This is a genomic window from Actinomyces johnsonii, from assembly GCF_006546835.1.
Taxonomy (GTDB): domain Bacteria; phylum Actinomycetota; class Actinomycetes; order Actinomycetales; family Actinomycetaceae; genus Actinomyces; species Actinomyces johnsonii.
Genome location: NZ_VICB01000004.1, coordinates 346,030 through 461,372 on the forward strand (window position 1 = coordinate 346,030; position 115,343 = coordinate 461,372).

Consider the following 115,343-nt stretch of genomic DNA (forward strand, 5'->3'; position numbering starts at 1 on the left):
GCGTATCCGGCTCTGAGGCGCTCCGATGGCCTTGAGCACGGCGATCTGAGCCAGATCCGCCTCGATGGCCGCCAGCACTGTGTAGCGCAGCGCGAGTATGGCGACCGCGGCCAGCACGATCGCCACCACGAGGGCCACGGCCACAATGAGCATGGTGTTCAGGGAGTTCATGAGTTGAATCATCGGGGAGCTGATGTTGACGCCGTTGCTGGGCAGGCCCGCTTCCTTATAGCTGTTGACGACGGGTCCGGGGCGGGCGCCGTCCGCCAGGTCGAACTCGAAGAGGTACTCGGGCTCGCTGATCTGCTGCTCCAGGGTGGAGAAGTCCTCGGGTGAGACCACCAGTCGCTTGGAGGGGATCATGGCGGCATTCATCTGCGCGTCCCGCGCGAAGCCCACCACTTTCAGTGTTGTCGTCCTGCCCTCGGCGGTGACGGTAACGGTATCGCCGATGTCGACGTTGGTGTCTTCGATCGCCCGGTAGTGGACCGGCAGAACCACCTCGCCCGGACCCGGGTCCACGGGGTTGCCGTGATCGTCGAGCAGCAGGTCGAATCGTTTGGGGGCGGTGACGAAGGCGGGCTCGGTGTAGGACTCGCTCTGGTTGCGGCCGTTAATCGTCAGCTCTTGGCGCGGTACTGGCAGGGTCTTGATCACCTGGTGGTCGGCGACATCACTGCGAGCCTCAGCCCACTGGTCGACGGCCTGCAAGGTGTCGTCGTCGATCCGGCCGGTGTGCATCTGCACCAGGTCCGGTAGCTTGGCTCGTGTGGATAACCGGCTCGTTGCGGCGAGGCTGTCCACGACCAGGGACGTCCCGGCCGACATCAGTGTGGCCGCCAGCGCGATGAGGGCGGTCAAGGTGGCGGCCACGACGGCGCCTCGCGCCAGGTCGGCCTTGAGCAGTCGCATCAGCATGGCATCGGCCTCCTTGAGGTCTTCGACTTCAGTCTTGCGTAGTCCTGGGAACGGATTCATGTACTAACCGACTGACGGTCGGTATCGAGAATAGACCGACGGTCGAAAACCGTCAAGGCGTGTCGGAGACCTCGAGGTCGCGCCCGGCGGTACGGCCGTGGCAGGGTTGTCCCGCACGAGCGGCCGTCCCCGCCCTTTTGCGCCGGCGGGGGTGGCAGGTGCGAGTGCGGCCAGGAATGCGCAACAGGGACGCGAGGCGCCCCGCGGGCACACGAGAGCAGGGATATCGACAGTGGAGGTCTGGTACGGCGCCGAGCAGGTGCCAGCGAGCCTGAGCGCGCCGGGCGGAGTGGGCGCCGTGGTCACCATGGGCATCTTTGACGGCGTCCACCGCGGGCATCAAGCGGTCCTGGGACGCGTTGTCGAGCTGGCCGACGAGCTCGCTCGCGGCGGTGAACGGCCCCTGGCCGTGGCGGTCACCTTCGACCCGCACCCCCGCAGCGTCCACCGACCGGAGGTAGACCTGCCCCTCATCACCTCCCTGACCGACCGTCTCGCCTCACTGAACGACCTCGGCCTCGACGCGGTTCTGGTCATCACCTACACCCTCGACTTCGCCGCCCAGAGCCCCCAGGACTTCGTGCGCACCTGGCTGGAGGGGCTGCTCGGCGCCCGTGCGGTCGTCGTCGGGGACGACGTGCGCTTCGGATGCCGCAACTCCGGGGACGCCGCCACCCTGGAGGAGATCGGGCGGGCTGACGGCTTCGCGGTGGAGATCGTCTCCAAGATCCGCTCGGAGGAGGGACGGCGCTGGTCGTCGACCTGGATCCGCCAGTGCCTCAAGGACGGGAACATGGGCCAGGCGCGCCAAGTCCTGGGCCGCCCCCACCGCCTGCGCGGCGTCGTCGTGCGGGGGCTGCGCCGCGGACGCGAGCTGGGTTTTCCCACCGCCAACCTGGAGGCCGCCACCGCCGGCGTCGTGCCGCCCGACGGCGTCTACGCCGGTTGGCTGGTGCGCGGAGGCGGCGCCGACGGAGGCGAGCAGCGGCTGCCCGCCGCCATCTCCATCGGCACCAACCCCACCTTCGACGACGTCCCCCGGCGAACGGTCGAGGCCCACGTCCTGGGGCGAGCCGACCTCAACCTCTACGGCGAGGAGGTCGGGATCGAGCTCGTCGAGCGTCTGCGCCCCATGCTGGCCTTCGACGGACTAGACCCGCTCCTGGTCCAGATGCGCGCTGACATCGAGGACACCGCCCGGATCCTGGAGGTCCCGGTGCCCGAGCCGATCCGTCCCGAGGACGTCACCGCGCAGTAGCCGCTACCGCCGCGCCGGAGGATGCGGGGGAGCGCTCCGGCGCCGACGTGGGGCGCCGAGGGAGCAGCGCCCCGGCTCAGCCCCGGGATTGTGCCGGTTCGCACAAAGACCGGCGCGGTTAGTGGGCGGCGGCGCTGGTATGGTTGGCGGGCCGTCGATCGGCCACGGATACCCCATGCCCGGGAGAACCTGCCCCGGCGCTCCGTGCAACGAGACCCGAAGGAGTCCGCATGTCGGTTACCCCCGAGCGCAAGCAAGAGATCATCGCCGAGTACGCCACCCACGAGGGCGACACGGGCTCCCCGGAGGTCCAGGTCGCCATCCTCACCGAGCGCATCTCCAACCTCACCGAGCACTTCAAGGGCCACACCCACGACCACCACTCGCGTCGCGGCCTCTACTTGCTCATCGGTAAGCGCCGTCGCCTCCTGGACTACCTCATGAAGGAGGACATCGAGCGCTACCGCGCCCTCATCGCCCGCCTCGGCATCCGCCGCTGAGCGCGCTGACAGCCGCGAGCCGTGCGGCCCGGCTCCCCAGGACGGGAGCTGGGCCGCACGGCGTTTACGGGGTGCCTCGCCCACACTCAGAGCAGTGAGGTGTAGAGCGCCTTGATGTCTTCGCGGGTCGCGGGGCGCGGGTTGCCCGGCGTGCACACATCGGCGAAGGCGTCATCGGTCAGGGCCTCGACGCCGTCGGCCTCCACTCCGACCTCGGAGATCCGCGTAGGGTTGCCCAGGTCCCGCGTCAGCTGGGCCACGGCCTCCACGGCGGCGACGCGCGCCTCGTCGAGCGGCATCGTTCGGGCGCCGGCGACCCCGAAGGCCTCGGCGATGTCGCGGTACTTCTCCCCGGTGTGCTCGGCGTTGAAGGCCATGACCGGGGCCAGGAGGATCCCGTTGGCCACCCCGTGCGGGGCGTTGTAGCGCCCGCCCAGCGGGTGGGCCATGCCGTGGACCAGGCCGAGCCCGACGTTGGAGTAGGCCATGCCGTTGATGTAGGCGGCCAGCCCCATCTGCTCGACGGCGTCGGCGTCCCCGTCGGCCGCGGCGCGCAGGTTCGCCGCGATCATCTGGATCGAGCGCAGGCACAGGGCGTCGGAGAGCTCCCAGGCACCTGGCGTGATGTAGCCCTCGATGGCGTGGGTGAGGGCGTCCAGCCCGGTGGCGACCTTGAGTGAGCGGGGCATGCCGTCCATGAGGTCGGGGTCGACGATGGCCAGGACCGGGATGTCGTGGGGGTCGACGCACACGAACTTGCGCTGCTTGGAGGTGTCGGTGATGACGTAGTTGATGGTGGTCTCGCTGGCCGTGCCCGCGGTCGTGGGCACGCCGATGATCGGTACGCCCGGCCGGGTGGTGGGGGACAGGCCCTCCAAGCTCAGCACGTCCTCGAAGTCGGGGTTGGTGGCGATGACCGAAATCGCCTTGCACGTGTCCTGCGGGGAACCGCCTCCCAGGCCGATGAGCACATCGGCGCCCGAGGCCCGGAAGGCTGCCAGACCGGCCTGGACCTTCTCGATCGGCGGGTTGGGGACGACGTCGGAGAAGACCTCCCAGCCGATGCCGGCCTTATCGAGCAGGTCGGTGATGCGGGTCGCGGTGCCATTGTCGGCCAGGACCGGGTCGGTGACGATGAAAGCCCTGGTCAGGCCCCGGCGGGCGATCTCGGGGGCGATATGGGTGATGGCGCCCCTGCCGAAGTAGCCGGTCTGGTTGAAGATCATGCGGTAGGTCATCGTTGACGCTCCTGAAGAGAGACGAAGACAGAGATTCTTGTTCTGTCATTACCTTGTACTTTGCCACGCTGGAGCAGGTGCGATCCAGGATCGGCGGTCCTGCGCGTCTCATCTCACGTGGCGCCCGGTGGTGCTCATCGGCATCATGAGGTCGCGCACGATAGAATCTGCGCGGCTGAGCCCTCGGCGCGTTCCCGGCGTGAGAGCCGGTGAGGAGCACGAGGACCGCAGCCCTGCTTCCGGGAAGAGACCCGGAGAGCAGCCGGCCCCGTCGGTTTTCGGTGGTGGCCTCCGGAACCGCGCCCGCGCCGTCGGATCATGGTGATCCGAGCGTGGGACGACTCGGCTCCGTGGGCCTCGATCGAAGGCCACGGACCGGCACGACGATCGCGAGAAAGAGACTTCATGTTCATTGACGACCCCGAGGTCACCGCCGCCGAGGCAGTGATCGACAACGGCTCCTTCGGCAAGCGCGTGGTGCGCTTCGAGACGGGCCGCCTGGCCAAGCAGGCAGCTGGAAGCGCCATGGCCTACCTCGACGGCGAGACCGCCGTCCTGTCCGCCACCACCGTGGGCAAGCACCCCAAGGACCAGTTCGACTTCTTCCCCCTGACCGTGGACGTCGAGGAGCGCCAGTACGCGGCCGGTCGCATCCCCGGCTCCTTCTTCCGTCGCGAGGGCCGCGCCGGAACCGCCGCCATCCTGGCCTGCCGCCTCATCGACCGCCCGCTGCGCCCCTCCTTCGTCAAGGGCCTGCGCAACGAGGTCCAGGTCGTTGAGACCGTCCTGGCCATCCATCCCGACGACGACTACGACGTCCTGGCCATCAACGCCGCCTCCATGTCCACCCAGATCGCCGGCCTGCCCTTCTCCGGGCCCGTGGCCGGCACCCGCCTTGCCCTCATCGACGGGCACTGGGTGGCCTTCCCCCGCTACTCCGAGCAGCAGCGCGCCACCTTCCAGATGGTCGTGGCCGGCCGCGTCCTGGAGTCCGGCGACGTCGCCATCATGATGGTCGAGGCCGGCGCCACCGAGCACGCCTGGGAGCTCATCAACGCCGGTTCCGTGGCCCCCACCGAGGCCGTCGTCGCCGAGGGCCTGGAGGCCGCCAAGCCCCACATCAAGGCCCTGTGCGAGGCCCAGCTCGAGGTCGCCCAGCACGCCTCGAAGCCCACCGCCGAGTTCCCCCTCTACCTGGACTACTCCGACGAGCAGTACGACGCCGTCGAGAAGGCCGCCGAGGCCCACGGCCTGGCCGGGGCCATCGCCACCGAGGGCAAGCAGGCCCGCGACCTGGCCACCGACGCCGTGCGCGACGAGGTCCTGGCCGAGCTGGCCGAGTCCTTCCCCACCGAGGAGGACACCAAGGCCCTCAAGGCCGCCTTCCGCTCCGTGACCAAGAAGATCGTGCGCCATCGCACTCTCACCGAGGGCGTGCGCATGGACGGGCGCGGACTGAAGGACATCCGCACCCTGGCCGCCGAGGTCGAGGTCCTGCCCCGCGTGCACGGCTCGGCCATCTTCGAGCGCGGCGAGACCCAGATCCTGGGCGTGACCACCCTCAACATGCTGCGCATGGAGCAGCAGGTGGACGACCTCTCCCCGGTCACCCACAAGCGCTACATGCACAACTACAACTTCCCGCCCTTCTCCACAGGCGAAACCGGCCGCGTGGGCGCCCCCAAGCGCCGCGAGATTGGCCACGGCAACCTGGCCGAGCGGGCGCTCGTGCCCGTCCTGCCCACCCGCGAGGACTTCCCCTACGCGATCCGCCAGGTCTCCGAGGCTCTGGGCTCCAACGGCTCGACCTCCATGGGCTCGGTGTGCGCCTCCACACTGTCCCTGCTCAACGCCGGTGTCCCGCTGCGCGCCCCCGTGGCCGGAATCGCCATGGGCCTCATGCACGAGGTCATCGACGGCGAGACCAAGTGGGCTACCCTCACCGACATCCTCGGCTCCGAGGACGCCTTCGGGGACATGGACTTCAAGGTCGCCGGAACCCGCGACTTCATCACGGCCCTCCAGCTGGACACCAAGCTCGACGGCCTGCCCTCCGAGGTCCTGGCTGGGGCCCTCGGCCAGGCCCGCGACGCCCGCCTGTTCATTCTCGACGTTCTGGCCCAGGCCATCGACGCCCCCGACGAGATGGCCCCCACCGCCCCGCGCGTCTTGGCCGTGCGCATCCCGGTGGACAAGATCGGCGAGGTTATCGGCCCCAAGGGCAAGATGATCAACCAGATCCAGGAGGACACCGGCGCTGACCTCACGGTCGAGGACGACGGCACCGTCTACATCGGCGCCTCCGACGGCCCCTCGGCCGAGGCCGCTCGCGACGCCGTCAACGCCATCGCCAACCCGCAGATGCCTGAGATCGGCGAGCGCTTCGTGGGCACCGTGGTCAAGACCACGACTTTCGGCGCCTTCGTGTCGCTGACCCCCGGCAAGGACGGCCTGCTCCACATCTCCCAGATCCGCCGGCTCGTGGGTGGCAAGCGCGTGGAGAACGTCGAGGACGTCCTGAACGTGGGTGACAAGGTCCAGGTCGAACTGGCCGAGATCGACCAGCGCGGCAAGCTGAGCCTGCACGCGGTCCTCACCGACGAGCAGCTCGCCGCCGAGGCCGAGGGCGAGGCGGCCCGCAAGGCCTCCCGCGAGAGCGGACCGCGCCGCGAGCGCGAGAGCCGTGAGAGCAGGGACGGCGACGGCGAGCAGCCGCGCCGCGAGCGCCGCCCGCGCCGTCGTCGGATGCGCACCGCCGATTCCTCCGAGGAGGAGTGAGGCCCGCGCACCGGCGCTAGCCGGCTGACGCGCACTCGACGTGTCCCCGCCCGGTCCGCTGGATCGGGCGGGGACACCGTCGTTGTGCGCGTTCGCTGCGCGCGGCAGAGCGTTGCCGGGCGCAGGAACGACACCGGGCACCGGTCCCCGCTAGTCTTCGCGGGTGACCAACCCAGACATGCGAGCCGACTCAGCCCGGTCGGCGGCCTCTCAGCCCTCCTTGACCCCCGCGACCGGAGAGTCCTCGAGCCCGACCGACTACTCCGAGGTGGAACTGCGGAGGGGGCGGCCCGGCCGCGACGGTACCGAGCTCACCCTGCACGACGACGGTGCGCTCACTCGCCGCTCCGTCCTGCCCGGCGGTGTGCGGGTCATCACCGAGTCCGTCCCAGGCCTGCGCTCGGCCTCCATCGGCATGTGGTTCGGCGTCGGAAGCCGCGACGAGGCGCCCGGGCAGGAGGGCTCCACCCACTTCCTGGAGCACCTGCTGTTCAAGGGCACCGCCACCCGCGGCGCCCATGACATCGCCGAGGCCTTCGACATGATCGGCGGGGAGTCGAACGCTGCCACCTCTAAGGAGCACACCTCCTACTACGCCCGCGTACTCGCCCCAGACGGCATGGCGGCCCTCGACGTGCTCGCCGACATGGTGACCTCCTCGCTTCTGGAGCCGACCGATGTGGAGACCGAGCGCGGCGTCATCGTCTCCGAGCTCGCCGACGCCGCCGACGACCCCGCCGATGTCGCCCAGGAAGCCTTCGCCCGTGCCGCCTTCGGTGAGGACACGCCGCTGGGCCGCCCCATCGGCGGCACCAACGAGACCGTCACCGCCGTGCCGCGCGACGCGGTGTGGGAGCACTACAGGCGCACCTACGCCTCCGACACCCTCGTGGTGGCGGCCGCCGGCGCCGTCGACCACGACGAGGTCTGCGAACGGGTCCTGGCCGACCTGGCCACGGCCGGCTGGGACGCCTCGCCCGATGCCGCCCCGCGCGAGCGCCGCTTCGAGATCGAGCCCTTCACGGCCCTGCACGTCCACGACATCACCGTCCCGCGTGAGAGCGAGCAGACCCACCTGTACCTGACCTGCCAGGGCATCGCCGTACGCGACGAGCGGCGCTGGGCCATGAGCGTGCTCACCACCATCCTGGGCGGCGGCATGTCCTCGCGCCTGTTCCAGGAGGTGCGCGAGAAGCGCGGCCTGGCCTACACCACCTACGCCTTCGACACCTCCTACGCCGGTGCCGGCGCCTTCGGGCTCTACGCGGGCTGCGCCCCTGGAGACGTCGACGAGGTGTGCGCCGTCATGATCGGCGAGTTCGAGAAGCTCGCCGAGCACGGCGTCACCGAGCGGGAGATGACGCGGGCCCGCGGCCAGCTGCGCGGGGCCATGGTGCTCGGGGGAGAGGACTCCCTGGCGCGCATGGGGCGCCTGGGGCGGGCCGAGGTCGTTACCGGGCGCTTGCGCTCCATGGAGGAGAACCTGCGCCGCCTGGAGGCTGTCACCCCCGAGGAGGTCCGGGAGATGGCCGCCTGGCTGGTGGAGCAGAAGCGCGCCCGCATCCTCGTGGGCCCGGTCGACTGACAGCTGCCGACGGCTAACGGGGCCCATGGGCCTGGTCATCGAGCACCGCCGGAGCCAAGCCAGAAGAGGGGCTGAGTGTCCAAATCGGTGACAAAGGCGCGGATCGCTCTCATCCAGTCGATGCGCAACCGCATGATTCCAAGGTTCTCCAGCCTGCGCTCTAAGAGGTGGAGGTCCTTTGTCTCCGATCTGGACACCAACAGGTTGATTCCAGTCGTCGGCCCCGGTACTACGTGGATAGGTGTGTGCCTCAGCGACGGAAGCCGAAGGCGGCACCAATGAGCTGATCGAAGGCGCGGTCGGGCAGGAATCGACGCGCGGCAATGAGCGGCTTGGCCATGAAGCCCACGGCGTAGCGGGTCCGAGGGTGACGGGCGGTGACGATCTTCCCGACGGTGCGGGCGATGACCTCTGGCGGGGAGTAGTGCCGCCGGTTCGACTTGCTGCGCATGGCTCCGGCCACGGCCCGGATCTGAGCGGCATAGGCGCTGCCCTCAGCAGTGGCCTCCAGGTGGTCGGCGGCGATCGGCCACCATGCGGTGCGGATCGCGCCGGGCTCGACCACGACGACGTCGATCCCGAAAGGAGCCAGCTCGATACGCAGAGCGTCGCTCAGGGCCTCGACGGCGTACTTGGTGGCGTGGTACCAGCCGCCCAGTGGTGTGGTCAGCCTTCCGCCGATGGAGGAGATGTTGATGATGGTGCCCGAGCCCCGGGTGCGCATGTGCGGGCTCACCAGCTGGGTGAGGCGGGCCAGGCCGAAGACATTGACCTCGAACTGGCGACGGGCCTCGTCGATCGGGACGTCCTCGATGGCGCCGTAGGAGCCGTAGCCGGCGTTATTGACCAGGATGTCGATGCGGCCGGTTTCCTCCAGGAGCCGGTTCACGCCGGAGGTCATGGAGGCGTCGTCGGTGACGTCCATGGCCAGTGGGCGGATGCCATCAGCGGTCAGGGCCTGGAGACGGTCGGTGCGGCGGGCCGCACCGTAGACGATGTAGCCCAGCGCCTGGAGCCTGCGAGCGGTGTCCGCACCGATGCCGGAGGAGGCGCCGGTGACGAGGGCGGTGCGGGCCGCACCGTGGTCTGCGGCGTTCTCCGAAGAACTCTCGGTGGAGGTCGTGGGGGCTTGGGCAGGCGTGGTGGTCATCGGAGCTCTTCCTCTCGCTAAAATGAATCACCGTTCAGGTACTATCATGAATGCAGATTCATCTTCGTGCAACTGAGATGCTCGGCGCGATATGGAGCGAGACGAGAGGATGAGGGATGCCACGGGCGACGCATGACGCGGGCGGGCAGGTAACGGCGCCAGCACAGGTCGCTTCTTCAATGCGTGCCGACGCGGTGCGCAACCGGATCGCCATCCTGGAGGCCGCCAGGCAGCTGGTCACCGAGCAGGGGACTGAGGTCGCCATGGGGGAGATCGCTCGGGTGGCCGGCGTTGCCGTGGGTACGCTCTACCGGCACTTCCCCAACAAAGCGGACCTGCTCGCGGCGGTCGTCAACGAGTACGTCGAGACCCTGGCCGATGACGCTCAAGACGCCTGGGCGCGCGTCGAGGCTGGCCGGTCCGACGCCGACCAGGAGCTCATGGGGTTCCTGGAGCGGGCCCTGGAGATGATCTCCCGGAGCCATGCCGCCAAGACCGTTGCTCGGGCGCTGGGGGCGGAGGTGGAGTACACCGAGCCAGAGACTCGCGCCACCGAGGCGCTGGGGCTCCTCATCGAGGAGGGACGGGCGAACGGGCGGCTGCGACGAGACCTCACCGTCTCCGACCTCTACATCCTCATGGTCTTCTACCCCGGCGATGGTTCTCCCGAGGTCCGTCGGCGCTGGCTGGAGCTCATCCGCCCCGGTCTACTGGGGCACGGCGAGTAAGACGGCCCCCGCGGTGGATGGGTGAGTCGCTAGGGTGGGGCCATGACGATTCGCGTAGCTGTTGTGGGCGCCGCCGGGCGCATGGGATCGACCGTCTGCCAGGCGGTGGAAGACGCCGAGGGCCTCGAACTCGTGGCCCGCCTGGACGTGGGGGACACCCTCGACGCCGAGCACCTGGCGGGCGCCGACGTCGCCGTCGACTTCACCGTCCCCAGCGTCACCGAGGCCAACGTCCATGCCCTCCTCGATGCCGGAGTAGACGTCGTCGTGGGCACCACCGGCTGGAACGAGGAGTCCTACGGGCGCGTCCGTGAGCACCTGGCCCGGTCTGAGGCCGCAGGCCGCAGCGTCCTCATCGCCCCGAACTTCGCCCTGTCCGCCGTGCTGGCCATGAGCTTTGCCGCGAAGGCCGCCCCCTACTTCGAGTCCGCCGAGGTCATCGAGCTCCACCACCCGAACAAGGTCGACGCGCCCTCGGGCACCGCGGTCGCCACCGCCCAGGGCATCGCCGCCGCCCGCGCCGAGGCCGGGCTCGGCGCCATGCCGGACGCCACTCAGACCGACCCCGACGGCGCCCGGGGGGCGCTCGTCGACGGCGTCCACGTCCACGCCGTGCGCCTGCGGGGGCTGACCGCCCACGAGGAGGTCGTACTCGGCAACCCCGGCGAGCAGCTGACGATCCGCACCGACTCCTTCGACCGGGCCTCCTTCATGCCCGGCGTAGTCCTCGCCGTCCGGCAGGTCTCCAGCCGCCCTGGCCTGACCATCGGCCTGGACGCCCTGCTCGACCTCTGAGACGACAGAAACGGGGCGAGCCGGAGCGCTGCCGATCCCTCCTACAGGGAAGCCGCCCAGCAGTCCTCGGTGATGCCGTCGCCGACGCCGAGCACCCGGTGGGCCCCAGTGGGCGCCATGCCGACTGAGGCCAGGAGCCGGCTAACCGACTCGTCCCCGCGCACCGCCCAGGCCACCAGCGCCCTGGCCCCGTCTTGACGGGCCATGTCCACGGCCGCGGCCAGAAGCCTGGAGCCGTGCCCCTGGCGCTGGTCGGCGGGCGCGACGCCCAGCGCCGTGATCTCCACGGCCTGCACCCCGGCCTCATCAACGTGTCCCTCGGCATCCATGGACTGGGTGGGGGCCAGGCCCAGCAAGCCCACCACCGTCCGTTCTTCGGCCTCGCTCCCGGCGGTGGTCGCCACCAGGACGTGATGCTGGGGCGAGGGCGGTTCGGCCACCGCCGTCTCCCAGCCCGCCGCGATGACGGGGGCGGCGATCATCGCCCGCACGCCCTCGGGCAGCGGCGCGCCGTGTTCGGCGGCGTGTCCCGCCTGAAGGGAGGCGAGCATGGTGGCGGCCTGGACCTGTCCGATCGCCGCTAGGTCCTCCACCCAGGCAGGGCGCACGAAGCCCCCTGGTACCTGGGGGCCGTCGTGATCATGCGGGTCGTGAGTGCCGGGGGAGTGCTGGTGCGGTGCGTGCGCGTCCAGGTCGGAGCCGAGTCCGGCCAGCGGATCGGCGCCCAGAACGGAGTCGTCCCGGCTGCCGGAAGGCGAGAAGCTTGCGGGGGTCGAGGAGTCCATGACTCGAGCCTAGGACCGTTGCGCATGTCGGTGTTGGAGGCTCAGGCGCCATGGGCACAAGGCTTGGAGAGCGCTCGGTGGCAAGGCGTGTGGCGGGAAAGTGTCCGTACGGGACGACTTTGACTGGGTCGTCTCACGGAGCCAGATTGCGTTTGTGCAGGTCGTAGGGTTCCCGACCCGGCATTGGTAGGGGACGGAGACTTCAAAGTCGTCCCATTTGGACATAATCGGCCTGTCCGCTGCTCGCCTATCCGACAGATCGTGAGAACGCATCTTCCGTAAGCCCGGCCCGCGTTAGGGTGGCACCATGAGCGCAGCCCCCTCCCGCAGCTTCGGTTCCGTCGGTGTCGCCATGGTCACGCCCTTCACGCCCAGCGGGGAAGTCGACTTCGACGCCGCCCGCGCCCTGGCCGTCAGCCTGGTCGACGATGGCGCCGACACGATTCTCCTGTCGGGTACCACCGGCGAGTCCCCGACCACTCACACCCCCGAGAAGCAGGAGCTGATCCGCCAGGTCAAGGACGCCCTGACCGGACGCGCCATGGTCATAGCCGGCGCCGGCTCCAACGACACCGCCCACGCGGTGCGCATCGGCGTGGCCTCCCAGGAGGCCGGGGCCGAGGGCCTGCTCATCAACGCCCCTTACTACAACCGCCCCAGCCAGGAGGGCGTCTACCAGCACATCAATGCTGTTGTCGAGGCCACCGACCTGCCCGTCATGGTCTACGACATCCCCGGGCGTACCGGCGTGAAGATCACCGAGGACACCCTGGCCCGCCTGGCCGAGAACCCCCGCGTCAAGGCCGTCAAGGACGCCACCGGCGACGTTGAGCAGGGCTTCCGCCGCATGGAGTCCACCGGCCTGGAGTACTACTCCGGCGACGACGGCCTCAACTTCGCCTGGCTCACCCACGGCGCCTCCGGCGTCATTTCCGTGGCCGCCCACGCCGACGCTCACTCCTGGCGCCAGATGATCGCCGCCGTCGACGCCGGCGACCTGGCCAGCGCCCGCACCCTTGCCCGGAGTCTGCGCCCCCTCGTTCACGCCATCATGGGCGGCGGACAGGGAGCCGTCATGGCCAAGGAGGCCCTGCACCTTCAGGGGCGCCTGCCCAGCCCCACCCTGCGCCTGCCCCTCGTGCGGGCCGAGGAGGCTGAGGTCGCTGCCCTGCGCGAGGTCCTGGCCGCCTCCGGGCTGCTCTAAGAACCGGCAGGGTACGCCCGCCATGCGCATGTGGTCGCTGCACCCGCAACACCTGGACCGTGCGGGCCTCGTGGCATGTTGGCGCGAGTCGCTGCTGGCCCAGGCGGTCCTGGCCGGGCGCACCCGCGGCTACCGCAACCACCCCCAGCTCGAACGCTTCCGCGGCGCCCCGGATCCGCTCACTCCGGTTGTGGCCGTGGGCGCCTATCTGTGGGGACTGCGCGAGGAGGCCGTCCGGCGCGGCTACCGCTTCGACGCCTCCCGCATCGACGTGCCCCAGGCGGAGTGCACCGGCGTCAACCTGACGGTCACCGAGGGACAGATGGATCTGGAGCGCAGACACCTTGAGGCCAAGCTGGCCGGGCGCGCCCCGGAGCTCCTGCCCCTGCCGGAGCGGCTTGAGGCGCACCCGATTTTCCGGGTCGTCCCCGGTGACATCGAGCCCTGGGAGCGGGCACTCGTCCCGTAGCCCCGGAGACCGCCGGCGTCGTAGCCGGTCAGCTGCTTGAGCCGAGCACCCGCTCGCGCACGACGCGGCGCAGGACCTTGCCGATCTGGGAGCGCGGCATCTCCTCGATGACCTCCAGGCGGTGCGGCAGCGCGTAATGGGGGATCGTCCGCTCGGCGTGCTGACGCACAGCCTCCAGGGTCACCGAGCCCGGCGCGGCCCCATCGGCCAGGACGACGACGGCGCACACGAGCTCGCCCCGGGCGCCGTTGGGGAGCCCCACAACGGCGACGTCGGCTACGCCCTTCAGGGAGCGGATCGCGGCCTCGACCTGACTGGGGTAGACGTTGAAGCCTCCGGTGAGAATGAGCTCGCGCCTGCGATCGGCCATCCACAGGAAGGAGTCCTCCCTGCGCACGATGTCGCCCGTGCGCAGCCACCCGCCCGGCAGGATCGCGGCCCGGGTGGCCTCCTCGTCCTCCCAGTAGCCGGCGAAGACCTGGGGGCCGCGCACCAGCAGCTCGCCCGGCTCCCCATCGGGAACCTCACGGGCCGGATCCGGGTCCTCGGAGTCGACGACGCGCACGTCGGTGGACGGGAAGGGCAGGCCCAGCGCCCCCAGGCGGCGCGAGGGACCCATGGGCGTGCCCGCGACGATCGGGCTCGTCTCGGTCATGCCGTAGCCCTCGACGAAGTAGCCCCCGGTCGCCTTCTCCCACCGGGCCCCCACCTCCGGCGGCATAGGAGCGGCCCCGCACACCCCGTAGCGCAGGGAGCGCAGGCTCGTGCCCTTCCTCTGGGCGCCGACGAGGATCCGCTCGAACATGACTGGCACCCCGACGAAGAAGGTGAAGGGGCGCCGCTCGTGCGCGGCGAGTACCTGGTCTACTGAGAACTTGGGCAGCATCACCTGGGTAGCGGCTTTCTGCACCGCGCAGAAGAGGTTGAAGGTCAGCCCGAAGGCGTGGAAGAAGGGCAGCAGGCACAGGAAGTTCTCTCCGCCCTCGTGCAGCATCGGCACCCAGGCGATGGCCTGGTTGGCGTTGGCCCGCAGGTTGGTGTGGGTGAGCATCGCTGCCTTGGGCGTGCCGGTCGTCCCACCGGTGTGCAACAGGACCGCGACGTCGGAACCACCCGGGTAGGGGAAGCGCGATGGGATCCGGTGGGCGCCGGCCACCTCCCTGTCCCAGGAGCGTACGTCCGCCGGCAGGTTCTCCGCCCGGAAGGCGGCCCTCTCTCGGCGGGCCCGCTCCACCGGCAGACGCAGCGCGGCACGCAGGCGCCTGGGCATCGCCGCCGAGAGATCCACGCTGAAGACCGTGCGGCCCTTGAGCGGATCCCCGCCGTGCTGCCCCCCGGTGAGCGGCTCAGAGACGAGATCGATACCCTTCTCCCACACGATGACGACCTGCGCGCCATGCGCGTCCAGTTGGGAACGGATCTCCTCGGCGGGCGCCAGCGGGTTGTGCTCGGCGACGATCGCACCGATGCGCAGCGCGCCGTAGAGCGCGATGGCGTGCTGCGGGCAGTTCGGCATGATGAGGGCCACCCGGTCGCCCTTGTGCACACCCGAGGTCCGCAGCACCTGCGCCGCGCGTTCCGAGGCCTCCAGCAGCTCGCGGTAGGTCATCGCGGCGCCCAGGAAATCGATGGCGACCCGGTCGGGGTAGAAGCGCGCCGCGGTCTCCAGCAGCTGGCTCAAGGGCGCGTCGGGCACCTCGATCGCGGCGGGGATCCCCGGCTGATAGTGAGGACGCAGGTACTGACGGTGGTCCTCGGAGGCCTGCGGCGGAGAGCCGGCATCGTTAGTGCTGTTGTTCATGTCAGGGGTCTGGGGTGGTGTGTATCAGTATCTCTGAGGAGGCGGCGGGTCTCGAGGAGGGGCGCAGACGGACGGCTCGGCGCAATCAACGGGAGGTCTGCTCATCCCCTCCGTCATGCCTGCCGCCATCCCTGCGGTCGTTCCTGCCGGGCAGGTGCTCGACGATGGAGACGGCCGCAGCCGTCGCGGCACCGGAGGCCGCCTCCCGGGCAGCCAGGAGCTCGTCTCGCACGACGCGGCGCAGGACCTTGCCGATCTGGGAGCGGGGCATCTCCGTCAGAATCGCGATCTGGCGGGGCAGGGCGTAGTTGGACAGGGTCTTGGCCGCCCACTCGCGTACCTGCTCCAGGGTGACCGTCTGGCCCTCCTTGGGCAGGATCGCGGCGACGACGGACTCATTGCCCGCCTCGGCCGGCAGCCCGACGACGGCCACGTCCTCCACCTGCGGCATTGAGCGCACCGCGGCCTCCACCTCCGTAGGGTAGATGTTGAAGCCCCCGGAAATGATGAGCTCCTTGCGGCGGTCGGCGATGACGTAGAAGCCGTCCTCCTCCTGGCGCACCAGGTCGCCCGTGCGCAGCCAGCCCCCGTCCAGCAGCGTCTCGGCGCTCTCCTCCGGGTTATCCCAGTAGCCGGTGAAGATCTGCGGGCCGCGGGTCAGCAGCTCGCCGACCTCGCCGGGGGCCACCTCGCGCTCGACGTCCTCAGGATCCACCAGCCGCACCTGCGTGGAGGGATAGGGAACGCCCAGGGTGCCGGGGCGGCGCGCCGGGGAGATGGGGTTGCCCAGGATGATGGGGGAGGATTCGGTCATGCCGTAGCCCTCGATGATCGTGCCGCCGGTGGTCTCCTCCCAGGCCTGGGCCACGGCCAACGGGTTGGGTGCCGCCCCGCACACGGCGATCTTGCAGGAGGACAGGTCCGCGCCCGTGGCCCGGGCTCTGGTCACTAGGCGATCGAACATGACCGGTACACCGGGGAAGAAGGTGGCCGGGCGCCGCTTCCAGGCGGCCAGTACCAGATCCGCCCCGAACTTGGGCAGCACCACCTGGGTGGCGGCCAGCCCCACCGCGCACAGCAGTGACAGGGACATGCCGAAGGCGTGGAAGAAGGGCAGGACGGCGTAGAAGGTCTCCTTGCCCGGGCTCGTGGTGCGCGAGGCCCAGGCCAGTGACATCTCCGCATTGGAGCGCAGGTTCTCGTGGCTGAGGCAGACCGCTTTGGGTGTGCCCGTCGTCCCGCCGGTGTACAGCAGCGCGGCCGTCTCGGAGATGCCTGGCAGGGGGAAGCCCGTGGCCAGGGGAGCGGCAGAGGAGACCAGGTCGTCCCAGGAGCGCACTCCGGCTGGCACCCTGCCGCGCAGCTCGCGGCGCTGGGTGCGAGCCGCGGCCACCGGCAGCCTCAGGGCCAGGCGGCTGCGCAACGGCAGGTGACGGGACAGGTCCACCGAGTACACGTCCAGGTCCCCCAGGCCCGCCGCCTCCAGGGATCCGACCGCCGTCACCAGGCGCTCGAGGGTCTTCTCCCAGGCGATGATGACGCGTCCGCGGTGGATGTGGAACTGCTCGCGCAGCTGGGCGGCCGGCGCCAACGGGTTGTGCTCGGCGACGATCGCACCGATGCGCCAGGCCGCGTAGGCCAGGACCACGTGCTGGGGGCAGTTGGGAAGAATGACTCCGATGACGTCGCCGCGCCCGACCCCCATGCCCCGCAGGGCCTCGGCGGCACGGGCGACCTGGGTCTCCAGCTGGGAGTAGGTGGTGGTGGCGCCCAGGAAGTCCAGGGCGACTCGCTCCGGGAAGTCCCGGGCAGCGTCGCGCAGCATGCAGGACAGGGGCTCGCTCACCGCGGCGATCGTCTCGGGCACCCCCGCGTCGCGATAGACGGAGCCGAGCGCCCCGTTGCGTGGGGCATTCGCACTGCTGACCGGTGCGGAGTCGCCGTCGTGACCGGACTCGCCGTCCTGACCGGTGCGGTCGTCAGTCGCCTTGGGATCCGACTCGCGTGGAGCGCTCATGGGTCTCCCCCTTTTGTCTGCCGGGAGCCTTCCTGTGATGGGAAGGCCCCGCTCGCCGTGGGTGCCGCGAGGCGCGACGGCGAGCGGTCAGGAGCAACCGTAACCTACGGTGGCGTAACTTGCGGGGCCAGGGTCGCGGGCGAACCTGTGCGATGGCGCTCACCGGGGATCGGCGCCGGGGCGCACCCCGAGCCCCTGTGGCAGGGGAAGGCGGCTAACTACCCGCAGGCGGCGCGTGGGCCGAGTCATCGCCACGTACAGGTCTCCCGCGCTGCGATCACCGATGCCGGCAGGGTCCACCAGCACGACGACGTCGAACTCTAGGCCTTTGGACAGCGCGGCGCTGACCACCAGCAGCCGCGAGCGCAGCACGTCCCCACCCGGCGCCTCCATCGCGGCGGCAAGGGCCGGGTCCTGTCGCAGGAGGGCCTCGGTGCGACGGGGCGAGGGCGAGATGACTGCGATGCGCCCGGCGCCGTCGCCCACCTCCTGGTCGAGTCGGGCCGACTCCTGGGTCACCGCCTCGCGCAGAGCTCGTGCCCAGGCGCCGGAGCCCCTGTCCGTCTCGTCGTCTTGCCCAGCGGTCTCGTCGGCTACCTCAGTGATCTCAGTGATTTCGAGGCAGTTGGGCAGGTCTCGCACCGAGCGCACCGGGTAGACCGGTGGGTGGCCCAGCTGCGCCACCGTCTTCTCGGCCGTCTCCATGATGGTGGCCGGTGTGCGGTAGCAGACGCTGAGCGCCTCCTCGCGCAGCGGGGTCGACCCTCCGTGCGAGCGCCTCGACCGCCCGCCCTGCCCGGAGCGCCTCCGGTGGCGAGGGTGCCCGCGGCCGTCCTCGGTCGGTGACGTCCCCAGGGCGGTGAGCACCTCGTTCCAGCTGGTCGGGGCGTGAGGACCCGAGTACTGGGCCAGGTCGCCCACCACCGTGAAGGAGCGCACCGGGCAGCGGCGCGCCAGGGCCCGCCAGGCCATGGCACCGAGTTCCTGGGCCTCGTCGACGACGACGTGCCCGTAGGTCCACGTCCGATCCGCCCGCGCCCGCTCGGCCAGGGTGAGAGTGGGGCCGCCCTGGGAGACCCGGTCGGCGAGCATCTCGGCGCTGACCATCCCGGCACCCAGGTCCTGGGACTCGATCGCCTGGGCGGCGTAGGCCACCAGGTCCTCCCGGCGTCGGGCCTCCAGCCGGGCGCGCCGGGCTTGGGCGTCCTCACTGGGACCCAGCAGCTCTGCCAGCTCGTCGATGAGCGGGATGTCTGCCGCAGTCAGCGCGCTTCCCGGATCCCGGCGCAGCAGCGCCCGCTCCCGCCCGCTCAAGGACGGCGCCGCCTGCTCCAGGAGGGATGGCCGGCCCCACAATCGCTCCAGCAGCCCCTCGGGCGTCGTCGGCATCCAACACAGGTTGATCTCCCGGCGAGCGTCGCGGGCGGTGCGGATGTCCTCCCGGATCCAGGCCCGCGTGTCGGCATCCGAGGCGTCCTGGTTCGTGACCGCGGCGTACTGGTCGGTCAGCCGCTCCAGCAGCCACAGCACGAAGGCCTCCCGGGCCAGGTTGTGGGGCTTGCCACCCCGGCGGGCCCGCGAGGCCGCCTCGCGCACGTCGCCGGGCTCCAGTGTCAGGCGCACCCCCTGGACCTCGATCTCGCGCGGGGCCTCGGGAATCCGCTGCAGGCCGCGTACCGCGCGCTCGAGGGCCCCGACCCACAGGGCGCGCCCCTTGATCTCGGCGATGCGGGCGTCCTCCTGCGCCGTCGCCCGAACACCCGGAACCAGGTCGCCGATCGTCGTGGAGACCACACCCGTCTCGCCCAGGGAGGGCAGCACCTGCTCCACGTACCGCAGGAAGGTTCGCGACGGCCCCACCAGCAGCACTCCGGAGCGCTCCAGGCGCTCGCGCTCGGAGTAGAACAGATAGGCCACCCGGTGCAGCGCCACCGCCGTCTTACCGGTTCCCGGACCACCCTGGACCACGAGGACTCCTCGGCCTGAGGAGGTGACGATCCGGTCCTGCTCGGCCTGGATCGTGGCCACGATGTCGCCCATCCGGCCGTCGCGGGCGCTGGACATCGCGGCGATGAGGGCGCCCTCGCCCTGCAGCTCTCCGGCGGCCACGGTGGCCCCGGAGGAGGCCTCCGGGGCGCCGTCGGACCCCAGGGCGGTGAGGTCGAGGACCTCGTCCTCCACGCCGAGCACCTGCCGGGTCCGGGTGTCGATATGCCTGCGGCGCACCAGCCCCATGGGCCGGGAGGCCGTGGCTTGGTAAAAGGCCCGGGCCAGAGGGGCGCGCCAGTCCAGGATCACCTCGCGGTGCTGGGCGTCCTGCAGACCGATACGGCCCACGTAGTGGCGCCGCCCGCCGTCGGTCACGGGGGACGAACTGCCCGCTCCCCGCCCCGAGGCCGCTGAGGAACCGGCAGGGCCCGGCGCGTCGTCGGGCACCCGGCTCATGTCCATCCGCCCGAAGACCAGGCGGTCCTCAACCCCCTCCAGAGAGGAGACCAGTGAGGAGTAGTGCACGGCGTAGGCGTCCCGCTCCCCGCGCGACTGGTGGGTTCCGCTGACGCCCTGCGCCTCGGTGCGGGCCAGGGACCGGCGGGCCTGGTCGAGCTGACGATCCAGCTCGCTGTAGGCGAGGTCGACGATCTGCTGCTCACTGTGCAGCTCGCGCTCGCGAACGCTGCCTGCATCGTCTCCCGCATCATCCTCTGACCGCTGACGTGCTTCCCGCTGGGAGTATGGCGGGGGGGAGGGGAACGTCTGACTCACAAAGCCTCGCATCGGTTCGAGTTCTGGACGGCTGGCACCTGAAGCGCCCACTGGCACTGGTTGACGCTGACGGGTACTGGGGTCGGTGATGGCTTCAGTACGGTCGACCCATTATTCTCCTGTTGGAGCCCCCGCGGGGACGCCGAGGGCGAACACGTCGACTGGACCTGGCACGGGCGGGAACATCGACAACCCGAGAGGCGTTGGCAGGAATGCCGAGGACGCTATCGACCATTCCCAGGTACCAACCCGTACGAATCCTGATAAAACGCCGAATCGCGTCCTGGGCCAACGTCACATGACTGAGCCGAGGCCGAGCCGAGCATCGAGCTGAGACCATTGCACGACACCGACACGACCCTCCCCGGAGCCGTCGACCCCACCCTATCCTCGTGGCAGGGCGGCGGGCGCGCACACGGACACCCGCCGCGGGGGACGGACCAGACCAGACAGGAGGAGACGGGCTCGTGAGACCACTGTTCACCATCCAGCACCCCGCGGATCAGCCAATCTCCCCGCGGGTCCTCATCCACCACTTCGAGGGAGCCATGGACGCCGGGAATGCCGGCGCCCTGGCCGTTGACCAGCTGCTCATGACGCTGCCCAGCGAGCGCCTGGCCACATTCGACGTCGATGCCCTCGTGGACTACCGCGCCCGGCGCCCCACGATGACCTTCGTCCACAACACCTACTCCTCGGTGGTCATGCCCGAGCTGGTCCTGGACCTTCTTCATGACGATGACGGCGAGGACCTCCTCCTCCTGCACGGCGCCGAGCCGGACTACCGGTGGGACGAGTTCGTCGGAGCCGTGGCGCACCTGGCCGTCTCCATGGGCGTGAGCCAGGCTGTCGGAATCAGCGGCATCCCCATGGCCGTTCCCCACACGCGCCCGACCTACGTCCACCATCACGGCAGCCGGCCCGACCTGCTGCCCAATCAGCCCGAGCTCTTCGGCCATGTCGAGCTGCCCGGCTCGATGGCGGCCTACCTCGAGCTGCGGCTGGGCGAGCTGGGCCTGGACTCTCGGGGGGTCTCGGCTGCGATACCGCACTACGTTGCCCGCGACGAGTTTCCGCAGGGCGCTTCGGCGCTGCTGACCGCCGTCGTTCAGGCCACCGGCCTGGCGCTTCCGGTCGGCGATTTGGAGGCGGCCGCCAACATCAACCGCGCCGAGATCAACGCCGAGGCCGCCCAGCAGCCGGAGGTCAGCGCCGTGGTCTCCGCCCTGGAGGCCCAGTACGACGCCATGGCCCCCCGGATCGCCGCCGGAGAGGTCGACACCTCGGCACCCGTCTTCAACCTGCCCAGCGCGGACGAGATCGGCGCCCGTCTGGAGGCCTTCCTGGAGGCCAACGACTCCGGGGACCTGGGAACCCAGGGCTGGAACTCCGGCCGCGGGGGCTGAGCGGGACCGGTCTCCCCGGCCCCCTAGCGGCCCGAGCCGCCCTCGGGGCGCGGAACCGCCGTGTCACCCGGGGACCAGGTGCGCACGGGCAGCGGCAGGCGGCGCACCGCGCGCTCGATCTTCTCGAGCTCGCCGGCCGTGAAGGGCTCACGGCGGGCGGCCAGCACCAGGTTGCCCTGACGTCGGCCGCGCATCGCGGCCGGGTCGGAGATGATCACCAGGCCGTTGGCGTCTCCCAGCAGCGCCTCCATGAGTGCCTCTATCTCCGCCCCCGCCTGACCGCGAGGCGTGGAGGAGGTATTGACCAGCAGTACGCCACCGGGCGCGAGCGCATCCAGGCACGCGGCCAGGAACTCCCGGCTCCGGCAGGAGGCCGGCACGCTGCCGCCGTTGAACACGTCCCGGACGACGACGTCCCACTGGCCCGGCCGCAGCCCTCCGACGACTTCGGCAGCGTCGCCGACCCGGATACGCAGCCTGGGGGAGCGGGGCAGGTCGAACCAGGCTCGTACCCGGGCCGCCAGGATCTCGTCGATCTCGACGGCCACCTGCTGGGAGCCGGGCCGTGTCATGTCCCACGCCCGGGCCAGGGCGCAGCCCGCCCCGCCCAGGTGGAGCGCTCTGACGGGGTCCTCCGTGGGGCGCAGCACGCCCAGAACCGCATCCATCTGCTGGTGGTACTCGAAGTCCAGGTGGGCCGGGTCGCGCAGGTCCAGAAAGGACGACTCCGCGCCGTCCAGCATCAGCAGGATGCCAGTGTCCCGCGCCACGAGCTCTGCCATGGCGAAGGAGGTGCGCACCGGCCCCGTGGGAAGGACGCTGAGCGCCGGGGCGCCGCAGACCCTGCGTTTACGTGTCACAGGGCCACGGTAGCCTGGGAGGTAATGAGAAGGACTCAAGCCGGTACAAGTCGGTACTGACCGGTCGTCGTCGGAGCGGTCGTCGGCCGAACGCAGCAGCACGTCGAAGAGCTCGCCCAGCGCGCTCGCGGATCCATTGAGGAGGTGGAGATGAGTAGGGCGCCCCGTTCCCGGGCCGCGCGCCGCTCCTGGGGGGACGACGACTCCGCCGCACCCATCATCCATGTCGACATGGACGCCTTCTTCGCCTCGGTCGAACTCCTCGAGCATCCCGAGCTGGCTGGTCGGCCCGTCATCGTCGGCGGTCGCGACGGCCGGGGCGTCGTGTCGGCCGCCTCCTACGAGGCCCGCGCCTTCGGCGTCTCCTCAGCGATGTCCATGGCCGAGGCCTGCCGGCGCTGTCCCCAGGCCGTGGTGCTACCCGTGCGTCATGGCCTCTATTCCCAGGTCTCGGCCCAGGTCATGTCCGTCTTGGCGGAGGTCACTCCGGTTCTGGAGAAGGTGAGTATCGACGAGGCCTTCCTCGACGTGACCGGCGCCCGGCGTCGGATGGGTCCGCCGGTGACCATCGGCAGGTGGATCCGCGCCGAGGTGCGCCGGCGCGTGGGTGTGCCGGCCTCGGTGGGCATTGCCTCGACCAAGTTCGTCGCCAAGCTGGCCTCGTCCCATGCCAAGCCCGACGGACTGCTCCTCATCCCGGCCCACGCCACCCAGGACTTCCTCAACCTGCTGCCGGTTGGGGCGCTGTGGGGCGTGGGCGCCAGGACCCAGGAGGTCCTGGCGAGGTGGGGTATCAACGATGTGCGCACCCTGGCCGACGCCGATGCTCGCCACCTGGAGAAGATCCTCGGCCGGGCCGCCGGGAGGCACCTTCACGAGTTGTCGCACGGCATCGACCCCCGCCGGGTGGAGCCGGTGCGCGAGGAGAAATCGGTGGGAACTGAGACGACCTTCTTTGACACCGTCGCCGATCGTGAGCACGCCAGACGGGTCCTGCTGGACCAGACCCACCAGTGCGCCGCCCGCCTGCGCGCGGGAGACCTGCGCTGCCGCGTCGTGGTCCTCAAGGCCCGAGGAGCCGACTTCACCACCGTCACCCGCTCGCGCACCCTGGCGGTTCCTACCGACCTCGCCCGCGACATCTGGGAGATCGTCGCCGCCCTCTTCTCCGCCCTGCCCACTCCGACGGGCGGTTTCCGCCTCCTGGGCGTGCGAGTCGAAGGGCTTCTTCGCCTCGACGACGGCGTGCAGCTGCTCCTGGACGAGGATTCCCGGCGCGGCGCCCCGGAGCGGGCGGCCGACGCTGTACGGCGCAGGTGGGGCAACGGCGCGCTGGCCCCGGCCAGCCTTCTGAGAGGCGAGGGCGGGGTCACTCGGCGGCCGCGCGGTGGTGCAGGGTGATGACGAGGCGGTGAGACGACGCAGTGAGGAGGCGAGCCCGATGAGTCCGATTGATCCCGATCGGTCCCCGGCCTCAGCCGAGCTGTTACGGTTCATTTTGGTTAATTTCAGTCAGCCCCGGTCAATCTCGACCAATGCGGTCCCGCGAGTTTCTCCTGAGCCCCCACAGCGCCTATCCTGGCAACTACGGCGCAGATCCCCCGGCCCCTCCCGGAAGCAAGGAGCATGATGGCACTGTCAGAGCGAGAGCAGCAGGTCCTGCGGGACCTGGAATCGCAGCTCCACCAGGACGACCCCGACCTGGCGCATACGCTCCAGCGCGAGGAGCGTCGGCTCTCGCGCCCCTCGCCCCGCCAAGTCGGGGGAGGTGTGGCCCTGATCCTCGTCGGCCTGACACTCCTGATCGCCGGGGTCTCTGTGCGCCACAACCTCGTGTCCATCCTGTTGGGCGTGGCGGGCTTCCTTGTCGCCGTCGGCGGGGTGGCCCTGGCCCTGACCCGGGTGGAGAGCGCTTCCGGGTCGCGCCAGTCCGCCAGTGGCGCCAAGTCCGGCGGGGGCAAGAGCGGCGGGAAAAAGCGCTCCGCGTTCATGGACCGCCAGTACGAGCGCTGGGAGCGTCGCCGCGACTCCGAGGACTGAACACCTCTCCGCTCTCCTCCCCTCTCGCAGGCCGCGCCGCCAGACCGGATCCCCACTTCCCTCCATCACCCCCACTTCCCTCCACCACCCTCGGCCCGACAGGTCCTGTCCCCGGCACTCGCTCGCTCGGGACGGGACCTGAGTTTGTGAGGGCCCGAGTGGATGCAGCAGGTCCTGCGTCGAGGTCGCCGCCCTCCTTGCGCGTTCCGTCTCGATATCCCTCAGCGACGGGAATCTGCGTGCAGGCCGGATGAAGCCTGCTTTTTTCCTGTATATCCACCACGCCGAGAAGGCGGTGTCGCACACCTCCCTCCATGGACCCTCCACTCCGCTCCACCATGTTCGCGCGCGACGCACTTCTCCGGTATTTCAACGAAAAATGCTGTTGTCATGAGAGCGGTCGTGAGCCCGCGATACGCAGTTGTGATGCGCTCGCAGAGGAGGGGTGGGAGAAAAGGGAGGGAAGTGGAGTAGGGTGGGGTGCACGGGGTCGTCGAGGGGAAGGAGGTGGCTCATGTTCCTGGGAACGCATGCACCCAAGCTGGACGAGAAGGGCCGTCTCATCCTTCCGGCGAAGTTCCGTGAGGAGCTTGCGGGCGGAGTGGTTCTGACCCGAGGTCAGGAGCACTGCCTGTACGCCTTCACCGCTGCCGAGTTCGAGCGCATGTACGCCCAGCTGCGTGAGGCCCCCCTCGCCCAGAAGCAGGCGCGCGACTACGTGCGCGTCATGCTCTCGGGAGCGGACTCGCAGATCCCGGACAAACAGGGGCGCATCACGCTGCCAGGGCAACTGAGGGCCTACGCGGGCCTGAAGAAGGAGCTGGCCGTGATCGGAGCCGGAGCTCGGGTGGAGATCTGGGACGCCGAGTCCTGGAGCACCTACCTGGCCGCTCAGGAGCAGGTCTTCGCCGACACAGCCGAAGAGATCATCCCCGGCTTCTTCTGAACCGACTTCTCAGACGACTTCCCGACCACAACTGAACAACGCGGAACGCACGCAGATGCCGTCACGGCGCTGATGGGCCATCTCGTGAGGTCTCCGCCCGATGTCGCGTCCGACGCCTCTTCCCCGGCGCCGGAACCACGGGAGGAGTCCTGGCGAGATGGCCGCCGTCCGGACCGCATACCGACGTCGAGGACGAGTACCCGCCCCGTCAGGGATCGCGGACAGCGACCTCTCGAAGGCTCGTTGAGCCGCCCAGAACCAGACATGTCAACCAGATGTGCCCAGGACACAGCACCGGGCAGGCTCCAGGAAGGAGGACGCCGCATGACCAGCCCCCAGACGCAGTCGGCCGCCGCTGACGCCGTCGGCAGGCACGAGCCGGTACTCCTCCAGCGCTGTCTGGACCTGCTCGCGCCGGCGATCGAGGGCGCCGCCCAGAGCACCGCGGCCAAGCCGGTCATGATCGACTGCACGCTGGGCCTGGGGGGACACACCGAGGCGGCACTCGAGCGCTTCCCAAATCTGAAGGTCGTGGGCATCGACCGCGACCCCGAAGCGATCGCACTGGCATCGGCACGTCTGGAGCGCTTCGGCGACCGCTTCACCGCGGTCCGGGACACCTACGACGCCGTGAACCGGGTGGCCCGTGAGCACTCCGCGAACAGCGATGGAACGGTGGACGCCGTCCTCATGGACTTGGGCGTCTCCTCCCTTCAGCTCGACGAGGCCTCGCGGGGCTTCTCCTACGCCCGCCCGGCGCCTCTCGATATGCGCATGGATCAGGGCTCGGGGCCCACCGCCCAGGACCTGCTGGAAGGCTCGAGCGCCGCCGAGCTCACCCACATCCTGCGCACCTACGGCGAGGAGCGATTCGCCTCCCGTATCGCCGCCGCGGTCGTGAACCGTCGGCAGGCCGGTGAACCGGTGAGCAGCACGCAGGAGCTGGCCGAGCTCGTCCGCCAGGCGGTGCCGGCACCGGCACGCCGCAGCGGCGGGCACCCCGCCAAACGGACCTTCCAGGCGCTGCGCATCGCCGTCAACGCCGAGCTCGACGTCCTGGAGCTGGCCGTGCCTCGGGCACTCAACAGCCTGCGGGTCGGGGGACGCCTCGTGGTGGAGTCCTACCAGTCCCTGGAGGACCGGATCGTCAAACGGGCGCTGGTCCACGGGGCCACCTCCCGGGCACCGCAGGATCTGCCAGTCGTGCCCGAGGCGGACCGCCCCTACCTCGAGCTGCTCACTAGTGGCGCGGAGAAGGCCGACGCCCGCGAGCTGGAGCACAATCCCCGCTCGGCGCCGGTGCGGCTGCGTGCAGCGGAGCGCCTTCGTCCTGCCGACCGGGCGCCTGCACCGCAGGCGCGTCCGTCGTCCTCCGACAGCCGGGGCTCGGGCCGTCGAGCCGGACGCCGCGCCAACCGGCACCGCACGAGGTGAGGACTCCTCCGGGTCCGCGCAGTGTCGACAACCCTCTCAGTCCATTTCGCACCACACGTACCAAGTCCAACGACACCACAGGGAAGGCACATTGATGAGCGCTACCGCCACTGCTCGAGTCACCCGCCCGATCGCGACACGGCGCACCGCCCAGGCGAGTGGTTCCTCCGGCATCCAGGGACGCACGGAGGCCGGTGCCGTCAAGCGACCTCAACTGCGCGTCATCAGCGGTGCATCCCGGGCGACGTCGTCGTCCCTGCCCTTCCTCACGCTCATCATCATGGTACTGGCCGGCGCCCTCGTCGCCTCGATGCTCCTCAACGCCAAGATGGCCGACACCGCCTACCGGATGAAGGAGAAGCAGGTCGAGCTCAACGTCGCTGAGGACCACGTCGAGACGCTGCGCACCCAGGTGCAGGAGGCCTCTGCTCCCGACGCCCTGGCTACTCGCGCCAAGGAGCTGGGCATGGTGCCCGCGGCCGCTCCGGGTGTCGTGGACGTCGACAAGGGGCAACTCACTGAGGGCACCCCCGCCCACGCCGCCAAGACCGGTCAGGCCGGGAAGTAGGCCGCCGGTGAACCCCTCGCGTCGTCAGGTGCTCCAGGCCGGAGGTCTGCTGCTGTTCACGGCTCTGGCCGGGCGCACTGTCTACGTCCAGGCGGTCGAGGGACCGGAGCTGGCCGCCAGGGCCAAGGCCGAGCGCACGGTCTCCTGGGTTAACCGGGCGCCCCGGGGGGACATCACCGGACGCGACGGCACGGTCCTGGCCTCTTCGGCGGTCAGCTACGACATCGGCGTCAACCAGCCCCTCATCTCCCAGTACGAGCACACCGAGATGCGCCTTAACGAGTCCACCGGGGTCAACGAGAAGGTGGTCGTCGGCTACGGGGCGGCGGCGGTGGCCGCCCAGCTCGCCCCGATCCTCGACGTCGACCCCTTCGAGCTCGGGGCCAAGCTTGTGGGAGAGCGGACCTACGAGGTCATCGCCCAGGAGGTCGCCCCCGACACCTGGCGCAAGATCAAGGCTCTGGACATCCCCGGAGTCGAGCCCGACCAGCGCACCCGGCGCACTTACCCGGCCGGGACCGTGGCCGGCAACGTCCTGGGCTTCACCCGCGAGGGGGAGCACAACCGCGAGCTCATAGGGGCGGCCGGGCTGGAGCTCACTCAGAACGAGCTCCTCACCGGCGTTGACGGCAAGGGCAGCGAGGAGATCGGGCGCAGCGGCGTCATCATCCCCACCGGCGAGCAGAAGGACAATCCGGCCCGGCCGGGCGCCACCGTGCGCACCACCCTCCATCCGGACCTGCAGTCCATCGCCCAGGAGACCATCGACCGCACGGTGGCGGCCCAGCACGCAGACTGGGGCATCGTCATGGCTATGGAGCCGAGCACCGGCAAGGTCGTCGTCCTGGCCGACTCCAACTCCGTGGATCCCTCTAACCCGTCGGCCACCTCCGAGGAGAACCGCACCGCGCGCAGCGTCCAGGCCGTCTTCGAACCCGGAAGCGTCGGCAAAGTCGTCACCTTCGCCACCGCCCTGGAGACGGGCGCCGTCAAGCCCGAGGACACCTGGACTATCCCCTACACCTGGACCTCCGCCAGCGGCCAGACCTTCAAGGACTCCCATGCGCACGAGACCCAGTCGATGACGACCTCCGGGGTCCTGGCCGAGTCCTCCAACGTCGGCACCGTCCAGATCGGCGAGAAGGTCTCCGACGACGTCCGCTACGACTACATGAGGCGCTTCGGCTGGGGCGAGACCACGGGTATCGAGATGCCCGCCGAGTCAGAGGGAATCCTCTACCCGCCCAGCTCCTGGGACGACCGCACCCGCTACACCACAATGTTCGGCCAGGGGGTCGCCGGTACCACCCTCCAGTCCCTCCAGGTGCTGGCCACCGTCGCCAACAAGGGCGTGCGCGTGGCCCCGAGAGTCATCGACGGCTGGATCGACGCCGACGGCAAGGAGACCCCCCAGACCCGCCCGGAAGGGGTGCGGGTGATCTCCGAGGCCACCGCCACGACCCTCACCGAGATGCTCATCGGCGTCACCCAGGAGGGCGGCACCGCCGAGGCCGCCTCCATCAACGGCTACCTGGTGGCGGGCAAGACCGGTACCACCGAGATCCTCACCGATGATTCCACCGTGGCGTCCTTCGTCGGATTCCTCCCCGCGCGCGACCCGGTCCTGGCCATCGCCGTCATCGTCTACCGGCCCGAGGGCATCTTCGGAGGCACCGTGGCCGCCCCCGCCTTCCGGGAAGTGGCGCTGGCCGCCATGCAGGCGCTCAACATCGCCCCGGACCCGAGCGTCGTGGCCGCCCAGGCCGCGCGCAACGGGGCCGGCGGGGAACGGGATGCGAGCCAGTGAGGTGCTCCATGCGGTAGACGATCGTGACCACCAGCACCCCAGCGAAGCGACCCTCAGAGGTTCTTGTGGAAGATCGACAGTCAAAGGTCGCGATAGATTGAGGAACTATGAGCAACCACGCCTACGAGTCGGCCGCCGCCCTACGGCCGGGCTCCAATGGTCCCGTCCCCATCAGAGCTCTGTGCGAGCGCTTCTCCCTGGTTCCCGCCTCAGCCGATGACGCCGCCGCCCTGGAGGATCTGAGCGTCCTGGGGGTCAGCGTCGACTCCGGTGACACCGCCCCAGGCGAGCTCTTCGCGGGCCTGCCCGGCTTCACCGTCCACGGTGCCCGCTTCGCCGCCGAGGCCGTGGCCTGCGGCGCCGTCGTCGTCCTGACCGACGCCGAGGGTAGCCGGATCGTCCACGAGACCGCCCCCGGGACCCCGGTTCTCATCTGCGACGACCCACGCGCCGTCGTCGGCCCCCTGAGCGCCGAGGTCTACCACCACCCCGCGCGCGGCCTCATCACGACGGCCGTCACCGGCACCAACGGCAAGACCACGACCTCCTACTTCCTCGACGCGATCCTGTCGGCCCACGTCGGCGCCTGCATGGTGGCCGGGACCGTCGAGCTGCGCGTGGGGGAGCGCTCCGTGGAGTCCCCGCGCACCACCGTCGAGGCCCCCGTCCTGCAGCGGATGATGGCCCTGGCCGTAGAGGACGGGGTCGGCGCCGCCTCCCTGGAGGCCTCCAGTCACGCCATCGTCCTGCACCGGCTCGACGGAGTCGTTTTCGACGTCGCCGGCTTCACCAACCTCCAGCGAGACCACCTCGACTTTCACAAGACCATGGAGGGCTACCTGGAGGCCAAGGCACAGCTGTTCACCCCCGAGCACGCCCGCCGCGGCGTCGTCTGCGTCGACGACCAGTGGGGCGCCGCTCTCGCCGCCGAGGCCCCCATCGAGATCGACCGCCTGCGCGCCTACCCCGGCGACGCCCCCGCCGACTGGTGGGTCAGTGACGCCGCCGTCTCCCTGACCGACTCCGCCACCACCTTCACCCTCCACGGACCCGACGGCGAGCAGATCGAGGCCTCCTGCCCCCTTCCCGGACTCGTCAACGTCCAGAATGCGGCCCTGGCCCTGGTTATGGCCATCCGTGCGGGCGTGCCCACCGCCACCGCCACCGAGGCCCTGGCAGGAGCCCACAACATCCCGGGCCGCATGCAGCGCATCAGCCAACGCGACACCAGGCGCGGCCTGTGCATCGTCGACTTCGCCCACACCCCCGACGCCATGGAGCTGGCCCTCAAGGCCGTGCGCCCCATCACCCCGGGCCGCCTCATCGTGGTCTTCGGCTCCGACGGCGACCGCGACCAGGGCAAGCGGCCCATGCTGGGCGAGGTGTGCGCCCGCCTGGCCGATGTCCTCGTGGTCACCGACGAGAACCCCCGCAGCGAGGATCCCCAGCTCATCCGCAACGCCATCCTGGACGGGGTACGCTCCGTGCGCCCGGACCTGGAGAACGTCGAGGAGATCACCACCTGGCGCGGCGACGCCGTGCGCCGCGGCGTCGAGCTGTGCGGCCCCGACGACACCGTCATCGTCACCGGCAAGGGCCACGAGCCCTTCCTGGAGATCGCCGGAGACTTCATTCGCTACAACGACGCTCCCGTCATGGCCGAGGCCGTCGAGGAGAAATGGGGGCGGGGATGAACCTCACCCTGAGTCAGATCGCAGCCGCCGTCGGCGGCAGGCTCATCGGCCCGGACGCACCTGTGACCGGCCCGGTCGTCACCGACTCCCGCCAGGCCGCCGAAGGCTCCCTGTTTGTCGCCGTCCACGGCGAGCGCACCGACGGCCATGCCCACCTGGGCTCCGCACTCTCCCTGGGCGCCGTCGGGGCGATCGTCTCCGACCCGGGGGCCGCCCGGGCCGGGTTGGGCATCGACCGGGGCGGCGCTGTCGGCTCCGCGGCAGCACAGCCCGGGACGGGGGCTGCGTCCACGACGGAGGACACGACTGGGGGTACGACTGAGGAGCTGCCCCTGGGACTCGTCCTCGTGGAGGACACCGTCACGGCCCTCGGCGCCCTTGCCCGCACCCATCTGGTCGGCCTGCGCCGGGCCGCGGCCGACCGCGGCGAGCGGCTCACCGTGGTGGCGATGACCGGCTCGGTGGGCAAGACCACCACCAAGGACCTCACCCGCCAGCTCCTGGCCGCCTCCGGCCCCACCGTCGCCCCCAGGGCCAGTTTCAACAACGAGATCGGCCTGCCGCTGACCGTTCTGGAGGCCGATGAGCGCACCCGCTACCTCGTCCTGGAGATGGGGGCCTCCGGTCCCGGCCACATCGCCTACCTCACCGACATCGCTCCCCTGGATGCGGCCGGGGTCCTCATGATCGGCCACGCCCACATGGGAGGGTTCGGCTCCATCGAGGGCGTCGCCGCCGCCAAGGCGGAGATCGTCGCCGGCCTGCTGCCCGGCGGTACCGCCATCCTCAACGCCGATGACGCGCGCGCCGCCGCCATGGCGGATCTCGCCCCGGGGCGGGTCCTCACCTTCTCCGCCCAAGGCAACCCCGCCGACCTGCGGGCCGAGAACATCGCCCTGGACGAGGCCGCCCGTGCCGGATTCGACCTCCACCTGCCCGGACTGGACGGACCCCGGCGCGTCCGGCTCTGTGTTGCCGGCGCCCACAACGTGGCCAACGCCCTGGCCGCCGCGGGACTGGCCCTGGCCGCGGGGCTCGACCCCGGGATCATCGCCGAACGCCTGGGGACTGCGAGCATTGAGAGCCCCCACCGCATGGACGTCTCGGAGCTCAGTGGCGATCTTCTCCTGATCGACGACTCCTATAACGCCAACATCGATTCCATGACAGCCGCACTGGCCGCTCTGCCGGCCCTGGCCGGAAGCCGGCGCCGCGTCGTCGTGGTTTCCGAGATGCTCGAGCTGGGGGAGTCCTCCGCCGCCGATCATGCCCGCACCGGGGAGCTAGCGGCCCGGGCCGGAGCGGCTATGCTCATCGGCATCGGCTCCACCCAGGAGGCACTCGAGGCCGCCAGGGCGCGAGGGGTCGAGGTCGTCGGCTTCGACGATGCCGCGACCGCCATCTCCCAGATCGACGCCCTCCTGGCCGACGGCGACGCCGTCCTGGTCAAGGGCTCCAACGGATCCGGCGCCTGGCGCCTGGCCGACCATCTCAAGGAGGTTCGTCCCCGATGACCGCCATCCTCATCTCCGGCGTGGTCGGACTGGTGGGCACTCTGCTGGGAACCCCGCTGCTCATCCGCTACCTCCACGCCAAGGAGTACGGGCAGTTCATCCGCCAGGACGGCCCCCAGGGCCACTTCACCAAGCGCGGCACGCCCACCATGGGCGGCCTCGTCATCATCATCTCCACCGTCCTGGGATACACCCTGGCGAATCTCACCCAGCTGCGCACGCCGCGAGCCTCCGGAGTCCTGCTGCTCTTCCTCATCGTCGGACTCGGGCTCATCGGCTTCCTGGACGACTTCGAGAAGATCTCCAAGCAGCGCTCCCTGGGGCTGCGGGCCTGGCAGAAGATCCTGGGACAGGCGCTCATCGGCATCGGCTTCTCGGTGGCGGCCCTGCACTTCGCCGATCGCAACGGGCTCACCCCTGGCTCCACCCGGATCTCCTTCGCCCGAGACTCGGCGATCAACCTGGCCTTCGCGGGCAGTGTCATCGGGCTCATCCTGTTCATCCTGTGGGCGAACTTCCTCATCACCGCCTGGTCCAACGCCGTCAACCTCACCGATGGCCTCGACGGGCTGGCCGCCGGCGCCTCGGCCATGGTGTTCGGCGCCTACACGCTCATCGGCCTGTGGCAGACCAACCAGTCCTGCAACTACGGCCACGAGACCATGGTCCCCACCACCTGCTACCTGGTCAGGGACCCGCGCGACCTGGCGATGATCGCTGCCGCCCTGATGGGGGCGTGCTTCGGGTTCCTGTGGTGGAACGCCTCACCGGCCAAGATCTTCATGGGCGACACCGGCTCCCTGGCCCTGGGCGGCGCTGTCGCGGGGCTGTCGATCCTGACCCGCACCGAGTTCCTCGCCGTCATACTGGGCGGGCTCTTCCTGGCCGAGGTCATGAGCGACATCATTCAGATCGTCTCGTTCAAGTCGACAGGCCGACGCGTCTTCCGCATGGCTCCACTGCATCACCACTTCGAACTGGGAGGATGGACCGAGGTCAACGTGGTGATCCGCTTCTGGATCATCGCCGGCCTGTGCGTTATCGCGGGACTGGGACTCTTCTACGCCGAGTACCTGCGCCAGCTCATCTTCGGGTGAGTCGGGTCGCCCGGATTCCGCGAACCATCGATGCAGAGCCCCCTTGCCGGCGGTCCGGCCAGGAGCAGTGAAGAACAGTGAAGAACCAGGAGCGTGAGCCCGCACCGTGACCAGCCTGACTGAAGTCCCCGGTGAACCGCCCCGCAGTGCCGGGCCGGTGAACGCATCCGGCCGCGTCGCCGGTCCTGCCGGGTCCCTGCGCGATCAGCTCGACGGCGCCCACGTGGCCGTCGTCGGGCTGGGGCGCACCGGGCGCGCCGTTGTCGACGCCCTGGTCACCCTAGGGGCTCGTATTCACGTCTTCGACAGCCGCGAGGCCTCCATCGAGGCGCTGGACGCATCCGCGCACACAGCCCTGGCCTCCTGCGTCGTCTCGGCTGCTGTGGCCGACGGCGAGGCGTGCGCGGCCGCCCTGGCGGACTCTCCGGCGCGGCTGTTGGTCGTCTCACCCGGCGTTCCAGCCACGGGTCCGGTCCTGCGCACCGCCGAGGCGGTCGGCATCGAGACCTGGAGCGAGATCGAGCTGGCCTGGCGGCTCCAGCAGGACTCCTCCCGACCGGGCGTCCCCTGGCTGACGCTGACCGGCACGGACGGCAAGACCACCACGGTCGGCATGCTCTCGGCCATCCTCGAGGCCCAGGGACTTGCCGCCCCGGCCGTCGGCAACATCGGAACGCCCGCCATCGAGGCGGTGCTGGCCGGCAGCGCAGACGCCCTGGCCGTGGAGCTGTCCAGTTTCCAGCTGCACACCACTCGGACCCTCTCGCCCCTGGCCTCTGCGTGCCTCAACCTGGCCGCGGACCACCTCGACTGGCACGGGGGCCCGGAGGCCTACGCCCAGGACAAGGCCCGCGTCTACGCCCGGACCCGTCTCGCCGCCGTCTACAACCTCGCCGATGCCGCCACTGAGGACATGGTCCGCCAGGCCGATGTCGTCGAGGGTTGCCGTGCTGTCGGATTCACCCTGGCTACGCCGGGACTCGGGCAGGTCGGCATGGTCGAGGATCTGCTGGTGGACCGCGCCTTCCACGCCGAGCGTCGCTCCAGTGGCGTCGAGCTGGCTACCGTCGCCGACCTGGCTCACCTGGCTCCGGGCCACCGCACCGAAAACCTGCCCCCCCATATACTCGCCGACGCCCTGGCGGCAGCGGCTCTGGCCCGCGCGGCAGGTGCGGGCGCCGAGGCGGTCGCCGCCGGACTGCGCGCCTACAGCCCCGGAGCCCATCGGATCGTCACCGTCGCCGAGGCGGGCTCCGTCACCTGGGTCGACGATTCCAAGGCCACCAACCCGCACTCCGCCGAGGCGGCGCTCACCTCCCTGCCGCGGGGAACCGGCGTATGGATCTGCGGCGGAGACACCAAGGGCGCCCAGTTCTTCGACCTGGTCCGCTCGGTGCGCCCCCACCTGCGCGGCGCCGTCGTCATCGGCAAGGATCAGAGCGATATCCTGGCCGCCCTGGAGCAGGAGGCCCCGGGATTGCCGGTGACCCGCATCGGCGACGCTGCGCCCGAGCGGGTCAGCGCCGCGGCGGTGGAGGCCGCCGGCGCCATGGCTCGCGGCGGCGATACCGTCATGCTGGCTCCGGCCTGCGCCTCCTGGGACCAGTTCGCCTCCTACGCCCAGCGCGGCGACCTCTTCGCCGCGGCCGCCCAGGCTTACACCCGCGGTGACGGGCTCCAGGCCACGGACGCCCCCGGTGTCCAGGAGCAGCTGTGAAGACCGGGTCCGCCTCGGCCACCGCTTCCCGCTCGTCGACACCCTCCTCGTCAGGATCCTCGACGATGGTCGGGCGTGCGTCAGGAAGGCCACGGGCCGAGGACGCACCGGGCGAGGCGACCGTTCGGAAGACCTCCGCCAAGGCGCCCGAGCAGTCGACGAAGCAGCCGTCACGGTCCGGCAAACAGCCCGGCTCGCGCACGGCCCGACCCCGGCAGTCATCGAATTCGCCGAAACGGCATGTGAAAGGTTCCCCGTCCCAGGCGCCTTCTCAAGTCCCGCCGAAGGCATCGCCGAGGACCGTTGGTTCCCGGGACACCAGCCGGATCGGTCACCTGCGCGCCGCGTGGGGCCGGCGCCTGGCGCGCTGGGGCGAGTGCCTGTCCCGCCCGTGGGAGGGCTCCAAGGCGTCCGAACCCGACGGCTCCTCTGCGCAGCGCCATCGCCCACGCCGTTCGGGCGGCGCCGACGACTCGGCTCAACGCTCCGAGCAGGTGACCCTGACCTACTACTGTCTGCTCATCTCCACCCTGGTGCTGGAGACCTTCGGACTCATCATGGTCTTCTCCGTGCAGTCGGTGACCGTTGCCGCCAACGGCGGCAACGCCTTCACCGACTTCGCCAAGTACCTCGTCTTCGCGGTGGTGGGGACCGTGAGCATGATCGCGGTCTCCCGTATGCCGCTGTCCTGGTTCCCCCGGGTCTCCTGGGTGGTGCTGGGGCTGACGATCGCCATGCAATGCCTGGTCTTCACCCCCATCGGCGTCAATGTCTACGGCAACCGCAACTGGATCCTGGTGCCCGGAGTTGGCACGGCCCAGCCCTCGGAGTTCATCAAGGTCGCCCTAGCCCTCGTCCTGGGCACGCTGACGACCTGGTACACGGCCAAGCGCCGGGATCGGACCGCGGTAGCGGGGTGGGGCGGCGTCGTCATCGCGATCGTGGCCGTTCTCGGCGGACAGGACCTGGGAACCGTCATCATCCTGGTCCTCATCGTCGCGGGCGCCCTATGGGTGGGGGGCATGCGGAAACGATGGTTCGCTCTTCTGGGAGTGCTCGGCATGCTCCTCTTCGCAGGAGCCTCGCTGCTCAGTGCCAACCGGCGCGCCCGCATCATCGCCTGGATCCACCCCGAGGGCGCCGACCCCACGGGCGTGGGCTACCAGCCCAAGCACGGCATGTGGGCGCTCAGCACCGGCGGTTGGTTCGGTGTAGGACCGGGGTCCTCGCGTCAGAAGTGGGGCTACCTCACTCAGGCCGACTCCGACTACATCTTCGCCGTGCTCGGAGAGGAGTTCGGGCTGGTGGGCACCCTCGTCGTCATCGTCCTGTTCGCCGTCATCGGCGGCTGCTGCCTGCGCCTCATGAGACGCCACTCCACCACCTACGTCGTGGCCACTACCTCGGCCATCGGCGCATGGATCGTGGGACAGGCGATCATCAACATGAGCGTTGTCACCGGCGCCCTGCCGGTGCTGGGCGTCCCGCTTCCCCTCGTCAGCCGCGGAGGAACCGCTCTGGTCTCGGTCCTCTTGGCCATCGGGGTGCTTCTCGCCTTCGCCCGCCACGAACCCGGCGCGCAGGAGGCCCTGTCCACGAGCCCCGGGGCGCTGCGTCGTTCCCTGGCAGTCATCGTCCCAAGGAGGAACCGTGCCCGAGACAAGTGAGAGCGCAGGATCGCCCCAGGAGACGCAGCCCATCCGGGGCGAGCGCGACCGGCCGTTGCGGGTACTCCTGGCCGGTGGCGGCACAGCCGGCCACGTCAATCCGCTGCTGGCCTCGGCCGCTGCCCTGCTGGACCCGGCCCTGGGCGGGGACCCCCGCACGCGGATCCTCGTCCTGGGGACGGCCGAGGGGCTGGAGAAACGGCTGGTTCCCGAGGCCGGCTTCGAACTGGCCCTCGTCCCCCGGGTCCCCCTGCCCCGGCGCCCCAGCGGGGACCTGCTGCGCCTGCCGCACCGGTTGGGAAAGGCGATCAGCGCGGCCACCGAGGCCATCGAGACGCTCGGAGCCGACGTCGTCGTCGGCTTTGGCGGCTACGTCTCCACCCCCGCCTACCTCGCCGCCCGGAAGGCCGGTATACCGGTCGTCATCCACGAACAGAACGCCCGCCCGGGCCTGGCCAACCGGCTGGGGGCCTCCTGGGCCCAAGCGGTCGCGCTGACCTTCGCCTCCACCCGGCTCAAGGCCTCCAAGGGCCGCACCGAGGTCACCGGGCTGCCCCTGCGCCCGGCCATCGCCGCCCTGGTGACGCAGTGCTCTACTCCGGAGGGGGCTCAGCGCGCCCGCGTCGACGGCGCCCAGGCGCTGGGGCTCGATCCTGCGATGCCCACGCTCCTGGTGACGGGCGGCTCTCTGGGAGCCCAGCACCTCAACGAGGTCCTCAGCGAGTCGCTCAGCTCCCTGCCCGCCGGTCTGCAGGTGCTGCACCTGACCGGCAAGGACAAGGATGCCCCCGTGCGCGCCGCCCTCGAGGCGGCGGTGGATGCCGGTGCACCGGAGGATCTGATCGAGCGCTACCACGTGCTGGACTACCTGACCACCATGGAACAGGCCTACGCCTGCGCCGATGGGGTCCTGTGCCGCTCGGGCGCCGGCACCGTTGCGGAGATCACCGCCCTGGGCCTGCCCGCGCTCTACGTCCCCCTGCCGATCGGCAACGGGGAGCAGCGCCTCAATGCCGCCGACGTCCTGGCCTCGGGAGGTGGTCGCATGGTGCTCGACGCCGACCTCAAGCCCTCTGACATTCTCGACTTCACGGTGCTCATCTCCGATCCCGAGCGGCAGGCCGCCATGGCCCGGGCCGCGGCCTCCACCGGAGTCCAGGACGCGGCGGCCCGACTGGCCGCCCTCATCCAGCAGTGCGCCTCAACGAACAACACTCCCACCGACGAGGAGAACGCGGCATGACCACGACGACACGCACCCCCCGCGCCGACACCCGGCAGGCCGGTTCCGACCGCCGCACGCTGTCGGGCCGGTCGTTTCACCTCATCGGCATCGGGGGAGCGGGCATGAGCGTCGTCGCCCAGCTGCTCGCCGCGCGCGGCGCCCGGGTCTCGGGCTCCGACGCCCACGGCGGCCCCGCCTTCGACCACCTGGCCGATCTGGGGATTGCGACCCACCTGGGCCACGACGCCACGCATCTTCCCGCCGAGAGCACGGTCGTAGTCTCCACCGCGATCAAGGAGACCAATCCCGAGCTCGCCGAGGCGCGCCGCCGTGGCCAGGAGGTCATCCACCGCTCCCAGGCCCTCGCCCTGGCCGCCCAGGGGCTGGACTTTGTCGCCGTGGCCGGTGCGCACGGCAAGACGACGACCTCGGGCATGCTCGCCGAGGCCCTGACGGACACCGGAGCCGATCCCTCCTTCGCCATCGGCGGGGTCGTCAGAGCCCTGGGCACCGGAGCCCACCTGGGGAGCGGTCCCGCCCTGGTGGCGGAGGCCGACGAGTCCGACCGATCCTTCCTCAACTACTCACCCCGCATCGAGATCGTCACCAACGTCGAGCCCGACCACCTCGACAGCTACGGCTCCGCCTCGGCCTTCGAAGCGGCCTTCGTCGACTTCGCCCACCGCCTGGTCCCCGGGGGGCTGCTGATCGCCTGCGCTGCCGACCCCGGCTCCCTGCGTCTGGCGCAGTCCGCCGCCGATGAGGGCCTGCGCGTCGTCACCTACTCCTTCGGCGGCCCCGACACCCTGCCCGGTGGGAAGCCGGTGGGGGAGGGGCACGTCCACCTGGACATCCAGGAGCGCGGCGCATCCTCCACCCGTGCGCTGCTGACCCTGACCGGGGCGACGGACCGTGACCCGACCGATGACACGGGGAGCCGCACGGTCGAGCTGGTGCTGGCAGTCCCCGGAGACCATGTGGCCCTGGACGCCGCCGGTGCCTGGGCGGCGGGCATCGAACTCGGCGTCGAACCGGCCGAGATGGCCCGCGCTCTGGGCTCCTTCGGGGGAACCGGGCGGCGCTTCGAAGACCGGGGCCAGGCCGACGGCGTACGCGTTATCGACGACTACGCCCACCACCCTACGGAGATCGAGGCGCTGCTTCGCACCGCGCGTGAAGTCGCTCAGGAGCGCGGCGGCCGGGTCCTGGTCCTCTTCCAGCCGCACCTGTTCTCCCGCACAAGGGCTTTCGCCGACCGCTTCGGGCAGGCGCTCGCCCTGGCCGACGCCGTCGTCGTCGCGGACGTCTACCCGGCCAGGGAGGCCCAGGCCGACTTCCCCGACATCTCCGGAGATACGGTCGCCCGGCGGGTCCCCGGCGACAAGGCCTCCTTCGTCGCGGACCGGCGGGACGCCGCACACGCGGCGGCCGCTCTGGCTCGCCCCGGAGACCTGCTGCTGACAGTCGGAGCCGGTGACGTCACCGAGCTCGCCGCCATCGTCCTGGCAGACCTGACGGCTCGCGAAGGCGCCGCACCCGGTTCGCCCGAGGACCGGGGCTGACCGGCATGAGGAAGCCCTCGGCGCCCCGCCCCGAGCCGTCCGACCGGTCTCAGGGCGCCCCGGCCAGCATTCCGCCGCGCCGCTCCGGAATACGGCGTGCGCGCCCCGTCCGCTCCGGGCGGAGCGGGAACGGTCGGAGCGGGGGCCGGCAGCCCTCGCAGGATTCACAGGCCGAGAGGCCGCCCGAGCAGTCGCCCCAGCCATCCGGCCAGATGAGCAGCCGGTCGACGACGGCCAGACGACCACGGGTCCCCGGCTCCGGTGCCACCATGAGGAGGGGCGGAGCCGCGCGCAGTGGCGCCCCGTCATCCTCGGGCGATCCTCGCCCGACCCCGTCGAGGAGCTCGTCAAGCCCTTCGACCAAGCCTCGTCGGGACGACGACGGCCCCGCGGGGACCAGAAGCCGGGAGGCGGCCTCCAGTCCGGACGGAGCAGCGAGCACGGAGCTGACCGTGTTCGGCCGTCGACAGGTGGCGCTGCCCAGAGGCGACGACCGGGTCGTCTCCACCGGCCTCGCCGACCGCCTCAAGGAGCGTCAGCAGGCCCTGCGCCGGTTGCGCCTGCGCCGGGTCACGACCGCGGCGGTAGTCGTACTCGTCGTCGTCCTGATGACCTGGGTCCTGCTCTTCTCACCCCTTCTGGGGCTTAAGACTCAGAGCATCTCCGTCATCGGATCGGACGGCAGCGTCTCGGACAAGCAGGTCCGCGACGTCCTGGCCTCCTACGCGGGCGACTCGTTGCTGAGGCTCGATACCGGCCGGCTCTCCGCCCAGGTCAGCGACAACCTGGTCCGAGTACGTCGGGCGCAGGTGACCAGGGCATGGCCCCAAGGACTGCGAGTGCAGCTGACGATGCGGGTGCCGGTGGCCACTGTTCAGGGCCCGGACGGGTACCAGATCCTCGACAACGAGGCCGTGGTCCTCGAACGGGTCCCCGAGGCGCCGTCGGGCCTGGTGACCATCATGCCCGACTCGGCCGAGACCGGCGGGGCCGCGGGGCCCCGGGCGATCTCCGCCAAGCAGGTCGCAGCCGTCACCCAAGTAGTGGGCTCTCTCACGCCGGAAACGCTGGCCCAGGTCTCTAGCGGGAGCGCCACCGAGGCCGGGCAGGTCACGCTCACCCTGTCCAACGGTGCCAGCGTGGTCTGGGGCGACACCCGTGACAACACGCTCAAGGCGCGGGTCCTGGCGACGCTGATGACCACTAGCGCATCCATCTACGACGTCTCCTCGCCCCATCGCCCCACCACACGATCAGCCGACGCCGCGTCCACTGCGACTGCGACGTCGTCGCAGACGTCCTGAGCGGTTCCGCGTGCTCCGCCGTGCAACCGGTGGGAGGGCCGCCGGACACTCACTGTCGGCCTTCAGGTTTATTGCAGGCGAATTGCAGCGATATAGCAGGAAATCCGCAGGCAACTGCACACGAACACGCCGGGCTTCAATGCGTGGCGACGTCCTGGAAGTCTCATAGCGTTAAGCCAGTCATTCGAAGAATGACATAAGTATAGACCTTAACTTGAGGTTGAGGTCTGAGGGGAGTCCTCGACAGGGGGCTCATGACGAAACTCGCGGAGGGGACGCCAGTGGTCGAGAGCATGGCTGTGGACGACGCACAGCACTACCAGGCAGAGATCAAGGTCGTCGGAGTCGGCGGCGGCGGCGTCAATGCCGTCAACCGCATGATCGAGGCCGATCTGCGTGGCGTCGAGTTCATCGCCGTGAACACCGACGCCCAGGCGCTGCTCATGTCCGACGCCGACGTCAAGCTCGATGTCGGACGTGACCTGACCCGAGGGCTGGGGGCGGGGGCCGACCCGGCCATCGGCCGCAAGGCCGCCGAGGACCACGAGTCGGAGATCCGCGAGGCCCTCGACGGGTCGGACATGGTTTTCGTTACCGCCGGAGAGGGGGGTGGTACCGGCACCGGAGCCGCCCCCGTGGTCGCCCGCCTGGCCAAGAGCATCGGAGCGCTGACCATCGGCGTGGTCACCCGGCCCTTCTCCTTCGAGGGGCGTCGCCGCTCGGCCCAGGCCGAGGACGGCGTCCAGGCGCTGCGCGAGGAAGTCGACACCCTCATCGTCATCCCCAACGACCGCCTCCTGCAGATCGCCGACAAGAACATCTCCGTCGTGGACGCCTTCAAGCAGGCGGACCAGGTTCTCCTTCAGGGCGTTCAGGGCATCACCGAGCTCATCACCACCCCCGGCCTCATCAACGTCGACTTCAACGACGTCAAGTCCGTCATGCAGGGCGCTGGCAGTGCTCTCATGGGCATCGGCTCCGCCACCGGCGAGGGGCGCGCGATCACGGCCACCGAGGAGGCCATCGCCTCTCCGCTGCTGGAGACCTCGATCGACGGTGCCCACGGCGTGCTGCTCTTCTTCCAGGGCGGCTCCGACCTGGGGCTGTTCGAGATGAACGAGGCTGCCAACCTCGTGCGCGAGGCCGTCCACCCCGAGGCGAACATCATCGTCGGAAATGTCGTCGACGGCGCTCTGGGTGACGAGGTTCGCGTGACGGTCATCGCCGCGGGTTTCGACTCCGAGCCGGTGGTCGGCGGCCTGGCCGACCCGGTGACCCGGCTGTCGAGGGCGGCCTCTGTTCCGCCGGTGCCCTCCTCCCCGGTCGAGGATCTGCCGCCGGCGCCCGCCCCTCGCGGTGGCGCACACGCCGCGCAGAACCCGGTGACCCGTCCCGTGCCGCTAGCGCCGGCGCCGTCATCGCCGGCCGTCGCTGCCCACCTGTCGGAGGTGAATGCGGCCGAGGCCCTTTCATCGGGGAGCATGCCCGCCTACGTGGACGACTCTTACGGGACGTACGGCTCCGTGCCGGTTCAGCAGTCGGTCTCCGAGCTCGAGGTGCCGCAGGTCATCGGCGTCGATGCCGACGACGACGGCATCGATCTGCCCGACTTCCTACGTTGAGCGACGCTGAAATCGGGACCGCTCAGGGATGCGTGAAATGACTGCCGTTCAGGTCGCAGACCTGATCGAGGCGGATCTGGGCCCGGGGGCCCGCGGGTACTTCACCACTCGCGGCCCGCGGGCCCGTCTCGTTCCCGGCAGGGGCGACACCGATTCCGCGGCCCGGGGCGCCGACGACGACGGTGACCAGGACGGGGTCTACTGCGGCTGGAATCTCGCGCTCCATGTCGGCGACGACCCACAGCGCGTTCGCGGCCATCGTCGCCGGCTCGAGGAACTGCTCGGGCTCGAACGGGGAGAGCACCTGGCCTGGATGAATCAGGTGCACTCCAGCACCGTTGCTGCCGCTCGGACCGAATCGGTCCCCACGGCGGACGCGCTCGTCTTGGATACCCGAATGCCCGGGGCTCCGGCCGGCTGCTGCGTCCTCGTGGCCGACTGCGTTCCCCTTCTACTGGCCCATCGGGACGGCATTGTGACGGCGGCCGTTCACGCCGGGCGCCGCGGCATGCTCGACGGCGTCGTTCCCGCCACGATCGATGCTCTCCGGCGCGCGGGCGCGGTTCCGGAGGACCTCTGGGCGGCCGTCGGACCGTCGATCTGCGGTTCCTGCTACGAGGTGCCCGATCACATGCGCACGCTGTCCGCGCAGCGCGAACCCGCCTGCGCTTCGCGCACGTCGTGGGGAACTCCTGGCCTCGATGTGGCCGCCGGCGTCATCGCCCAGCTCGAACGCGCGGGAGTGGGGCACATCAGCGCCAGCGGGTGGTGCACCTACGAGGATCCACGCTTCTACTCCTTTCGGCGGGAGGGAACGACTGGACGGCTGGCGGGCGTCGTTCTCCCGAGATGAAGCTCAGGGCACTGAATACTTCCTGAGCGTGACCTACCTGGAACCTGAGGTTGGGGACACGCCGGGGTGAGGTCCCCGTGCGGCGTTGCGGGGGCGGATACCGTCGCAGCACATCCGGAACGCAGGGGACCGGACGAACCAAGGAGCGACAAAATGGGCGCGCTGCGCAGTATGACCAGTTTCCTCGGCTACTCGGAGCCGGAGGAGGAGACCTACGAGGACGGCTACGAGGCCGCCGACGCCGGTTTCGCCGTGCAGGAGCACGAGCAGGACTTCGTCGATGAGGGCTACGAGGACTTCGCCGCCCCTGCCGCGCCCGAGCCCGCCGCCGCCCCGGACCTCCGCCGCATCGTCACGGTGCATCCGTCGACCTACAACGAGGCCAGGATCATCGGCGAGTCCTTCCGCGATGGTGTTCCCGTCATCATCAACCTCACCGGCATGAGCGAGTCCGACGCCCGTCGCATGGTCGACTTCTCCGCAGGCCTGGTCTTCGGCCTGCACGGCGCCATCGAGCGAGTCACCCCGCGGGTCTTCCTGCTGACCCCGGCCAGCGTCGAGATCGACGGCGGCGAGGTCGCCGAGGCTCGCGGCCGGTTCTTCAACCAGAGCTGAGTTGACTGACGCGTGACACTTATCTCCGTGCTGGCTCGGATCCTGTGGAGCATTCTGAACCTGTACCTCCTCATCCTCCTGGTCAGGGTTGTGCTCGACTGGGTTCAGCTGTTCGCCCGCCAGTGGCGCCCCCAGGGGCCCGTTCTGGTGTTGGCCAACCTCGTGCACGCCCTGACGGATCCGCCCCTGCGGCTGATCCGTCAGAGGGTGCCCATGGCGCGCCTGGGAGGGGTCGGCATCGATCTGAGCTTCCTGGTCCTGTTCCTCGGGATCTTCATCCTCCAGTGGTTCCTCGAACTTCTTTGAACGGGTGTGAAGTCGTGAGCGAACCGCTAGAGTGCTGTTCTCACACCAGCGTGAGATAGCGCGCTTGATGTGGCCTGAACCTCGAGTTCAGGTACTCTGTCCGCATGAGTGACCGGATGCCCGGTGCTCGTGACCTTATCCGTAACGACACCGAGGTGACGACCCATGACGCTGCTGACAGCAGACGACGTCCTCAACAAAAAGTTCCAGGCGACCAAGTTCCGTGAGGGCTACGAGCAGGACGAGGTCGACGAGTTCCTCGACGAGGTAGTCGAGGCGATGCGTCAGCTGGAGGCTGAGAACGCCGACCTCAAGGCCAAGCTCGAGGCCGCCAACCGCAGGGTGGCGCAGCTCGGCGAGGGAGCCGCCATCCCCGCTGCTCCCGCTTCCCCCGTCTCTCCGGTCCAGGCCGAGCCTGCCGTGTCGGTGCCCGCCGTCTCCGGCGAGTCCGGTGGCCAGGGCCCGGCCGCCGCGTCCGGCATGCTCGAGCTGGCCCAGCGGCTCCACGACGAGCACGTCGCCAACGGCAAGGCCGAGGGCGAGCGGATCGTCACCGAGGCGCGCTCCACTGGAGAGCAGATCGTGCGCGAGGCCGAGGACCAGCGCAACCGGACACTGGCTCAGCTGGAGAAGGAGCGCTCCGGCCTTGAGCACAAGATCGACGAGCTGCGGCGCTTCGAGTCCGACTACCGCACCCGTCTCAAGAGCTACCTGCAGAACTTGCTGACCAACGTCGAGGACGGCGGCGAGAGCTCCATCTCTGGCCTGTGATCCCCAGGCCGTGATCGCCTCCCGGCGCCACCCCGTGAGTATCTCAGGGACCGGCCTACGGAGCACCATCTCCATGACTTCCATCCGTCAACGACGATTCGGCTCCTCCCGTTGTCTCTGACACGGCCTCCTACGAAGGGCGGCGACCCGCGCGGGTCGCCGCCCTTCGCTCCGTGCGTACGCTCCCACCCGTCTCTCTTCCGAGCGCAATGCGAGAAAGTCCCATGCCAGATCACGTGGACGCGGCCACGCCCCCCGAGGAGGCCGCGGATAACATCGTTTCACTCCCCACAGACAACCCGTTCAGCGCCATGGAGAAGAGCCTGGGAGCTCAGGGCGGCCGGGACGGAGAAGGCCGTCGGGCCCGGCGCTTATCGGTAACCGTGCTGTGGACGATGGCGGTTGTCATCGTCGTCGTCGACCAGCTCAGCAAGCAGTGGGCGCTCTCCGCCCTGTCCGACGGACAGCACACGGCCCTGCTCGGCCGGGCGCTGGGGCTCGTCCTGGTTCGCAACCCAGGTGCCGCCTTTTCCTTCGCCACCGGGCAGACTTGGATCTTCGCCCTCATCGCCTCCCTCGTGGTGGTCATTATCGTCCGTGTCTCCCGGAACCTGGCCTCCCGCTCGTGGGCGGTGGCCCTCGGCCTGGTGCTCGGTGGAGCGGTTGGCAACCTCATCGACCGTCTCCTGCGAGAACCCGGATTCTTGCGAGGCCACGTCATCGACTTCATCGACTACGGCGGCTACTTCGTGGGCAACGTCGCCGACATCGCGATCGTGCTCGCTGCCGCGGGCATCATTGTCCTGTCCCTGGGAGGATGGGAGATCGACGGGACGCGCGCCGCTTCCCGAAGCACCCCGGAGCCCAAGGGCGCCGACGGATCGCAGACCCCGGCTCACGCGGCGGGCGCAGCAGTCCGCCAAGGGGACGCCGCCGCTCCATCCATGCCGGCGATGCCTACGGAGCCGGAATGAGTCTGCGCCTTTTGCCCGTTCCCGACGGCTTCGACGGCGACCGCCTCGATTCGGCCCTGGCCCGCATGACGGGGCTGTCCCGCAGTCGGGTCGGAGAGCTGTGCGGGGCCGGTGGCGTGCGCAGGGACGGAGAGGCACTCACGAAGTCCGCTCGTCTGCGCGCCGGCGACCTCCTCGAGGTCGACCTGCCTGATCCGCGCCCCGCCGAACCCGTTCCCACCCCGGTCGAGGGCATGGAGCTGCTCTACGAGGACGAGGACATCGTCGTCGTCGACAAGCCGGCAGGTGTCGCCGCCCACCCCTCCATGGGGTGGGACGGCCCCGACGTTTTGGGCGCACTCAAGGCGATGCGTGTACGGGTGGCCACATCCGGGGCCTCCGAGCGCCAGGGCATCGTCTCGCGCCTGGACGTGGGAACCTCGGGCGTCATGATCGTGGCCAAAGGGGAGCGGTCCTACTCGGTTCTCAAACGCGCCTTTAGAGAGCACACGGTGGACAAGGTCTACCACGCCCTGGTGCAGGGCCACCTCGATCCCTCCAGCGGCACGATCGACGCACCCATCGGCCGCCACCCCAGCCGGGAGTGGAAGATGGCCATCATCGAGGGCGGGCGCGAGTCCATCACCCACTACGACGTCATCGAGGCGATGCCCGGGGCCTGCCTGGCCGAGATCCACCTGGAGACCGGACGCACCCACCAGATCCGTGTCCACATGGCCGCCGTCGGCCACCCCTGCGTCGGAGACTCCACCTACGGTGCCGACCCGGCCATGAGCGTGCGCACCGGTCTGATTCGCCAGTGGCTCCACGCCCGTGAGCTCGGCATCGCCCACCCCATCACCGGTGAGCACATGGTCTTCACCTCCGACTACCCCTCCGACCTCATCCACGCCCTGGACGTCCTCCGCCTACCGTGAGCGGCATCATGACCGACTCACCCGACGACCCGAGCTCCCGCGCCACGCGCAGGCAGGCAGACGAACAGATAGAAGCAGAATCGAGAGGAGACGCTGATGCGTATCGTCGTCATCGGCGCCGGAGGCATCGGCGGATGGCTCGGCGCTCGCCTAGCCGCGAGCGGCCAGCAGGTCGGGTTCCTCGTTCACGGCCGCACCCTGGCAGCCCTGCGCTCGGGCGGGCTGACGCTGCGCGACTGCTCCCGGGGTAAGCCCGGTACCGTGACCGCCCGCATCGAGACGCCACTGGCCAGTGATGACCCGCAGGCTCTCACCGACGCCCTGGGAGGTGAGCCGGACCTGGTCCTTGTGACCACGAAGGTCGATGCACTGCCCCAGCTGGCCCCTGCGCTCAGGCGCCTGACCGGCCCCGACACCGGTGTCGTCTCCACCCAGAACGGGATCAGCGCGCCCGGACTGCTCGCCGACGCCGTCGGCAAGGAGCATGTCCTGCCCGGTGTAGCGCGGGTCTACTCCGCCATCATCTCGCCCGGAGACATCCGCACCATCGGCAGTGCCGGTTCCCTGGCGCTGGGGGAGTGGGATGGCAGCGCCTCCGCTCGCGCCACTGCCGCCGTGGAAGCCCTGGAGACGGCCGGCATCCGCGCCTGGATCCCCGACTCCATCTGGGCCGAGCTGTGGCGGAAGGTCTCCTTCGTCGTCGTCCAAGGCGCGCTCGGCGCCGCCGCGAACGCACCCATCGGCGTCCTGCGCTCCGACCTGCGAGACGCCTTCAGACGAGCTGCGGGTGAGGTCGTTGCCGTCGCCTCCGCCCTCGGGCACGACCTGGCCACCCACGACGCCCCCGACCCGGTCTCCGCTGTCCTGGCCCTGGCGGACGCTCAGCCCGCCGGCGCTACCACCTCGATGCAGCGCGACATCGCCGCCGGCCTGCCCAGCGAGCTCGACGCCCAGCTCGGCTCCGTGTGCCGAGCCGGAGACAGCACGGGTGTACCCACCCCGGTGCTCGACCTCGCCCGCGCCGTCCTGGCCCCGCGCGAGGCCGCCGCCCGCACCCGGATCTGACGGCCACCGGGACGGACCTGTCGACGACGTCCATCGGGGGCGGATTCCTCACACGCACCTGCCCGGCCATTCCGGGAATGTCCAGCCGGCACAGCGCATTCCTGGCGACACCACTGCCAGCCGCTTCTCGGAGACAGGGCACCCCGCGGGCCTAGGATGGAACCATGGCGCAGACGACCGGTCAGGAAGAGGCAGCCCCCAAGGACGACTTCGTCCACCTTCACGTCCACACCGACTACTCCATGCTGGACGGTGCCGGAAAGATCAAGGACTACGTGGCCGAGGCCAAACGCTTGGGCCAGCCCGCCCTGGCGATCACCGACCACGGCTATATGTTTGGCGTCTACGAGTTCTACGCCGCCGCCAAGGCGGCCGGCATCAAGCCGATCATCGGGGTAGAGGCCTACATGACGCCGGGCACCTCGCGCTTCGACAAGACCCGTGTCTTCTGGGGCGATGAGTCCCAGAGAAGCGACGACGTCTCCGCCCGCGGCGCCTACACGCACATGACGCTCCTCTCACGCAACAACGAGGGCCTGCACAACCTCATGCGCATGGACTCCTTCGCCTCCCTGGAGGGCCAGTGGGGCAAGGCTCCCCGCATCGACCGAGAGCTGCTCTCCCGCTACGGGGCCGGTCTCATCGGTTCCACTGGTTGCCCGTCGTCGGAGGTCCAGACCCGTCTGCGCCTGGGCCAGTGGGATGAGGCCCTGCGCACCGCCGGAGAGCTGCAGGACATCTTCGGCAAGGAGTTCTTCTACGTCGAGCTCATGGACCACGGCCTGGAGATCGAGCAGCGCGTTACCAAGGACCTGCTGCGCCTGGCCCAGAAGCTCGACGCCCCGCTGCTGGCCACCAATGACTCCCACTACGTGCGTCCCGAGGACCGCACCATCCAGGACGCGATGCTGTGCATCAACTCCGGCTCGGTGCTCTCCGACCCCGACCGCTTCAAGTTCGACGGCGACACCTACTACCTGCGCCCCGGCTCTGAGATGCGCCGGCTCTTCTCCGAGATGCCCCAGGCCTGCGACAACACCCTGCTCGTGGCCGAGCAGTGCGACGTGCACTTCCGTACCGTGGACGAGGGCGCCTCCTTCATGCCGGCCTTCCCCGTCCCCGAGGGGGAGACCGATGAGTCCTGGTTCGTCAAGGAGTGCTGGCGCGGCATGGATCGCCGCTTCAACGGAGACATTCCCGAGGACTGCCGCAAGCAGGCCGAGTACGAGATCAGCGTCATCACCCAGATGGGCTTCCCCGGCTACTTCCTCGTCGTGGCCGACTACATCAACTGGGCCAAGGCCCACGGCATCCGGGTGGGGCCTGGGCGCGGCTCGGGCGCCGGGTCCATGGTCGCCTACGCCATGGGCATCACCGAGCTCAACCCACTGCGCCACGGGCTCATCTTCGAGCGCTTCCTCAACCCCGAACGCATCTCCATGCCCGATATCGATGTCGACTTCGACGAGCGCAGGCGCGACGAGGTCATCGAGTACGTGCGCGAGAAGTACGGCGCCGACCGCATCAGCCAGGTCGTCACCTACGGCGTCATCAAGGCCAAGCAGTCCCTGAAGGACTCCAGCCGTGTCATGGGCTACCCCTACGCGGTCGGCGACCGCCTCACCAAGGCCATGCCCCCCTCGGTCCAGGGCAAGGACATCTCCATCAAAGGCATCTTCAACCCCGACGACGAGCGCTACGGGGAGGCTGAGGAGTTCCGCAAGCTCCACGCCGAGGACCCCGACGCGCAGAAGATCGTCGAGCTGGCCAAGGGTCTGGAGGGCATGACCCGCCAGTGGGGCGTCCACGCCTGCGCCGTCATCATGTCCTCGGCGGCGCTGACCGACATCATCCCCATGATGCAGCGCCTCCAGGACGGCGCCGTCATCACCCAGTTCGACTACCCCACCTGCGAGCACCTGGGGCTGCTCAAGATGGACTTCCTGGGGCTGCGCAACCTCACGGTCATCTCCGACGCCCTGGACAACATCGTCGCCAACGGCAAACCCGCCCTGGACATCGACCACGTCGAGCTTGACGACCGCGCCACCTATGAGCTGCTCTCGCGCGGGGAGACCCTGGGCGTCTTCCAGCTCGACGGCGGTGGCATGCGCACCCTGCTGCGCCTGATGAAGCCCGACAACTTCGAGGACATCTCCGCCGTCGGCGCCCTCTACCGGCCCGGCCCCATGGGGGCGGAGTCCCACACCAACTACGCGCTGCGCAAGAACGGCCTGCAGGAGGTCGTCCCGATCCACCCCGAGCTCAAGGATGCCCTCGAACCGATCCTGGGAACCACGCACGGCCTCATCGTGTACCAGGAGCAGGTCATGAAGATCGCCACCGACCTGGCGGGCTTCTCGATGGGCAAGGCCGACGCTCTGCGCAAGGCCATGGGCAAGAAGAAGATGGACATCCTGGCCAAGATGTTCGTCGAGTTCGAGGCGGGCATGGTCGAGGCCGGCTTCTCTAAGGAGAGCGTCAAAACCCTGTGGGACGTCGTGGTCCCCTTCGCCAAGTACGCCTTCAACAAGGCCCACTCGGCGGCCTACGGGGTCGTGTCCTACTGGACGGCTTACCTCAAGGCCCACTATCCCACCGAGTACATGGCGGCCCTGCTCACCAGCCAGAAGGACAACAAGGACAAGCTGGCCGTCTACCTGGGGGAGTGCCGCCACATGGGCATCACTGTGCTGCCCCCGGATGTCAACGCCTCGCGGGCTCAGTTCTCCGCGGTCGACGAGGATGTGCGCTTCGGCCTGTCCGCGGTGCGCAACGTCGGCATCAACGTCGTCGACGCGATCGTGGCCGCCCGCCGGGAGAAGGGCGAGTTCACCTCCTTCGAGGACTTCCTCGACAAGGTTCCCGCCGTCGTGTGCAACAAGCGCACCATCGACTCCCTCATCAAGGCCGGTGCCTTCGACTCGCTGGGACACACCCGGCGCTCCCTGCAGGCCTGCCACGAGGACTTCGTCGACGAAGTCATCGGCGTCAAGCGCAATGAGGCCGCCGGCCAGTTCGATCTGTTCGCCTCCATCATGGGCGGCTCCGACGGCGGCGACTCCCCCTTCGGCAACGGCCCGGTCTTCTCCTCGGACGTGCCCAACCTGCCCGAGTGGGATAAGAAGGACAAGCTCGCCTACGAGCGCGACATGCTGGGGCTCTACGTCTCTGATCATCCGCTCATGGGCCTGGAGGGCCTCCTGGGAAAGCTCGCGGACAAGGAGATCTCCGAGCTCCATGAGAATGACGAGCTGCCCGACGGCGCCATGGTCACCATCGCCGGCCTCATCACCTCGCTGACCCGCAAGACCACCAAGCAGGGAAACCTGTGGGCCATCGCCCAGATCGAGGACTTGGCCGGAAGCATCGAGGTGCTCTTCTTCCCCCAGACCTATCAGACCGTCTCCACCATGCTGGCCCCCGACACGGTGGTCACGGTGCGCGGACGTCTCAACCGACGTGATGGCCAGGTCGCCCTCTACGCCCAGGAGATGACGATTCCGGACATCTCCAGCGCCGCCCACGAGGCGGTCCTCATCACGCTGCCCGCCAACCGGTGCACTGGGCCGCTGGTGGAGCAGTTCAAGGACGTGCTCACCAAGCACCCGGGAGGATCCATGGTGCGTCTGACGCTGACCAGCCCGGGGCGCGAGGTACGTACTCAGCTGGATGCCTCCCTGCGCGTGGAGGCCTCGCCGGCCTTCTACTCCGACATCAAGGCGCTGCTGGGACCGGGGTGCTTGCGCCACTGATCGCGTCCCTATGACTGCATCCCCCGATGCAGCCGAACTCACACAGGCCTGCCCGAGCGTCGAGGGGGTCGCACGGCCGCGCTTCGGCCGTATTCCTATCCAGACTTGGTAGTCAGCAGGTCGGAGGCCCTTCGAGCCCGCTTCTAGGAAGATCGGCGCGAGCTCCGGAGCGGCATCGCGTCCTCCTCGCGGCGTCCCCGCCGGCATGCTCTCTGGTAGTGGCTTTTCAGTATCTTGATACGCTCGTTACATCCTAAAGCGGTCAATGACCGCATTTGTCTACGAGGTTATTTGATGAGTGACGAGGATCTGACCCCTCCAACGATGACACAGGAGCAGGAAAACTCTCCGCAAGAAGAGGTGCCCTCCCAGGACACGACCCCCACACCCGCATTCCACACCTCACCGGCAACGGTGAAGCGGCGGCAGCGCCACCTGCTCGAACGCCTGAGACGATCGGTCTCCCGCCAGCCCCACGATGCGCGGGAGGGCATGGACAAGGTGGTCTTCGGCATCGCCGCGAGCGCCACCATCGCGTTCGTCGCGTGGGGCTTCATCGACCCGCACGGGCTGGGGAGGATCTCCAAGCGGGCCCTGGGCGGAACGATCAGCAACTTCGGGTGGCTGTTCGTGTTGTCCTCAACCTTGTTCGTCGTCTTCATCATCTTCGTCGCGGCCTCGCGATTCGGCAAGATCCCTCTGGGAGGAGACGCCGAGGAGCCTGAGTACAGCACCAGCTCGTGGGTCTCCATGATGTTCGCTACCGGAATGGGTATTGGTCTGATTTTCTACGGGGTTGGTGAGCCTCTGTACTTCTACATGTCGCCCCCACCAGACACCGTCGATCCGCAGACGGCCAAGGCCGCCAGCACCGCGATGGGAACCGCCCTGTTCCACTGGACCATCTACCCGTGGGCGATGTATGCGCTGGTCGGGCTGGGAATGGCCTACGGCACCTATCGTCTGGGGCGCTCTCAGCTCTTCTCGGCGATGTTCACCTCCCTATTCGGGCGCCAGGCCATCGACGGCATCGGGGGGCGCATCATCAACATCCTGGCGATCGTGGCCACCCTGTTCGGCTCCGCCTGCTCCCTGGGCCTGGGGGCGCTGCAGATCGGTGGAGGCATGGTGTCGACCAACCTGGTCGACAAGGTGAACTCTGGGATGCTGGTTGCGATCATCGCGGTCCTGACGGCGTGCTTCGTCGCCTCCGCCATCTCTGGCATCGAGAGGGGCATCCAGTGGCTGTCGAATATCAATATGGTTCTGGCGGTGCTGCTGGCGATCATCGTCTTCGTCGGCGGGCCCACGCTGTTCATCCTCAACATCATCCCCTCGGCGATCGGTGACTTCATCAACGAGCTGCCCACCATGGCCTCGCGCACCGCGGCCGTCGGCAACACGGAACTGACTGACTGGCTGTCCTCCTGGACGATCTTCTACTGGGCCTGGTGGATCTCCTGGACCCCTTTCGTGGGCATGTTCATCGCCCGGATTTCGCGCGGCCGTACCATCCGGCAGTTCGTCACCGGTGTCATGTTCGTGCCCTCGGTCGTCTCCCTCATCTGGTTCGCCATCTTCGGCGGCGGCGCCATCGGTCTGCAGGAGCGGGCCGAGCGGGCGGGCGAGGCGGTGGACGCCCTCGTCCGCCTCAAGGCTGACGGCACGCCCGACCTGAACTTCGACACCATCCTGTTCGATCTGCTCAACGCCATGCCCGTGCACAAGGCGGTCCTCATCGTGCTCATGGTCCTGGCGGTCGTTTTGGTGGCGATCTTCTTCGTCACCGGCGCGGACTCCGCCTCCATCGTCATGGGCGGGCTGTCGGAGAACGGGGCGACCGAACCGAGCCGCTTCACGGTCGTCTTCTGGGGCGTGGCTACCGGCGGGGTGGCCTCGGCCATGCTGCTCGCCGGAGGAGACGATCCAGCGGAGGTCCTCACCGGTCTGCGCGACATCACGATCGTCTCGGCGCTGCCCTTCGTCATCGTCATGCTGCTGCTGTGCGTCTCGCTCTACAAGGACCTCAACAACGACCCGATGCTGCTGAGGCACTCACTGGCCAACCAGGTCCTGGTCGACTCGGTGACCACCGCGGTCACCACCGCCAGCGAGCCGCATGAGGTCGAGACCATCGAGCTGCACACCAGGCTGTCGTCCACCACCGACAAGGACGACGAGGGCAGTGCGGGCGATGATGAGCGAGAACCCGACGCCGTCGAGGGCGCAGACGACGGGCCCACGGATCCTCACGGGAGCCGGAACGGGTAGGCCCGTGTCAGTGCCGGGGTCCGGGGCTCATCGTCCGGGCCCCGGCTGCTCGACGACGGCGCCGATCTCGCCCGAGGGATGCGCGACCACGACCACGTCACGGTCCGAGAGGCGGTGTCCGCGCCTTGTCTCCGTGACCCCGTTGACCGTGACGTCGCCGGACTGGATGGCGATGCGCGCCTCCGCGCCGTCCTCCACCAGACCGGCCAGCTTGAGGAACTGTCCGAGCTTGATGCTTCCGGACACTGAGACGGCCGGGTGCGGGGATGAGTGCTGAACTGTTGCATGCGTCATAGGCCGATCCTCCCAGAGAGAGCCCGGCCGACGCACATCGAACCTGGTAGCACCCGTGGTGAGCCTGTGTGGGCGGCATGGATGAGAGAAGGCTCTCTCAGAACTAAGCGGATATAACGGATGCCAAACACAATTTATCACGGTAGGGTAACGGCGTTCTGATAACACTACGGAGACGGAGACACCATGAAGCGTCGAATCGTCGCCCAGATGGCGGTACTCGCACTATCGCTGTCGGCGCCTGTTCTGGCCGTGACTCATGCGCCAGAAGCGGCCGCTGCGGACGGCAACACCATCCATGTCTCAGCCGAGGGAGGGGCGGACTCGGGAGACGGAACCGCTGCCAAGCCCTTCCAGACCATCGGAGCCGCGCTCAAGGCGGCCGGTAACGGCGACACCATCGAGCTGGGCAACGGCACCTACCGCGAGGGTGAGCTCGCCGTGGACAAGGGAGTGACCATCAAGGCCGCCGAGGGTGCCAAGCCGGTCCTCACCGGTGCCGAGGTCCCCGCCAACTGGAATGCGGGAGGCGACGGCAAGTGGTCCACTGGCGGTGACATGGTCCGCTTCTGTACGGTCTGCACCATCAACGCCGATCCCGCCAAGGAAGGGATCGCCGCTCACCCCGAGCAGGTGTTCGTCGATGGTCAGCCCCTGACCCAGGTGCTCAGCCGTGACGAGGTCACCGCGTCGACCTTCTTCGTCGACGACCCCGACCCGGTCACCCTGAAGAACCCGAACAACAACCAGGACGGCTACAACGTCAAGCCGCACCGGGGCACCTCCTACGTCATCGGCGTCGACCCCGCCCAGCACCAGGTCGAGGTGGTCCAGCACTCCCGGGCCCTGTCCTTCAACACCGACAACATCACCCTGTCCGGGCTGACGGTGGAGAAGTACTCCGCGGTCCAGCGCTGGGACTACGAGGACCCCGAGATCGGTACCATCTCCGGCGGTGGGATGGTCGTGGCCGCCCACGGTGCCCCCCGCATCGAGAACTCGACCTTCCGCTATTCCTCGACCGCCGGTGCACTGCAGGTCATCGACTCCACCAACGCGTTCGTGTCGAACAACCTTTTCGAGAGCAACGGCTCCAACGCCTTCGGCATCAACGACTCCACTGGAGCCAAGGTCGAGAACAACCTGTGGAGGAATAACAACACCTCCGGCTTCATCACGAAGGACTGCGGCGCCTACTGCACCCTGGCCGACACCAAGATCACCCACTCCAAGAACATCCGCTTCGCCAACAACACCGTGGACTACTCGGCCACCGGCGTGGACATCTCCGACCCCACGGCCTATGACCAGAACCGCGGTGCGGGCGTCTGGTTCGACGAGGGCGTGATGGACTCCGAGATCGTTGGCAACTACTTCGTCAACGTCCCGGTGGCGATCTTCAATGAGGTCTCCTCCAACAACCTCATCGCCTCCAACATTGTGGCCGGGGCCGGCGTCGGCATCCACATCTCCGGCTCCAACGACTCCCGGGTATGGAACAACACCGTCTCCCACGCTCTGACGAGCCTGTGGATTCAGGAGGACTCCCGTTCCGACGGCTGCAACGCCCGCAACGCCCAGGGAGTGTGCACCCAGGTGCAGAAGTGGAGTGCTCAGCACGGATTGAGCTGGGACACCACCAACACCACGGTGATGAACAACATCTTCTCCTCCGAGCAGACCACGCCCAAGCCCGGGGACGAGTGGCGCTACTCGTCGATGGTGCAGGTCATCGGCGCTGCCAACGATGATGGCTCCGGCGCCGTCTACGCCAACGAGATGGTCTCCACCATCGACTACGACGCCTACTACCGTCACGAGAACCCCCAGACCCTGTCGACCACGGTCCTGTGGAACTGGGGCGCCGACCGCTCGACCCAGTCGATCAACGCCGAGAAGCTCTCCGACTTCACGGCTGACCCGAACGTCAAGGCAGCCGGCAAGGAGTCCAACGGTCTGGACCTGCACGGCTCCCCGGAGAACAACCCGTTCTTCGTCAGGGAGTCCGCCAACCCGATGGACAAGACCTCTGACTTCCACCTCAAGGAGGGCAGTCCCGCCTCCGGCACTGGCCACGCCCTGCCCGAGGACATCGCCAAGACCCTCGGCGTCAACGCCAACGTTGCCGTGGACCGCGGCGCGCTGGTCAACGTCGCTTGGGGCGGCGGTGCCACCCCGGGCGCCGGTGACAACGCCGGTGGCAACAACAACGGCGGTAACAACGCCGGCAACGGCAATGGTGGCAACGACAACAACGGCAACGGCGGTGACAACGCCGGTGGCAACAACAACGGCGGTAACAACGCCGGTAACGGCAATGGTGGCAATGACAACAACGGCAACGGCGGTGACAACGCCGGCAACGGCTCTACCACCACCGGCACGGCCAGCCAGGGTTCGGCGAGTGCCAACGCCTCCGACTCCAAGGCGGGGGCCGGCCAGAAGAACTCCAGTGTCGCCAAGCCCGGCGCCAACGCCAAGGCCGGTCAGGGGCAGAACGCCGCTGCCGCTGCTGCCGCAGGCGGCGGTCGGCTCCCGCTGACCGGTGCCGGCATGACCGCCGTCGTTCTGGCGATGGCCGCCATCGTCATGGGAGGCGGCTTCATCCTGGTACGCCGTCGCATGGCCGACTGATCGGGTACCGGTCTCGGGGTGGGATGCAGTGACCGCACTCTTGTGAACGGGTCCGGATAAGCCGGATCATCGCACTGTGTCGCAGTCCCTCGCCATCGCCGTCGGTAACCGCTTCCCCGTGGGGGAGAGGATGTACCGGCTCACCCCGGGGCTGGCCCAGTCCACTCTTGCAGCACGCTCCGTCCTTATCGACGTCGCCCAGCACCGTGAGGTCATCACCTACGGAGAGCTCAGCGAGGCGATCGGACGGAGCGTGCTGCCGCGTCATATGGGTCCCCTCCTCAGTATGATCGATCACGACTGCGCCGCCCGGGGCGAGCCGGGCCTGGCTGCCCTGGTGGTCTCGGCGGCCACCGGTGAGGTCGGCACCCGCGATGAGAGCTGGGCGCCGCCCCAAAGGCGCGCCTGCTGGATGCAGTGGGGCAGGGGCGTCCGCTGACCCGGCCTGCCCACGGCGCAGCGCCACGGGGCGGTGCCGGTGGGGATGGGACGGCTCGCGGACCGGGCAGGTCGATCTCACTATTCGGGACGCCGGATGGGGGGAAGGATGCTCGTGGTTTGATACGCTCGACCATCCAGAGCGGCCGAGAGACCTGGTTCGATGACGCCGCAGCAACCCGGTGCGCGGGTGCTTCAGCCAGGATCGATGGAGACGACGTGCTAGACAACGAGCCCACGGAGCCCACTGCAGCAATCGAAGGCCGCAACGATGATCCGGGCGACGCCGAACGGGCGACGAGCCGCTCGCTGCCCACCGTCAGTCTGGAGCTCTTCCCCCCTCGTGCGGGCAAGGCCGCCTCAGCCACCTGGGGACGCATCGACAGACTCCTGGCCACCGGTCCCGACTTCGTGTCGGTGACCTACCGGCCGGCCTTCGTCACCGACCCGGTGCCTGGAAGCGGCGAGAAGGGGCGCTGGCAGCAGTGCGATGCGCCTCGGGTGCGCGCGGTCCAGGAGGAATCCAATCCATCCGAGGGCGTCCTCGCCCATGTGCTCGGCTCCAGCGCCGTCCCCCTCATGGCGCACCTGACCTGTATCGGCTACCGCAAGCGGGAGGCCGTCGACATCATCACTCGCTTCCTGCGCATGGGAGTGCGGCGCTTCCTGGCGCTGCGGGGCGACCCCCCTACCGGCACCCGGGCCGACGACGTCGCCGGGGAACTGCGCCACGCCGACGCCCTCGTCCGGGTCATCCGGGAGGTCGAGGCCGACTACTTCGGCGACGGCAGGCGCCATGTCACCATAGCCGTAGCCGCATACCCGGCCACCAACGACCACATCGAGGCCATCGAAGTGCTCGCCTCCAAGCAGGCCGCCGGGGCCGACCTGGCGATCACCCAGGTGTTCTACGATCCGGCGGACTACGTGGCCCTGACCAATGCCGCCTCCTATGCGGGCGTGAACATCCCGATCCTCCCCGGCGTCATCCCCCTGACCGACCTGGGACGGCTCACCCGCCTCGAGGCGCTCACCGGGGTCAAGGTGCCCGACGCCCTGCGCTCCTCATTGGGGTCCGCCAGCGGCGCCACCCTCGTGGAACGCGGCATCGGTGCGACACTCGACCTGGCCACGGCGCTACTGAGGGCCGGGGCGCCCGGACTGCACCTGTACACCTTCAACCGGACCCGCCCCGCTCTCGACGTCATCAGCCATCTGCGGTTGGGCGGCATCCTGGCCGGGGCCGCCCCCGACCGGGAGGTGCGCGACGCCGTCGACCGCGGCTACCTCCAGGCCACCCCCGGCCGTGGCCCCTCCTTCCTGCGCTGCGGTTCCCCGGGCGCAGCAGTCTCTTCCCGTCACCCCGTCCAGCCCCACACCACCATCACCAAGGAGAATGCATGAGCGCCAACCCCGAGTCGGCCGCCCCCGCCTCGCCGGCGGAGATTGCCGTGACCGAGTCGCAGGTCCCCTCGGCACCCCTGCCGGGGGCCACCATCCTGGGCTACCCACGTATCGGTAGGGACCGTGAACTCAAACGCGCTGTGGAGTCCTTCTGGAAGGGAAACCTGAACGCCGACGAGCTGCGCCACGCAGCTTCCGAGCTGCGCGGGGCGACCCGTTCTCGCCTGGCGGAGCTGGGCCTGACCCAACCCGCCTCGGTGCCCGCGGACTTCACCCTCTACGACCAGGTCCTCCAGGTGACCGCCACCCTGGGCGCGGTCCCCGCCCGCTTCCGCGACCTGCTGGACGCCGATGGAGCACTCGACGTCGAGGGCTACTTCACGCTGGCTCGTGGTGAAGGAGCCCGCCCCGCCCTGGAGATGACCAAATGGCTCGACTCCAACTACCACTACCTGGTTCCCGAGATCGACGCCTCCACCCCCATCGGCTACGTCGACACCGCCATCGCCGACCAGGTCCGCGAGGCCAAGGAAGCCGGGGTAGAGGTGCGCCCCGTCGTCGTGGGACCGATCAGCTACCTGCTCATGGCCAAGCCCTCCGACGAGGCGGCCGAGGGCTTCCACCCCCTGGATCGGCTCGGCGACGTCCTGCACGCCTACGGCCACCTGCTCATGGACCTGCAGAAGGCCGGCGCCACCTGGGTCCAGCTCGACGAACCCGCCCTGGTCTCCGACTCCTGGAACATCGATCGCGAGCGCATCCTCCAGGCCGTGCGCGACGCCTACACCTGGCTGGGCGCCATCGTGGAGCGCCCCCAGATCCTGGTGGCCGGAACCTACGGCTCCCTGGGCGACGCCCTGCCCATGCTCGGGCGGGCCCCGATCGAGGCTGTGGGCCTCGACCTCGTGGCGGGCTCGCTGCCCGAAGCCGGCGACCTGGCCTCCCTGGAGAGCAAGGCCGTCGTCGCCGGCGTCGTCTCGGGACGCAACATCTGGCGCACCGACCTGGACGCGGCGCTGAGCACGCTCGAGCAGCTGCGCGAGCGCCTGCCCGAGGGTACCCCCATCACCGTGGCCACCTCCACGTCCCTCCAGCACGTGCCCCACGACGTCGAGCGCGAGACCGCCATCGACCCGCAGATCCGTTCCTGGCTCGCCTTCGCCGACCAGAAGGTCGGCGAGGTCATCGCCCTGGCCAGGGGACTGGCCGAGGGGCGCGAGGCCATCGCCGCCGAGCTCGCCCAGGACGCCGACCTGCGCAACCAGCGCGCAGCCCACCCGGGCGTGCACCGCGACGAGGTGCGCGCCGCCGTCGACGCCGTCACCGAGGGCGACCGCACCCGTGCCCCCTACGCCGAGCGCAAGGCCGCCCAGGACGAGCGCCTCGGCCTGCCGGAGCTGCCCACCACCACCATCGGCTCCTTCCCGCAGACCGCCGAGATCCGCAAAGCCCGGGCCGCCCGGCGCAAGGGCGAGATCGGCGAGGCCGCCTACGACGAGGCCATGCGCGCGGAGATCGCCAGCGTCGTGGCCCTCCAGGAGCGCCTCGGCCTGGACGTCCTAGTGCACGGCGAGGCCGAGCGCAACGACATGGTCCAGTACTTCGCCGAACTGCTCGACGGCTTCGTGACCACCGAGCACGGCTGGGTCCAGTCCTACGGCTCGCGCTGCACCCGCCCCTCCATCCTGTGGGGAGACGTCGTGCGCCCCGAACCGATGACGGTGGCCTGGTCGGCCTACGCCCAGTCCTTGACCGACAAGCCCCTCAAGGGGATGCTCACAGGCCCGGTGACGATCATGGCCTGGTCCTTCGTGCGCGACGACATCCCGCGCGCCCAGGTCGCCGACCAGCTGGGCCTGGCCCTACGCCAGGAGGTCGCAGACCTCGAGGCCGCGGGCATCGGCGTCATCCAGGTCGACGAGCCCGCCATCCGCGAGACCCTGCCGTTGCGCCGCACCGACCGCCCCGCCTATCTGGAATGGTCCGTCGGCTCCTTCCGCCTAGCCACCGGGGGCGCCGCACCCGCCACCCAGGTCCACACCCACCTGTGCTACTCCGAGTTCGACGTCGTCATCGACGCGGTCGACCACCTCGACGCCGACGTCACCTCCATCGAGGCCTCCCGCTCGCGCATGGACATCCTTCCCGCCGTGGCCGAGCACGGCTTCGAGCGTCAACTCGGCCCAGGTGTATGGGACATCCACTCCCCGCGCGTTCCCAGCCAGGCCGAGTGCACCGAGCTGCTCCAGCGCGCCGTGGACGCCCTGGGCGCGGAGAAGGTGTGGGTCAATCCGGACTGCGGTCTCAAGACCCGCGCCTACGCCGAGACCGAGGCGAGCCTGGCCAGTCTCGTGGGGGCCGCCCGCGCCGTGCGCGCGACCCTGTGAGCTTCTGAGACGCTTCGCGGTACCTCTAGGCGGCCTGGGAGAGGACATCTCTCCCAGGCCGCCTCGCGCGGGGCCGGTAGGCTTGTCGGCATGCTCTCCCGTATCGATCTGCGCAGCTCCCGACTCGGCCCCCGCGAGCTGGCACAGGCTCTTCCCCGGGCCGCCCTCAACGTGTCCGCCGCCCAGACCGCGGTGGCCCCTCTGATCGAGGACGTCCGCTCCCAGGGCGCGGCCGCCCTGCGCGACGCCGCCGAGCGCTTCGACGGCGTACGCCCCGTCCACCTCCGCGTGCCCGCACAGGCCATCGCCCAGGCGCTCAACGACCTGGATCCGACGGTGCACGAGGCTCTGGAGGTGTCCATCGCCCACAACCGAGCCGGTCACGCCGCTCAGGTGCCCACCGAGCGCACCACCGAGGTGGTCCCCGGAGGCGCCATTACCCAGCGCTGGATCCCGGTCAAGCGCGTCGGCCTCTACGTTCCCGGGGGACTGGCCGTATACCCCTCCAGCGTGGTCATGAACGCGGTCGCGGCCCAGGTCGCCGGCGTCGAGCAGATCGCCGTGGCCAGCCCGCCCCAGGCGGAATTCGGCGGACTGCCCCACCCCACGATCCTGGCGGCGTGCGCACTGCTGGGACTGACCGAGGTCTACGCCGTTGGCGGCGCCCAGGCGATCGCGATGTTCGCCTACGGCGCCGATGCCCAGAACGACATCGACCGCGCCGACGCCGGGGGAGAGGCCCTGTGCCGGGGAGTCGATGTCATCACCGGTCCCGGCAACGTCTACGTGGCCGCCGCCAAGCGCGCCGTCATGGGGACGGTGGGAATCGATGCCGAGGCGGGCCCCACAGAGATCGCCGTCCTGGCCGACGCCGGTGCCAACCCCGAGTACGTGGCCGCCGACCTGCTCTCCCAGGCGGAGCACGATCCCAATGCCGGCAGTGTTCTCATCACCGACTCCCCGGAGCTGGCCGAGGCCGTCGACGCCGCGCTCGAGCGCAGGCTCAGTGCGACCCGGCACCGGGACCGGGCAGGCACCGCCCTGAACGGTCCACAGTCGGGCATCATCCTGGTGCGCGACCTCGAGCAGGGCGTGCAGGTCGCCGACGCCTACGCCGCCGAGCACCTGGAAATCCACACCGCCGACGCCGCCGAGGTGGCCCGTCGCGTCCGTAACGCCGGGGCGATCTTCGTGGGCCCCTTCAGCCCGGTGCCCCTGGGCGACTACCTGGCGGGTTCCAACCACGTCCTGCCCACAGGCGGTACCGCCCGTTTCGCCGCCGGGCTGAGCGTCATGGCCTTCCTCAAACCGGTCCAGCTCATCGAGTACGACGCAGGCGCCCTGGAGGCCATGACACCCCCGCTGGAAGTACTGGCGACGTGCGAGGACCTGCCCGCTCACGGTGAGGCGGCTCGCGCCCGGATAGAGTGAGAAAGATGATCGACCGGGCCACCGAGATCGTTATGTGATCTTCTCCGTGCTCATCGAGGAGGGAGCGCCGCGACCGAGGCACTCCCTCCTCGAGTCTTCAACCGTTGCAATGACGCCGTTTGAGGGCGTTGTGAGCCTTCCTCCAATAGAGTGCCGGCCGGATAGTCGAATGACACAGTGTTGCGAAGCGTTATTCTATTGTTATATTTGGTCTTGGCGCACGGTGTGCCGTGCCCGACGGGCTGAGTTCCCACACCCGTCACCCCCGGGCACGCCGCACCGAGGCGTTGGTATCGGCTGGCTTTAGCTCACTCTTCCGGTAATGCCGGTCGGTATCGGCCCTACCCCTTGGATCCAGATGGATGGCCTCATGCACTACTCCCCATTCGCCGCCGGAACCGGACTGTTCGTTGTGTGGTACGTCGCTCCGGCAGGCTCCCTTCCCGCACTCGTTGCCCGTTTCCTCATTGACTGCGCCGGACTGGTATTCGTCGCCATCCTGGCATTCTTCCTGCTGACCAACCTCTACGGCGCCGTACGCGGCCTGCTCCCGCGCTCGCGCAGCGCCATGGGACGTCACGTCCAACGGCGCGGCGGCACGATGAGTCTGCGGGCGTGATGAGTACGCAGATTTCGTTGATGCTCATGGATCTCGGCCCCTCGAGCCCCCTGGGAATCCTCGACCGCGTCGGTTGGTGGGGCGCACTGGGAATGATCGCCGTCGCCCTCGTCTACACGCTGTTCATGCTGCTGGCCTCCCGCGGGGCCCCGAAGCACGGTGGGGCCTCGCACCCGGATGCCCCGCTTCTCATTGTCATCCTCATGCCCTGCCTCAACGAGGCGGAGGTGATCGGAGCCAGTGTCAGGCGCCTTACCTCGATTCCGGACCCCGGTCTGCGCATCATGGTCATCGACGACGGCTCCGACGACGACACCGCCCAGGTGGCCGCCCAAGCCGGGGATGCACGGGTCGAGGTAGTGCGACGCCGTCCCCCGCACGCCCGTCTGGGGAAGGGGGAGGCGCTCAACGACGCGCTGTCGATCGTGCGCTCCCGCTGCACGTCGGTGTCCTCCTCCAGGGTAGTCGTGGGGGTCATGGACGCCGACGGCCGACTCGACCCGCACGCCATCGGCGAGGTCCGCAAGGCCTTCGCCCCCCAGGAGGTCGGTGCCGTCCAGATGGGCGTGCGCATCAACAACCGTTTCGGCTCACTGCTGGCCCGTATGCAGGACATGGAGTTTGTCATCTTCACCGAGGTCTTCCAGCGGGGACGGCGCCGAGTCCACAGCGTCGGCATGGGCGGCAACGCCCAGTTCGTCCGCCTCAGCGCGCTCGACGCCCTGGGCCCCAGGCCCTGGACCCGGTCCCTGACTGAAGACTTCGATCTGGGGATCCGGCTCAACGCCACCAGCTGGACCAACGAGTTCTGGCCCTCGGCCTCCGTCCACCAGCAGGGCGTGACCAACATGCGTCGCCTCATGCGCCAACGCACCCGCTGGTTCCAGGGAAACCTCCAAGCGCTGCACCTCCTGCGCTCCGTCGCCCGCGAGCAGAGGGGACTGGGACGCGCCGACACGCTCTGGCAGATTCTCACGCCCTACCTTCTTCTGACCGGGTCCCTGCTGACCCTGTCGTTCCTCATCACGATGGTGACCGCCGCTGTGGCTGCGGTCCTGAGGTGGGAGCAGTCGTGGGCCTGGCTCGTGGGCGCCTACGTCATCGCCTTCGGGCCGGCGCTCATCTATGCCTGGATCTACTGGCGCATCGAGCGCAGAGAGGGCCTGAACCTGATTAAGGCGGTGGGCTACTCCCATCTGTTCGTCCTCTACGGACTCCTTCCCAGCCTCTACGGCTGGCGAGCCGTGGCCAGGGAGATGACCGGACGAACCGGTTGGGCCAAGACGGCTCGCGAGGCCGAGCCGGCCCAGGGTGCCGATCCCTCCCGGACAGCTGCGGCCGTCGCCGCTCCGGGAGGGCCGCCGCCCGGAGGATCGCCGGGGCCGGGCGACCGACCCGCTCCACCCGGGGCTCGGCAGTCGCCAGCGCCAGCCGCATTGGGGACTCCTGATCAGGGTCGATCAACCCTGGCCGGCGCCCCCATGACCGGGGCGACGATCGTGGGGCGCAGCTCCCACCACACAGCGGGAAACCTGACCAATGAGGAGATGAGATGACAGCCACCACCGGCCCTCAGCACGTAGGAGTCCTTGACGGAGCCCGTCATGGCAAGGTCCTGCGCCGCGGACTACTGGTCGGCTGCGTCCTGGCACTGATCCTAGGAGTCACCGTGTACTGCCACGCCAGGGAAGCCGGCACCCATGACTGCGACCAATGGGAGATCGTCTTCGACGGCTACGGCGAGGCCTCGTGCGCAGACGGCCTGCTTCGCCTCAAGCCGACGTCGGCCAACTCCCAGGACAAGACGCATGCGGGACTGGCCAAGTCCACTACGGTCGAGGTCGAGGAGGGCAATGTCCAGACCATCCACACCAGGATGACCACCGTCAGTCAACTCCGTGAGGACGGCAGTCCCAACGCCTGGGAGGTCGCCTGGCTCCTGTGGAACTACTCCGACAACAACCACTTCTACGCCCTGGCCCTCAAGCCCAACGGCTGGGAGGTCTCCAAACAGGACACCGCCTACGAGGGCGCCCAGCGCTTCCTGGCCTCCGGCAACACTCCCGTCTACCCGCCCGGGGCGAGCCACGATGTCACCGTCGCCATTGACACCACCAACCCAGCAGCGGTCAGCTTCGTCATCACCGTGGACGGAAAGGAGCTCGGAACAGTGACCGACTCCCAGACCCCCTACCGGTCCGGAGCCGTAGCGGCCTACTGCGAGGACTCCGACGTCACCTTCACCCCGATTACCGAGGACCAGTGAGACCGGTCCGAGGCGGCCATTGCCCATCCCGATCCCGATCTTGGCGACCGGCCGTATCGGCGCCCGATCCCGACACACCTGAGCAGGAGAACCCATGACGACACACACCACGCCATCGGGCGGGCCCTTGAGGGTCATGCTCGTCTACGGCACCCGCCCGGAGGCGATCAAGCTCGCCCCCCTGGTGGCGGCCATGCGCGACGACGAGCGCTTCAACCCGATCGTCGTCGTCACCGGACAGCACCGCGAGATGCTCGACCAGGTCCACGAGTTCTTCGGGATCGTTCCCGACGACGACCTCGACATTCATGCCCCGGGACAGACCCTCACCCAGATCACCAACCGCTCCCTGCAAGGGGTGGGCCGGGCGATCGAGGCACATCGTCCCGACGCCGTCGTGGTCCAGGGTGACACCACTTCCGCTTTCGCCGCCGCGCTCGCGGCCTTCTATCACGAGATCCCCGTCCTCCATGTCGAGGCCGGCCTGCGCACCGGTAATATCTCCTCGCCCTTCCCCGAGGAGGCCAACCGGCGGCTCATCAGCCAGGTGACCACATTGCATCTGTGTCCCACCACTACCAGTCGGGACAACCTGCTGCGCGAGAACACCGACCCGCAGACCGTCCGCGTCACGGGCAACACCGTCATCGACGCACTCCTGGTCGCCGTCGACCGCCGGATCCCACCACCTGATGAGAACCTGGCGGCGGCTCTGGAGGACGGCTCCCGACGAGTCGTGCTCGTGACCGCCCACCGCCGCGAGTCCTGGGGCGAGCCTATGCGGGCCATCGGACGTGCCGTCGCCCGTCTGGCCGAGCACCACCCCGAGGTGCTCTTCGTCCTGCCGGTCCACCGCAACCCCAAAGTCCGCGAGGACCTCCTGCCGCAGATCGAGGGCCACCGCAATGTTCTGTGGTGCGATCCGCTGGAGTACGGCGCCTTCTGCGCGCTTATCGACCGCTCCGACGTCGTCCTCACAGACTCGGGGGGCGTCCAGGAGGAGGCTCCCGCGCTGTCCAAGCCGGTCCTGGTCATGCGCGACAACACCGAGCGGCCCGAGGCCGTGGCCTTCGGTGTCGCCGAGCTGGTCGGAACCGACGAGGACCGCATCGTCGAGCGGGTCTCCACCCTGCTGACCGACGAGGCGGCCTACACGGCCATGGCCCACGCCGCCAACCCCTACGGCGACGGGCACGCATGCGAGCGCATCCTGGCAGCCACCGCCGCCCTGTTCGGTCGTGGCGTTCCCCTGCCCGAATTCGACCCAGTTCCCACTTCATCTCTCAAGGAGGATTCATGATTTCCCCGACCCTCATGTCATCTCGACGACGCCGCTGCGCACTGGCCGCCATCGCGGTGTGCCTGGGTACTTCCATTGCCTCTGTGGGCCCAGCCCAGGCCACGCCCCAGTCGGCTGTCTCCCAGCCGCAGGCCCGGGCCGTCGCGGCGAAGCAGGCCGATGGCGCACAGGCCAACGACGCGGACCCGGCCAAGAACCCGCTTCCGGCCCCGCCCGAGCCCGCCGCCGCGGCCAAGAAGGAGCTCCCCCTCAAGGGCGATAAGCAAGCCAACGTTGACCTGAACAAGCCCGCGCCCGCCGCGGGGCAGGTCCAGATTCGCGACTTGAAGCAGAATGCGCCCGAGATTCCTGTCGGCGCGGTGAGCTTCTCCAACCAGGACGCGGGACCCGCATCGACCCTGGTCCTGTTCGACACGACCGGTGACTACGCCAAGCTGGGGGAGTACTACGCCCTGAGTATGGGCACCCTGGCCAGCCACTCCGGAACCGTGACCACCCTTCCCGTCAAGGACTATGTCGCAGGCCTGGCCGGTCGTTTCACCAACGTGGTCTACATCGGCTCGACCTACGATGAGCCCCTGCCGCGCGCCTTCATCGACGACACCCTCACCGGCAACGTCCCGGTGATGTGGTCCGGCTTCAACATTTGGCAGTTGACCAAGACCGATGCCGACCGTGCCGCCTTCACCCAGCGTTACGGCTGGGACGCCGCGACCTCCTACATCGACTCCACCGACCGCGTCACCAAGATCAGTTACAACGGCGCCTCCCTGAAGCGCAACGAGCTCAACAGCGGCGGGATCATCGCTCCGCACATCACCCGCGAGAAGGACGTCAAGGTCCTGGGGCGCGCCGAGTGCTCCAAGTCTGACGGCGCGGCCACGGCCTGCGCGTCCGTCGCCCAGTCCGGGACCAACTCCTTCCCCTGGGCCGTCAGTTCCTCCGGACTGACCTTCATCGGCGAGATCCCCCTGACCTACCTGGGTGAGCAGGACCGCTACATCGCTGCCGCCGATATCCTCCTGGACTTCCTCCAGCCCAACGCCCAGCAGTACCGTCAGGCCGCCGTGCGCCTGGAGGACGTCACCCCGGACAGCGATCCGGAGGAGCTCCAGGCGATCGTCGACTACTTCTACAGCGAGAACGTTCCCTTCCAAATGGCGGTGGTTCCCAAGTACATCGACCCCAAGGGCACCGAGAACAACGGCGTGCCCAAGGAGATGACTCTCAAGGACTCCCCGGAGTTGGTGGCCGTCCTCCAGGACGCCGTGAACAAGGGCGGAACGATTGTTCAGCACGGCACCACCCACCAGTTCGGCACTCTGGACAACCCGTACAATGCCGTGTCCGCCGACGACTTCGAATTCATCCGTTCGTGGTGCTCCACCACGAACGACACCAAAGCCCCCGCCGTCGACTGCCAGGACAAGTCCTACGTGCAGATCGGAGGCACCCTGCCGGGAACCTCCCAAGCATGGGCCGCGGAGCGCGTGGAGCAGGGGCGCCAGATCTTCGGCGAGGTCGGATTGCCGACTCCGGAGATCTTCGAGACCCCGCACTACTCGGCTACCCGCGAGGCCTACTACGGCATTGGCGAGCAGTACCCGGTGCGCTATGAGCGCGAGCTTCTCTACGCCGGCACTCTGACCAACACCCAGGCTGGCCCCCACGATTACTACGGGCAGTTCTTCCCCTATGCGGTCAACGACCCCTACGGGTCCCACATCCTGCCGGAGAACCTGGGTAACTTCGAACCCAATGAGATCAACCAGCACCCGCCGCGCCTGGCCCAGGAGGTCATCGACGCGGCCAAGCTCAACCTCGTCAACACTCATGCTACCGCCAGCTTCTTCTTCCACCCCTACTACCCGCTGCCCGAGCTGAAGAAGATCGTCGCCGGCATCAAGGCCGAGGGGTACACCTTCGTTCCGGCTTCGGAGCTGAAGTGATAACGGTTCAGGAAACGGCGCTGAGTCGCGTGTCTTCCACCACGACGGAACCGTTCGGTCGGAAAAACTCTCAAGAGACGGGAATAATGGTTCCATGATTCTTGAAACCAACCGCAGAAGGGCGCTGGCGCTCCTGGGGGCCGGGGTTATGGGAGCGTCAGTGTCCTCCTGTGGCCACGGGCACATGACCACGCCGCCGGCCATGGGCGACGGCGCGACGACCCATCTGAGCCTCCACATCACCGACGCTCAGGGCAACGCCCTCAACCTCGAGGCGCTGCGGCGCATCCAGTCCAACGGCAGGGGCGAAGCCGGCTACGACGACGCCCTGCTGGACACCAGGACCCTGGAGGTCATCGCCGTCGGGCCGCTTTACCAGGACGAGGGCGGGGTCATCGGTCTCGACGTACCCACGGGGCGCGCCTGCACCCTGACCATGTCGTGGCCCACCAGCCACGGGTACTCGGCCCTCATGGCGGATCTGCCCGCCTCCGGTGAGCACGATCTTCTGGAGCTGGCGGCCAGGACACTTCACGAGCATCAGGACGAGCGCTACCAGCAGGTTACCGCGCAGGGCCTCAAGGGCTCCGACGAGGCTGTGACGCTGCGGGCATCCGCCCAGCAGTCCCTGGATGGCTGCGCCACAGCCCAGTCCTGGACCGACAGAGGCCGCCTGGCGAACTCAGCCCTGGAGTCCGCCGCCGGGGTCCAGCTCGCCCTGGACCGGGCGCTCGTGGCCCAAGCACCGCAGGACGCCATCATCGGGGTCACCTTCACCCGAGTGCCCACTGCCGCCGAGATCACCGCCGCCCTGGCCTCGAACGGACCGGGGGGCGGCAAACGGAAGGTGTCGGCCCGGCTTGTGATCGGCGACCCCGGTGACGCCCAGGAGATGGCTGGCTGGAAAACCACGGTCGACGCCCTGCATGCGCAAGGTGGCCTGGCTCTGGCTCAGATCTGCGACTCCCACGACATGGCCGCTCTGAGCGACGCTGCCTGGGACACGCGGGTCGACGCCCTCATCAAGGCCCTGCCGAGTGTGGACGCCTGGGAGATCGGAAATGAGATCGGGGGGGACTGGCTTGGCACCGGGCCGGTCGCCAAGGCCCTGCGCGCCGCCAAGGCGGTTCGCGAGCGCACCAGCGCCACCACAGTGCTCACCCTGTACTACCAGCTCGGACAGGCGGACCCGGCCTTCTCCCTGTTCAGCTACGCCGCCAGGGAGATCACCCAACCAATCAGGGACCTGGTCGACGTCGTCGGGCTGTCCGTCTACCCCCAGCTCCACCCGCTGGGTACGGCCGCCGACCGGATCCTGAGCACTCTGGACGCGGCCTTCCCGGCATCCCGGATCGCCGTCACCGAGCTGGGGTACGGGGCTGATGACCTCAACGCCGGCCCCTGGTGGTTCGGGTCGACAACCGACCCGGTCGTGGCCCGCACCGCCGTCGCCGAGCACGTCACCGGTGCCGCACTGGGACGCTCCGACGCCTGGGGCGCGCCCTTCTGGTGGTACTACCTCGAGGATCAGGTCGGAACCCCCGGAGGTGGGGTGGCTCCGGCCCTGGCCGCCGCATCCACCGGGTTCTAGCGCGTGCAGCTGGGTGGGGGCTACTGCCCCCACCCAGCGCTATCGCTGGGCCAGGACGAAGGGATGAACCGCCGCCGCTCCCGCCTCGCGTAGGAGGGCGGCCGCCACCGTGAGCGTCCAGCCCGAGTCGCTCCAGTCGTCCACCAGGACCACGGCGGCGCCTCGCAGATCCTCAAGCGTCTTCGCCGTCCACTCCTGAAGCGTCAGGTTGCGGGCCACCTCCGCCAGGCGGAACGCTGAACCCACATTGTGGTGCGGCGGCTCCTGGCCCACGAAGCCCACGACGCCCAGCGGCCTGGCCCCGAGCCGGCTGGCCACCGCCCGACCCAGCTGGCGGACCATGCCCGGCCGGGTACGGGAGTCGACGATGACGACGACGGTCTCTTCCCCCACGGGCCCGGTGCTGTCGGGGTCCTCGAGGTCGTCGCTCCGGTCGCCCCGAATGATCTCACCGAGCCGGTCCACGGTCTGAAGCACCAGCGGCCTCAGGGAAACCGGAACCTCGCCGTCGGAGTCGGAGGCCACCAGCTCCCGCAGTGCGCCCGACGCGCCCAGTCCGTCCAGCCGTCCCACGGCCAGCCCGGTCGCCGCCTGCTGATCGGCGCTGATACGACCTTTGAAATGGCTCAGTCCCAACCGCTCCATCCCGGTGGGCCACTGACGACGCGCCCGCAGCTCGATCCCGACGCGACCGAGCGCCTGACGAGCGGAGGCGACCTCTTCCTCGTCGGGTGCGGCGGGCAGGAACAGGCCCCCGCACAGGTCGCAGGCGCCGCAGTGCCACCCCGGTTCGAGATGCGGATCGTCGAGCGCCGCCCTCAGGAAAGCCATCCGGCAGGGGGTAACCGTCGTCGCCGAGTCGGTATCGGCGCCGAGCTGCTCGTAGGCGATCATCGCCTCTTGCTCGGCCCGGCGCGCGGCGTCGACTCGCGCGTAGCGCTGGGCGTCATAGGACCAGGACTGGCCGGTGGATTCCCATCCGCCGCGAACCCGGCGCACAGCTCCGTCGACGTCAAGGACCTTGAGCATGGACTCCAGTCGAGTGCGCCGCAGCGACGTCACCGTCTCCAGTGCCGCCGTCGACATCGGCCCTTCCCCCGCTTCCCGCTGCCTGTCCAGCCCGTCCAGGACCGCACGGACCTGGTCCTCGGGGGGAAAGCCCTGCGAGCCGAACCACTCCCAGATCGCGCGATCCTCGGAACCGGGGAGCAGAACCACCTCGGCTCGCTCCACGCCGCGACCGGCGCGCCCCACTTGCTGGTAGTAGCTCACTGGCGAGGAAGGCGCCCCCACATGCACCACGAAGGACAGGTCCGGCTTGTCGAAGCCCATGCCCAGGGCCGAGGTGGCCACCAGCGCCCTGACCCGGTTGGCCTTGAGATCCTCCTCCAGGCGCTCACGCTCGGCGGCATCGGTCTGCCCCGTGTAGGCGGCCACCTCCACACCCGCGGTGCGTAGGTATTCGGCGACCTCCAGCGCTGCCGAGACGGTCAGGCAGTAGACGATGCCGCTTCCGGGGGCGTGTCTGAGATATGCGGCCAGCCAGGCCAGACGTGTGGCCGAGTCCGGCAGAACCTCGACCCCCAGGTGGAGGGAATCGCGTCCCAGGTCACCGCGCAGAATTAGGACTCCCTGGTCGCCGTTCTCCGCCGGGTGCGCCCCCAACTGTTCGGCGACGTCGGCGCTGACCCGGGCATTGGCGGTCGCCGTGGTCGCTAGGACCGGGGTGTGCGGCGGCAGGCCTGCCAGAAGGGTCCGAATGCGCCGGTAGTCCGGACGGAAGTCGTGCCCCCAGTCCGAGATGCAGTGGGCCTCGTCGATGACAACCAGCGCGGCGTCTGCTGCCAGGTGCGGCAGGACCTCATCGCGGAACACAGGGTTGTTGAGACGCTCGGGGGAGACCAGGAGGACATCCACCTCGCCGGCGCGCACCTGGGCCTCGATCGGTGCCCACTGGGTGACATTGGCTGAGTTCATCGTCACCGCCCGGATCCCGGCGCGGCTTGCGGCGGCGACCTGGTCGCGCATGAGGGCCAGCAGCGGCGAGATGATGACGCTCGCCCCCAGGCCTCCGGGCCGGCCGCGCGAGCCGGGGACGGGCACAGGCGTGCCGGGCCGCCAGTCTCCCCAGCCCTCGCGCAGCAGCACCGTCGCCACGAAGTACACCGCCGACTTGCCCCATCCCGTGCGCTGGACCACCAGGGCGCGGCGGTGAGCGATGACGAGAGCTTCTATCGCCCGCCACTGGTCCTCTCGCAGGCGCGCATCGCTGCGGCCGACGAGCTCGCGCAGGACGGCCTCGGCTCGCTTGCGGACGGGAGCACCGAGTTGCTGCGGGAACTCGGCGCGGTAGTCGGGACGCTCAGGTTCCTCATGGTCTGTGATCGTCACGGGGCCACGGTAGCGCGGCTGAATGAATAGATCAGGCCTTGGATACTCTTGGCCCATGGACCTCCTCATTATCGCCGTGTTGGGCATTCTTGCCATCGCGGCTGCCTCGCAGCTCAGCGACCGCATCGGCGTCGCCCCGGCGCTGATCCTCCTGGCCGGTGGTACTGCGGTTGGATTCCTACCCTTCATCCCGGCAGTCGAGCTCGACCCCCAGGTGGTCCTCGAGGGCATCCTCCCCCCGCTGCTGTTCTCAACGGCGGTGAGCATCTCCACCATCAACTTCCGCCGAGAACTCGCCCCGGTGGCGGTTCTGGCCATCCTCCTGGTGGCCCTATCCGCCGCGGTGATCGGTGTGGCGTTCACCTTCCTGGTTCCCGGGCTTTCCCTAGCCTGGGCGATCGCCATGGGGGCGATCCTGAGTCCCACTGACGCCGTGGCCATCTCCATCGCCCGCCGCCTGGGCGTCTCGCAGCGCATCATCACCGTCCTGGAGGGGGAGGGTCTGCTCAACGACGCCACCGCCTTGGTGGTCCTGTCCTCGGCCGTCTCTGCGGCCACATCGGGCGGCGTCAGCGTCGGAGGCGTGCTGGGCGGTTTCGTCCTGGCGGTCCTCGTTGCCCTGGGCGTGGGCTGGCTCGTCGGCGAGGTGAGTCTGCGGGTGCGCTCCCACATCACCGATCCCACGGTGGACACAGTCGTGTCCTTCACCGTCCCCTTCTTGGCGGCGATCCCGGCCGAGCACATGCACGGCTCGGGTCTAGTGGCCGCGGTCGTCGCCGGACTCATCACCGGTCACCGGGGTCCTCGGATGCTGCCGCCGGCCCACCGGGTGGCCTCGCGCACCAACTGGCACACCGTCGAGCTCACTTTGGAAGGCCTCATCTTCCTGTTCATGGGCCTGGAGTTCTTCGGCGTCGTGGAGAAGGTGGACGCCTCGGACCTCGGGGTTCGCCGGGCCGTCGCGGTCGCCGTCGTCGCCGGGGCGCTGACCGTTGTCGTCCGGGCTCTCGTCGTTGCCCCGATGCTCAAGCTCCTCAGCCACCGCACGGCGCGCTGGGCGATCCACTGGGAGGAGAACGAGGAGGCCATCCACCAGTTTCAGAACCGCTGCTCGGCTATCGTGCGCGGTGAGATCGATATGCCCCCGGTTCCCTGGGACCGGCGCAGTCTCTCCCGGGTTCAGCGCAGGCTCCGGCGAGAGCCTAGCCATGAGAGCATCGCGCGGCGCGCCCGTCGAATCTCCAGTCGAGTCCGACGCCGGGGCGCCGACCTAGACTACTTCGCGGCCGAACCCCTGCGCGCACGCGAGGGCGCTGTCATCGTCTGGGCGGGTATGCGCGGTGCGATCACCCTGGCGGCGGCTCAGACCCTGCCGACCACGGCACCGCACCGGTCCTTCCTCCTCCTGGTGGCCATGCTCGTGGCCGCCGGCTCGTTGACGCTCCAGGGACTGACGCTACAGGCCCTGGTGCGCATGGTCAGGCCCGCGATGGCCGGGTCCGCCGACGAGGAGGAGAAGGCAGCCGTCATCTCGCTTCTGGTCAACGCCGCCCGCGACGCCGTCGCCGATGGCCATGAGCTCCCCAGCCGCGGCGCCCACGACGTCGTCACCACCGATGCCGAGCCGACTGCTGAGGCTTCGCGCCTCGTACCACGGGCCGAAGGGCCGACTATCTCCGAAGAGCCTGCCGACTCCGAGGTGAAGGTGGAGCTGGACAAGTCCTCGGTCTCTGATCATGACGGCGAGAACCTCAGCCCAACGCTCGATCAGCACGCCTTGCTGCGGCGCGAAGGGACGGACATCGTTGTCTCACCGGCCGCTGTTGCCCGGGCATGGACCGACCCCACCTGGCGGCACGACGAGCTCGCCCCGATGCGAGAGCGCGCCCTGGACATAATCCGCGCCCAGCGCGAGGCCCTCCTGGACGCCGGTGACGAGGGCCTGTACTCGGCAGACTCACTGGAACACGCCCTGGACCGCCTCGACTTCCAGGAGATCATGCTGACCAGCGAGCCCCACTGACCCACCTCCCCGAGCCGCGTTCCGGCTGTTGCTGGAGACTCGGCCGTGGGGAGGCCCGAGCCGTAGACTCCAGTGCGTGAGCGCGAACCTGCCCCTGAGACCAGACCTGGAGGGCGAGAAGCCCTACGGTGCCCCGGAGCTCGACGTCCCCGTGCGGCTGAACGTCAACGAGAACCCCTACCCACCCTCGGCCGCGGTCGTCGAATCGATCGCCACCGCCGTGGCCCGGGCCGCCCAGGGGCTCAACCGCTACCCGGAGCGGGACTTCCCCAGGCTGCGGGAGGCGCTGGCGGACTATCTCGAGGCGGAGTCCGGGGTGCACCTGGCACTCGAGCAGATCTGGGCCGCCAACGGCTCCAACGAGGTCATGCTCCACGTGCTGCAGGCCTTCGGCGGCCCCGGGCGCACCTGTCTGACCTTCACCCCCACGTACTCGATGTATCCGGAGTATGCCCGCGACACCCTGACCGACTACACCACACGCCCGCGCCGCAAGGACTTCACGCTCGACGTCGAGGCCGTGGCCGCGGCTATCAAGGAGCTGCGGCCCGCCGTCGTCATCCTCGCTAGCCCCAACAACCCCACCGGAACGGCCCTGCCGCTAAAGGACATCAGCCGGATCCTCGAGGCGGCACGCGGACACGGCCCCATGCTTGGAGCCGAGGTCGGCTCACCGGCCCGGGCAAGTGACTGCATCGTGGTCATCGACGAGGCCTACGCCGAGTTCCGCCGTTCCGGCGTGCCCAGCGCCCTGGAGCTGCTGGGGAAGGACAACCCGCACTTGGCCGTCACCCGCACCATGTCCAAGGCATTCGGAGCCGCGGGCCTGCGTCTGGGCTATCTGGCCGCCGACCGCGCCCTGGTCGACGCCCTGCGCATCGTGCGTCTGCCCTACCACCTCTCCGCCATCACCCAGGCCGCCGCCCTGGCCGCCCTGTCCCACCGCGACGAGCTCATGGCCCAGGTCGCTTCCCTGCGCGACGAGCGCGACGCCCTGGTGGCGTGGCTGCGCGCCCAGGGCCTGACCGCGTACGAGTCGGACGCAAACTTCGTCCTGTTCGGCCCCTTCCCGGACCGCGATGCCGTCTGGAGGAGCCTGCTCGAAGCTGGGGTTCTCATCCGCGTTGTCGGCCCTGAGGGCTTCTTGCGGGCCAGTATTGGTACGCCGGGGGAGATGGAGCGGCTGCGCAGCGCTTTGGCCGCGGCTGTCAGAAAATGACGACGCCAGCGGCGCCGCGGGCCGGTAGGCTTGCTACCGGTCGAAATACCTGAGAAACCAGTGCCGCTGAAAAGCACGACACACGATGCTTAAGGAAACACATGAACCGCACCGCGCGCATCGAACGATCCACGAGCGAGTCCAGTGTCGTCGTCGAGATCGATCTCGACGGCACCGGCCGGACCGACATCTCCACCACCGTCCCCTTCTACGACCACATGCTCGCCGCCTTGGGGCGGCACTCCCTCATCGATATGACGATACGCGCCACCGGCGATACCGACATCGACGTGCACCACACCGTGGAGGACACCGCGATCTGCATCGGCGAGGCCCTGCGCACAGCGCTGGGGGACAAGCGCGGCATACGCCGTTTCGGGGAGGCCTGTGTCCCCTTGGACGAGGCCCTGGCCCACGCCGTCGTGGACATCTCCGGACGCCCCTACCTGGTGCACGAGGGCGAGTCCGAGGCCTTCGTCCACCACCTCATCGGTGGGCACTTCACCGGCTCGATGGTGCGTCACGTCCTGGAGGCCATCGCCTACCACGCCGGCATCTGCCTGCACGTGCGAGTCCTGTCCGGGCGCGACCCCCACCACATCGCCGAGGCCGAGTTCAAGGCTCTGGCCCGCGCTCTGCGGGCCGCCGTGGAGGACGACCCCCGCGTCGAGACCATCCCGTCCACGAAGGGAAGCCTGTGATGGATCAGTTTCCCCGGCCAGACGAAGACCGCGACGACGGGCAGGACCGTCGGCGCGACCTGGACGCCGAGTTCGCCGCCCTCATGGATGACGTCGACATCCCCGACGACCTGTCGACGTTCGACGGTCTCGCAGCGCCGGAAGGCGCCCGAGGCGGGCAGGCCCCAGGAGGCGCGACAAAGGCCACGACCGCCTCGGCGGCTGACGCCGAGGAGACCGAGCAGGCGGGAGTCAGCCCCGAGGACGTCCCCCACAACACCTACCACCCCCTCGACGCGGGAACGGAGACCGACGATGGCTCCTCCCCACTCACCGAAGCCCAGGAGGCGCAGATCGCGGCTGCCGCCGACTCCCTGAGCTCCTACGGCCCCGGGGATTCCGACGAGCAGGCCCCCAAGGCGGTCAAGGTCGCCGTCGTCATCACGCCGCTGAACCGGGCTGACGGGCTGGCCGGAATGTGCGCCCTCATGGATTTGGACTGCACGGTGGTGCCCTCCTCCAGTGGCGCCTTCGCGGTCAAGCAGTTCGTTTCGGCCCACTCGGACTGGGACGTGGCCGAGCTCCTTGGCGGATCCGACTCCGAGCCGGCGGAGGCCGCGGAGCTGGCCGCCCAGCTCTCCCGACTGTCGAGAGCCGGCGCGGTCCTCATGACCGCCGATCTGGCTACCGACGTTGGTATTGAGTCCGGCCTGTCCGGGACGATCACCGCCCGCCACTTCACCAACGGTCAGCCCGGGGAGGAGGCGTCGGCGGGACTCCTCCTGGCCTCCATGGACCAGGTCGTCGAGGACGTGCTCCTGGGCGTCATCGACGCCGACGACGTTCCCGGCGCCGTGAAGTCCTCGGAGATCAAGGCGCCCCGGGCGATGCGCTGGTTCGGGCGAGGCCTGCGCCGTCCGCCGCAGTAACTCGGCTGAGATCATTGCGGTCATCGCATGACACCGCTGCTCGCGCTACGTGCTCCGCCGCGCGAGCAGCGGCCGCGGTACTTTAGCCGGCGTACGAGCTCGTCCGCTGCCCGCCCTTGAGGTCTGAGGCGATGCAGGAGAATCCCCGCTTCCCGGCGTTCCACCCCGCCTCGCCGGGGCCCAGCACCGATGTGCTCGGATTGGCCGCCCCGTACTGCTGAGCCGCCTGCGAGGTACAGGTCGCCTGCACATTGGGGTCGGAGGCCAGATCGTCATCGCTGGAGCCCGAGGTGGTCTCCGCCAGGGTTCCCACCTGATAGACCTCCCAGGAGTGGGGCTCGTTGCAGTCCACCTTCTTGGCCGTGGTCTGTCCCGAAATAGAGGTGGTGCCCGCCAGGCAGGTGCCGACCGGGTGAGGCGGGGTGGAGACGATGTCCTGGTTCGACGGCGAGGGCTGGGACGATGATCCCGGGGCGGATGCCGCCGCCGTGGCGCCCGCGCCCGCCGTGCCGGCGGTGTGGGCCAGCCGGGCTCCGGCCATCCAACCGGCGCCCAACCCGATGACGAGGCCGACAACCGTTCCCACAGCACCCACGCGCAGACCGATCTGACGGCGCTCGCGGGTGGAGAGCCGCAGCGACGCGCTGGTGTCGACCGATGCCGGACTGTTCAGGGGGAAGGAGTCGGGCGACGACAAGAGCATCGGGGCGCCCCCGGAGTGCTCCAGCCGGTTGGAATCGACTGAAACCGCGGACCGCACCGAGTGGGCGGAGCGGGCCGAATCGGCCGATGGCTGTGACAGCGCACCGGCGAGGCTGTTTGACCCTATCGAGCCCACCGCCCGATGACCGGACGGCGATGCCAGGCCCGCGTCGACCAGCTGCAAGGAGGTGACCGGGCCGCCGACGGCCAGGTTGCCCGTCCCGAGCTGCTCCCGCAGCCGCTCCAGGGCGTTGGTGAGCTCGGCGCCGTTGCGGAAGCGATCCTTCGGATCGGGCGCCATGGCCTTGCTCAGCACCGGGAGCAGGAGATCGGGAACATTCGGGTCGTTGAGGTTCAGCGGCTCATCGAGGGAACGGACGATCTCGGGCAGGCTCCGTTGCACACCGTCGGGACCGCGTCTGGGACTCCGGCCCGTGAGAAGAGCGAAGAGGACCGCGCCCATGGACCACACGTCGCCCTCGGGGCCGGGACGGGCCAGCATGAAGGCCTCCGGCGCGGCGAAGTCGGGGGTGAGGCACTCTAGGGTGACGGTCGGGTCCTGGCCCTCGCGCTGGACGGATGCGATGCCGAAGTCCGACAGCCGCGGTGAGCCGTAGGAGTCCAGAAGGATGTTGGCGGGCTTGACGTCCCGGTGCGTGACGCCGGCCGCGTGGGCCGCACCCAGTGCTGAGGCCGCGGCCTGCACCAGTGCCACGGCGTCGGAGGCGGGCGTCGGCCCCCGTGAGACGAGGTCGTAGAGGCTGCCGCCCGAGCACAGCTCCATGACCAGGTAGGGGCGCAGGTCGGGCAGCTTGCCGGTGTCGACCAGCGAGACCACGTGGGGGTGCCCCGAGATCCGCGAGGCGGCTTGCACCTCGCGCATGAACCGCCGCTCATTGCGCGGGTCGTCCAGGGGCCGGGAGTCGACCTTGACGGCGACCGGGCGCTCCAGGGAGTCCTGCACGCCCGCGTAGACCGTGGCGAAGCCACCGCGGCCCAGCACTGACGTTATTCGCACCCCGGGAAGGGAGAACGGGGCGGCGCTGTGGGTGCCGCCGGAGCCGGGAGATCCTGAGGTTTCCACCGCAGATGCCTGACCGGCGGACGGCGCGTTGGGTGCGGACGCCGGGGACGGCAGGGGGCTTTCGCCGGAAGGGGACTGCATGCTCACGGGTGAATCCTCGCCCATGTTAGAGGTTTGCGAAAGAAAGCCGGGTACCGGCCCCCGGCTCAGCCACTGGACGTGGCCGCGCTGCTCGGCGTTGCGGGGCCGCTCGATGGGCTCTCATCGTGTCAGGACTGTGCTGGAATTGTTGCACAAACCCCGAAGGCGGCAGGTCTGAGCATGTCAGCGACTATTTCAGAGTGTGGAGGATGTCCCAGAACGATCCGCTGGGACGGTAGGGTATGTCACATGCAAGCGCCCTGCGTCACCGTTCTGTCCTACGGTTCCGGCAACGTCCGTTCGGCGGTACGTGCCCTGGAGCGCGTCGGCGCCGAGGTTGCCCTGACCAGTGACCCCCATGAGGTGGTCGAGGCCGACGGCCTGGTCGTTCCTGGTGTCGGCGCCTTCGGCGCGGTAATGGATCAGCTCAGGGCGGTCGACGCCCCCCGCCTGATCGACCAGCGCCTGGCCGGGGGGCGCCCGGTCCTGGGAATCTGCGTGGGCATGCAGGTCATGTTCGAACGCTCCGAGGAGCACGGGACCGCGGAGGCGGGACTGGGGCAGTGGCCCGGAACCGTGACCAGGCTGAATGCCGACGTCGTCCCTCACATGGGATGGAGCCGGGTCCGTCCGCCGCGGGACTCGGTGCTGTTCGACGGCGTTGACGACGAGCGCTTCTACTTCGTCCACTCCTACGCGGCCACTCGGGATCCGGCAGCGCTGCTGGGTCCCGGCCCCACCCGGCCGCCCCGGGCCACCTGGGCGACGCACGGCCAGGACTTCATCGCCGCCGTCGAGAACGGGGCCCTGTGCGCCACGCAGTTCCATCCAGAGAAGTCCGGTGATGCGGGAGCGCAGCTCCTGCGCAACTGGTTGACAACCCTTTGAACCCTTCCGAGCCCCCCACGACCACCCCAGGAGAAACTTATGCTCACCCTACTTCCCGCCGTCGACGTCGCCGATGGCAAGGCTGTCCGGCTCCTTCAGGGCGAGGTCGGCTCGGAGACCGACTACGGCAGCCCCGTCGACGCCGCTCGGGACTGGGTGCGCGCCGGGGCCGAGTGGATCCACCTGGTGGACCTCGACGCGGCCTTCGGGCGAGGCTCCAACTCTGAGCTGCTCTCGCGCATCGTCGGCGAGGTCGGTATCAAGGTGGAGCTCTCCGGGGGCATCCGCGACGATGCCTCGCTGGCCCGGGCGCTGGCCGCCGGCGCCGCCCGTGTCAACCTGGGCACGGCCGCGCTGGAGGACCCCGAGTGGACCGAGCGGGTCATCGCCGAGCACGGAGACAAGATCGCCGTCGGACTCGACGTGCGCGGAACCACCCTGGCGGCCCGCGGCTGGACCAAAGAGGGCGGAGACCTGTGGGAGACCCTCGAACGGCTCAACTCCGCCGGATGCGCGCGCTATGTCGTCACCGACGTCACCCGTGACGGCACCCTGAGCGGTCCCAACACCGCGCTGCTCACCGAGGTCTGTCAGCGCAGCCCGGCGCCGGTCGTCGCCTCGGGCGGCATCGCCCACCTCGACGACCTCATCGCCCTGCGGCGCCTGACTCCGCTCGGTCTGGAGGGGGCCATCGTCGGCAAGGCGCTCTACAACGGAAACTTCACCCTCCAGGAGGCGCTGGCTGTGGCTGGCGACGAGGAGGCGCGCGAGCCGTCCAAGGCGCGGATCTGACAGCGAACAAGCGGCGGGCGGGAGCGCAGCGTCCCGTGGTGCCTACCGGCGCCCCGTGCCGTCTGGTCGGCGCCAGTGCCTGATGATTCCGCGCAGCGCGGTGGCGAAAACGACGCCGGTGGCCGCCAGGTAGGGGCCGTAGTGCTGGCGGGTGATCGGTCCCAGCGGCTTGCCCAACGTCTTGACGATGGCGGTGGAGGCCGCCATACGCGCAGCCCGTTCCCCGGCTGCGTGGATGACGACCGCGGGTAGAGGCTGGTTCCGGCGGCCGGATTCGGCGGCGAAGAGCTTCACCGGGATCCCGGTCAGCGCCTGCTTCCAGTAGCCGGACGGGCCCCGGCTCAGGTAGCGGGAGGTGGCCGTCCTCATCGCCGGCGTGGTCCACGGCGCGGGCGGGCGGTGCCCGGCCCGAGTGAGCAGATGGGTGACCGCCACCCCGGTGACCGAACCCGCCACGACCAGTCCCGCGCGGCGCCACATCCGCTCGGGATGGGTCAGCCCCAGCCACACCTGGCTCATCTCCGCCATGATCGGGAAGGAGATGGCCTCGGTCATGCCCCAGACGAACATGACGGCGTCCCCCCGACCACCGTCCATCGCGGTGTGCAGGACAGTGAAGATGTCCGAAACCGGCTCGGGCCTGCGGGGACGCTGGAGCATCTCCACGATCTGATCTCGTGCCTGATCGCTGACGCCCTCCACGTCGTCGCTGGGGGCGATCGGCTCGCCGACGCGCACCTCGACGGGGGAGTAACGTGGCAGGCCGCCCTTCTTCGGCATCATCTCCCGCGTCCCCACCAGCGCGACCGGTAGCACGGGGATGCCGAAGTCACGGGCGAGCCGGGCGGCCCCGGAGTGGAAACGGCCCATCTTCCCGTCCGTGGAGCGGGTGCCCTCGGGGAAGATGAGGATGCTCATGGATTCGGCTACCCGGTTGGCCAGAGTTCCTCGCAGTTCCTCGTACGCGCCCTCGCCGTCGCGCCGTACCGGGTAGGCGCCCAGCAGACCCCGGGCCACGAGGCGACGCGACCGACGGGTGAACCAGTAGTCCTGGGCGGCCACCGTCACCACCCGCATGAGGGTGGGGGAGGCGCTCATCATGGCGATCGTGTCCGCGTGGGAGCCGTGGTTGGCGACGACGACGTAGGGGCCGTCGGTCTCGAACTCGCCCTCGACATGCACGCCCCCGAACGGGGCGATGATGGCGGACCAGAAGCGCTGACGCAGCACCGCCCGCCAAGTGACCTTCTGAGGCGTTCGTACGATCGATCGCAGACGGCGCCCGGCTGAGGCGATCTCGGCCGGACCCGGCATCGGGAGCATCTGACGCGGCATCGGGGCTACCTTTCCGTAGACGTGTCCTAGGTGTACGGGCGATGGAGAGGATGAGGCGGACAGAGAAGGCGCTGACCGGTTCGGACACCGGGCGGGACGTGACACGATCATCCCAGAACGGCGGCCAGAGGCAGAACCAGCAGCAGGGAGTCGACCCGGTCCAGGAGCCCCCCGAATCCGGGCAGCCAGGCGCCGGCGTCCTTGACCCCGGCGGTCCGTTTGACAAGGGACTCCAGAAGGTCTCCCAGGACTCCCCCCAGACCGACGGCGATCACCAGGCCGGGTGTGATGTGGCCCAGCAGGGTGAGGATAAGCGCGGCCCCGACGACGGCGCCGACCAGTCCTCCGAGCGTCTTGTTCGGGGACAGGGGAGACAGCGGGCGGCGCGCCCAGGCCATGGGGCGCAGGAAGGTCCCGCCGGCCCACGCGGCCACGTCAGCGGCTGCCGCTGCGAAGGCGATGAGGAAGGCGTTATGCCACAGGACCACGAGATGCGCCAAGGACCAGGGAATCCAGATCGAGGAAAAACCTGCGACCGTCGCCCTCCTCAGGCCGTGCTCGATGTCTCCGGCCAACACTGCCGGCACGGCGCACACGAGCACCATGAGCGGGGCCAGGGCCATGAGGCCCGGACGCAACCACGCGGCCAGCGGATAGGCCGCTGCCAGTACCGCCAGTATGGTGGTCTCCACCCTCGGCAGGCCGGTGAGCCGGGAGAGCTCACGAACAGCCTGAAGACCCAGGGCGGCGGCGAGCAGCGCCGTCGTCCCCCTGCCGACCCAGATCGGGATCCCGACCGCAGGGATGATGACGGCCCACGTAGTCCAGCGACGGCGCAGCTCCGCCTTGCGCGACAGGGCCACGCCGATGCCGGCCAGAAGCAGGATCGTCACGGCCGTGGCCGCGAGGAACACAGCTCGGCCGGTGAGGACCCACCCGGCCCCGGGAACGGTGATGGTCCACGAACGGCTACCGCCCAGGAGCCAGCCGATCGCCCCTCCAGACGCCTCGTTCCCGATCCAGGCGCCGACTGCGGCTGTCACGACCCCTCCCCTCGGTCGTCGCCGCCCTCGGGGGCGTTACGGCCGATGCGGGCGATGTCCTGCGGCGGTGGCGGGGCCATGGTGTCGGCCATCGCCGGGCCGCTGCGTCCCGCCAGTGCCCCGGCGGTGCGTGCCAACCGGACGCAGGCCGTCACCACGGAACCCGCGATAACGATCCAGGCGACGATCGCCAAGTACTGGGGCAAAGCCGCGGCCACCACTGCCGCCAGGCACCTCTCGGTCTTGCCGAACGGCCCGCCGTTGAGCCTGGCGGCGCCTGCGCCCGCAGCGGCCAGGGAAACGAAGGTCGGCAGCATCGCCGCCGCCAGGGCGATGAGAAGCAGGTGGACCGTGGCGGCGGAGGAGCCCGTGCGCAGGGCGAGACCCACCAATCCGGCCATGATGAGGAGATCGGACACCCGGTCCCCAATCTCATTGAGGACAAAGCCGAACGGCCGCGACACGCCGCGCGCCCTGGCAACGGCGCCGTCCAGGTTCGCCCCGCCGAGCCGGGCCGCCAGCAGGATGAAGGCCAGGGGCCACCAACCCATGACCAGCGCCCCACAACCCAGCGCTGCGGCGACAACGCCGACGGCAGTCCACACGTCGGGGGAGATGCCGCGGCGCACCGATGCCCGGATGATGACTCCCAGGCGGCGGGTGTACCAGTACTTCAACGAGTAGAGCGATATCACTGCAACAGGCTATCGGCCCGGCCCCTCGAAATTGCGCGATTGGTCCGGAACGCGCTGGGGAGTAATACCCCTGCGCCCAGACGCGCTACGGTGTGCGCTATGAGCAGGTCCTCGGAGACTTCGGATACCCGGGCGCCGGACCCTCGGCCCGAGGCAGTGCCCCACGTGGCCGCGGCCATAGCGGCCCGGGCCAAGCTGGAGCGTCTTCTATCCGCTCCCTCGCCCTTCGCCGGTGACGACGGGACGATCCGCCCGGAGGTCGGTGCGGCGCTGGAAGCCACCGATCTGCCTCGGCACGACTACCTCGACCGGCTGTGGGCGGCGCTCGCCGGGGGGCGGCTGATCGTGCCCGTCGCCGCTCACGCCCTGCCCGACCGCTCGATGCCGAGCGGCCCGCAGGCCGTGAGCCTGCCGCGGGGCGTCTCGCACGGGAGTCCGACCCACGAGGTGCACACCGCCGATGCCTGCCAGGACGCGGCGACCCTGGCGGTGAGCCTGCCCGACGGACATATCGCCCTCCCGGTCTTCACCAGCGCCGAGGCGATGAACCGATGGCGCAGCGACGTGCGCCCCGTGCCGGTCTCGCCCGAACGGGCGGCTCAGGTGGCCTGCCTGTCCACCGACCAGCTGTGGGTGCTCGACCCCGGCAGCCGGGACTTGCGTCTGCCGCGCCCCGCTGTCGTGGCACTGGCCGGGGGAGAGCAGTGGGTGCCCTCCTGGCGCAATGAGCCGGTTCAGGCCGAGGTGCGCGCCCAGCTCGAGGGGGTCGACGGCGTCACCGGCGTGGCCTTCGGACCGGGTGAGGACGCCGAGCTGCGGGTCTTCATCCGCATCGACGCCGCGGGTGGGCGGGCCGACGTGGCCCGGAGTCTGGAGGGGTGTCAGCACGTCATGGTCAACCCGGCCTGGGGCGACCTCATCGACACCGTGGAGCTGTGCCCTCTGCCGGCCTGATCCGGCTTCCCCGCAGCCTTAAGCGACGACGTCGGAACGTCGTTAGGGGCGTTGCAGAATCGTGGCGCTCCACTGCTCGACCTGGCCGTAGTGGTCCTCTAAGGGACCGGCCACCTGGTCGAATCGGGCCACCACCTCGCGCAGTGCCCGCGCGTTGTCGTCACGTCCGTCATCCTGCGCGATGCGGGCGGCGGCCTCCGCGACCGCCCGCACCTGGGCCAGGTCCCGAGTGGAGACCGTTACCCGGCCGGGACCCGGGTCCCTAGTGGTGCTCCAGTCTGCACCCGCCTGGCGGGACGGGGTGGGGCCGCTGCCGGGTTCGCCGTGCGGGTCTGAGGCCCTTACACTGTTCCATTCCATGACGAGGGAGCGTAGGGCATCAGAATCGACCCGGCTACCGAATTGACGTGTGCCGAATAGTACCGGCGCGCACCGCATCTCATGGCCCTACGAGCGGCGCTCGTAGGGCTCTGGCCCCGGCGCCCATCGTCTGCGCCGTCGCAGCGCCGACGACGACGGTACTTGGGATCCAGGCCGCCGCCTGCGCCATCGTCCTCCTGCGGGGGAGTTGAACGAACCAATGGGCCTCCTGATCTCCGGTCAGCCTCGTACGTGGGAGGACTCACGCCGACGGCGTCGTCTGCGCCTGGGAACCGCGCCGACGTCCTGGTATCATTCGTCACTGACCAACCGGGGTTCGCCCCGGTGCGCAAGCGGAGCGATCCCACCTTGGTTCCTTCACGGGAATCGGGTTCATGCAAGGGCTGCGAGCCCTTCACGGTCGTCTCTCGGCTCCGGCCGGGAGAGGGTCGTGCTCTTCACGAGGCCTCCGACCTGCGCGGCAGGGACGGGGGCCTTTCCCGTTCCGCAACCATCCGTGACTCAGAGTGAGGAACCGACATCAGCGAGCCCCGTATCAACGAACGGATCCGCGTTCCCGAAGTGCGTCTCGTCGGCCCCAGCGGCGAGCAGGTCGGCGTCGTCCGCGTGGAGGACGCCCTGCGTCTGGCCGAGGAGGCCGACCTCGACCTGGTCGAGGTCGCCCCCGACGCCCGCCCTCCGGTGTGCAAGCTCATGGACTACGGCAAGTTCAAGTACGAGTCGGCCATGAAGGCGCGCGACGCGCGACGGAACCAGGCAAACACCCAGCTCAAGGAGATCCAGTTCCGCCCTAAGATCGATGAGCACGACTACGCCACCAAACGCGGCCACGTCGAGCGATTCCTCAAGGGCGGGGACAAGGTCAAATGCATCGTCCGTTTCCGCGGCCGCGAGCAGTCCCGGCCCGAACTCGGGATCAGGCTCCTCCAGGGCCTGGCCGAGGAGATGGCCGAGCTGGGCACCATCGAGTCCCACCCCCGCCAGGACGGCCGCAACATGGTGATGGTCCTGGCCCCGGTCCGCAAGAAGGCCGAGGTCAAGTCCGACCAGCGCCGCCGCCGCGAGGAAGCCCGTGCCGCCCGCCGTGCCGAGAAGCACGCCGGCCGGACGCCCAAGGGTACCAAGGTCGCGGCGGGCGGGGAGCCCACCGGCGAGAACGCCTGAGAGCGCTCCACACGGCGCCTCGACAACTCACCTGACACCCAAGACCCACCCCCTCGCCACCGTGAGCGGGGTCCGCAGTCCCGGCGACCACCCGTCTGCCAGGGACCGAGAAGAGGAAATTACCCATGCCGAAGAACAAGACGCACTCCGGTGCCAAGAAGCGCTTCCGGGTCACCGGCAGCGGCAAGCTCATGCGCGAGCAGGCCAACAAGCGCCACCTGCTGGAGGTCAAGTCCTCCCGCCGCAAGCGCAAGCTGTCCCAGGACCAGCCGGTCGCCCCGGCCGACGTCCGCCAGGTCAAGAAGCTGCTCGGTCGCTGACCGCCCAACCCACCAAGGAGTCTCACCATGGCACGTGTGAAGCGGGCTGTTAACGCCCAGAAGAAGCGTCGTTCCGTTCTCGAGAAGGCCTCGGGCTACCGCGGCCAGCGCTCGCGCCTCTACCGCAAGGCCAAGGAGCAGGTCACCCACTCCGGCGTCTACGCCTTCCGCGACCGTCGCGCCCGCAAGGGCGACTTCCGTCGCCTGTGGATCCAGCGCATCAACGCCGCCGCCCGCGCCGAGGGCCTGACCTACAACCGTTTCATCCAGGGGCTCGGCCTGGCCGGCGTGGAGATCGACCGCCGCATGCTCGCCGAGCTGGCCGTCAACGAGCCAGGGGGCTTCAAGGCCCTCGTGGAGGTCGCCCGCAAGGCCCTGCCCGAGGACGTCAACGCCCCCAAGGCCTGAATCATTAGCGCACTCGGGCGCAGGCCCCACTGACGCACAGACGCCGAGTCCTCGTCACATGCCCTGAACCGGTTTGTGGCGAGGACTCGGTGTTCCCGCCGATGGCTCACGTAGGCTGAACCCATGAGCCATACCTCCTCCGCCGATCCTGATGAGCTTCTCGATGACACTGCCGAGCAGCCTGCTGCCCGCGGGCCGCGGCGCCGCACCGTCAGTGAGGGGCCGGCTGCTGGCCACGAGGTGCTGAACAACCCCGGCTCGGCCCGCATCTCCCGTGTGGCCGGCCTGTCCCGCCGCAACGCGCGAACCAAGCACCGCCGCTTCCTTGTCGAAGGCCCCCAGGGCGTGCGCGAGGCAGTCCGTCACGCCCCCGACCGCGTCCTCGACGTCTACCTCACCGAGGCCGCCGTCGAGCGCCACGCCGAGATCTGGCAGGAGGCTGTGGCAGCCCAGCTCTATGTGCACGTCACCAGCGAGCAGGTCATGGACGCCATGAGCACCGATGCCCAGGGCATCCTCGCCGTCGTCGCCACCGAAGAGGCCGCCGGCTCCGAAGCGCTGGCCGCCGCCCTGGACGGGGCCAGGCTCGTCGCCGTCCTCACCCAGACCCAGGACCCCGGAAACGCCGGCGCCATCATCCGAGCCGCTGATGCCGCCGGAGCCGATGCCGTCGTCCTCGTGCGGGGCAGTGTGGATCCCACTGCTCCGAAGGTCGTGCGTTCCACCGCCGGAAGCCTCTTCCACCTGCCCGTCGTCACCGGGGTAGCCCTGGACGACGTCGTCAGCGCCCTCCACGAGGCCGGACTCACCGTCCTAGCGGCTGACGGACGCGGGGACTTCGATCTCTTCGAGGCCGAGTCTCTCCTGGAGGCGCCCAGCGCCTGGCTGCTCGGCAACGAGGCCCGCGGACTACCCGCAGAGGCACTGAGCCGGGCCGACGCCGTCGTCTCCATCCCCGTCTACGGCAAGGCGGAGTCCCTCAATGTCGCGGCAGCTGCGGCCGTCTGCCTCTACGCCAGTGCCCGGGCGCAGGCGTAGGTACCGGTCGGGAGAGCCTCGGCGGCAGAGCCGCAGCAGACTCACAGCAGCTCGCAGATCGCCTCGGCCGCCCGGCCCGGTCCGTCCAGCCCCTCCATGAGCTCGGCCATGCGCCGGGCTCGCGAACGCATGACCTCGTCGGTCAGGGCCTCGCGCACCAGTGCGGTCCAGTCAGTCGCGCGAGCCTCCTTCTGGGACACGAGCCGAGCCGAGCCGAAGGCCGCGCAGCGCTGAACATTGAAGCGCTGCTCGAACTGCAACGGGATCCCGATGAAGGGCCACCCCTGCGCGCAGCTGGTCTGTACCGTTCCCTCACCGCCGTGGGTGATCGCCAGGTCGACGGCGTCGCCCAGCTGGTGCGCCGGGATCCAGTCGGTGACATGGACGTTGAGGGGCAGGGTCTCCAGGTCCTCTGGGTGGAGGTGGGAGCGCACCGGCGCCAGCACCTGGCAGTCGGCCCGTCCCAGGCCCCTGAGCACGTCGAGGACGAGGTCTCGGTTCCCCGATGAGCCCACGGCGAAGTACACCAGGGGCTTGGGGCCGGCGGCCAGGTCAGAGACGAACTCGGGGACCTCGCCGGGCAGATGGGCGTACACCGGTCCCACCACCCGGTGGCCCTCGGGCATCTCCAGCCACCGGGGCAGCAGATGCGGAGCACTGGCGATGAGATTGAGGTCCGCGGTGAGTCCGGCGAACACCCCCTGGGGCAGAGAGACACCGTTGGCCTTGGCCACCTGGTGGAAGGAGCGTGACAGGGGCACCCGGGTCCCAACCGTGTGGAGCAGGCGTGCGGCGGCGGCGTCGACCAGGCAGTCCTCAGGAGTCACGCGGGGCAGGAAGCCGGTGGCGCCAACCCTGCGCGCAGCCTCCAAATGGGCCAATGAGTAGGCGAAGGGCCGTACGAAAACCAGGGGCACGCACTCGGCGCGGGCCGAAATAAACTGGCTAGGAGTTACTCCGATAACGACGGCGTCCGGACGCAGGCAGCGCAACAGCACCCGCTCGCTCGTGACCCGCTGAGCGAGCATCTGCGTCGTGAACGGGTGGCGCAGGCTGCGCCCCTGGTCGAATGCCAGCGCCAGCCGGCCCTCCTCGTCGCTCAGGTGGGGGGTGAGTAGACGGAATTCGAAGCCCGCCGCCTTGATGTACTCGGAGTTGCGTCGCGAGAAGCCTGCGAAAACGCACTCCACGTCCGAGGGCATGCACCGGGCCACCTCAATGGCGCGCGTCACCTCGGCGAAATTGAACGTCTCCGGAGCGAAGAGAAGCCGGGACGTATTCTTGCGCACGGCCACCGCGCTTCCAGTGGCGCCTTCAGGCATGATCAGCTCTCCTTCTGAGAGTGAGGGGTGCCAAGCACCGGAGTCCCCCGACATCTCTTATTGCACGCCATGTGCAACTGGAGGAGAGGTTAGCACGTCTATTCTTACACGGATGCCATTTTTACGATGAGGTTGGAATGCCGGATAAATATATGCAAGGTGAATAAAGCGGATAGGGGCGGCGGTGCCCCGGTTGGGGCTGCTCTCAATGAGTTTCGGGGCGGGTCCTCAGTGATCGCCTGCCGGATCGTGGGAGGGTGATGGTATCGAGATGTGGCTCGGGGTCTCTTCGGCGCCCTGCTGCACCTGAGAGACCAGACTCCGCAGTGTCTGGGCCGACATATTCGTGATGGTCCGCTGGCTGATCTCCGGATGATCCAGCCACGCCAGGCACAGGGCGATCATCGTGTCGATCCACACCTTGGCGGCGAACATAGCGTGCTCGTCGGGGGTCGCGACTCCCAGGAGCATGAGGACGAGGCGCTCATAGCGCTCGAAGCTGGTGTTCAGCGCGGCCGCGATCTCTGGGTCCTGGTCGAGGCCTCCGGTGTGCAGGGCCCGGAAGCTGTCCGGCCTGGCTCTCACATAGCCCGCGAAAGTGGAGATCGCCGCCTCCAGTGTCGGCTCGATCTGCTGCTCCACCAGGTCGTGAAGGTGAAGGATCTCATGCTCGACGATCGCTCGGGCGAAGGCCGCCTTGGAGGGGAAGTAGTGGTAGAAAAGCGTGCGCGAAACGCCGGCCCGCTTGATGATCTCATTGACGTGAGTGCGGTCGAGGGTGCCCTCCGCGAACAGTTCGACCCCGACTCTCACCAGTTCCTCCCGGCGCTGCTCGGGCTGGAGTCGGCGGCGCGGATCGGTCGTATTCGCGGGGCTCATGCGGATGAGACTACGGCCGGGTGGTCGACTCGGCCGGTTAGGCGCTCTGCGTGGCGTGTGACCATCATCGCAGCAAGAGACGCGTTTTGAGATTCGGTTGACGCTCCGGTCGCGGGCGGTGTTACCCTTCCTGACGAAAGGTCGGAACTGCGGCTACCCGTTATCCATGGGCGCTTACGGCGAACAGCCATGGGCAATCTGGGCCGGTGAGCGGTTTGAACCGGTCCCAAAGGTCTGAAGCCATACGAGCAAGGAGGAATGCGGTGCGCATGTGGATGTGTTGCTGTCACTGTCGCTGAGGCAGATTCCGCTCCTATATCCACGTTGAGACGAGGTACTCGTGACCACATCCGCATCCTCTCCCGATCGAACAGCTGCAGACCGATCTGACGACGTCGACGACGACGTCAAAGGCGCCCAGCGCGAGCCCCGGGACGCTGGCGCGGACCGGAAACCCGACGACGCCCTGGTGCGCATCAGCCATGTCACCAAGTACTACGGCCATTTCAAAGCGCTCGATGACGTTTCACTCGACATCCACCGTGGTGAGGTCGTGGCCGTCATCGGAGCCTCGGGTTCCGGTAAATCGACGCTGTGCCGCACCGTCAACCGCCTCGAGCCGATCCAGAAGGGCGAGATCGAGATCGACGGCGTCCCATTGCCTCAGGAGGGCAGGGCGCTGGCCCAACTGCGCGCCGAGGTGGGAATGGTCTTCCAGTCCTTCAACCTCTTCCCGCACCGAACGGTGCTGGACAATATCACCCTGGCGCCCATCAAGGTGCGCGGCACCCCCCGCCGGCAGGCCGAGACGCGGGCCCATGAGCTGCTGGCTCGCGTCGGGCTAGCGGATCAGGCCTCCAAGCGCCCCGCGCAGCTCTCGGGAGGCCAGCAGCAGCGGGTCGCCATCGCCCGCGCCCTGGCCATGGATCCCAAGGTCATGCTCTTCGACGAACCCACCAGCGCTCTGGACCCGGAGATGATCAACGAGGTCCTGGACGTCATCAAGGATCTGGCTTCCTCCGGCATGACCATGCTTGTCGTCACTCACGAGATGGGATTCGCCCGCTCCGCCGCCGACCGCGTCGTCTTCATGGATGGCGGCCAGATCGTGGAATCAGGCAGCCCCGCCGAGTTCTTCTCCTCTCCGCGCACCGAACGCGCTCGCGACTTCCTGTCCAAGGTGCTCAGCCACTGAGCCCCGAACCGCACCTTCTCCCGGGTGCGGCTGCCACCGCAGGCCCTGGGCCTGGGACGGTTCCGTCCCCGTCCGAACGAAAGGAACACCATGACCACCTTCTCCCGTCGCAGCCTTCTGGCCACCACCGGCGCCATTTCCCTTGCCGGCGTGCTGGCGGCCTGCGCCGACACGGGCACCGACGGCAAGGCCGACGCCGAGTACAACAAGGCCATCAACTCCGGGCCGGTGGCCGCCGCCGACGTCGTAGCCGCCTCCAGCTGGGCCGCCGCCGTCAAGAAGGCGGGCAAACTCGTCACCGGCGGGACCAAGACCTCCGAGGTGTTCTCCTGGGAGGACTCCAAGACGAAGAAAATCTCCGGCTTCGATGCGGCCATCGCCCAGGTCCTGGCCCGCTACATCATCGGCGGTGACGACGCCCGCTCCCTGCTCGAGATCAAGCAGGTCACCTCCGACACGCGTGAGACCGTCCTGGTCAACGGTACAGTCAACGCCGTCGTGGCCACGTACACGATCACCCCGGAACGAGCCGAGAAGATCGACTTCGCCGGCCCGTACTACGCCTCCAGTCAGGCCATCCTGGTCAAGGCCGACAACAAGGACATCACGGGTGTCGACAGCCTGGCCGGAGACGTCGCGGTCCAGTCCAACTCCTCATCGGCCTCCGCCCTGAAGAAGTACGCCCCGAACGCGACGGCCAAGCCCTTCGACACCCAGGCCAAGTGCGTCGCCGCCGTCGAGAGCGGGCAGGTCAAGGCCTACGTCGTGGACCAGTCCCTGCTCAAGAGCGAGGTCCTGTCCAATGACAAGGTCAAGATCGTCGGCAACACCTTCGCCGAGGACCCCTACGGCATCGGACTCCCCAAGGACTCCGGTGCCCAGGCCTTCGTCAACACTTTCCTGCAAACGATCGAGTCGGACGGCACCTGGAAGACCATCTGGGAGGCGACGATCGGCAAATCACTCGGTGGCGATGCGCCCCAGCCGCCGGTCATCGGCTCGGTTCCCGGATCGTCGACCGCCGGTGCCGAGGGTGCGGTTGGTGCAGAGCAGACTCCCGTTCCCGAGGACACTCCCGCTCCTGAGGACGGCTCCGAGCCGGCGCCTGAGCAGGGCGGTGGCGGTGACGAGGCCCCGCAGGAGTCCTGAACGGAGCTCGTTGACCAGTCAGGCTCGTTGCGTCGTCGCGGCCCGAGCGGATCCTCCGCAGGACCGCCGACGCGACAGCCCACAACGTTCACGTCATGATTGACGAACCGAATCCTTCAAGGAGGCGACCGTGAGTGCCATCACCGACAATCTCGCTGATATTGGCTCCGGCCTGCTCATCACGCTGGTGATCTCCGTACTGTCCTACGCGGGCGGACTAATCCTGGGATCGCTCATGGCCATCCTCCGGGTCGGTCCCATCCCTCCTCTGCGGGCACTGGGCGCGGCGTGGGTGACGGTGGCCTGCAACATCCCCAACCTGTGCCTCATGGTGCTGGTCGGCCTGGCGCTTCCCAACGTCGGCATCAGGATTCCACTGTTCTGGTCGGTGATCGTCGCCCTGGTCTTCTCCTCGTCCGGATTCGTGTGCGAGACGGTGCGCAGCGGAATCAACTCGGTGCCGAAGGGACAGATCGAGGCCGCGCGCGCATTGGGAATGCCCTTCTGGCTCATCATCCGCGGTATCGTCCTGCCTCAGGCCCTGGCCCGCACGATCCAGCCACTGGTCAATGTCTTCATCGCCTGCCTCATCGGCTCCTCGCTGGCTGCAGCGGTCGGCGTCGTTGAGCTGACTGCCGTTACGCAGAGAATCAACCAGGAGCGAGCGGCGGGAGTCATCACCTTCCTCACCTCGGGGCTCACCTACCTGGCCATCGCCTTCGCCGCCACGAAGTTCGGCGGGCGTCTTGAGAGACGCCTCGAGTTCATGGGGAAGGAGGAACGCGCATGAGCTCCGACATCATGCCCATGACGGATCAGCGTCCCGCCAAGCAGCGGGGCAAGGGCTCAGGGGCGACGGACGCGGCGCTGCTCTTCGATGAGCCGGGGCCGCGGGGGCGCGTCATGATCGCCATCGGATCAGTTATTGCGGTTCTTGGGATCGTGGCGCTGCTGGGCGCGGTCCTCTACCGACTGGACCTTGCGGGCCAGCTCGACTATCCCGAGTGGCGCTACTTCCTGGGGCGCTCGGTGGTCAGTCAGCTTCTGGAAGCCGCCGGCAACACCCTGTCCCTGGGGGCCGTCGCAGCCGTCCTCACCTTTCCTCTGGGAATCGTCCTGGGCTGGCTCCGCCTGTTGGACAACCGGCCCGTGAGGTGGTTGGTCGGCTTATGGATCGATGCCATGCGAGCGGTGCCGATGCTGCTGCTCGTCTACTTCTTCCTGCTAGTGGTTCCGCGTTTCGTGGATGTCTCGGACTTCTGGAAGCTGGCGCTGCCCATCATCATGTGCACCTCGGCGACGACGGCGGAGGTCTTCCGCTCAGGCGTCCGGGCCCTGGACCGAGGTCAGACGGAGGCTGCACTGGCGCTGGGAATGAGCAGATCTCTCACGATGCGTCTCATCCTGGCGCCGCAGGCACTGCGTCTTATGCTCCCGACCCTCATCACACAGATGGTGACCATCATCAAGGGCACCACGCTCGCGTACGTGCTCGCCTATCCCGAGCTCATGTACCGCGGTTCCACGATGATCGGTCAGGCGAAGATAGACGCCCACCTGTCCGTCTTCTTCCAGACCTACGTCATCATCGCCGTCGCCTACGTCATCGTGAACTGGGCTCTGGGAGCGTTGGCGAGGCGCATCGGAGCCCGCACCCGGTGACGGGTGGGGCTCCGACGGCCTCGAGTCAGGCGAAGCTTGAGGTATCGGTGGCGCACACGCGCAGGCGGTGCCCATCGGGGTCGGTTGCCACAAAGGTGTAGCCGAACTCGAGGAGGGCCGGTTCCATGAGCATCGGAATGCCCAGGGCCCTCCACCGCGCGTGAAGACTGTCGACGTCGGCTCGCTCGACGTCGCTCAAACTCAGCTCACCCCCGCCCACATATGGCTCAGCAGCCGGCTCAATCTCATCGGCTGCCTGCAGACCGAGAGTCAAGTCGTCAGACAACTTGAAGACGCTGAAGCCTGGATAGGTCTCGATCGGTCCATGACCGAGAATTCCGCGGTAGAAGGCGGTGCTCGCCTCGACGTCGGAGGCGTAGAGGATGACGCTGTTGGGAACGAAGACAGTCATGGAGTACTCCCTCATACTTGTGAGAACGCGACATGCGCTGATAACGACGAGGCTAGAGATGATTGATGCCATCTCCTGTCATGTACGTGTGAGGATCGATCTGTGCGTGCCGATCGTCTGCTTTCCATGATCTGGCTGCTTCGGGCTCACGGCCGTCTATCTGCTTCCGAGCTGGCGCAGCGGCTGGAGGTCTCGCGGCGGACCGTGCTTCGGGATGTCGAAGCGCTGTCGGCTGCCGGCGTGCCGGTGTGGTGCGAAAGGGGCCCCCACGGGGGAGTGAGGATCGATCCCGGCTTCCACCTGGACGTGACGGGGCTGAACCATGAGGAGAGTCGGGCGCTCTTCGCCGGTATCACCGGCTGGGGCGCTGCGCCCCTCGGCCTCGGCGAAGCCCTCGCCTCGGCTGTCCGCAAGCTGCTCGCCGCCGTCCCCGACAGACATCGGAACCAGTCCATCGACGTGGCCTCGCGCATCGTGGTTGATCCCCAGGGCTGGTTGCCCCTGCCCGAGAGCGAGCGAGCCGACACCGTCTTCCGTGCAGTTCAGGAAGCAGTCTTCACGCGCCATCGGCTGCGCATGGTGTTCCGGCACAAGTCGAGGGCGACGACGCAGGGCGATGTCGACCCGCACGGGCTGGTCGCCGCCGGTCGCAGCTGGTACCTGTGCGCCTCGCACGGCGCCGAGGTCCGCTTCACCAGACTCTCCCGGATCGAGGCGGCCGAGATCCTCGCCGAGGAGTGCCCTGACGACGCCGGTTTCGACATGACCGCGGCGTGGCGCAAACAGCGTGAGAGGTTTCTTGAAGGGTTCGAGGCCATCACAGCCACTGCCTGGGTGCGGGACGAGCGGTGGAGCGACGTACGGGAGTGGACGCTGCGCGCAACGACGACCGACACGGATGACGACCCTCCTGACGATGACGGATGGACCTGCCTCCGGCTGGAGTTCATGGACCACCTGCACGCCATGACGATTCTTCTACGGCTCGGTCCAGACGCCCACGTCATCGCCCCCGGGCGCCTGCGCCAGGACCTCATCGACTACCTGAGCCTCATGCTTGCGCAGTACCGGGCTGACGGGACCCGATGCCCTAACGTTGAGGCAGGGGATCGCATCCCCTCGTGAGATGAAGGAGGCGCTCCATGTCCAATGCCGAGCAGCAGGGCGGTTCCCCCTCGCGGCGTCGAGCCCACATCGACGCCAGGCTTTCCGAGGCCGTACGTGAACAGCTGGGATCCCTGGGGTACCAGGCGCTGACGATCGAGGGCGTATCCAGACAGTCGGGGGTTGCCAAGACAACGATCTACCGGCGCTGGCAGTCGAAGGCGGAGATGGTATTCGATCTGGTTATTCACCGCCGTGATGAAGAGGGGATCGCCGACTCCGGCTCTCTGACCGGAGACGTCGAGGCCCTCGCCGGGCGGGTGGTCGACCTCATCGCCGCCGAACCCGGTAAGAGCACGCTTCCAGGACTGCTGGCCGACATGGCCGGTGATCCCGACCTGACTGCAAGGCTGCAGCAGAGTGTCGTCGCTGCTGTGCGTGCAGACATCGAGGTCATGGTCGACCGCGCGATTTCCCGAGGGGAGGTGCGGGCGGGAGCCGACGTAGACGGGCTGTATGCGGCGCTGCTCGGTGTGCCGTACGTGCATGTGCACCTTCTCGGTCGGGTGCGCCCCGAACTGCTCCGAGAAGAGCTTTCGGAGGTCCTTCTGACGCTTCTGGGAGCCGCTCGGAGAGACTGAATCCCGGGTGCGGATCTGCCTATGGTCCTCCTCTTCCTGTTGCGCTACGCTACGTAGCGTAGCGCAACAGGAAGAGGAGGACGTCATGGTTGCACAGAACACAATGCGGGCGGTGCAGTTCCGCTCTTACGGTGCTCCGGAGGTACTTGAGGTGGGAGTGGCCGAGATTCCGAGTCCCGGCCCCAAGGAGATCGTTGTCGAGGTCGCCGCCTTCAGTGTCAACGCCGTTGACCTTCTGACCAGGCGGGGAAAGATGTGTCTACTCGACGGGATGGGGTTCCCAAAAGGTACGGGCGTGGATTTCGCGGGGCTCGTGCACGCGGTTGGGGATCAGGTCGGGAAGCCGGTGCTGGGGCGCCGAGTCTGGGGCTATTTGGGGATGAGGCCTCCCGGCCGTACGGCTGCTGGGGCGCAGTACGTGCGAGTCCGGTCCGACCGCCTCGCCCCTGCTCCTGATGGGGTCCCGCTCGCGGAGGCCGCGGCTCTGCCTCTCGCAGGCTTGACGGCCGTGCAGGCGCTCCGCCCCCTTGAGCTCCGTCGAGGGAATCGAGTGCTGGTGGTGGGGGGAAACGGTGGCGTCGGTTCCACGGTGGTTCAGGTAGCCCGCATCATGGGCGCAGAGGTGGATGCCGTCGTCGGCGTCCGCAGCGATGTGGCGGTCAGCGCTGGAGCGCAGCAGGTCTTCAACTACCACGATCTGAAGCCGTCGGATATTCCCGGGCGCTACGACGTCGTCATCGACACTGCGGGCGCCGATGCTCTCGCCTACCGAAGGCTGCTCAAGCCCGGAGGGCGCATGACGGCCATTGCTCCCGGAGCCTTCTGGGACATCGTCACGTCTATGCTCTCGCCGGGGCCGATGATCCGGATGGTGTCGGGAAAACCGAGCGTGAAGGACCTGGTGTGGCTCGCTGCGCGGGTGGACTCCGGGGAACTCAAGCCGCTGATCGCTTCAACCTATCCGCTTGACCGGGTTGCGGATGCTCACCGCGACGCCGAGAGTCTGTCGGCGGCGGGAAAGCGCGTCGTCCTGGTGCAGTGACGCCGGTGAGGCCGGCTGCTACGGCCTGTTGCCGGCCGCAACCGAAGAAGCTCGAAGAAGGGCGGGCAGGAGCCTGTCCAGGGCCTGCAGGTCGGCGGGGGAGAGGTGCTTGTGCAGCTCGACGTCGAGTTTCTTGGCGGCATCGGTGGCGAGCCGCAGTAACTGGCGTCCCTCGTCTGTGATTTCGACGACCTGTACCCGACGGTCGGTCTGACTGCGCGTCCTGCGCACAGCGCCGATGTTGGCGAGCTGGTCGACCAGTGACACCACCAGGCTCGGGGCGACACCGAGCTGTGCGGCGATCTCTCGTTGAGAACTCGCTTGGTCGGCGTCGACGACGGCGAGCAGGCCCACCTGCTTGTGGGTCAGGCCGGTGTGCTGGATGAGCAGTGAGAACGATCGGGTGATCTGGGCTCCTGCGACACCGAGCTGGAAGCACGTCGAGGACATGATCGCGCGACCATCTTCTCTTCCCATGACGTCAACGGTACACTACAGAATGATTCAGTTCTGAATGATGTGAGGGAGTGATCCTCATGCCATGGTGGCTCTCGCTGCTGAATTCGTCACTGGGAATCATCTCAGCAGGGTTCGGTGTCGTCGCGGTGATCCGTCCGCAGACGCTCGCCCCTTCCGGGTGCGGCGAGCCCGGAAGGCGTTTCTATCCGGCGATGTACGCAGCCCGGAGCGTTCCGCTCGGACTGCTGGTCGCTGCCGTTGCCTGGTTGGCTCCTGCCCAGTCGCTGACCTTGCTCGTCCTGGTTGCAGCGGCGGCCGCTCAGCTCGCAGACGTCGCTATCGGTGTGGTGCACCGCGTGCCGGGAATGGTGGTGTTTCCTCTTGCTGTTGCCGTTCTCCATCTGGCCGGTGCGACTTATCTGCTATGAGGGCGTAGGTGCAAAATTTGAGATGTACCACCGCTGCCAGGGCGTCTCTGCTGCCCGTGGGTGGTATGTGTCTCGGATGAAATTCAGTGCGCTGACCGGGTCCATTCCGTCAAGTATCGCAATGCAGGCGAGTTCGGTGCCTGATCGTCCCACACCCCCGCGGCATGCTGTGTGGTTCGGCGAGTTCCTGCTTGTTTTGTAGTAGCGGATAGGTCGCCCCCTTATTCGTGCACCGGAAGGGAAAGCAATGACGCCTGATTCGTGTTTGTCCCACTGTCTGATAAAGGTGTTTCTTTTGCTCATGATGCCCCTGACGCAATGTGTGTTTTTAAGAGAATGCAAGAACAGTAAGTCGTGTCAGGAGGGCATGTCGCGGCGGGTGTAGGAGGTCAGACCGATCGCGATACCGACGAGGCCGATCACGGTCTGGACGGCCAAGGGCTTCCAGTCGGGGGAGCCGACGACGTCGAGATGGTGCCCGAGGACGCTGAGGTCCTTGGCCCAGTCCTTGAGCTCGACGAGCCCTCCGAAGAACTGAGCGAAGGCGCTCCACGTCACCACCGCCCAGGACAAGCCGACCAGTCGTGGCGCCAGGCCCACGAGGCCCGCCGCTATCCCGATGGCCGCCACCATGCCCGGCATCTGGCTCACTGTGAACACGAAGGCCCGCGCCACGGCGTGGTCGTCCGTGAGCTGGACGGCTGTTGTCGCCGCCAGAACTGCCGCCGAGATGACCAGCAGGATGGCCGATTCGATCATGGCGCCGAGAACCTGTGAGAGGAACAAACGGCTGCGGCTGACTCCGGTAGCAAGCTCGACCTCCACCAGGCCCGCGTGTTCCAGGCCCGCCAACCGGTTCATCCTGCGCACTGCCGCCACGGCCACGAGCAGCACCGTTACCACCGTCAGCAGGGACATGAACTGCTCCACTGCGGACCCCGAGGCCATCTTGCCGACATAGGACGCCGTCGGAGAGTCTGGGGCGAGGAGATCGTTGACGCTTCCCGACACCGAGCCGTACAGGGCCGCAAGACCCGTCGAGGCCAGAGCCCAGCCCAGAGCGCCGCGCCGGGATAGGCGAGTGAGCAGATCCATGTGACCGCGCAGCCTCCACCTGCGTCGAGAGGCGCTGCGGTCGGGTAGGTAGCTGTCCAGGTACTCGCGGTGCGCGGCCAACGCCGCCGCCACGATGACCAAGGCGATGGCAATGACGCCGCACACCGCCAGCACCGCGAACCGGTCATCGGAGTAGGGCCGCACGAGGTCGCGCCACCCCAGGGGGGAGAGCCACCTCAGCCAGTTGGAGCTGCTGCCCTCGGCGACCTGGTCGGCGGCCACCCGCATACCGAAGGCGAGTGCGAGCACGATCATGGACAGGCTTCGAGCCTGACCGACCTGCCGTCCCAGCTGGGAGGCCACTGCCGCAAGGGCGGAGAACGCCCAGCCTACGACGCACACCGTCCCGGCCAGCGCCCAGGCTCCGGAGACGGTCAGCTCTTCGATGTTCTTGGCCTGCCAGGTCAGAATGCCTCCGGCCCCCGCAGACAAGGCGCCGACCGCCGCCCACACCAGGGCCACCGGCACGAGAAAGGGAACCGCCCTGCCCGCACCCGCGGCGCGCAGGATCTCGACGAGTCCCTCGTCCTCATCCGCCCGCAGTACCCGGCAGGTCAGCAGAATCGCCATGAGAGCGGTGCATATCAGCAGGAAGGTCCCGGTCTCCCACTGAAGGAGTTGACCGAGCCGGCCGGGTGTGGGCACGTAGCCGTAGAGCAGTCGCGTTGCCGGAGACTTGCGCATCTGTTCGATGAGCACGGTCCGGGTCTCCAACGAGGGGTAGATGCTCTCATAGCTCGGTGCCGTGACACTGATCAACAACCACAGGGGCAGTACCCAGGCCGCGATCTGCACCCGGAACCGCCTGAGCAGGATCTGCAGGCAGGTGCCCCAGCCGGCCAGGGCGCCGCCTGCCTCGGTCCTGTCGGTCAGAATTCTCCTGACCATTGCTGTGCTCTGCGCGGTGCTCATCGGGACTCCTCGTAATGACGCAGGAAAAGGTCCTCCAGACTGGCCGGCTCACAGGTGACGTCCTGCACCCGATGCTCACCGGCCACACTCAGCACCGCCGGCACCTGCTCGGCCGGCACCTGAAGGCTCAGGTGCCCGGAGTCCTCGACGACCTCGAGATCCATGGCTCTGAGCGCTTGCGCGATCGTGCCGAGTACATCAGGTACATCAGGTACATCGGGGGGCGCTCCCAGTTCGATGCGGGTGCGCGACAGGCGCCGCAGGGTCCCCAGGTCGCCGTGCTCGACGACGCGGCCGTTCTTGATGATCGTCACGGCGCTGCACAAGCGTTGGACCTCGGCCAGGATGTGGCTCGAGAGCAGGACCGTGCGCCCCTCTCCAGCCACCCGGGCGATCTCCTCGGTGAAGACTCTCTCCATGAGCGGGTCCAGGCCGCTGGTGGGCTCATCGAGCACGAGCAGGCGCGTCGGCGCGGCCAGGGCCGCCACGAGCGCCACCTTCTGACGGTTGCCCTTGGAGTAGGTGCGTACCCGTTTGCTGGGATCAAGATCAAATCGTTCGATGAGTTCGGCCTCCCGCTTGGTATCGCGCGATCCACGCAGTCCGGCCAGGGCGTCGAGCACCTGTCCGCCGGTCAGGGGCGGCCACAGCGCCACGTCACCGGGGACATAAGAGACCTGCCGGTTGATGACCGAGGCCTCCTGCCACGGATCGCGGCCCAGCACGCTTACGTTTCCGTCGTCGGGCCGGTAGAGCCCCAGCAGGGTGCGGATCGTTGTGGACTTGCCCGCCCCGTTGGGGCCGAGGAAGCCGTGGACGCTGCCTGCCTCCACCTCCAGGTCCAGGTGATCGAGCGCCCTGAAGCGTCCGAAGTGCTTGACCAGGCCCCGAACACGTACCGGCGGATGAGAACCGGCTTCGACATCGAGGGCCTTGACAGACGCAGATTCGGTAGTGGTTGTCATAGCACTGGCTCCTCTCCCGCCGAGCGGCGGATGGTTGCGGCGAAGTCCGGATCGGCGAGCATGAGCTCCATGAGCTCAGCCACGAAGGCCTGCTGCGCCGGGTGGGGGTAACTGGAGGCGTTCAGCACATGGGTGAGTCGCCACATGGCGCGACCCAAAGTGCCCGAGGGCAGGTCGTCCAGGACGGCCAGGGTGCGCTCCTTGTGGCGGCACGCCAGCGCCCAGCTGTTATGCGCGAGCCGGCGGGCCTCGGCCCGGCCCTCGGCCTCGGTCAGCGTGGATAGCCGGGTGAAGTCCGCGATCTGCTGGGCGGACAGCTCCCGATCGGCCTCATCCAGTCCCTCGATGAAGGGGATCGTGCTATCGGGCACCATGCCCAGTGAGGCGAGTACCACCATCATCTGGCGCTCGGCCCGCAGCCCTCGCATGCTGCCGCCCAGGCGGGTGATCCTGGCCTCGATGTCGTCGTAGAAACGCGTCAGGGCACTGGGGGCGGGGGACAGGCCCTCACCGCGCTCCACCCGGGCGATGAGCTCGTCAATACGGGAGGCCTGCTCGGCCAGGCTGCGTTGCTGCGCCTCGATCGTTCCCCGAGTAGCCCGCAGGTCGCGCAGTACCGCTTCGCGGCGAGAGTCCTGATCGGTGCCGATCGTGTCCGAGGCGAGCATCTCGGCCACCTGCGTCAGCGACAGTCCGCCGTCGGCCAGCCACCGGATGCGCAGCAGGCGGGCCACGTGCTCGACGCCGTACTCTCTCCGCCCCCGTACCGTGGGTGGGATCTCCAACAGGCCCAGGTGATGGTAATGACGCACCGCCCTCGGCGTGGTACCGGCGATTTGAGCGAGCTCCTTGACGCGCATGAATCCATTTCAGCAGGTGACGTAACGTCACCGTCAAGGCCTGGCCGACAACAACCGGATCGGGGCCCGTGAGCGGCCGCACGCCACCCCGACTGCGGGACGATTTACACCCCCGCGACGGCGCAGACTACCCTTAAGGGCGGACAACCCCGGAAACACCTGGTGGAAGGCACCGCATATGACTGACGCTCCCGGCGCGCTCTCGCCCCTGGACGAGGCCGGCATCAACGCCGCCGTCGAGGAGGCCCTGGCCGCCTTCGCCGCAGCCGGCACCCTCGCCGAGCTCAAGGAGGCCCGCCTGGCCCACACCGGCGACGCCTCGCCCCTGACGCTGGCCAACCGGCTCATCGGCACCCTGGACAAGGCGGACAAGCCCACGGCAGGCAAGCTCCTGGGCGGCGCTCGCGGGCGCATCGCCAAGGCTCTGACCGCCAGGCAGGAGACCCTCGAGGCCGCCGCCGAGGAGGAGATGCTGCGCACCGAGGCCGTCGACGTCACTGTCCCCACATCTCGGACGGTGACGGGCTCGCGCCACCCCCTCGACGTCCTGGTCGACGAGGTCACCGACCTGTTCGTCGCCATGGGCTGGTCCATCGCCGAGGGCCCGGAGGTCGAGCACGAGTGGTTCGACTTCGACGCCCTCAACTTCGACGCCGACCACCCCGCCCGCCAGATGCAGGACACCTTCTACATCGACGGCTCCAGCGTCGGGGCGGCCGATGGGCAGGCGGCCAACCTCGTGCTGCGCACCCACACCTCCCCGGTCCAGGCCCGGGTCATGCTCGATCAGCAGCCCCCGATCTACGTGGCCTGCCCCGGTAAGGTCTTCCGTTCCGACGAGCTCGATCAGACCCACACTCCCGTCTTCCACCAGGTCGAGGGCCTGGCCGTGGACAAGGGCCTGACGATGGCGCATCTCAAGGGCGTCCTCGACCACTTCGCCAAGGCCATGTTCGGTCCCGAGGCGCGCACCCGCCTGCGTCCCTCCTTCTTCCCCTTCACCGAGCCCAGCGCCGAGATGGACCTGTGGTTCCCCCAGAAGAAGGGCGGCGCCGGCTGGATCGAGTGGGGAGGCTGCGGCATGGTCAACCCCAACGTGCTCACGGCCTGCGGCATCGATCCCGAGGTCTACACCGGCTTCGCCTTCGGCATGGGCCTGGAGCGCACCCTCATGCTGCGCCACGGCATCGCCGATATGCACGACATCGTCGAGGGAGACATCCGCTTCTCCCAGCAGTTCGGCACCACCGGAAAGGGAAACTGACATGCCCTACGTCCCCATTGAATGGCTGCGCGAGCACGTCGATGTTCCCGCCGGCCTGAGCGCCGAGCAGCTCGCCACCGACCTCGTCCGGGTGGGCCTGGAGGAGGAGCGCATCGTTCCCCCGGCCGTCACCGGTCCGCTCGTCGTCGGCAAGGTCCTCTCGCTCGAGGCCAAGGAGCAGACCAACGGCAAGGTCATCAACTACTGCCGCGTCGACGTCGGCCCCGAGTACAACGATGCCCCCGGCACCGGCAAGGAGCCCTCCGAGCTGCCCAGCCGCGGAATCGTCTGCGGCGCCCACAACTTCGACGTCGGTGACTCCGTCGTGGTCTGCCTGCCCGGCGCCGTCCTTCCCGGCGACTTCCGCATCGCCGCACGCAAGACCTACGGCCACGTCTCCGACGGCATGATCTGCTCCGCCCGTGAGCTCGGCATCGGGGAGGACCACTCCGGCATTATCGTGCTCCAGCAGTGGCTGGCCGAGCACGGCCACGAGGGCGAGGAACCGCCCGCCCCCGGAACCGACGCGATCGGCATCCTCGGTCTGGGGGAGGAGGTTTTGGAGATCAACGTGACCCCGGACCGCGGCTACTGCTTCTCCATGCGCGGCGTGGCCCGCGAGTACTCCCACTCCACCGGAGCCCGCTTCACCGACCCCGCCGACGCCACCGACACGGGGCTCTACCCCAACGGGCTGGCGCCGGCCGGCGAAGGCGGCTTCGACGTCGTCATCCCCGAGGACCCCCGCCCCATCCACGGGCGCCCCGGCTGCGACCGCTACGTTGCCCGCCTCGTGCGCGGCATCGACCCGTCCGCCCCGTCCCCCGCCTGGATGCAGGACCGCCTCACCGCCGCAGGCATGCGGCCCATCTCCCTGGCCGTCGACGTCACCAACTACGTCATGCTCGACCTGGGCCAGCCGCTGCACGCCTTCGACGCCGGAAAGCTCACCGCCCCCATCGTCGTGCGACGCGCTCAGGAGGGCGAGCGTCTCACCTTCCTCGACGACGTCACCCGCACCCTCGACCCCGAGGACCTAGTCATCTCCGACTCCCCGGAGGGGGAGGGCTCGCGCGCCCTGGTACTGGCCGGCGTCTTCGGCGGGGCCCTGAGCGAGGTCGATGCCGAAACCCGCGACGTCCTCATCGAGGCCGCCCACTTCGATCCGGTCTGCGTGGCCCGCTCCTCCAGGCGCCACAAGCTGCCCACCGAGTCGTCCAAGCGCAACGAGCGCGGCGTGGACACCGAGCTGGCCCCCATCGCCGCTCAGCGCGCCGTCGATCTGCTCGTCGAGTATGGCGGCGGGACCGCCGAGCCCGTGGCCACCGACGTCAACCGGACCCGGGCCCCCGAGTCCATCACCATGCGCTCCGACGCCGCCGAGCGCCTCACAGGCGTCGCCTACGGAACCGATCGCGTCACCGAGTTGCTCACCACCATCGGCTGCGCCGTGGAGCAGATCGGCCCGGCCGACGACGGGACCGCGCTTCTCGCCGTCACCCCGCCGACCTGGCGGCCGGACCTGGTCGGCCCTGCCCACCTGGCCGAGGAGATCGCCCGCCTCGACGGCTACGACGCCATCCCGGTCATCGTGCCTACGGCCCCCGCCGGCACGGGGCTGAGCACCGACCAGAGGGCCAGCCGTGATGTCGTGCGTGCCCTGGCCGATGCCGGGCTCACCCAGGTCCTGTCCTACCCCTTCATCGGGGACATCCACGACCTGCTCGAGATCCCCGCATCCGATCCGCGCCGCCAGGCGGTCCGTTTAGCCAATCCCCTGGCTGAGGACGCCCCCTACCTGCGCACCAGCGTGCTGGACTCCCTGGTGGAGGTCGCCCGGCGCAACGTCTCCCGCGGCCTGGCCGACGTGGCCGTCTTCGAGATCGGGTCTGTCACCCATCCGGCCGGCACCGTCCCCGCACCGATCCCCGGAACCGACAACCGGCCCAGCGACGCCGAGCTGGCGGCCCTGCGAGCGGGCATCCCCGCTCAGCCCACCCACGTCGGCGCCGTCATGATCGGTGAGCGCACTCGCACCGGGGTCCTGGGGTCGGGCCGCCGCTGGGACTGGGCCGATGCCATCGAGGTGGTCCGCACTGCGGCCGGCGCCCTGGGCTTGGAGATCGTCGTCATCGCCCCGGAGCAGCCCTACGCCCCCTGGCACCCCGGACGCACCGCGGAGATCCGGCTGCCCGGCCTCCGCCGGGGCAAGAAGATCGAGCCCGGGGCGCTCGTAGCCCACGCCGGTGAGCTCCACCCCCGGGTGGTCCGCGCACTCGGACTGCCCGAGCGCGCCTGCGCCGTCGAGATCGATCTCGACCCGCTGCTGGAGGCCGTACGCAGTTCCGGCGCGCTTCAGGTCAAGGCGGTCTCCACCTTCCCGGCCGCCAAGGAGGACATCGCCCTCGTCGTCGACGAGGCAGTCACCGCTGCCCAGGTCGAGGATCTGGTCAGGCAGGCCGTCGGGGAGCTGGGCGAGGAGGTTCGCCTCTTCGATGTCTTCCGAGGCGCCCAGCTCGGTGAGGGCAAGAAGTCGCTGGCCGTGTCCCTGGTACTGCGCGCTCCCGACCGCACGCTGACCGCCGAGGAGACCGCCAGTGTGCGCAAGCGCGTGGTCAAGCGGGCCGCCAAGCTCCTGGGAGCCGAGCTGCGCAGCTGAGCTGCGCAGAGCCCCTTCGCGTTGCCGGCGGCCATGGTGTGATGCACACCATGGCCGCCGGTGCATCTTCGACACCTTCGTCGGGTAACGGGTCCCAGACAGCGGGTGTGGTCTCCGCAATACTAGGCGCTATGAAGATCCTGCTTACTTCTTCCTCCAAGCACGGGTCCACCGACGAGGTGGCCGCGGTGATCGCCGAGCGGCTCCAGGCTGCTCAGATCGATGTGGAGACCAAACGCCCCGAAGACGTCGACACCGTGGACGACTACGACGCCTTCGTCCTGGGCAGTGCCGTCTACATGACCAAATGGACGCCGGAGGCGGTCGACTTCACCAAGCGCTTCCACGACGCCCTCAAGGCCAAGCCTGTGTGGGCGTTCTCCGTGGGGCTCTCCGGCCTGCCGAAGGGCAAGGTCTCCGACCCCATGCGCATCGGCCCGGTCCTCCTGGCGCTCGACCCCGAGGACCACATGACCTTCGCAGGTCGCTTCGACCCCTCCCGGCTCAACCTGCGCGAGCGCTCTATCGCCAAGCTCGGGGGCGCCTCCGAAGGAGACTTCCGCGACTGGGGCGAGGTGCGGCAGTGGGCGGATGCCATCGCCACCTCGCTCCACGACGACACGCTCACCGGGGGTCGGGAGCGACCCTGACTGTCGCCGCAGGGCGCTCCAGGAGGAGAAAGATCACAGCAGCCTCCGGACATATGTATTTCTATGCATGTGGATGTATGGTTACTGCATGACTTGGACAGTAGCTGTTGCCGGAGCCACCGGATATGCGGGCGGTGAGGTTCTGCGCCTGCTCGCCAATCATCCTGAGGTGACGATCGGTGCGCTCACCGCGGCCTCCTCCGCCGGTAGCCGTCTGGGCGACCACCACCCGCACCTGCTGTCTTTGGCCGACAGGATCGTCCAGTCGACCGAGGCGGAGCTTCTCGCCCAGCACGACGTCGTCGTCCTGGCCCTGCCCCACGGTGCCTCCGGAGCCATCACGGCCGCAATCGAGAAGCTCGGGACCGGTGGCGCCACTCCTCTTCTCATCGACTGCGGAGCGGACCACCGGCTGACCAGCAGACAGGCGTGGGAACTCTTCTACGGCTCTGACTACGCCGGCGCCTGGACCTACGGCATGCCCGAGCTCCTGCATGCGGGTGAGTCGCACGCCCGCGCCCAGCGCACCGAGCTCGCCTCCACCAGGCGTATCGCCGTTCCCGGCTGCAATGTCACCGCCGTCACCCTGGCGCTCCAGCCCGGTGTCGCCGCCGGACTCGTTGACCCATCCCGGTCAACCGCGGTCCTGGCGGTGGGCTACTCCGGTGCTGGCAAGGCGCTCAAGCCTCACCTCACCGCCGCCGAGGCGCTGGGATCCGCCCAGCCCTACGCCGTCGGCGGTACCCATCGGCACATCCCCGAGATCATTCAGAACTTCGAGGTGGCCGGCGCCCCTGCCGGCTCGACGCGCCTGTCCTTCACCCCGGTCCTGGTCCCCATGAGCCGGGGAATCCTCGCCACTGTCACCGCCCCCCTGACTCCGGCTCTGCGTGAAATCCCCGACCCCGAGGCCGCCGTGCGGACGGCCTGGGAGACCGCCTACGGGGCGTCCGGAAGAGGCGAGAGCCTCATCCACCTCCTGCCCGAAGGCACCTGGCCCGCGACGGGCACCGTCGTGGGCAGCGGCACCGCTACCGTCCAGGTCGCCATCGATCGCGGTGCAGACACCGTGGTCGCCATGTGCGCCGTCGACAACCTCGGCAAGGGCACCGCCGGTGCCGCTCTGCAGTCCCTCAACCTGGCCCTCGGCCTGGAGGAGACCACCGCTATCACCACCCAAGGAGTCGCACCATGAGCGTGACCGCTGCTCGGGGCTTCCGAGCCGCCGGCGTACGCGCAGGCCTCAAGACCTCCGGCAAGCCCGACCTCGCCCTCGTCGTCAACGACGGCCCGCTTGATACCGCTGCCGGAGTATTCACCACCAACCGCGTCGTCGCCGCGCCGGTGGTCTGGTCGCGCCGGCTCCTAGCCGGTCAGGAGGGCGGCCAACCAGGCCGCGCCCGTGCCGTCGTCCTCAACTCCGGGAGTGCCAACGCCTGCACCGGGTCCCAGGGCCTGCGCGACACCGAGGCTACCGCCGCGCGCGCCGCCGGACTCCTGGGAGTCGAACCAGGTCGAGTCCTGGTGTGCTCCACCGGCGTCATCGGCGAGCGCATCGATATGCCCGTCCTCCTGGAGGGGCTCGACGTCGCCACCCTCGCCCTGGCCGATACTCCCCGGGCTGGAACCGACGCGGCCACCGCCATCATGACCACCGACACCGTCTCCAAGGAGGACACCCTCACCATGGGCGCCGGTGAGGAGAAATGGACCATCGGCGGCATGATCAAGGGCGTGGGCATGCTGGCACCGGGCCTGGCCACGATGCTCGCCGTCCTCACCACCGATGCCGTCCTCACCCCCCAGGAGGCGCAGGACGCCCTGGCGTCTGTTACAGCGCGAACCGTCAATCGGATCAACTCCGACGGCTGCATGTCCACCAACGACACAGTCCTCCTCCTGGCCTCCGGCGCATCCGGGAATACGCCCTCTCGGGCCGAGTTCGAAGAGGCACTGACCGGAGTGATGAGCAGACTCGGTCGCCGCCTCGTGGCCGACGCCGAGGGAGCCACCCACGACATCGCGATCACGGTCAGCAGCGCTGTCAGCGAGGCGGCCGCCGAAGCCGCGGCCCGCACCGTGAGCTCCTCCAACCTCCTCAAGTGCGCCGTCGCCGGGGCCGACCCCAACTGGGGGCGCGTCCTGTCCCAGCTGGGAACCGTGCCCGAGGACGTCTGCCCCTTCGACCCCGAGGAAGTCGACGTCGCCATCAACGGCGTCACGATCTTCCGCCACGGCGCCCCCGACCAGGACCGGGACTCAGTGGACATGAGTCCTCGCGAGACCCGCATCGACATCACCCTGTCAGCAGGGCAGGCCGAGGCCACCGTGTGGACCAACGACCTCACCCACGGATACGTCACCATCAACGCGGACTACACAACATGAACCGGACACCCCTCGACCCGCAGATCAAGGCATCCGTCCTGCTGGAGGCCGTGCCGTGGCTGCGCACCTACAAGGGCGCCACCATGGTCATCAAGTACGGCGGCAACGCCATGGTGAACGACGACCTCAAGCGAGCCTTCGCCCAGGACATCCTCTTCCTCCATCAGGTCGGGGTGCGCCCCGTCGTCGTCCACGGCGGCGGCCCCCAGATCAACGCCATGCTCAAGCGGCTGGGCATCAGCTCGGAGTTCCGCGGAGGCCTGCGCGTGACCACGCCCGAGGTCATGGACGTGGTCCGTATGGTGCTCACCGGTTCCGTGCAGCGCGAGCTCGTCTCCCTTCTCAACACCGACGGCTCCGCAGCGGTCGGCATCAGCGGTGAGGACGGCGGGATCCTGCAGGCCCGTCAGCGCCTGGCGACGGTGGACGGCGAGAGCATCGACGTGGGCCTGGTCGGCGACGTCGTCGACGTCAGCCCACAGCCGATCATCGACCTGCTCGACCAGGGCCGCATTCCCGTCATTTCCTCGGTCGCCCCGTTGACGACGGACTCCGAGACCGTCCTCAACATCAACGCCGACACGGCCGCCGCCGCGATCGCCGTGGCGCTCAAGGCCCGCACGCTCCTCATGCTCACCGACGTCGAGGGGCTCTACGCCGCATGGCCCGACCGCGGCTCGCTGGTGCCCTTCATCAGTGCGGCCGCGCTCGAGGAGCTCCTGCCGACGCTCGAGTCTGGGATGATCCCCAAAATGGAGGCCTGCCTGAGGGCCGTCTACGGCGGAGTCGCACAGGCCCACGTCGTCGACGGGCGCCAGGCCCACAGCATGCTCCTGGAGATCGTCACCGACCAGGGTGTCGGTACCGTCATTCACCCCGGGGACACCCCGATACCGCCACTGAACGGAGGCAAGAGCCTATGACCACACAGGCAAGAACCCTCTCAGAAGCACCGGCTCCCACCACCGACAGCACCGACCCTGCCGCCGGTGCGGCCAGCGGTGACGGTTCGGCCAATGCCAACTGGCTGAACCGCTACACCGACGCCGTCATGAATACTTTCGGCGCTCCCGGCCGGGTGCTGGTCCGAGGCCGGGGCGCCCGCGTTTGGGACGCCGACGGCAAGGAGTACACCGACCTCCTGGCCGGGATCGCCGTCAACTGCCTGGGCCATGCCCACCCCGCGATCGTCGAAGCCGTGACCGACCAGCTCAACACCCTCGGCCACGTCTCGAACTTCTTCACCACTCCCGCCCAGGTCCGTCTCGCCGAGGAGCTCATCTCTCTGACCTTCCCGGGGCCGGCCGCACGCGAGTCCCGGGTCTTCCTGGCCAACTCCGGGACTGAGGCCAACGAGGCCGCCTTCAAAATCGCCCGCCGCCACGGCGGCAGCAGCCGCCCTCGCGTCCTGGCGCTCCAGGATGCCTTCCACGGGCGGACCATGGGCGCCCTGGCCCTGACCTACAAAGCCGCCTACCGAGAGCCCTTCGAGCCACTGCCCGGCGGGGTCGAGTTCATCCCGGCCGGGGATGTCGGGGCACTGCGCAACGCACTGGGGCCGGACGTGGCCGCACTCATCGTCGAGCCTATCCAGGGCGAGGCCGGGGTCCGCGAGCTGCCCGCCGGGTACCTGGAGGCCGCCCGAGAGCTGACCAAGGCCGTCGGCGCTCTGCTCATCATCGATGAGGTCCAGACCGGCATGGGGCGCTCCGGCGCCTGGATGGCGCACCATCTGATAGCCCCCGGCGTCGTCCCCGACGTCGTCACCTTCGCCAAGGGGCTGGGCGGCGGCATCCCCATCGGCGCAGTCGTCGCCACCGGCGAGGCCGCGACCCTCCTAGGACCCGGTCAGCACGGCACCACCTTCGGCGGCAACCCAGTGGCCTGCGCCGCCGCTCTGGCCGTCATCGAGACCATCGGCAGTCAGGACCTGCTCGGCCGGGTCGAGAGGCTCGGCTCCGCCTGGGCCCGGGACCTCGCGGCCGTCGACGGCGTCGACCAGGTACGCGGCCGAGGCCTGCTAATCGGCATCGGACTGGCAGAGGGCCTCCCGCCCGCAGGCGAGATTGCTGCCGCTCTGGCTGCTCGCGGCTTCATCGTCAACGCGCCGCGTCCCGACACGATTCGTCTGGCGCCGCCCTTCATCCTGTCCGACGACGACGCCCGAGCCTTCACCACCGCCTTGTCCGAGGTCCTCACTCGGGCACTGTCAGAGAAGGCCGACTCATGAGCGCCACCACCGAGGCCACTACCCAGCGTGATCTGGCGGCAACGGCCCCAGTGGTGCCCTCCACCAAGACCGCCCGGCACGCCAGCATCGTCCAGATCCTCTCCCGTGAGCGCATCCGCTCCCAGGCCCAGCTGCGCAAGGCCCTGGCTCAGCGCGGCATCAGCACCACCCAGGCCACACTCTCGCGGGACCTGGTGGAGTTGCGGGCCACGAAGATCCGCGCTCCGGGCGGAGAACTCATCTACTCGATGCCCGAGGCGGGCGTTCCCAGACAGATTCACGCCGGAGGCTTCACCACGGAGGAGACCGACGACTCCCTGCCGGCCCACACGACTCCCCGCCTGACCCGATGGTGCGCCGAGCTGCTCGTCACCGCCGAGTGGGCAGGCCCCCAGGTGGTGCTGAGAACCCCGGCCGGAGCCGCACAGCTGCTCGCCGGAGCCGTCGACGACGCGATGATGCCCGGGGTCCTGGGCTGCATCGCCGGAGACGACACCGTCCTGGTCATCACCCGCAGCAGCCAGGTCGCCGCCGACGTGGCCGGTCACCTGCTTGCGCTGGCCGACCCCTCGACCCGATCCTGAACCATTCCCAACGCCCCTCGTCCCCTCATCACCGGTTCATCAGTGTCACCGCGAAGAGAAGAGATATCCCATGAGTACCCACAAGGACCGTGTCGTCCTGGCCTACTCCGGAGGCCTGGACACGTCTGTCGCCATCGGCTGGATCGGTGAGGCCACCGGCCGAGAGGTCGTCGCCGTCGCCGTCGATGTCGGCCAGGGCGGCGAGGACCTTGAGGTAATCCGTCAGCGAGCCCTCGACTGCGGTGCCGTCGAGGCCTATGTGACCGACGCACGAGATGAGTTCGCCAACGACTACTGCATGCCCGCCCTCAAGGCCAACGCCCTCTACGAGGGAACCTATCCGCTCGTCTCCGCGCTCTCCCGCCCCGTCATCGCCCGCCACCTGGTCAAGGCCGCCCGCGAGTTCGGCGCCCGCACTGTGGCGCACGGCTGCACCGGCAAGGGCAACGACCAGGTCCGCTTCGAGGTCTCCATCACCTCGATGGCCCCTGACATGGACTGCATCTCCCCGGTGCGAGACTTGGCGCTGACTCGCGACGTCGCCATCGACTACGCCGAGAAGCACAACCTGCCGATCGAGACCACCAAGCACAACCCGTTCTCTATCGACCAGAACGTCTGGGGGCGCGCCATCGAGACCGGCTTCCTGGAGGATTTGTGGAACGCCCCCACCAAGGACGTCTACGTCTACACCGATGACCCCGCCTACCCGCCCCTGCCCGACGAGGTGATCATTTCCTTCAAGGAGGGCGTCCCGGTGGCAATCGACGGCCGTGACGTCAGCCCGCTGGAGGCCATCCAAGAGCTCAACCGCAGGGCCGGGGCACAGGGCGTGGGCCGCATCGACACAGTGGAGGACCGGCTCGTGGGCATCAAATCCCGCGAGATTTACGAGGCCCCCGGGGCGGTGACCCTCATCGAGGCGCATCAGGCGCTCGAGGCCGTCACCCTGGAGCGCATGCAGCGCCGCTACAAGCGGAGTATGGAGCAGACCTGGGCCGAGCTCATCTACGAGGCGCAGTGGTACTCCCCGCTCAAGCGCTCCATGGATGCCTTCATCGAGGATACCCAGCGCTACGTCAGCGGCGACATCCGCATGGTCCTGCACGGCGGCCGGGCAACTGTCACCGGGCGCCGCTCCGAGACCGGCCTGTACGACTTCAACCTGGCCACCTACGAGAGCGGAGACACCTTCGACCAGTCCTCCTCCCGGGGGTTCATTGAGATCTACGGCATGCAGTCCAAGCTCGCCGCCGCTCGTGACGTGCGTGCCGGTAACGGCCAGGGATTCTGATCGGGGTCTCGACCGGGACGATGAGCGGCAATCCGCCTCGTCGCCAGCCTGCTCAGCGTCGTCGGTGAGGAGGAGACATGACGAACCGGTTGCCACCGCCTGCAGCAGTGCGGTGGCAACCGGTTCGCTCGTTGTCCTGTCGTGGCGGACGGACGGGCCGACTGATGGCCGGAGGACGTCTACCTCGGTCTCGGTCTACTCTCCCGCCTGCACCTCGTCCTTGTGGAGCTGTCGGCCCAGCCAGCGGGAGTCGTCGTTGGCGTAGGCGTAGTAGCCGCCGATCAGCAGACCACCGCCCACGAAGTTGCCCAGCAGCGCCACGGCCACATTGCCCAGTGCTGGCATGACGTCGATTCCGTGCGTCAGGCCGATGACGGTGAACAGCACCGTGTTGGCCACCGAGTGCTCGAAGCCGAGGAAGGCGAAGACGAATACGGCCATGATCATCGAGAAGATCTTGGACCAGTCCTCGCGGATGAAGCCGTTGTAGATGAGGAGCATCGCCAGATTGATCATGAAGTTGCACAGGATCGCCCGCACGAAGAGGTCGCCGATCCCCGAGGCCGACGACAGATAACCGAGCTTGGCCTCCACCGAGTGCAGGGCCTGCTCGCCGGTGGGTCCTTCCACGAGTGAGGAGAAGTGGTACATGACGGCGAAGACGAGACCGCCCATGAAATTGCCGGCCAGGCACATGAACAGCACTCTCAGGGTTCTCCACGCCGAGATGCGCTTGTAGTAGTAGCCGATGACGACCACCATCATGTTGCTGGTGAGCAGCTCGGACTTCGTGTAGTAGATGAAGACGAGGGCGGGGCCGAAGGCCAGCGCCCCGAGCATCTTTCCGATCCCGGCCAGGGAGGTCTCCCCAACGTGAAGGCCGCTGAAGATACCGACGATGGCGTAGTTCACAATGTAGAAGACCGCCACGATCATGCCGGCCATTGCCGCGCGCATGAGGTAGCGATGGGCGATCGCCCCGGTCATCCTGGTCTTGGTCTCCAGCGCCTCGAGCACGGTGGAGATGAATTGCTTGCCTGGGAAAAGGGCGTCTTGTTCGGCGGGCATGGCTCATCATGACATGGCGGGCGAGCCGCTGGGCAGGTCCTTCTTCCTTCCCGTTGGTCGGTGTCGCCCGACCTGCCCCCGCCCTCGTGCTTTCCTCAAGAGAGACGAGGGCCCTTTGCCGCCGATCCGCCATAGAACCATTCCGGACCGGTCACTGAGGCGCCGTTGTCGGTGGATGGGCCATGATGGGGGTATGAGCCAGTCCTTCAACCACTCCGCCACCTCGAGCGCCGCTCAGTCCGGCCCCTCCGACTCGCATCAGAACTCCAAGCCGATCGGCGTCAGCCTGTGGGGTGGGCGCTTCTGCGGGGGGCCCGCCGACGCACTGGCCGCACTGTCAGTGAGTACCCACTTCGACTGGCGCCTGGCCCGATACGACATCGCCGGGTCCCGCGCCCATGCCCGTGCCCTGGCACAGGTCGGCCTGTTGGACGAGGACCAACTGGCCGGCATGCTGGACGCCCTGGACCGCCTTGAGGCCGACGTTGTCGCCGGTGTCTTCGTCCCCGAGGCCACTGACGAGGACGTCCACACGGCTCTGGAGCGCGGGCTCATCGAGCGCGCCGGTGACGACCTGGGCG

The 115,343-nt window shown here is 68.8% G+C and carries 97 protein-coding genes and 1 riboswitch (2 of these 98 only partly in view); of the genes, 73 read left to right on the top strand and 24 right to left on the bottom strand.

Annotation, left to right across the window (positions count from 1 at the left end; all coding sequences use genetic code 11):
* Window positions 1–918, bottom strand: the 5' portion of a protein-coding gene (locus FK256_RS04245) for an ABC transporter permease (protein WP_141423825.1). 1,419 nt of this gene lie to the left of the window's left edge; 918 of the gene's 2,337 nt are visible here — the first part of the coding sequence; its start codon is at window positions 916–918; its stop codon lies beyond the left edge, outside the window.
* Between the two features lie 292 nt (window positions 919–1,210).
* Here FK256_RS04245 and FK256_RS04250 point away from each other — a divergent pair, with 292 nt between their 5' ends.
* Both FK256_RS04250 and rpsO read left to right on the top strand, forming a co-directional pair.
* Window positions 1,211–2,236: a bifunctional riboflavin kinase/FAD synthetase gene (locus FK256_RS04250; protein WP_141423826.1), complete on the top strand. Its 1,026-nt coding sequence runs from the start codon at window positions 1,211–1,213 to the stop codon at window positions 2,234–2,236.
* A gap of 230 nt (window positions 2,237–2,466) precedes the next feature.
* Window positions 2,467–2,736, top strand: a complete 270-nt coding sequence (rpsO, locus tag FK256_RS04255; RefSeq protein WP_009232134.1) for a 30S ribosomal protein S15 — start codon at window positions 2,467–2,469, stop codon at window positions 2,734–2,736.
* An 86-nt stretch (window positions 2,737–2,822) separates the two neighbouring features.
* Here rpsO and fucO read toward each other — a convergent pair whose 3' ends face one another.
* The gene (gene fucO / locus FK256_RS04260; RefSeq protein ID WP_141423827.1) at window positions 2,823–3,974 is read right to left on the bottom strand and encodes a lactaldehyde reductase; all 1,152 of its coding nucleotides are present in this window, start codon (window positions 3,972–3,974) and stop codon (window positions 2,823–2,825) included.
* Window positions 3,975–4,379: 405 nt separating this feature from the next.
* Here fucO and FK256_RS04265 point away from each other — a divergent pair, with 405 nt between their 5' ends.
* Window positions 4,380–6,752, top strand: a complete 2,373-nt coding sequence (locus FK256_RS04265) for a polyribonucleotide nucleotidyltransferase (protein WP_141423828.1) — start codon at window positions 4,380–4,382, stop codon at window positions 6,750–6,752.
* A 178-nt stretch (window positions 6,753–6,930) separates the two neighbouring features.
* On the top strand, window positions 6,931–8,337 hold the full coding sequence (locus tag FK256_RS04270) for a M16 family metallopeptidase (protein WP_141423907.1): 1,407 nt from the start codon (window positions 6,931–6,933) through the stop codon (window positions 8,335–8,337).
* Window positions 8,338–8,587: 250 nt separating this feature from the next.
* On the opposite strand, the gene FK256_RS04275 is transcribed toward FK256_RS04270, so the two are convergent.
* The gene (locus FK256_RS04275; RefSeq protein WP_141423829.1) at window positions 8,588–9,487 is read right to left on the bottom strand and encodes an oxidoreductase; all 900 of its coding nucleotides are present in this window, start codon (window positions 9,485–9,487) and stop codon (window positions 8,588–8,590) included.
* A gap of 116 nt (window positions 9,488–9,603) precedes the next feature.
* Here FK256_RS04275 and FK256_RS04280 point away from each other — a divergent pair, with 116 nt between their 5' ends.
* Both FK256_RS04280 and dapB read left to right on the top strand, forming a co-directional pair.
* Complete coding sequence (locus FK256_RS04280) at window positions 9,604–10,215, top strand: TetR/AcrR family transcriptional regulator (RefSeq protein WP_141423830.1); 612 nt, start codon at window positions 9,604–9,606, stop codon at window positions 10,213–10,215.
* A 42-nt stretch (window positions 10,216–10,257) separates the two neighbouring features.
* Window positions 10,258–11,010: a 4-hydroxy-tetrahydrodipicolinate reductase gene (gene dapB, locus FK256_RS04285; RefSeq protein WP_141423831.1), complete on the top strand. Its 753-nt coding sequence runs from the start codon at window positions 10,258–10,260 to the stop codon at window positions 11,008–11,010.
* Window positions 11,011–11,051: 41 nt separating this feature from the next.
* On the opposite strand, the gene FK256_RS04290 is transcribed toward dapB, so the two are convergent.
* A complete protein-coding gene (locus FK256_RS04290) occupies window positions 11,052–11,795 on the bottom strand; it encodes a GNAT family N-acetyltransferase (RefSeq protein WP_141423832.1) in 744 nt (247 codons plus the stop codon).
* 307 nt (window positions 11,796–12,102) lie between these two features.
* Here FK256_RS04290 and dapA point away from each other — a divergent pair, with 307 nt between their 5' ends.
* Window positions 12,103–12,999: a 4-hydroxy-tetrahydrodipicolinate synthase gene (gene dapA / locus FK256_RS04295; protein ID WP_141423833.1), complete on the top strand. Its 897-nt coding sequence runs from the start codon at window positions 12,103–12,105 to the stop codon at window positions 12,997–12,999.
* A gap of 22 nt (window positions 13,000–13,021) precedes the next feature.
* Window positions 13,022–13,468: a pyrimidine dimer DNA glycosylase/endonuclease V gene (locus FK256_RS04300; protein ID WP_141423834.1), complete on the top strand. Its 447-nt coding sequence runs from the start codon at window positions 13,022–13,024 to the stop codon at window positions 13,466–13,468.
* Window positions 13,469–13,496: 28 nt separating this feature from the next.
* On the opposite strand, the gene FK256_RS04305 is transcribed toward FK256_RS04300, so the two are convergent.
* The 3 genes from FK256_RS04305 to FK256_RS04315 all read right to left on the bottom strand — a co-directional run bounded on the left by FK256_RS04305 (window position 13,497) and on the right by FK256_RS04315 (window position 20,061).
* On the bottom strand, window positions 13,497–15,269 hold the full coding sequence (locus tag FK256_RS04305; protein ID WP_141423835.1) for an AMP-binding protein: 1,773 nt from the start codon (window positions 15,267–15,269) through the stop codon (window positions 13,497–13,499).
* A gap of 85 nt (window positions 15,270–15,354) precedes the next feature.
* Window positions 15,355–17,286, bottom strand: coding sequence for an AMP-binding protein (locus FK256_RS04310; protein WP_141423836.1), 1,932 nt, complete (start codon window positions 17,284–17,286; stop codon window positions 15,355–15,357).
* A gap of 159 nt (window positions 17,287–17,445) precedes the next feature.
* On the bottom strand, window positions 17,446–20,061 hold the full coding sequence (locus tag FK256_RS04315) for a HelD family protein (RefSeq protein ID WP_141423837.1): 2,616 nt from the start codon (window positions 20,059–20,061) through the stop codon (window positions 17,446–17,448).
* Window positions 20,062–20,516: 455 nt separating this feature from the next.
* Here FK256_RS04315 and FK256_RS04320 point away from each other — a divergent pair, with 455 nt between their 5' ends.
* A complete protein-coding gene (locus FK256_RS04320) occupies window positions 20,517–21,455 on the top strand; it encodes a proteasome assembly chaperone family protein (RefSeq protein ID WP_141423838.1) in 939 nt (312 codons plus the stop codon).
* Between the two features lie 23 nt (window positions 21,456–21,478).
* Here the strand turns inward: FK256_RS04320 and FK256_RS04325 are convergent, their stop codons facing one another.
* On the bottom strand, window positions 21,479–22,315 hold the full coding sequence (locus tag FK256_RS04325; RefSeq protein WP_244936129.1) for a spermidine synthase: 837 nt from the start codon (window positions 22,313–22,315) through the stop codon (window positions 21,479–21,481).
* A 150-nt stretch (window positions 22,316–22,465) separates the two neighbouring features.
* On the opposite strand from FK256_RS04325, the gene dinB reads away from it, so the two are divergent.
* The 13 genes from dinB (at window position 22,466) to murC (ending at window position 39,586) form a co-directional block, all read left to right on the top strand.
* On the top strand, window positions 22,466–23,716 hold the full coding sequence (gene dinB, locus FK256_RS04330; RefSeq protein WP_141423839.1) for a DNA polymerase IV: 1,251 nt from the start codon (window positions 22,466–22,468) through the stop codon (window positions 23,714–23,716).
* A gap of 228 nt (window positions 23,717–23,944) precedes the next feature.
* Window positions 23,945–24,355 (top strand): DUF3040 domain-containing protein, encoded by a 411-nt coding sequence (locus FK256_RS04335; protein ID WP_039894871.1) that lies wholly within the window; start codon window positions 23,945–23,947, stop codon window positions 24,353–24,355.
* Between the two features lie 514 nt (window positions 24,356–24,869).
* Window positions 24,870–25,301 (top strand): division/cell wall cluster transcriptional repressor MraZ, encoded by a 432-nt coding sequence (mraZ, locus tag FK256_RS04340; RefSeq protein WP_009232110.1) that lies wholly within the window; start codon window positions 24,870–24,872, stop codon window positions 25,299–25,301.
* 324 nt (window positions 25,302–25,625) lie between these two features.
* Window positions 25,626–26,735: a 16S rRNA (cytosine(1402)-N(4))-methyltransferase RsmH gene (gene rsmH, locus FK256_RS04345; RefSeq protein ID WP_141423840.1), complete on the top strand. Its 1,110-nt coding sequence runs from the start codon at window positions 25,626–25,628 to the stop codon at window positions 26,733–26,735.
* Window positions 26,736–26,829: 94 nt separating this feature from the next.
* Complete coding sequence (gene ftsL, locus FK256_RS04350) at window positions 26,830–27,303, top strand: cell division protein FtsL (RefSeq protein WP_021607534.1); 474 nt, start codon at window positions 26,830–26,832, stop codon at window positions 27,301–27,303.
* A 7-nt stretch (window positions 27,304–27,310) separates the two neighbouring features.
* On the top strand, window positions 27,311–29,110 hold the full coding sequence (locus FK256_RS04355) for a peptidoglycan D,D-transpeptidase FtsI family protein (RefSeq protein WP_039894869.1): 1,800 nt from the start codon (window positions 27,311–27,313) through the stop codon (window positions 29,108–29,110).
* A 107-nt stretch (window positions 29,111–29,217) separates the two neighbouring features.
* Window positions 29,218–30,804 carry a UDP-N-acetylmuramoyl-L-alanyl-D-glutamate--2,6-diaminopimelate ligase gene (locus FK256_RS04360; RefSeq protein ID WP_141423841.1) on the top strand — a complete coding sequence of 529 codons (1,587 nt, stop codon included), beginning with the start codon at window positions 29,218–29,220 and terminating at the stop codon, window positions 30,802–30,804.
* Complete coding sequence (locus FK256_RS04365; RefSeq protein ID WP_141423842.1) at window positions 30,789–32,318, top strand: UDP-N-acetylmuramoyl-tripeptide--D-alanyl-D-alanine ligase; 1,530 nt, start codon at window positions 30,789–30,791, stop codon at window positions 32,316–32,318. The genes FK256_RS04360 and FK256_RS04365 overlap by 16 nt, the downstream gene beginning before the upstream one ends.
* Window positions 32,315–33,415: a phospho-N-acetylmuramoyl-pentapeptide-transferase gene (gene mraY, locus FK256_RS04370; RefSeq protein WP_009232103.1), complete on the top strand. Its 1,101-nt coding sequence runs from the start codon at window positions 32,315–32,317 to the stop codon at window positions 33,413–33,415. Before FK256_RS04365 ends, mraY begins: the two co-directional genes overlap by 4 nt.
* Before the next feature lie 106 nt (window positions 33,416–33,521).
* Window positions 33,522–35,132 carry a UDP-N-acetylmuramoyl-L-alanine--D-glutamate ligase gene (murD, locus tag FK256_RS04375; RefSeq protein ID WP_244936130.1) on the top strand — a complete coding sequence of 537 codons (1,611 nt, stop codon included), beginning with the start codon at window positions 33,522–33,524 and terminating at the stop codon, window positions 35,130–35,132.
* A 242-nt stretch (window positions 35,133–35,374) separates the two neighbouring features.
* The gene (locus FK256_RS04380; protein WP_244936131.1) at window positions 35,375–36,799 is read left to right on the top strand and encodes an FtsW/RodA/SpoVE family cell cycle protein; all 1,425 of its coding nucleotides are present in this window, start codon (window positions 35,375–35,377) and stop codon (window positions 36,797–36,799) included.
* Window positions 36,783–38,042 (top strand): UDP-N-acetylglucosamine--N-acetylmuramyl-(pentapeptide) pyrophosphoryl-undecaprenol N-acetylglucosamine transferase, encoded by a 1,260-nt coding sequence (locus FK256_RS04385; RefSeq protein ID WP_141423843.1) that lies wholly within the window; start codon window positions 36,783–36,785, stop codon window positions 38,040–38,042. Before FK256_RS04380 ends, FK256_RS04385 begins: the two co-directional genes overlap by 17 nt.
* Window positions 38,039–39,586 (top strand): UDP-N-acetylmuramate--L-alanine ligase, encoded by a 1,548-nt coding sequence (gene murC / locus FK256_RS04390; RefSeq protein ID WP_141423844.1) that lies wholly within the window; start codon window positions 38,039–38,041, stop codon window positions 39,584–39,586. Before FK256_RS04385 ends, murC begins: the two co-directional genes overlap by 4 nt.
* Before the next feature lie 49 nt (window positions 39,587–39,635).
* On the opposite strand, the gene FK256_RS04395 is transcribed toward murC, so the two are convergent.
* Window positions 39,636–40,028 carry a hypothetical protein gene (locus FK256_RS04395; protein WP_141423845.1) on the bottom strand — a complete coding sequence of 131 codons (393 nt, stop codon included), beginning with the start codon at window positions 40,026–40,028 and terminating at the stop codon, window positions 39,636–39,638.
* 10 nt (window positions 40,029–40,038) lie between these two features.
* Here FK256_RS04395 and FK256_RS04400 point away from each other — a divergent pair, with 10 nt between their 5' ends.
* The 11 genes from FK256_RS04400 to FK256_RS04450 all read left to right on the top strand — a co-directional run bounded on the left by FK256_RS04400 (window position 40,039) and on the right by FK256_RS04450 (window position 54,039).
* Window positions 40,039–40,890: a cell division protein FtsQ/DivIB gene (locus tag FK256_RS04400; RefSeq protein ID WP_141423846.1), complete on the top strand. Its 852-nt coding sequence runs from the start codon at window positions 40,039–40,041 to the stop codon at window positions 40,888–40,890.
* Between the two features lie 254 nt (window positions 40,891–41,144).
* Window positions 41,145–42,512, top strand: coding sequence for a cell division protein FtsZ (gene ftsZ / locus FK256_RS04405; RefSeq protein ID WP_009232097.1), 1,368 nt, complete (start codon window positions 41,145–41,147; stop codon window positions 42,510–42,512).
* A 28-nt stretch (window positions 42,513–42,540) separates the two neighbouring features.
* Entirely contained in the window at window positions 42,541–43,365 is an 825-nt protein-coding gene (locus FK256_RS04410) for a purine nucleoside phosphorylase YfiH/LACC1 family protein (protein WP_141423847.1), read from the top strand.
* A 153-nt stretch (window positions 43,366–43,518) separates the two neighbouring features.
* Entirely contained in the window at window positions 43,519–43,980 is a 462-nt protein-coding gene (locus tag FK256_RS04415) for a cell division protein SepF (RefSeq protein ID WP_009232095.1), read from the top strand.
* Window positions 43,981–43,992: 12 nt separating this feature from the next.
* On the top strand, window positions 43,993–44,286 hold the full coding sequence (locus FK256_RS04420; RefSeq protein WP_141423848.1) for a YggT family protein: 294 nt from the start codon (window positions 43,993–43,995) through the stop codon (window positions 44,284–44,286).
* 165 nt (window positions 44,287–44,451) lie between these two features.
* Complete coding sequence (locus tag FK256_RS04425) at window positions 44,452–45,057, top strand: DivIVA domain-containing protein (protein WP_009232093.1); 606 nt, start codon at window positions 44,452–44,454, stop codon at window positions 45,055–45,057.
* Between the two features lie 224 nt (window positions 45,058–45,281).
* On the top strand, window positions 45,282–46,031 hold the full coding sequence (gene lspA / locus FK256_RS04430; protein WP_141423849.1) for a signal peptidase II: 750 nt from the start codon (window positions 45,282–45,284) through the stop codon (window positions 46,029–46,031).
* On the top strand, window positions 46,028–46,948 hold the full coding sequence (locus FK256_RS04435) for an RluA family pseudouridine synthase (RefSeq protein WP_141423850.1): 921 nt from the start codon (window positions 46,028–46,030) through the stop codon (window positions 46,946–46,948). Before lspA ends, FK256_RS04435 begins: the two co-directional genes overlap by 4 nt.
* 96 nt (window positions 46,949–47,044) lie before the next feature.
* Window positions 47,045–48,013 (top strand): ketopantoate reductase family protein, encoded by a 969-nt coding sequence (locus tag FK256_RS04440; protein WP_141423851.1) that lies wholly within the window; start codon window positions 47,045–47,047, stop codon window positions 48,011–48,013.
* A 164-nt stretch (window positions 48,014–48,177) separates the two neighbouring features.
* Window positions 48,178–51,768, top strand: coding sequence for a DNA polymerase III subunit alpha (gene dnaE / locus FK256_RS04445; RefSeq protein ID WP_141423852.1), 3,591 nt, complete (start codon window positions 48,178–48,180; stop codon window positions 51,766–51,768).
* Window positions 51,769–52,062: 294 nt separating this feature from the next.
* Window positions 52,063–54,039, top strand: a complete 1,977-nt coding sequence (locus FK256_RS04450) for a BCCT family transporter (RefSeq protein WP_141423853.1) — start codon at window positions 52,063–52,065, stop codon at window positions 54,037–54,039.
* A 27-nt stretch (window positions 54,040–54,066) separates the two neighbouring features.
* Here FK256_RS04450 and FK256_RS04455 read toward each other — a convergent pair whose 3' ends face one another.
* Window positions 54,067–54,333: an RNA-binding S4 domain-containing protein gene (locus FK256_RS04455; RefSeq protein WP_021606055.1), complete on the bottom strand. Its 267-nt coding sequence runs from the start codon at window positions 54,331–54,333 to the stop codon at window positions 54,067–54,069.
* Window positions 54,334–54,519: 186 nt separating this feature from the next.
* Between FK256_RS04455 and FK256_RS04460 the strand changes: the two genes are divergently transcribed.
* From FK256_RS04460 to FK256_RS04510, 11 genes are all read left to right on the top strand, one after another.
* On the top strand, window positions 54,520–56,967 hold the full coding sequence (locus FK256_RS04460) for a right-handed parallel beta-helix repeat-containing protein (RefSeq protein ID WP_021606054.1): 2,448 nt from the start codon (window positions 54,520–54,522) through the stop codon (window positions 56,965–56,967).
* A gap of 76 nt (window positions 56,968–57,043) precedes the next feature.
* Complete coding sequence (locus tag FK256_RS04465; protein ID WP_021606053.1) at window positions 57,044–57,406, top strand: hypothetical protein; 363 nt, start codon at window positions 57,044–57,046, stop codon at window positions 57,404–57,406.
* Window positions 57,407–57,535: 129 nt separating this feature from the next.
* Window positions 57,536–57,620, top strand: a riboswitch (SAM riboswitch).
* 4 nt (window positions 57,621–57,624) lie between these two features.
* Window positions 57,625–58,809 (top strand): methylenetetrahydrofolate reductase, encoded by a 1,185-nt coding sequence (locus tag FK256_RS04470; protein WP_039893665.1) that lies wholly within the window; start codon window positions 57,625–57,627, stop codon window positions 58,807–58,809.
* Entirely contained in the window at window positions 58,806–61,196 is a 2,391-nt protein-coding gene (metE, locus tag FK256_RS04475; protein WP_141423854.1) for a 5-methyltetrahydropteroyltriglutamate--homocysteine S-methyltransferase, read from the top strand. The genes FK256_RS04470 and metE overlap by 4 nt, the downstream gene beginning before the upstream one ends.
* Window positions 61,197–61,286: 90 nt before the next feature.
* Window positions 61,287–62,627, top strand: a complete 1,341-nt coding sequence (hisD, locus tag FK256_RS04480; protein ID WP_141423855.1) for a histidinol dehydrogenase — start codon at window positions 61,287–61,289, stop codon at window positions 62,625–62,627.
* A 370-nt stretch (window positions 62,628–62,997) separates the two neighbouring features.
* A complete protein-coding gene (locus tag FK256_RS04485) occupies window positions 62,998–63,246 on the top strand; it encodes a hypothetical protein (protein WP_244936132.1) in 249 nt (82 codons plus the stop codon).
* Window positions 63,246–64,802, top strand: coding sequence for a glycosyltransferase family 2 protein (locus tag FK256_RS04490; protein WP_141423856.1), 1,557 nt, complete (start codon window positions 63,246–63,248; stop codon window positions 64,800–64,802). The genes FK256_RS04485 and FK256_RS04490 overlap by 1 nt, the downstream gene beginning before the upstream one ends.
* The gene (locus tag FK256_RS04495) at window positions 64,799–65,512 is read left to right on the top strand and encodes a hypothetical protein (protein ID WP_021607091.1); all 714 of its coding nucleotides are present in this window, start codon (window positions 64,799–64,801) and stop codon (window positions 65,510–65,512) included. Before FK256_RS04490 ends, FK256_RS04495 begins: the two co-directional genes overlap by 4 nt.
* 94 nt (window positions 65,513–65,606) lie before the next feature.
* On the top strand, window positions 65,607–66,812 hold the full coding sequence (gene wecB / locus FK256_RS04500; protein ID WP_051295730.1) for a non-hydrolyzing UDP-N-acetylglucosamine 2-epimerase: 1,206 nt from the start codon (window positions 65,607–65,609) through the stop codon (window positions 66,810–66,812).
* Window positions 66,809–68,761 carry a DUF2334 domain-containing protein gene (locus FK256_RS04505; protein WP_141423857.1) on the top strand — a complete coding sequence of 651 codons (1,953 nt, stop codon included), beginning with the start codon at window positions 66,809–66,811 and terminating at the stop codon, window positions 68,759–68,761. The genes wecB and FK256_RS04505 overlap by 4 nt, the downstream gene beginning before the upstream one ends.
* 94 nt (window positions 68,762–68,855) lie before the next feature.
* Window positions 68,856–70,352, top strand: a complete 1,497-nt coding sequence (locus FK256_RS04510) for a Tat pathway signal sequence (protein ID WP_034472739.1) — start codon at window positions 68,856–68,858, stop codon at window positions 70,350–70,352.
* 39 nt (window positions 70,353–70,391) lie between these two features.
* Here FK256_RS04510 and FK256_RS04515 read toward each other — a convergent pair whose 3' ends face one another.
* Window positions 70,392–72,743 carry a RecQ family ATP-dependent DNA helicase gene (locus FK256_RS04515; RefSeq protein WP_141423858.1) on the bottom strand — a complete coding sequence of 784 codons (2,352 nt, stop codon included), beginning with the start codon at window positions 72,741–72,743 and terminating at the stop codon, window positions 70,392–70,394.
* Window positions 72,744–72,798: 55 nt separating this feature from the next.
* Here FK256_RS04515 and FK256_RS04520 point away from each other — a divergent pair, with 55 nt between their 5' ends.
* The 4 genes from FK256_RS04520 to FK256_RS04535 all read left to right on the top strand — a co-directional run bounded on the left by FK256_RS04520 (window position 72,799) and on the right by FK256_RS04535 (window position 77,594).
* Complete coding sequence (locus FK256_RS04520) at window positions 72,799–74,766, top strand: cation:proton antiporter (protein WP_021608748.1); 1,968 nt, start codon at window positions 72,799–72,801, stop codon at window positions 74,764–74,766.
* Between the two features lie 76 nt (window positions 74,767–74,842).
* Window positions 74,843–75,985, top strand: a complete 1,143-nt coding sequence (locus tag FK256_RS04525; protein WP_021608749.1) for a histidinol-phosphate transaminase — start codon at window positions 74,843–74,845, stop codon at window positions 75,983–75,985.
* 101 nt (window positions 75,986–76,086) lie between these two features.
* A complete protein-coding gene (gene hisB / locus FK256_RS04530) occupies window positions 76,087–76,686 on the top strand; it encodes an imidazoleglycerol-phosphate dehydratase HisB (protein WP_021608751.1) in 600 nt (199 codons plus the stop codon).
* Complete coding sequence (locus tag FK256_RS04535) at window positions 76,686–77,594, top strand: hypothetical protein (protein ID WP_211343517.1); 909 nt, start codon at window positions 76,686–76,688, stop codon at window positions 77,592–77,594. Before hisB ends, FK256_RS04535 begins: the two co-directional genes overlap by 1 nt.
* 82 nt (window positions 77,595–77,676) lie before the next feature.
* Here FK256_RS04535 and FK256_RS04540 read toward each other — a convergent pair whose 3' ends face one another.
* Window positions 77,677–79,299 (bottom strand): serine/threonine-protein kinase, encoded by a 1,623-nt coding sequence (locus FK256_RS04540; protein WP_141423912.1) that lies wholly within the window; start codon window positions 79,297–79,299, stop codon window positions 77,677–77,679.
* A gap of 411 nt (window positions 79,300–79,710) precedes the next feature.
* Between FK256_RS04540 and hisH the strand changes: the two genes are divergently transcribed.
* Both hisH and priA read left to right on the top strand, forming a co-directional pair.
* Window positions 79,711–80,349 carry an imidazole glycerol phosphate synthase subunit HisH gene (hisH, locus tag FK256_RS04545; RefSeq protein ID WP_141423860.1) on the top strand — a complete coding sequence of 213 codons (639 nt, stop codon included), beginning with the start codon at window positions 79,711–79,713 and terminating at the stop codon, window positions 80,347–80,349.
* Window positions 80,350–80,388: 39 nt separating this feature from the next.
* Window positions 80,389–81,141 (top strand): bifunctional 1-(5-phosphoribosyl)-5-((5-phosphoribosylamino)methylideneamino)imidazole-4-carboxamide isomerase/phosphoribosylanthranilate isomerase PriA, encoded by a 753-nt coding sequence (gene priA / locus FK256_RS04550; RefSeq protein ID WP_021606740.1) that lies wholly within the window; start codon window positions 80,389–80,391, stop codon window positions 81,139–81,141.
* A gap of 42 nt (window positions 81,142–81,183) precedes the next feature.
* On the opposite strand, the gene FK256_RS04555 is transcribed toward priA, so the two are convergent.
* From FK256_RS04555 to FK256_RS04565, 3 genes are all read right to left on the bottom strand, one after another.
* Window positions 81,184–82,476 (bottom strand): lysophospholipid acyltransferase family protein, encoded by a 1,293-nt coding sequence (locus FK256_RS04555; protein WP_141423861.1) that lies wholly within the window; start codon window positions 82,474–82,476, stop codon window positions 81,184–81,186.
* Window positions 82,477–82,583: 107 nt separating this feature from the next.
* Window positions 82,584–83,519 carry a phosphatidate cytidylyltransferase gene (locus FK256_RS04560; RefSeq protein ID WP_141423862.1) on the bottom strand — a complete coding sequence of 312 codons (936 nt, stop codon included), beginning with the start codon at window positions 83,517–83,519 and terminating at the stop codon, window positions 82,584–82,586.
* On the bottom strand, window positions 83,516–84,214 hold the full coding sequence (locus tag FK256_RS04565) for a CDP-alcohol phosphatidyltransferase family protein (protein WP_141423863.1): 699 nt from the start codon (window positions 84,212–84,214) through the stop codon (window positions 83,516–83,518). The genes FK256_RS04560 and FK256_RS04565 overlap by 4 nt, the downstream gene beginning before the upstream one ends.
* A 99-nt stretch (window positions 84,215–84,313) precedes the next feature.
* On the opposite strand from FK256_RS04565, the gene FK256_RS04570 reads away from it, so the two are divergent.
* Window positions 84,314–85,168, top strand: a complete 855-nt coding sequence (locus tag FK256_RS04570) for an SseB family protein (RefSeq protein WP_244936133.1) — start codon at window positions 84,314–84,316, stop codon at window positions 85,166–85,168.
* Window positions 85,169–85,210: 42 nt separating this feature from the next.
* Here FK256_RS04570 and FK256_RS04575 read toward each other — a convergent pair whose 3' ends face one another.
* Window positions 85,211–85,528, bottom strand: a complete 318-nt coding sequence (locus FK256_RS04575; protein ID WP_141423864.1) for a hypothetical protein — start codon at window positions 85,526–85,528, stop codon at window positions 85,211–85,213.
* A gap of 555 nt (window positions 85,529–86,083) precedes the next feature.
* Here FK256_RS04575 and infC point away from each other — a divergent pair.
* The 4 genes from infC to FK256_RS04595 all read left to right on the top strand — a co-directional run bounded on the left by infC (window position 86,084) and on the right by FK256_RS04595 (window position 88,479).
* Window positions 86,084–86,713: a translation initiation factor IF-3 gene (gene infC / locus FK256_RS04580; RefSeq protein ID WP_280525779.1), complete on the top strand. Its 630-nt coding sequence runs from the start codon at window positions 86,084–86,086 to the stop codon at window positions 86,711–86,713.
* A 125-nt stretch (window positions 86,714–86,838) separates the two neighbouring features.
* On the top strand, window positions 86,839–87,033 hold the full coding sequence (rpmI, locus tag FK256_RS04585) for a 50S ribosomal protein L35 (protein WP_003780493.1): 195 nt from the start codon (window positions 86,839–86,841) through the stop codon (window positions 87,031–87,033).
* 27 nt (window positions 87,034–87,060) lie between these two features.
* Window positions 87,061–87,441, top strand: a complete 381-nt coding sequence (rplT, locus tag FK256_RS04590) for a 50S ribosomal protein L20 (protein WP_021606747.1) — start codon at window positions 87,061–87,063, stop codon at window positions 87,439–87,441.
* Between the two features lie 123 nt (window positions 87,442–87,564).
* Window positions 87,565–88,479, top strand: coding sequence for a TrmH family RNA methyltransferase (locus FK256_RS04595; RefSeq protein WP_141423866.1), 915 nt, complete (start codon window positions 87,565–87,567; stop codon window positions 88,477–88,479).
* Between the two features lie 41 nt (window positions 88,480–88,520).
* Here the strand turns inward: FK256_RS04595 and FK256_RS04600 are convergent, their stop codons facing one another.
* Together FK256_RS04600 and FK256_RS04605 are read right to left on the bottom strand one after the other, a co-directional pair.
* Window positions 88,521–89,801: a glycosyltransferase gene (locus FK256_RS04600; RefSeq protein ID WP_141423867.1), complete on the bottom strand. Its 1,281-nt coding sequence runs from the start codon at window positions 89,799–89,801 to the stop codon at window positions 88,521–88,523.
* Window positions 89,802–90,029: 228 nt separating this feature from the next.
* Window positions 90,030–90,680, bottom strand: a complete 651-nt coding sequence (locus tag FK256_RS04605; protein ID WP_170197899.1) for a TetR/AcrR family transcriptional regulator — start codon at window positions 90,678–90,680, stop codon at window positions 90,030–90,032.
* Between the two features lie 340 nt (window positions 90,681–91,020).
* On the opposite strand from FK256_RS04605, the gene FK256_RS04610 reads away from it, so the two are divergent.
* The 4 genes from FK256_RS04610 to FK256_RS04625 all read left to right on the top strand — a co-directional run bounded on the left by FK256_RS04610 (window position 91,021) and on the right by FK256_RS04625 (window position 94,686).
* Window positions 91,021–91,875, top strand: coding sequence for an amino acid ABC transporter ATP-binding protein (locus FK256_RS04610; RefSeq protein ID WP_021606752.1), 855 nt, complete (start codon window positions 91,021–91,023; stop codon window positions 91,873–91,875).
* A 90-nt stretch (window positions 91,876–91,965) separates the two neighbouring features.
* Complete coding sequence (locus tag FK256_RS04615) at window positions 91,966–93,024, top strand: glutamate ABC transporter substrate-binding protein (protein ID WP_021606753.1); 1,059 nt, start codon at window positions 91,966–91,968, stop codon at window positions 93,022–93,024.
* A 130-nt stretch (window positions 93,025–93,154) separates the two neighbouring features.
* Entirely contained in the window at window positions 93,155–93,814 is a 660-nt protein-coding gene (locus FK256_RS04620) for an amino acid ABC transporter permease (RefSeq protein ID WP_009232047.1), read from the top strand.
* Window positions 93,811–94,686, top strand: a complete 876-nt coding sequence (locus tag FK256_RS04625) for an amino acid ABC transporter permease (RefSeq protein ID WP_021606754.1) — start codon at window positions 93,811–93,813, stop codon at window positions 94,684–94,686. The genes FK256_RS04620 and FK256_RS04625 overlap by 4 nt, the downstream gene beginning before the upstream one ends.
* A gap of 25 nt (window positions 94,687–94,711) precedes the next feature.
* Here the strand turns inward: FK256_RS04625 and FK256_RS04630 are convergent, their stop codons facing one another.
* Window positions 94,712–95,098, bottom strand: coding sequence for a VOC family protein (locus FK256_RS04630; protein WP_141423868.1), 387 nt, complete (start codon window positions 95,096–95,098; stop codon window positions 94,712–94,714).
* 102 nt (window positions 95,099–95,200) lie between these two features.
* Between FK256_RS04630 and FK256_RS04635 the strand changes: the two genes are divergently transcribed.
* From FK256_RS04635 to FK256_RS04645, 3 genes are all read left to right on the top strand, one after another.
* Window positions 95,201–96,223 (top strand): helix-turn-helix transcriptional regulator, encoded by a 1,023-nt coding sequence (locus tag FK256_RS04635; RefSeq protein ID WP_141423869.1) that lies wholly within the window; start codon window positions 95,201–95,203, stop codon window positions 96,221–96,223.
* Between the two features lie 17 nt (window positions 96,224–96,240).
* The gene (locus FK256_RS04640; protein WP_141423870.1) at window positions 96,241–96,843 is read left to right on the top strand and encodes a TetR/AcrR family transcriptional regulator; all 603 of its coding nucleotides are present in this window, start codon (window positions 96,241–96,243) and stop codon (window positions 96,841–96,843) included.
* A gap of 85 nt (window positions 96,844–96,928) precedes the next feature.
* Entirely contained in the window at window positions 96,929–97,885 is a 957-nt protein-coding gene (locus FK256_RS04645) for a zinc-binding dehydrogenase (protein WP_141423871.1), read from the top strand.
* A gap of 18 nt (window positions 97,886–97,903) precedes the next feature.
* Here FK256_RS04645 and FK256_RS04650 read toward each other — a convergent pair whose 3' ends face one another.
* Window positions 97,904–98,362 carry a MarR family winged helix-turn-helix transcriptional regulator gene (locus FK256_RS04650; protein WP_039894264.1) on the bottom strand — a complete coding sequence of 153 codons (459 nt, stop codon included), beginning with the start codon at window positions 98,360–98,362 and terminating at the stop codon, window positions 97,904–97,906.
* 50 nt (window positions 98,363–98,412) lie between these two features.
* Here FK256_RS04650 and FK256_RS04655 point away from each other — a divergent pair, with 50 nt between their 5' ends.
* Entirely contained in the window at window positions 98,413–98,772 is a 360-nt protein-coding gene (locus FK256_RS04655) for a hypothetical protein (RefSeq protein WP_021606761.1), read from the top strand.
* Window positions 98,773–99,129: 357 nt separating this feature from the next.
* On the opposite strand, the gene FK256_RS04665 is transcribed toward FK256_RS04655, so the two are convergent.
* The 3 genes from FK256_RS04665 to FK256_RS04675 are packed head-to-tail and all read right to left on the bottom strand — an operon-like array spanning window position 99,130 to window position 102,625.
* Window positions 99,130–100,800, bottom strand: coding sequence for an ABC transporter permease (locus FK256_RS04665; RefSeq protein WP_141423872.1), 1,671 nt, complete (start codon window positions 100,798–100,800; stop codon window positions 99,130–99,132).
* Window positions 100,797–101,765, bottom strand: a complete 969-nt coding sequence (locus FK256_RS04670) for an ABC transporter ATP-binding protein (protein WP_141423873.1) — start codon at window positions 101,763–101,765, stop codon at window positions 100,797–100,799. Before FK256_RS04670 ends, FK256_RS04665 begins: the two co-directional genes overlap by 4 nt.
* The gene (locus tag FK256_RS04675) at window positions 101,762–102,625 is read right to left on the bottom strand and encodes a MerR family transcriptional regulator (RefSeq protein WP_141423874.1); all 864 of its coding nucleotides are present in this window, start codon (window positions 102,623–102,625) and stop codon (window positions 101,762–101,764) included. The genes FK256_RS04670 and FK256_RS04675 overlap by 4 nt, the downstream gene beginning before the upstream one ends.
* Before the next feature lie 178 nt (window positions 102,626–102,803).
* Between FK256_RS04675 and pheS the strand changes: the two genes are divergently transcribed.
* The 9 genes from pheS (at window position 102,804) to FK256_RS04725 (ending at window position 113,694) form a co-directional block, all read left to right on the top strand.
* Window positions 102,804–103,889 (top strand): phenylalanine--tRNA ligase subunit alpha, encoded by a 1,086-nt coding sequence (gene pheS / locus FK256_RS04680; RefSeq protein ID WP_141423875.1) that lies wholly within the window; start codon window positions 102,804–102,806, stop codon window positions 103,887–103,889.
* 1 nt (window position 103,890) lies between these two features.
* Window positions 103,891–106,548: a phenylalanine--tRNA ligase subunit beta gene (gene pheT, locus FK256_RS04685; protein ID WP_141423876.1), complete on the top strand. Its 2,658-nt coding sequence runs from the start codon at window positions 103,891–103,893 to the stop codon at window positions 106,546–106,548.
* Between the two features lie 131 nt (window positions 106,549–106,679).
* A complete protein-coding gene (locus tag FK256_RS04695) occupies window positions 106,680–107,198 on the top strand; it encodes a flavodoxin domain-containing protein (RefSeq protein ID WP_021606767.1) in 519 nt (172 codons plus the stop codon).
* A gap of 88 nt (window positions 107,199–107,286) precedes the next feature.
* Window positions 107,287–108,393, top strand: coding sequence for an N-acetyl-gamma-glutamyl-phosphate reductase (gene argC / locus FK256_RS04700; RefSeq protein WP_141423878.1), 1,107 nt, complete (start codon window positions 107,287–107,289; stop codon window positions 108,391–108,393).
* The gene (gene argJ, locus FK256_RS04705) at window positions 108,390–109,586 is read left to right on the top strand and encodes a bifunctional glutamate N-acetyltransferase/amino-acid acetyltransferase ArgJ (protein WP_141423879.1); all 1,197 of its coding nucleotides are present in this window, start codon (window positions 108,390–108,392) and stop codon (window positions 109,584–109,586) included. Before argC ends, argJ begins: the two co-directional genes overlap by 4 nt.
* A complete protein-coding gene (gene argB, locus FK256_RS04710; RefSeq protein ID WP_009232031.1) occupies window positions 109,583–110,509 on the top strand; it encodes an acetylglutamate kinase in 927 nt (308 codons plus the stop codon). Before argJ ends, argB begins: the two co-directional genes overlap by 4 nt.
* Window positions 110,506–111,816: an acetylornithine transaminase gene (locus tag FK256_RS04715; RefSeq protein ID WP_211343518.1), complete on the top strand. Its 1,311-nt coding sequence runs from the start codon at window positions 110,506–110,508 to the stop codon at window positions 111,814–111,816. Before argB ends, FK256_RS04715 begins: the two co-directional genes overlap by 4 nt.
* Window positions 111,813–112,400, top strand: a complete 588-nt coding sequence (locus FK256_RS04720; RefSeq protein ID WP_009232029.1) for an arginine repressor — start codon at window positions 111,813–111,815, stop codon at window positions 112,398–112,400. Before FK256_RS04715 ends, FK256_RS04720 begins: the two co-directional genes overlap by 4 nt.
* Before the next feature lie 70 nt (window positions 112,401–112,470).
* A complete protein-coding gene (locus FK256_RS04725; RefSeq protein WP_021606771.1) occupies window positions 112,471–113,694 on the top strand; it encodes an argininosuccinate synthase in 1,224 nt (407 codons plus the stop codon).
* 195 nt (window positions 113,695–113,889) lie between these two features.
* Here FK256_RS04725 and FK256_RS04730 read toward each other — a convergent pair whose 3' ends face one another.
* Window positions 113,890–114,762 (bottom strand): formate/nitrite transporter family protein, encoded by an 873-nt coding sequence (locus FK256_RS04730; protein WP_141423880.1) that lies wholly within the window; start codon window positions 114,760–114,762, stop codon window positions 113,890–113,892.
* Between the two features lie 175 nt (window positions 114,763–114,937).
* Between FK256_RS04730 and argH the strand changes: the two genes are divergently transcribed.
* A protein-coding gene (gene argH, locus FK256_RS04735) for an argininosuccinate lyase (RefSeq protein ID WP_211343519.1) crosses the window boundary here: on the top strand, window positions 114,938–115,343 show its beginning. The gene runs 1,199 nt beyond the window's last position; 406 of the gene's 1,605 nt are visible here — the first part of the coding sequence; it begins with the start codon at window positions 114,938–114,940; its stop codon lies beyond the right edge, outside the window.

What these genes read in the sequence shown, in the direction of transcription:
- rpsO (WP_009232134.1), top strand. Translation starts at nt 2,467, where the DNA reads ATGTCGGTTACCCCCGAGCGCAAGCAAGAGATCATCGCCGAGTACGCC.
- fucO (WP_141423827.1), bottom strand. Translation starts at nt 3,974, where the DNA reads ATGACCTACCGCATGATCTTCAACCAGACCGGCTACTTCGGCAGGGGC.
- FK256_RS04265 (WP_141423828.1), top strand. Translation starts at nt 4,380, where the DNA reads ATGTTCATTGACGACCCCGAGGTCACCGCCGCCGAGGCAGTGATCGAC.
- FK256_RS04270 (WP_141423907.1), top strand. Translation starts at nt 6,931, where the DNA reads ATGCGAGCCGACTCAGCCCGGTCGGCGGCCTCTCAGCCCTCCTTGACC.
- FK256_RS04275 (WP_141423829.1), bottom strand. Translation starts at nt 9,487, where the DNA reads ATGACCACCACGCCTGCCCAAGCCCCCACGACCTCCACCGAGAGTTCT.
- FK256_RS04280 (WP_141423830.1), top strand. Translation starts at nt 9,604, where the DNA reads ATGCCACGGGCGACGCATGACGCGGGCGGGCAGGTAACGGCGCCAGCA.
- dapB (WP_141423831.1), top strand. Translation starts at nt 10,258, where the DNA reads ATGACGATTCGCGTAGCTGTTGTGGGCGCCGCCGGGCGCATGGGATCG.
- FK256_RS04290 (WP_141423832.1), bottom strand. Translation starts at nt 11,795, where the DNA reads ATGGACTCCTCGACCCCCGCAAGCTTCTCGCCTTCCGGCAGCCGGGAC.
- dapA (WP_141423833.1), top strand. Translation starts at nt 12,103, where the DNA reads ATGAGCGCAGCCCCCTCCCGCAGCTTCGGTTCCGTCGGTGTCGCCATG.
- FK256_RS04300 (WP_141423834.1), top strand. Translation starts at nt 13,022, where the DNA reads ATGCGCATGTGGTCGCTGCACCCGCAACACCTGGACCGTGCGGGCCTC.
- FK256_RS04305 (WP_141423835.1), bottom strand. Translation starts at nt 15,269, where the DNA reads ATGAACAACAGCACTAACGATGCCGGCTCTCCGCCGCAGGCCTCCGAG.
- FK256_RS04310 (WP_141423836.1), bottom strand. Translation starts at nt 17,286, where the DNA reads ATGAGCGCTCCACGCGAGTCGGATCCCAAGGCGACTGACGACCGCACC.
- FK256_RS04315 (WP_141423837.1), bottom strand. Translation starts at nt 20,061, where the DNA reads ATGCGAGGCTTTGTGAGTCAGACGTTCCCCTCCCCCCCGCCATACTCC.
- dinB (WP_141423839.1), top strand. Translation starts at nt 22,466, where the DNA reads ATGAGTAGGGCGCCCCGTTCCCGGGCCGCGCGCCGCTCCTGGGGGGAC.
- FK256_RS04335 (WP_039894871.1), top strand. Translation starts at nt 23,945, where the DNA reads ATGGCACTGTCAGAGCGAGAGCAGCAGGTCCTGCGGGACCTGGAATCG.
- mraZ (WP_009232110.1), top strand. Translation starts at nt 24,870, where the DNA reads ATGTTCCTGGGAACGCATGCACCCAAGCTGGACGAGAAGGGCCGTCTC.
- rsmH (WP_141423840.1), top strand. Translation starts at nt 25,626, where the DNA reads ATGACCAGCCCCCAGACGCAGTCGGCCGCCGCTGACGCCGTCGGCAGG.
- ftsL (WP_021607534.1), top strand. Translation starts at nt 26,830, where the DNA reads ATGAGCGCTACCGCCACTGCTCGAGTCACCCGCCCGATCGCGACACGG.
- FK256_RS04360 (WP_141423841.1), top strand. Translation starts at nt 29,218, where the DNA reads ATGAGCAACCACGCCTACGAGTCGGCCGCCGCCCTACGGCCGGGCTCC.
- FK256_RS04365 (WP_141423842.1), top strand. Translation starts at nt 30,789, where the DNA reads ATGGGGGCGGGGATGAACCTCACCCTGAGTCAGATCGCAGCCGCCGTC.
- mraY (WP_009232103.1), top strand. Translation starts at nt 32,315, where the DNA reads ATGACCGCCATCCTCATCTCCGGCGTGGTCGGACTGGTGGGCACTCTG.
- murC (WP_141423844.1), top strand. Translation starts at nt 38,039, where the DNA reads ATGACCACGACGACACGCACCCCCCGCGCCGACACCCGGCAGGCCGGT.
- ftsZ (WP_009232097.1), top strand. Translation starts at nt 41,145, where the DNA reads ATGACGAAACTCGCGGAGGGGACGCCAGTGGTCGAGAGCATGGCTGTG.
- FK256_RS04410 (WP_141423847.1), top strand. Translation starts at nt 42,541, where the DNA reads ATGCGTGAAATGACTGCCGTTCAGGTCGCAGACCTGATCGAGGCGGAT.
- FK256_RS04415 (WP_009232095.1), top strand. Translation starts at nt 43,519, where the DNA reads ATGGGCGCGCTGCGCAGTATGACCAGTTTCCTCGGCTACTCGGAGCCG.
- FK256_RS04425 (WP_009232093.1), top strand. Translation starts at nt 44,452, where the DNA reads ATGACGCTGCTGACAGCAGACGACGTCCTCAACAAAAAGTTCCAGGCG.
- lspA (WP_141423849.1), top strand. Translation starts at nt 45,282, where the DNA reads ATGCCAGATCACGTGGACGCGGCCACGCCCCCCGAGGAGGCCGCGGAT.
- FK256_RS04435 (WP_141423850.1), top strand. Translation starts at nt 46,028, where the DNA reads ATGAGTCTGCGCCTTTTGCCCGTTCCCGACGGCTTCGACGGCGACCGC.
- FK256_RS04440 (WP_141423851.1), top strand. Translation starts at nt 47,045, where the DNA reads ATGCGTATCGTCGTCATCGGCGCCGGAGGCATCGGCGGATGGCTCGGC.
- dnaE (WP_141423852.1), top strand. Translation starts at nt 48,178, where the DNA reads ATGGCGCAGACGACCGGTCAGGAAGAGGCAGCCCCCAAGGACGACTTC.
- FK256_RS04450 (WP_141423853.1), top strand. Translation starts at nt 52,063, where the DNA reads ATGAGTGACGAGGATCTGACCCCTCCAACGATGACACAGGAGCAGGAA.
- FK256_RS04455 (WP_021606055.1), bottom strand. Translation starts at nt 54,333, where the DNA reads ATGACGCATGCAACAGTTCAGCACTCATCCCCGCACCCGGCCGTCTCA.
- FK256_RS04460 (WP_021606054.1), top strand. Translation starts at nt 54,520, where the DNA reads ATGAAGCGTCGAATCGTCGCCCAGATGGCGGTACTCGCACTATCGCTG.
- metE (WP_141423854.1), top strand. Translation starts at nt 58,806, where the DNA reads ATGAGCGCCAACCCCGAGTCGGCCGCCCCCGCCTCGCCGGCGGAGATT.
- hisD (WP_141423855.1), top strand. Translation starts at nt 61,287, where the DNA reads ATGCTCTCCCGTATCGATCTGCGCAGCTCCCGACTCGGCCCCCGCGAG.
- FK256_RS04485 (WP_244936132.1), top strand. Translation starts at nt 62,998, where the DNA reads ATGCACTACTCCCCATTCGCCGCCGGAACCGGACTGTTCGTTGTGTGG.
- FK256_RS04490 (WP_141423856.1), top strand. Translation starts at nt 63,246, where the DNA reads ATGAGTACGCAGATTTCGTTGATGCTCATGGATCTCGGCCCCTCGAGC.
- FK256_RS04495 (WP_021607091.1), top strand. Translation starts at nt 64,799, where the DNA reads ATGACAGCCACCACCGGCCCTCAGCACGTAGGAGTCCTTGACGGAGCC.
- wecB (WP_051295730.1), top strand. Translation starts at nt 65,607, where the DNA reads ATGACGACACACACCACGCCATCGGGCGGGCCCTTGAGGGTCATGCTC.
- FK256_RS04505 (WP_141423857.1), top strand. Translation starts at nt 66,809, where the DNA reads ATGATTTCCCCGACCCTCATGTCATCTCGACGACGCCGCTGCGCACTG.
- FK256_RS04510 (WP_034472739.1), top strand. Translation starts at nt 68,856, where the DNA reads ATGATTCTTGAAACCAACCGCAGAAGGGCGCTGGCGCTCCTGGGGGCC.
- FK256_RS04520 (WP_021608748.1), top strand. Translation starts at nt 72,799, where the DNA reads ATGGACCTCCTCATTATCGCCGTGTTGGGCATTCTTGCCATCGCGGCT.
- hisB (WP_021608751.1), top strand. Translation starts at nt 76,087, where the DNA reads ATGAACCGCACCGCGCGCATCGAACGATCCACGAGCGAGTCCAGTGTC.
- FK256_RS04535 (WP_211343517.1), top strand. Translation starts at nt 76,686, where the DNA reads ATGGATCAGTTTCCCCGGCCAGACGAAGACCGCGACGACGGGCAGGAC.
- hisH (WP_141423860.1), top strand. Translation starts at nt 79,711, where the DNA reads ATGCAAGCGCCCTGCGTCACCGTTCTGTCCTACGGTTCCGGCAACGTC.
- priA (WP_021606740.1), top strand. Translation starts at nt 80,389, where the DNA reads ATGCTCACCCTACTTCCCGCCGTCGACGTCGCCGATGGCAAGGCTGTC.
- FK256_RS04555 (WP_141423861.1), bottom strand. Translation starts at nt 82,476, where the DNA reads ATGCCGCGTCAGATGCTCCCGATGCCGGGTCCGGCCGAGATCGCCTCA.
- FK256_RS04570 (WP_244936133.1), top strand. Translation starts at nt 84,314, where the DNA reads ATGAGCAGGTCCTCGGAGACTTCGGATACCCGGGCGCCGGACCCTCGG.
- FK256_RS04575 (WP_141423864.1), bottom strand. Translation starts at nt 85,528, where the DNA reads ATGGAATGGAACAGTGTAAGGGCCTCAGACCCGCACGGCGAACCCGGC.
- rpmI (WP_003780493.1), top strand. Translation starts at nt 86,839, where the DNA reads ATGCCGAAGAACAAGACGCACTCCGGTGCCAAGAAGCGCTTCCGGGTC.
- rplT (WP_021606747.1), top strand. Translation starts at nt 87,061, where the DNA reads ATGGCACGTGTGAAGCGGGCTGTTAACGCCCAGAAGAAGCGTCGTTCC.
- FK256_RS04595 (WP_141423866.1), top strand. Translation starts at nt 87,565, where the DNA reads ATGAGCCATACCTCCTCCGCCGATCCTGATGAGCTTCTCGATGACACT.
- FK256_RS04600 (WP_141423867.1), bottom strand. Translation starts at nt 89,801, where the DNA reads ATGCCTGAAGGCGCCACTGGAAGCGCGGTGGCCGTGCGCAAGAATACG.
- FK256_RS04605 (WP_170197899.1), bottom strand. Translation starts at nt 90,680, where the DNA reads ATGAGCCCCGCGAATACGACCGATCCGCGCCGCCGACTCCAGCCCGAG.
- FK256_RS04615 (WP_021606753.1), top strand. Translation starts at nt 91,966, where the DNA reads ATGACCACCTTCTCCCGTCGCAGCCTTCTGGCCACCACCGGCGCCATT.
- FK256_RS04625 (WP_021606754.1), top strand. Translation starts at nt 93,811, where the DNA reads ATGAGCTCCGACATCATGCCCATGACGGATCAGCGTCCCGCCAAGCAG.
- FK256_RS04630 (WP_141423868.1), bottom strand. Translation starts at nt 95,098, where the DNA reads ATGACTGTCTTCGTTCCCAACAGCGTCATCCTCTACGCCTCCGACGTC.
- FK256_RS04640 (WP_141423870.1), top strand. Translation starts at nt 96,241, where the DNA reads ATGTCCAATGCCGAGCAGCAGGGCGGTTCCCCCTCGCGGCGTCGAGCC.
- FK256_RS04645 (WP_141423871.1), top strand. Translation starts at nt 96,929, where the DNA reads ATGGTTGCACAGAACACAATGCGGGCGGTGCAGTTCCGCTCTTACGGT.
- FK256_RS04650 (WP_039894264.1), bottom strand. Translation starts at nt 98,362, where the DNA reads ATGGGAAGAGAAGATGGTCGCGCGATCATGTCCTCGACGTGCTTCCAG.
- FK256_RS04665 (WP_141423872.1), bottom strand. Translation starts at nt 100,800, where the DNA reads ATGAGCACCGCGCAGAGCACAGCAATGGTCAGGAGAATTCTGACCGAC.
- FK256_RS04670 (WP_141423873.1), bottom strand. Translation starts at nt 101,765, where the DNA reads ATGACAACCACTACCGAATCTGCGTCTGTCAAGGCCCTCGATGTCGAA.
- FK256_RS04675 (WP_141423874.1), bottom strand. Translation starts at nt 102,625, where the DNA reads ATGCGCGTCAAGGAGCTCGCTCAAATCGCCGGTACCACGCCGAGGGCG.
- pheS (WP_141423875.1), top strand. Translation starts at nt 102,804, where the DNA reads ATGACTGACGCTCCCGGCGCGCTCTCGCCCCTGGACGAGGCCGGCATC.
- pheT (WP_141423876.1), top strand. Translation starts at nt 103,891, where the DNA reads ATGCCCTACGTCCCCATTGAATGGCTGCGCGAGCACGTCGATGTTCCC.
- FK256_RS04695 (WP_021606767.1), top strand. Translation starts at nt 106,680, where the DNA reads ATGAAGATCCTGCTTACTTCTTCCTCCAAGCACGGGTCCACCGACGAG.
- argC (WP_141423878.1), top strand. Translation starts at nt 107,287, where the DNA reads ATGACTTGGACAGTAGCTGTTGCCGGAGCCACCGGATATGCGGGCGGT.
- argJ (WP_141423879.1), top strand. Translation starts at nt 108,390, where the DNA reads ATGAGCGTGACCGCTGCTCGGGGCTTCCGAGCCGCCGGCGTACGCGCA.
- argB (WP_009232031.1), top strand. Translation starts at nt 109,583, where the DNA reads ATGAACCGGACACCCCTCGACCCGCAGATCAAGGCATCCGTCCTGCTG.
- FK256_RS04715 (WP_211343518.1), top strand. Translation starts at nt 110,506, where the DNA reads ATGACCACACAGGCAAGAACCCTCTCAGAAGCACCGGCTCCCACCACC.
- FK256_RS04720 (WP_009232029.1), top strand. Translation starts at nt 111,813, where the DNA reads ATGAGCGCCACCACCGAGGCCACTACCCAGCGTGATCTGGCGGCAACG.
- FK256_RS04725 (WP_021606771.1), top strand. Translation starts at nt 112,471, where the DNA reads ATGAGTACCCACAAGGACCGTGTCGTCCTGGCCTACTCCGGAGGCCTG.
- FK256_RS04730 (WP_141423880.1), bottom strand. Translation starts at nt 114,762, where the DNA reads ATGCCCGCCGAACAAGACGCCCTTTTCCCAGGCAAGCAATTCATCTCC.